This is a genomic window from Actinomadura sp. J1-007 (assembly GCF_009793335.1).
Lineage (GTDB): Bacteria > Actinomycetota > Actinomycetes > Streptosporangiales > Streptosporangiaceae > Spirillospora > Spirillospora yumaensis.
This window is the reverse complement of record NZ_WING01000001.1, coordinates 7,339,521-7,449,829: the sequence shown is the minus strand read 5'-3', so window position 1 is coordinate 7,449,829 and position 110,309 is coordinate 7,339,521. Positions and strand designations below refer to the sequence as shown.

Annotated in this window: 117 protein-coding genes and 3 pseudogenes (2 of these 120 cut by a window edge); 52 read left to right on the top strand and 68 right to left on the bottom strand. The window is 71.7% G+C overall.

Going from position 1 to position 110,309, the window contains the following annotated elements:
- On the top strand, window positions 1-201 hold the end of the coding sequence (locus GEV43_RS33965; RefSeq protein WP_160824168.1) for a VOC family protein. Its footprint begins 240 nt before the window's first position; 201 of the gene's 441 nt are visible here — the last part of the coding sequence; its start codon lies off the left edge, out of view; it ends in the stop codon at window positions 199-201.
- A gap of 67 nt (window positions 202-268) precedes the next feature.
- The gene (locus GEV43_RS33960; protein ID WP_160824167.1) at window positions 269-676 is read left to right on the top strand and encodes a YciI family protein; all 408 of its coding nucleotides are present in this window, start codon (window positions 269-271) and stop codon (window positions 674-676) included.
- A 69-nt stretch (window positions 677-745) separates the two neighbouring features.
- Here the strand turns inward: GEV43_RS33960 and GEV43_RS33955 are convergent, their stop codons facing one another.
- Entirely contained in the window at window positions 746-1,135 is a 390-nt protein-coding gene (locus GEV43_RS33955) for an SgcJ/EcaC family oxidoreductase (RefSeq protein WP_160824166.1), read from the bottom strand.
- 100 nt (window positions 1,136-1,235) lie between these two features.
- Window positions 1,236-1,877, bottom strand: a complete 642-nt coding sequence (locus GEV43_RS33950) for a TetR/AcrR family transcriptional regulator (RefSeq protein ID WP_160824165.1) — start codon at window positions 1,875-1,877, stop codon at window positions 1,236-1,238.
- A gap of 87 nt (window positions 1,878-1,964) precedes the next feature.
- Between GEV43_RS33950 and GEV43_RS33945 the strand changes: the two genes are divergently transcribed.
- A complete protein-coding gene (locus GEV43_RS33945; RefSeq protein ID WP_160824164.1) occupies window positions 1,965-3,488 on the top strand; it encodes a carotenoid oxygenase family protein in 1,524 nt (507 codons plus the stop codon).
- Window positions 3,489-3,533: 45 nt separating this feature from the next.
- Here the strand turns inward: GEV43_RS33945 and GEV43_RS33940 are convergent, their stop codons facing one another.
- From GEV43_RS33940 to GEV43_RS33930, 3 genes are read right to left on the bottom strand one after another with little or no spacing between them, the layout of a single operon-like run.
- Window positions 3,534-4,187, bottom strand: coding sequence for a 3-oxoacid CoA-transferase subunit B (locus GEV43_RS33940; protein WP_160824163.1), 654 nt, complete (start codon window positions 4,185-4,187; stop codon window positions 3,534-3,536).
- Complete coding sequence (locus GEV43_RS33935; RefSeq protein ID WP_160824162.1) at window positions 4,184-4,852, bottom strand: 3-oxoacid CoA-transferase subunit A; 669 nt, start codon at window positions 4,850-4,852, stop codon at window positions 4,184-4,186. Before GEV43_RS33935 ends, GEV43_RS33940 begins: the two co-directional genes overlap by 4 nt.
- Window positions 4,849-6,048: a thiolase family protein gene (locus GEV43_RS33930; RefSeq protein ID WP_160824161.1), complete on the bottom strand. Its 1,200-nt coding sequence runs from the start codon at window positions 6,046-6,048 to the stop codon at window positions 4,849-4,851. The genes GEV43_RS33935 and GEV43_RS33930 overlap by 4 nt, the downstream gene beginning before the upstream one ends.
- Before the next feature lie 83 nt (window positions 6,049-6,131).
- Between GEV43_RS33930 and GEV43_RS33925 the strand changes: the two genes are divergently transcribed.
- Window positions 6,132-7,016 (top strand): LysR family transcriptional regulator, encoded by an 885-nt coding sequence (locus tag GEV43_RS33925; protein WP_160824160.1) that lies wholly within the window; start codon window positions 6,132-6,134, stop codon window positions 7,014-7,016.
- 67 nt (window positions 7,017-7,083) lie between these two features.
- On the opposite strand, the gene GEV43_RS33920 is transcribed toward GEV43_RS33925, so the two are convergent.
- The 9 genes from GEV43_RS33920 to GEV43_RS33885 all read right to left on the bottom strand — a co-directional run bounded on the left by GEV43_RS33920 (window position 7,084) and on the right by GEV43_RS33885 (window position 13,504).
- Window positions 7,084-7,758 carry a response regulator transcription factor gene (locus tag GEV43_RS33920; protein WP_160824159.1) on the bottom strand — a complete coding sequence of 225 codons (675 nt, stop codon included), beginning with the start codon at window positions 7,756-7,758 and terminating at the stop codon, window positions 7,084-7,086.
- On the bottom strand, window positions 7,755-8,876 hold the full coding sequence (locus tag GEV43_RS55395) for a histidine kinase (RefSeq protein WP_160824158.1): 1,122 nt from the start codon (window positions 8,874-8,876) through the stop codon (window positions 7,755-7,757). The genes GEV43_RS33920 and GEV43_RS55395 overlap by 4 nt, the downstream gene beginning before the upstream one ends.
- Window positions 8,873-9,592: an ABC transporter permease gene (locus tag GEV43_RS33910; protein WP_160824157.1), complete on the bottom strand. Its 720-nt coding sequence runs from the start codon at window positions 9,590-9,592 to the stop codon at window positions 8,873-8,875. The genes GEV43_RS55395 and GEV43_RS33910 overlap by 4 nt, the downstream gene beginning before the upstream one ends.
- Window positions 9,589-10,308 (bottom strand): ABC transporter ATP-binding protein, encoded by a 720-nt coding sequence (locus GEV43_RS33905; RefSeq protein ID WP_160824156.1) that lies wholly within the window; start codon window positions 10,306-10,308, stop codon window positions 9,589-9,591. Before GEV43_RS33905 ends, GEV43_RS33910 begins: the two co-directional genes overlap by 4 nt.
- A gap of 92 nt (window positions 10,309-10,400) precedes the next feature.
- On the bottom strand, window positions 10,401-10,901 hold the full coding sequence (locus GEV43_RS33900) for a DUF1772 domain-containing protein (protein WP_160824155.1): 501 nt from the start codon (window positions 10,899-10,901) through the stop codon (window positions 10,401-10,403).
- Window positions 10,898-11,083 carry a hypothetical protein gene (locus tag GEV43_RS55390; protein WP_309239985.1) on the bottom strand — a complete coding sequence of 62 codons (186 nt, stop codon included), beginning with the start codon at window positions 11,081-11,083 and terminating at the stop codon, window positions 10,898-10,900. The genes GEV43_RS33900 and GEV43_RS55390 overlap by 4 nt, the downstream gene beginning before the upstream one ends.
- Entirely contained in the window at window positions 11,056-11,772 is a 717-nt protein-coding gene (locus GEV43_RS33895; protein ID WP_309239984.1) for an NAD(P)H-binding protein, read from the bottom strand. The genes GEV43_RS55390 and GEV43_RS33895 overlap by 28 nt, the downstream gene beginning before the upstream one ends.
- 118 nt (window positions 11,773-11,890) lie before the next feature.
- Complete coding sequence (locus tag GEV43_RS33890; RefSeq protein ID WP_160824154.1) at window positions 11,891-12,718, bottom strand: MOSC domain-containing protein; 828 nt, start codon at window positions 12,716-12,718, stop codon at window positions 11,891-11,893.
- Window positions 12,719-12,895: 177 nt separating this feature from the next.
- Window positions 12,896-13,504, bottom strand: a complete 609-nt coding sequence (locus GEV43_RS33885) for a TetR/AcrR family transcriptional regulator (RefSeq protein ID WP_160824153.1) — start codon at window positions 13,502-13,504, stop codon at window positions 12,896-12,898.
- Here GEV43_RS33885 and GEV43_RS33880 point away from each other — a divergent pair.
- Together GEV43_RS33880 and GEV43_RS56550 are read left to right on the top strand one after the other, a co-directional pair.
- A pseudogene (locus GEV43_RS33880) lies at window positions 13,398-14,318 on the top strand (alpha/beta fold hydrolase); the annotation flags it as partial. The gene GEV43_RS33885 and the pseudogene GEV43_RS33880 overlap by 107 nt on opposite strands.
- Window positions 14,319-14,328: 10 nt before the next feature.
- Complete coding sequence (locus tag GEV43_RS56550) at window positions 14,329-14,835, top strand: nuclear transport factor 2 family protein (protein WP_375539074.1); 507 nt, start codon at window positions 14,329-14,331, stop codon at window positions 14,833-14,835.
- Window positions 14,836-14,850: 15 nt separating this feature from the next.
- Here GEV43_RS56550 and GEV43_RS33875 read toward each other — a convergent pair whose 3' ends face one another.
- Window positions 14,851-18,486: a protein kinase gene (locus GEV43_RS33875; RefSeq protein ID WP_160824151.1), complete on the bottom strand. Its 3,636-nt coding sequence runs from the start codon at window positions 18,484-18,486 to the stop codon at window positions 14,851-14,853.
- A 95-nt stretch (window positions 18,487-18,581) separates the two neighbouring features.
- Window positions 18,582-19,727 carry a CdaR family transcriptional regulator gene (locus tag GEV43_RS33870; RefSeq protein ID WP_160824150.1) on the bottom strand — a complete coding sequence of 382 codons (1,146 nt, stop codon included), beginning with the start codon at window positions 19,725-19,727 and terminating at the stop codon, window positions 18,582-18,584.
- A gap of 118 nt (window positions 19,728-19,845) precedes the next feature.
- Here GEV43_RS33870 and GEV43_RS33865 point away from each other — a divergent pair, with 118 nt between their 5' ends.
- The 5 genes from GEV43_RS33865 (at window position 19,846) to GEV43_RS33850 (ending at window position 23,806) form a co-directional block, all read left to right on the top strand.
- Window positions 19,846-20,697, top strand: a complete 852-nt coding sequence (locus GEV43_RS33865) for an acetylxylan esterase (protein ID WP_160824149.1) — start codon at window positions 19,846-19,848, stop codon at window positions 20,695-20,697.
- 79 nt (window positions 20,698-20,776) lie between these two features.
- Window positions 20,777-21,739 carry a PucR family transcriptional regulator gene (locus GEV43_RS51765; protein ID WP_241683141.1) on the top strand — a complete coding sequence of 321 codons (963 nt, stop codon included), beginning with the start codon at window positions 20,777-20,779 and terminating at the stop codon, window positions 21,737-21,739.
- A complete protein-coding gene (locus GEV43_RS51760; RefSeq protein ID WP_309240065.1) occupies window positions 21,679-22,005 on the top strand; it encodes a helix-turn-helix domain-containing protein in 327 nt (108 codons plus the stop codon). The genes GEV43_RS51765 and GEV43_RS51760 overlap by 61 nt, the downstream gene beginning before the upstream one ends.
- 233 nt (window positions 22,006-22,238) lie before the next feature.
- Complete coding sequence (locus GEV43_RS33855; RefSeq protein WP_206681403.1) at window positions 22,239-23,042, top strand: SAM-dependent methyltransferase; 804 nt, start codon at window positions 22,239-22,241, stop codon at window positions 23,040-23,042.
- Between the two features lie 197 nt (window positions 23,043-23,239).
- A complete protein-coding gene (locus tag GEV43_RS33850) occupies window positions 23,240-23,806 on the top strand; it encodes a dihydrofolate reductase family protein (RefSeq protein WP_160824146.1) in 567 nt (188 codons plus the stop codon).
- Between the two features lie 74 nt (window positions 23,807-23,880).
- On the opposite strand, the gene GEV43_RS33845 is transcribed toward GEV43_RS33850, so the two are convergent.
- A complete protein-coding gene (locus tag GEV43_RS33845; RefSeq protein WP_160824145.1) occupies window positions 23,881-25,062 on the bottom strand; it encodes a trans-acting enoyl reductase family protein in 1,182 nt (393 codons plus the stop codon).
- Between the two features lie 235 nt (window positions 25,063-25,297).
- On the opposite strand from GEV43_RS33845, the gene GEV43_RS33840 reads away from it, so the two are divergent.
- Window positions 25,298-25,963: a TetR/AcrR family transcriptional regulator gene (locus GEV43_RS33840; RefSeq protein ID WP_160824144.1), complete on the top strand. Its 666-nt coding sequence runs from the start codon at window positions 25,298-25,300 to the stop codon at window positions 25,961-25,963.
- A gap of 163 nt (window positions 25,964-26,126) precedes the next feature.
- Here GEV43_RS33840 and GEV43_RS33835 read toward each other — a convergent pair whose 3' ends face one another.
- From GEV43_RS33835 to GEV43_RS33795, 9 genes are all read right to left on the bottom strand, one after another.
- Window positions 26,127-26,753 carry a LysE family translocator gene (locus tag GEV43_RS33835; protein ID WP_160824143.1) on the bottom strand — a complete coding sequence of 209 codons (627 nt, stop codon included), beginning with the start codon at window positions 26,751-26,753 and terminating at the stop codon, window positions 26,127-26,129.
- Window positions 26,754-26,942: 189 nt separating this feature from the next.
- Window positions 26,943-27,371, bottom strand: a complete 429-nt coding sequence (locus tag GEV43_RS33830; RefSeq protein WP_160824142.1) for a DUF4345 family protein — start codon at window positions 27,369-27,371, stop codon at window positions 26,943-26,945.
- 108 nt (window positions 27,372-27,479) lie between these two features.
- Window positions 27,480-29,381 (bottom strand): tetratricopeptide repeat protein, encoded by a 1,902-nt coding sequence (locus GEV43_RS33825; protein ID WP_160824141.1) that lies wholly within the window; start codon window positions 29,379-29,381, stop codon window positions 27,480-27,482.
- Window positions 29,291-29,734 (bottom strand): tetratricopeptide repeat protein, encoded by a 444-nt coding sequence (locus GEV43_RS56545; RefSeq protein WP_375539073.1) that lies wholly within the window; start codon window positions 29,732-29,734, stop codon window positions 29,291-29,293. The genes GEV43_RS33825 and GEV43_RS56545 overlap by 91 nt, the downstream gene beginning before the upstream one ends.
- Window positions 29,735-29,915: 181 nt before the next feature.
- Window positions 29,916-30,284: an FG-GAP repeat protein gene (locus GEV43_RS33815; protein ID WP_160824945.1), complete on the bottom strand. Its 369-nt coding sequence runs from the start codon at window positions 30,282-30,284 to the stop codon at window positions 29,916-29,918.
- Window positions 30,200-30,748 (bottom strand): FG-GAP repeat protein, encoded by a 549-nt coding sequence (locus tag GEV43_RS56540; protein ID WP_375539072.1) that lies wholly within the window; start codon window positions 30,746-30,748, stop codon window positions 30,200-30,202. Before GEV43_RS56540 ends, GEV43_RS33815 begins: the two co-directional genes overlap by 85 nt.
- The gene (locus tag GEV43_RS33805; protein WP_160824138.1) at window positions 30,661-31,317 is read right to left on the bottom strand and encodes a VCBS repeat-containing protein; all 657 of its coding nucleotides are present in this window, start codon (window positions 31,315-31,317) and stop codon (window positions 30,661-30,663) included. Before GEV43_RS33805 ends, GEV43_RS56540 begins: the two co-directional genes overlap by 88 nt.
- A gap of 201 nt (window positions 31,318-31,518) precedes the next feature.
- Window positions 31,519-32,709: a serine/threonine-protein kinase gene (locus GEV43_RS33800; RefSeq protein ID WP_309239983.1), complete on the bottom strand. Its 1,191-nt coding sequence runs from the start codon at window positions 32,707-32,709 to the stop codon at window positions 31,519-31,521.
- 384 nt (window positions 32,710-33,093) lie between these two features.
- Complete coding sequence (locus tag GEV43_RS33795) at window positions 33,094-34,056, bottom strand: phosphotransferase family protein (protein WP_160824137.1); 963 nt, start codon at window positions 34,054-34,056, stop codon at window positions 33,094-33,096.
- Between the two features lie 143 nt (window positions 34,057-34,199).
- Here GEV43_RS33795 and GEV43_RS33790 point away from each other — a divergent pair, with 143 nt between their 5' ends.
- From GEV43_RS33790 to GEV43_RS33780, 3 genes are all read left to right on the top strand, one after another.
- A complete protein-coding gene (locus GEV43_RS33790) occupies window positions 34,200-34,424 on the top strand; it encodes a hypothetical protein (RefSeq protein WP_160824136.1) in 225 nt (74 codons plus the stop codon).
- 176 nt (window positions 34,425-34,600) lie between these two features.
- Entirely contained in the window at window positions 34,601-34,879 is a 279-nt protein-coding gene (locus GEV43_RS33785) for a hypothetical protein (protein WP_160824135.1), read from the top strand.
- 88 nt (window positions 34,880-34,967) lie between these two features.
- Window positions 34,968-35,207 (top strand): hypothetical protein, encoded by a 240-nt coding sequence (locus tag GEV43_RS33780; protein WP_160824134.1) that lies wholly within the window; start codon window positions 34,968-34,970, stop codon window positions 35,205-35,207.
- Between the two features lie 340 nt (window positions 35,208-35,547).
- Here the strand turns inward: GEV43_RS33780 and GEV43_RS48500 are convergent, their stop codons facing one another.
- The gene (locus GEV43_RS48500; protein WP_206681402.1) at window positions 35,548-37,473 is read right to left on the bottom strand and encodes a serine/threonine-protein kinase; all 1,926 of its coding nucleotides are present in this window, start codon (window positions 37,471-37,473) and stop codon (window positions 35,548-35,550) included.
- 125 nt (window positions 37,474-37,598) lie between these two features.
- Complete coding sequence (locus tag GEV43_RS54210) at window positions 37,599-38,171, bottom strand: QsdR family transcriptional regulator (RefSeq protein WP_206681401.1); 573 nt, start codon at window positions 38,169-38,171, stop codon at window positions 37,599-37,601.
- Between the two features lie 75 nt (window positions 38,172-38,246).
- Here GEV43_RS54210 and GEV43_RS33765 point away from each other — a divergent pair, with 75 nt between their 5' ends.
- Window positions 38,247-39,005, top strand: a complete 759-nt coding sequence (locus tag GEV43_RS33765; protein WP_160824133.1) for an alpha/beta fold hydrolase — start codon at window positions 38,247-38,249, stop codon at window positions 39,003-39,005.
- A gap of 33 nt (window positions 39,006-39,038) precedes the next feature.
- Here the strand turns inward: GEV43_RS33765 and GEV43_RS33760 are convergent, their stop codons facing one another.
- The gene (locus GEV43_RS33760) at window positions 39,039-40,043 is read right to left on the bottom strand and encodes a CdaR family transcriptional regulator (protein ID WP_241683139.1); all 1,005 of its coding nucleotides are present in this window, start codon (window positions 40,041-40,043) and stop codon (window positions 39,039-39,041) included.
- A gap of 96 nt (window positions 40,044-40,139) precedes the next feature.
- Here GEV43_RS33760 and GEV43_RS33755 point away from each other — a divergent pair, with 96 nt between their 5' ends.
- The 4 genes from GEV43_RS33755 to GEV43_RS33740 all read left to right on the top strand — a co-directional run bounded on the left by GEV43_RS33755 (window position 40,140) and on the right by GEV43_RS33740 (window position 43,872).
- Window positions 40,140-41,033 carry an alpha/beta hydrolase gene (locus tag GEV43_RS33755; RefSeq protein ID WP_160824132.1) on the top strand — a complete coding sequence of 298 codons (894 nt, stop codon included), beginning with the start codon at window positions 40,140-40,142 and terminating at the stop codon, window positions 41,031-41,033.
- 357 nt (window positions 41,034-41,390) lie between these two features.
- Window positions 41,391-41,729, top strand: coding sequence for a hypothetical protein (locus GEV43_RS33750; protein ID WP_160824131.1), 339 nt, complete (start codon window positions 41,391-41,393; stop codon window positions 41,727-41,729).
- A 184-nt stretch (window positions 41,730-41,913) separates the two neighbouring features.
- Window positions 41,914-42,957, top strand: coding sequence for a hypothetical protein (locus GEV43_RS33745; protein WP_160824130.1), 1,044 nt, complete (start codon window positions 41,914-41,916; stop codon window positions 42,955-42,957).
- A gap of 72 nt (window positions 42,958-43,029) precedes the next feature.
- The gene (locus tag GEV43_RS33740; protein WP_309239982.1) at window positions 43,030-43,872 is read left to right on the top strand and encodes an endonuclease/exonuclease/phosphatase family protein; all 843 of its coding nucleotides are present in this window, start codon (window positions 43,030-43,032) and stop codon (window positions 43,870-43,872) included.
- Between the two features lie 63 nt (window positions 43,873-43,935).
- Here the strand turns inward: GEV43_RS33740 and GEV43_RS33735 are convergent, their stop codons facing one another.
- Window positions 43,936-44,265: a helix-turn-helix transcriptional regulator gene (locus tag GEV43_RS33735; protein WP_160824128.1), complete on the bottom strand. Its 330-nt coding sequence runs from the start codon at window positions 44,263-44,265 to the stop codon at window positions 43,936-43,938.
- A gap of 137 nt (window positions 44,266-44,402) precedes the next feature.
- On the opposite strand from GEV43_RS33735, the gene GEV43_RS33730 reads away from it, so the two are divergent.
- The gene (locus GEV43_RS33730; RefSeq protein WP_160824127.1) at window positions 44,403-45,860 is read left to right on the top strand and encodes an MFS transporter; all 1,458 of its coding nucleotides are present in this window, start codon (window positions 44,403-44,405) and stop codon (window positions 45,858-45,860) included.
- 51 nt (window positions 45,861-45,911) lie between these two features.
- Here the strand turns inward: GEV43_RS33730 and GEV43_RS33725 are convergent, their stop codons facing one another.
- From GEV43_RS33725 to GEV43_RS33710, 4 genes are all read right to left on the bottom strand, one after another.
- Window positions 45,912-46,805 carry an NmrA family NAD(P)-binding protein gene (locus GEV43_RS33725; protein WP_160824126.1) on the bottom strand — a complete coding sequence of 298 codons (894 nt, stop codon included), beginning with the start codon at window positions 46,803-46,805 and terminating at the stop codon, window positions 45,912-45,914.
- A gap of 49 nt (window positions 46,806-46,854) precedes the next feature.
- On the bottom strand, window positions 46,855-47,835 hold the full coding sequence (locus GEV43_RS33720) for a zinc-binding dehydrogenase (RefSeq protein WP_160824125.1): 981 nt from the start codon (window positions 47,833-47,835) through the stop codon (window positions 46,855-46,857).
- A gap of 186 nt (window positions 47,836-48,021) precedes the next feature.
- Window positions 48,022-48,501: a MarR family winged helix-turn-helix transcriptional regulator gene (locus GEV43_RS33715; protein WP_160824124.1), complete on the bottom strand. Its 480-nt coding sequence runs from the start codon at window positions 48,499-48,501 to the stop codon at window positions 48,022-48,024.
- Between the two features lie 133 nt (window positions 48,502-48,634).
- Window positions 48,635-49,261 (bottom strand): FMN-dependent NADH-azoreductase, encoded by a 627-nt coding sequence (locus tag GEV43_RS33710; RefSeq protein ID WP_160824123.1) that lies wholly within the window; start codon window positions 49,259-49,261, stop codon window positions 48,635-48,637.
- Between the two features lie 201 nt (window positions 49,262-49,462).
- Between GEV43_RS33710 and GEV43_RS33705 the strand changes: the two genes are divergently transcribed.
- The gene (locus GEV43_RS33705) at window positions 49,463-49,819 is read left to right on the top strand and encodes a nuclear transport factor 2 family protein (RefSeq protein ID WP_160824122.1); all 357 of its coding nucleotides are present in this window, start codon (window positions 49,463-49,465) and stop codon (window positions 49,817-49,819) included.
- A gap of 73 nt (window positions 49,820-49,892) precedes the next feature.
- Here the strand turns inward: GEV43_RS33705 and GEV43_RS33700 are convergent, their stop codons facing one another.
- Genes GEV43_RS33700 through GEV43_RS55385 form a run of 3 tightly spaced genes read right to left on the bottom strand, consistent with a single transcriptional unit; the run spans window position 49,893 to window position 51,699 of the window.
- Entirely contained in the window at window positions 49,893-50,555 is a 663-nt protein-coding gene (locus GEV43_RS33700; RefSeq protein ID WP_160824121.1) for a response regulator transcription factor, read from the bottom strand.
- On the bottom strand, window positions 50,543-50,992 hold the full coding sequence (locus tag GEV43_RS51750) for a sensor histidine kinase (protein ID WP_241683138.1): 450 nt from the start codon (window positions 50,990-50,992) through the stop codon (window positions 50,543-50,545). Before GEV43_RS51750 ends, GEV43_RS33700 begins: the two co-directional genes overlap by 13 nt.
- Window positions 50,989-51,699 (bottom strand): histidine kinase, encoded by a 711-nt coding sequence (locus tag GEV43_RS55385; RefSeq protein WP_309239981.1) that lies wholly within the window; start codon window positions 51,697-51,699, stop codon window positions 50,989-50,991. The genes GEV43_RS51750 and GEV43_RS55385 overlap by 4 nt, the downstream gene beginning before the upstream one ends.
- Window positions 51,700-51,851: 152 nt before the next feature.
- Here GEV43_RS55385 and GEV43_RS33690 point away from each other — a divergent pair, with 152 nt between their 5' ends.
- Window positions 51,852-53,018 (top strand): alpha/beta hydrolase, encoded by a 1,167-nt coding sequence (locus GEV43_RS33690; protein ID WP_160824120.1) that lies wholly within the window; start codon window positions 51,852-51,854, stop codon window positions 53,016-53,018.
- A 125-nt stretch (window positions 53,019-53,143) separates the two neighbouring features.
- Here GEV43_RS33690 and GEV43_RS33685 read toward each other — a convergent pair whose 3' ends face one another.
- The 3 genes and pseudogenes from GEV43_RS33685 to GEV43_RS54205 all read right to left on the bottom strand — a co-directional run bounded on the left by GEV43_RS33685 (window position 53,144) and on the right by GEV43_RS54205 (window position 56,219).
- The gene (locus tag GEV43_RS33685; protein WP_206681400.1) at window positions 53,144-54,130 is read right to left on the bottom strand and encodes a trypsin-like serine protease; all 987 of its coding nucleotides are present in this window, start codon (window positions 54,128-54,130) and stop codon (window positions 53,144-53,146) included.
- A 41-nt stretch (window positions 54,131-54,171) separates the two neighbouring features.
- Window positions 54,172-54,648 (bottom strand): annotated as a pseudogene (locus tag GEV43_RS53390) (trypsin-like serine protease); the annotation flags it as partial.
- Window positions 54,645-56,219, bottom strand: a complete 1,575-nt coding sequence (locus GEV43_RS54205; protein WP_160824119.1) for a S8 family peptidase — start codon at window positions 56,217-56,219, stop codon at window positions 54,645-54,647. The pseudogene GEV43_RS53390 and the gene GEV43_RS54205, both read right to left, overlap by 4 nt.
- A 329-nt stretch (window positions 56,220-56,548) precedes the next feature.
- Between GEV43_RS54205 and GEV43_RS54200 the strand changes: the two genes are divergently transcribed.
- From GEV43_RS54200 to GEV43_RS33660, 4 genes are all read left to right on the top strand, one after another.
- Window positions 56,549-59,452: an AAA family ATPase gene (locus tag GEV43_RS54200; protein ID WP_160824118.1), complete on the top strand. Its 2,904-nt coding sequence runs from the start codon at window positions 56,549-56,551 to the stop codon at window positions 59,450-59,452.
- 179 nt (window positions 59,453-59,631) lie between these two features.
- A complete protein-coding gene (locus GEV43_RS33670) occupies window positions 59,632-60,168 on the top strand; it encodes a dihydrofolate reductase family protein (protein WP_241683137.1) in 537 nt (178 codons plus the stop codon).
- A 42-nt stretch (window positions 60,169-60,210) separates the two neighbouring features.
- On the top strand, window positions 60,211-60,540 hold the full coding sequence (locus GEV43_RS33665) for a YciI family protein (protein WP_160824117.1): 330 nt from the start codon (window positions 60,211-60,213) through the stop codon (window positions 60,538-60,540).
- Between the two features lie 2 nt (window positions 60,541-60,542).
- The gene (locus GEV43_RS33660) at window positions 60,543-61,775 is read left to right on the top strand and encodes an RNA polymerase sigma factor (protein ID WP_160824942.1); all 1,233 of its coding nucleotides are present in this window, start codon (window positions 60,543-60,545) and stop codon (window positions 61,773-61,775) included.
- Between the two features lie 236 nt (window positions 61,776-62,011).
- Here the strand turns inward: GEV43_RS33660 and GEV43_RS51715 are convergent, their stop codons facing one another.
- Window positions 62,012-62,173 carry a hypothetical protein gene (locus GEV43_RS51715; RefSeq protein ID WP_241683136.1) on the bottom strand — a complete coding sequence of 54 codons (162 nt, stop codon included), beginning with the start codon at window positions 62,171-62,173 and terminating at the stop codon, window positions 62,012-62,014.
- Between the two features lie 74 nt (window positions 62,174-62,247).
- Complete coding sequence (locus tag GEV43_RS33655; protein ID WP_241683135.1) at window positions 62,248-62,898, bottom strand: polysaccharide deacetylase family protein; 651 nt, start codon at window positions 62,896-62,898, stop codon at window positions 62,248-62,250.
- A gap of 67 nt (window positions 62,899-62,965) precedes the next feature.
- Between GEV43_RS33655 and GEV43_RS33650 the strand changes: the two genes are divergently transcribed.
- From GEV43_RS33650 to GEV43_RS33635, 4 genes are all read left to right on the top strand, one after another.
- Window positions 62,966-63,331 (top strand): MerR family transcriptional regulator, encoded by a 366-nt coding sequence (locus tag GEV43_RS33650; RefSeq protein WP_160824116.1) that lies wholly within the window; start codon window positions 62,966-62,968, stop codon window positions 63,329-63,331.
- A 733-nt stretch (window positions 63,332-64,064) separates the two neighbouring features.
- Window positions 64,065-65,441 (top strand): MFS transporter, encoded by a 1,377-nt coding sequence (locus tag GEV43_RS33645; RefSeq protein ID WP_206681399.1) that lies wholly within the window; start codon window positions 64,065-64,067, stop codon window positions 65,439-65,441.
- 579 nt (window positions 65,442-66,020) lie between these two features.
- On the top strand, window positions 66,021-67,379 hold the full coding sequence (gene pafA / locus GEV43_RS33640; RefSeq protein ID WP_160824114.1) for a Pup--protein ligase: 1,359 nt from the start codon (window positions 66,021-66,023) through the stop codon (window positions 67,377-67,379).
- Window positions 67,380-67,738: 359 nt separating this feature from the next.
- The gene (locus GEV43_RS33635) at window positions 67,739-68,077 is read left to right on the top strand and encodes an alpha/beta hydrolase (protein ID WP_160824113.1); all 339 of its coding nucleotides are present in this window, start codon (window positions 67,739-67,741) and stop codon (window positions 68,075-68,077) included.
- Window positions 68,078-68,202: 125 nt separating this feature from the next.
- On the opposite strand, the gene GEV43_RS33630 is transcribed toward GEV43_RS33635, so the two are convergent.
- Together GEV43_RS33630 and GEV43_RS33625 are read right to left on the bottom strand one after the other, a co-directional pair.
- On the bottom strand, window positions 68,203-69,486 hold the full coding sequence (locus GEV43_RS33630; RefSeq protein ID WP_160824112.1) for an ArsB/NhaD family transporter: 1,284 nt from the start codon (window positions 69,484-69,486) through the stop codon (window positions 68,203-68,205).
- A 47-nt stretch (window positions 69,487-69,533) separates the two neighbouring features.
- A complete protein-coding gene (locus tag GEV43_RS33625; protein ID WP_160824111.1) occupies window positions 69,534-70,787 on the bottom strand; it encodes a sodium:proton antiporter in 1,254 nt (417 codons plus the stop codon).
- A 185-nt stretch (window positions 70,788-70,972) separates the two neighbouring features.
- Here GEV43_RS33625 and GEV43_RS54195 point away from each other — a divergent pair, with 185 nt between their 5' ends.
- Entirely contained in the window at window positions 70,973-71,434 is a 462-nt protein-coding gene (locus GEV43_RS54195; protein ID WP_160824110.1) for a CBS domain-containing protein, read from the top strand.
- Window positions 71,435-71,777: 343 nt separating this feature from the next.
- Here GEV43_RS54195 and GEV43_RS33615 read toward each other — a convergent pair whose 3' ends face one another.
- Window positions 71,778-72,398, bottom strand: coding sequence for a hypothetical protein (locus tag GEV43_RS33615; protein ID WP_160824109.1), 621 nt, complete (start codon window positions 72,396-72,398; stop codon window positions 71,778-71,780).
- A 371-nt stretch (window positions 72,399-72,769) separates the two neighbouring features.
- Between GEV43_RS33615 and GEV43_RS33610 the strand changes: the two genes are divergently transcribed.
- The gene (locus tag GEV43_RS33610) at window positions 72,770-72,991 is read left to right on the top strand and encodes a hypothetical protein (protein ID WP_160824108.1); all 222 of its coding nucleotides are present in this window, start codon (window positions 72,770-72,772) and stop codon (window positions 72,989-72,991) included.
- A gap of 127 nt (window positions 72,992-73,118) precedes the next feature.
- Here GEV43_RS33610 and GEV43_RS33605 read toward each other — a convergent pair whose 3' ends face one another.
- Complete coding sequence (locus GEV43_RS33605; protein WP_160824107.1) at window positions 73,119-73,685, bottom strand: pentapeptide repeat-containing protein; 567 nt, start codon at window positions 73,683-73,685, stop codon at window positions 73,119-73,121.
- A gap of 706 nt (window positions 73,686-74,391) precedes the next feature.
- Between GEV43_RS33605 and GEV43_RS33600 the strand changes: the two genes are divergently transcribed.
- From GEV43_RS33600 to GEV43_RS33575, 6 genes are all read left to right on the top strand, one after another.
- Complete coding sequence (locus GEV43_RS33600; RefSeq protein WP_160824106.1) at window positions 74,392-74,985, top strand: TetR/AcrR family transcriptional regulator; 594 nt, start codon at window positions 74,392-74,394, stop codon at window positions 74,983-74,985.
- A 70-nt stretch (window positions 74,986-75,055) separates the two neighbouring features.
- Window positions 75,056-76,447 carry an MFS transporter gene (locus tag GEV43_RS33595; protein ID WP_175250184.1) on the top strand — a complete coding sequence of 464 codons (1,392 nt, stop codon included), beginning with the start codon at window positions 75,056-75,058 and terminating at the stop codon, window positions 76,445-76,447.
- A complete protein-coding gene (locus GEV43_RS33590; protein WP_160824105.1) occupies window positions 76,444-77,205 on the top strand; it encodes an SDR family NAD(P)-dependent oxidoreductase in 762 nt (253 codons plus the stop codon). The genes GEV43_RS33595 and GEV43_RS33590 overlap by 4 nt, the downstream gene beginning before the upstream one ends.
- A gap of 241 nt (window positions 77,206-77,446) precedes the next feature.
- Window positions 77,447-77,788 (top strand): helix-turn-helix transcriptional regulator, encoded by a 342-nt coding sequence (locus GEV43_RS33585; protein WP_160824104.1) that lies wholly within the window; start codon window positions 77,447-77,449, stop codon window positions 77,786-77,788.
- A gap of 3 nt (window positions 77,789-77,791) precedes the next feature.
- Entirely contained in the window at window positions 77,792-78,298 is a 507-nt protein-coding gene (locus tag GEV43_RS33580; RefSeq protein ID WP_160824103.1) for an SRPBCC family protein, read from the top strand.
- A complete protein-coding gene (locus GEV43_RS33575; RefSeq protein WP_160824102.1) occupies window positions 78,298-78,918 on the top strand; it encodes a dihydrofolate reductase family protein in 621 nt (206 codons plus the stop codon). Before GEV43_RS33580 ends, GEV43_RS33575 begins: the two co-directional genes overlap by 1 nt.
- Before the next feature lie 268 nt (window positions 78,919-79,186).
- Here GEV43_RS33575 and GEV43_RS33570 read toward each other — a convergent pair whose 3' ends face one another.
- Both GEV43_RS33570 and GEV43_RS33565 read right to left on the bottom strand, forming a co-directional pair.
- Complete coding sequence (locus GEV43_RS33570; protein WP_160824101.1) at window positions 79,187-79,465, bottom strand: QsdR family transcriptional regulator; 279 nt, start codon at window positions 79,463-79,465, stop codon at window positions 79,187-79,189.
- Window positions 79,390-79,776: a TetR/AcrR family transcriptional regulator gene (locus GEV43_RS33565; protein ID WP_160824100.1), complete on the bottom strand. Its 387-nt coding sequence runs from the start codon at window positions 79,774-79,776 to the stop codon at window positions 79,390-79,392. Before GEV43_RS33565 ends, GEV43_RS33570 begins: the two co-directional genes overlap by 76 nt.
- A gap of 136 nt (window positions 79,777-79,912) precedes the next feature.
- Between GEV43_RS33565 and GEV43_RS33560 the strand changes: the two genes are divergently transcribed.
- Window positions 79,913-81,574, top strand: a complete 1,662-nt coding sequence (locus GEV43_RS33560; RefSeq protein ID WP_160824099.1) for an NAD(P)/FAD-dependent oxidoreductase — start codon at window positions 79,913-79,915, stop codon at window positions 81,572-81,574.
- Window positions 81,558-82,430, top strand: a complete 873-nt coding sequence (locus GEV43_RS33555) for a metal-dependent hydrolase (protein ID WP_160824098.1) — start codon at window positions 81,558-81,560, stop codon at window positions 82,428-82,430. The genes GEV43_RS33560 and GEV43_RS33555 overlap by 17 nt, the downstream gene beginning before the upstream one ends.
- Window positions 82,431-82,525: 95 nt before the next feature.
- Here the strand turns inward: GEV43_RS33555 and GEV43_RS33550 are convergent, their stop codons facing one another.
- Complete coding sequence (locus GEV43_RS33550) at window positions 82,526-83,071, bottom strand: MarR family winged helix-turn-helix transcriptional regulator (protein ID WP_206681398.1); 546 nt, start codon at window positions 83,069-83,071, stop codon at window positions 82,526-82,528.
- 64 nt (window positions 83,072-83,135) lie between these two features.
- Between GEV43_RS33550 and GEV43_RS33545 the strand changes: the two genes are divergently transcribed.
- Both GEV43_RS33545 and GEV43_RS33540 read left to right on the top strand, forming a co-directional pair.
- The gene (locus GEV43_RS33545; protein WP_160824097.1) at window positions 83,136-84,167 is read left to right on the top strand and encodes an esterase family protein; all 1,032 of its coding nucleotides are present in this window, start codon (window positions 83,136-83,138) and stop codon (window positions 84,165-84,167) included.
- 481 nt (window positions 84,168-84,648) lie between these two features.
- Window positions 84,649-85,197 carry an AAA family ATPase gene (locus GEV43_RS33540; protein WP_160824096.1) on the top strand — a complete coding sequence of 183 codons (549 nt, stop codon included), beginning with the start codon at window positions 84,649-84,651 and terminating at the stop codon, window positions 85,195-85,197.
- A 222-nt stretch (window positions 85,198-85,419) separates the two neighbouring features.
- On the opposite strand, the gene GEV43_RS33535 is transcribed toward GEV43_RS33540, so the two are convergent.
- The 3 genes from GEV43_RS33535 to GEV43_RS33525 form a co-directional block, all read right to left on the bottom strand.
- Window positions 85,420-86,274, bottom strand: coding sequence for a hypothetical protein (locus GEV43_RS33535; RefSeq protein ID WP_160824095.1), 855 nt, complete (start codon window positions 86,272-86,274; stop codon window positions 85,420-85,422).
- Window positions 86,271-86,600 carry a PadR family transcriptional regulator gene (locus GEV43_RS33530; RefSeq protein WP_160824094.1) on the bottom strand — a complete coding sequence of 110 codons (330 nt, stop codon included), beginning with the start codon at window positions 86,598-86,600 and terminating at the stop codon, window positions 86,271-86,273. Before GEV43_RS33530 ends, GEV43_RS33535 begins: the two co-directional genes overlap by 4 nt.
- A gap of 370 nt (window positions 86,601-86,970) precedes the next feature.
- Window positions 86,971-87,444, bottom strand: coding sequence for a hypothetical protein (locus GEV43_RS33525; RefSeq protein ID WP_160824093.1), 474 nt, complete (start codon window positions 87,442-87,444; stop codon window positions 86,971-86,973).
- Window positions 87,445-88,171: 727 nt separating this feature from the next.
- Here GEV43_RS33525 and GEV43_RS33520 point away from each other — a divergent pair.
- Complete coding sequence (locus tag GEV43_RS33520) at window positions 88,172-88,516, top strand: YrdB family protein (RefSeq protein WP_241683134.1); 345 nt, start codon at window positions 88,172-88,174, stop codon at window positions 88,514-88,516.
- Window positions 88,517-88,673: 157 nt separating this feature from the next.
- On the opposite strand, the gene GEV43_RS33515 is transcribed toward GEV43_RS33520, so the two are convergent.
- A complete protein-coding gene (locus GEV43_RS33515) occupies window positions 88,674-89,045 on the bottom strand; it encodes a nuclear transport factor 2 family protein (protein WP_160824091.1) in 372 nt (123 codons plus the stop codon).
- Between the two features lie 116 nt (window positions 89,046-89,161).
- Complete coding sequence (locus tag GEV43_RS54190) at window positions 89,162-89,806, bottom strand: TetR/AcrR family transcriptional regulator (RefSeq protein WP_309239980.1); 645 nt, start codon at window positions 89,804-89,806, stop codon at window positions 89,162-89,164.
- Between the two features lie 310 nt (window positions 89,807-90,116).
- On the opposite strand from GEV43_RS54190, the gene GEV43_RS33505 reads away from it, so the two are divergent.
- Window positions 90,117-91,415, top strand: coding sequence for a YncE family protein (locus GEV43_RS33505; RefSeq protein ID WP_160824089.1), 1,299 nt, complete (start codon window positions 90,117-90,119; stop codon window positions 91,413-91,415).
- Between the two features lie 157 nt (window positions 91,416-91,572).
- On the opposite strand, the gene GEV43_RS33500 is transcribed toward GEV43_RS33505, so the two are convergent.
- The 6 genes and pseudogenes from GEV43_RS33500 to GEV43_RS33475 form a co-directional block, all read right to left on the bottom strand.
- On the bottom strand, window positions 91,573-91,731 hold the full coding sequence (locus GEV43_RS33500) for a TetR/AcrR family transcriptional regulator C-terminal domain-containing protein (protein WP_160824088.1): 159 nt from the start codon (window positions 91,729-91,731) through the stop codon (window positions 91,573-91,575).
- Window positions 91,713-92,048, bottom strand: a complete 336-nt coding sequence (locus GEV43_RS33495; RefSeq protein ID WP_160824087.1) for a hypothetical protein — start codon at window positions 92,046-92,048, stop codon at window positions 91,713-91,715. The genes GEV43_RS33500 and GEV43_RS33495 overlap by 19 nt, the downstream gene beginning before the upstream one ends.
- Window positions 92,049-92,081: 33 nt before the next feature.
- Complete coding sequence (locus GEV43_RS33490; protein ID WP_160824086.1) at window positions 92,082-93,125, bottom strand: PQQ-binding-like beta-propeller repeat protein; 1,044 nt, start codon at window positions 93,123-93,125, stop codon at window positions 92,082-92,084.
- A 352-nt stretch (window positions 93,126-93,477) separates the two neighbouring features.
- Window positions 93,478-94,113 (bottom strand): annotated as a pseudogene (locus tag GEV43_RS33485) (serine/threonine-protein kinase); the annotation flags it as partial.
- A 74-nt stretch (window positions 94,114-94,187) separates the two neighbouring features.
- Window positions 94,188-96,341: a PQQ-binding-like beta-propeller repeat protein gene (locus tag GEV43_RS33480; protein ID WP_309239979.1), complete on the bottom strand. Its 2,154-nt coding sequence runs from the start codon at window positions 96,339-96,341 to the stop codon at window positions 94,188-94,190.
- 274 nt (window positions 96,342-96,615) lie between these two features.
- Window positions 96,616-97,605, bottom strand: coding sequence for an AraC family transcriptional regulator (locus tag GEV43_RS33475; protein WP_309239978.1), 990 nt, complete (start codon window positions 97,603-97,605; stop codon window positions 96,616-96,618).
- 80 nt (window positions 97,606-97,685) lie between these two features.
- On the opposite strand from GEV43_RS33475, the gene GEV43_RS33470 reads away from it, so the two are divergent.
- Window positions 97,686-98,738 carry a trans-acting enoyl reductase family protein gene (locus GEV43_RS33470; RefSeq protein ID WP_160824084.1) on the top strand — a complete coding sequence of 351 codons (1,053 nt, stop codon included), beginning with the start codon at window positions 97,686-97,688 and terminating at the stop codon, window positions 98,736-98,738.
- A 249-nt stretch (window positions 98,739-98,987) separates the two neighbouring features.
- On the opposite strand, the gene GEV43_RS33465 is transcribed toward GEV43_RS33470, so the two are convergent.
- Complete coding sequence (locus tag GEV43_RS33465; RefSeq protein ID WP_241683133.1) at window positions 98,988-99,701, bottom strand: DMT family transporter; 714 nt, start codon at window positions 99,699-99,701, stop codon at window positions 98,988-98,990.
- Between the two features lie 225 nt (window positions 99,702-99,926).
- Window positions 99,927-100,694 (bottom strand): iron-containing redox enzyme family protein, encoded by a 768-nt coding sequence (locus GEV43_RS33460; protein WP_160824082.1) that lies wholly within the window; start codon window positions 100,692-100,694, stop codon window positions 99,927-99,929.
- 859 nt (window positions 100,695-101,553) lie between these two features.
- Here GEV43_RS33460 and GEV43_RS33455 point away from each other — a divergent pair.
- On the top strand, window positions 101,554-102,024 hold the full coding sequence (locus GEV43_RS33455) for a hypothetical protein (protein WP_160824081.1): 471 nt from the start codon (window positions 101,554-101,556) through the stop codon (window positions 102,022-102,024).
- A 221-nt stretch (window positions 102,025-102,245) separates the two neighbouring features.
- Window positions 102,246-102,959, top strand: coding sequence for an SMI1/KNR4 family protein (locus GEV43_RS33450; RefSeq protein ID WP_160824080.1), 714 nt, complete (start codon window positions 102,246-102,248; stop codon window positions 102,957-102,959).
- A gap of 166 nt (window positions 102,960-103,125) precedes the next feature.
- Here GEV43_RS33450 and GEV43_RS33445 read toward each other — a convergent pair whose 3' ends face one another.
- On the bottom strand, window positions 103,126-103,581 hold the full coding sequence (locus GEV43_RS33445) for a nuclear transport factor 2 family protein (protein WP_241683132.1): 456 nt from the start codon (window positions 103,579-103,581) through the stop codon (window positions 103,126-103,128).
- 1,038 nt (window positions 103,582-104,619) lie between these two features.
- On the opposite strand from GEV43_RS33445, the gene GEV43_RS33435 reads away from it, so the two are divergent.
- The 3 genes from GEV43_RS33435 to GEV43_RS33425 all read left to right on the top strand — a co-directional run bounded on the left by GEV43_RS33435 (window position 104,620) and on the right by GEV43_RS33425 (window position 106,666).
- Window positions 104,620-105,225 (top strand): DUF6221 family protein, encoded by a 606-nt coding sequence (locus GEV43_RS33435; RefSeq protein ID WP_160824079.1) that lies wholly within the window; start codon window positions 104,620-104,622, stop codon window positions 105,223-105,225.
- A gap of 187 nt (window positions 105,226-105,412) precedes the next feature.
- Window positions 105,413-105,958 (top strand): STAS domain-containing protein, encoded by a 546-nt coding sequence (locus GEV43_RS56535; RefSeq protein WP_375539071.1) that lies wholly within the window; start codon window positions 105,413-105,415, stop codon window positions 105,956-105,958.
- Between the two features lie 96 nt (window positions 105,959-106,054).
- Window positions 106,055-106,666 carry an HD family hydrolase gene (locus GEV43_RS33425; RefSeq protein WP_160824077.1) on the top strand — a complete coding sequence of 204 codons (612 nt, stop codon included), beginning with the start codon at window positions 106,055-106,057 and terminating at the stop codon, window positions 106,664-106,666.
- A 287-nt stretch (window positions 106,667-106,953) separates the two neighbouring features.
- On the opposite strand, the gene GEV43_RS33420 is transcribed toward GEV43_RS33425, so the two are convergent.
- From GEV43_RS33420 to GEV43_RS33400, 5 genes are all read right to left on the bottom strand, one after another.
- Complete coding sequence (locus tag GEV43_RS33420) at window positions 106,954-107,292, bottom strand: DUF6092 family protein (protein WP_160824076.1); 339 nt, start codon at window positions 107,290-107,292, stop codon at window positions 106,954-106,956.
- The gene (locus tag GEV43_RS33415; RefSeq protein ID WP_160824075.1) at window positions 107,276-107,872 is read right to left on the bottom strand and encodes a nitroreductase family protein; all 597 of its coding nucleotides are present in this window, start codon (window positions 107,870-107,872) and stop codon (window positions 107,276-107,278) included. Before GEV43_RS33415 ends, GEV43_RS33420 begins: the two co-directional genes overlap by 17 nt.
- 103 nt (window positions 107,873-107,975) lie before the next feature.
- Complete coding sequence (locus GEV43_RS33410) at window positions 107,976-108,494, bottom strand: cytochrome P450 (protein ID WP_160824074.1); 519 nt, start codon at window positions 108,492-108,494, stop codon at window positions 107,976-107,978.
- Window positions 108,479-109,183, bottom strand: coding sequence for a hypothetical protein (locus GEV43_RS33405; RefSeq protein ID WP_160824073.1), 705 nt, complete (start codon window positions 109,181-109,183; stop codon window positions 108,479-108,481). The genes GEV43_RS33410 and GEV43_RS33405 overlap by 16 nt, the downstream gene beginning before the upstream one ends.
- Window positions 109,170-109,913 carry a tRNA-dependent cyclodipeptide synthase gene (locus GEV43_RS33400; protein WP_160824072.1) on the bottom strand — a complete coding sequence of 248 codons (744 nt, stop codon included), beginning with the start codon at window positions 109,911-109,913 and terminating at the stop codon, window positions 109,170-109,172. Before GEV43_RS33400 ends, GEV43_RS33405 begins: the two co-directional genes overlap by 14 nt.
- 264 nt (window positions 109,914-110,177) lie before the next feature.
- Here GEV43_RS33400 and GEV43_RS33395 point away from each other — a divergent pair, with 264 nt between their 5' ends.
- Window positions 110,178-110,309: the 5' end (the start) of a PadR family transcriptional regulator gene (locus GEV43_RS33395; RefSeq protein WP_160824071.1), read on the top strand. The gene runs 222 nt beyond the window's last position; 132 of the gene's 354 nt are visible here — the first part of the coding sequence; its start codon is at window positions 110,178-110,180; the stop codon falls past the right edge of the window.

Sequence of the window (110,309 nt, the reverse complement as noted above, 5' to 3'; positions counted from 1 at the left end):
CCGGAGAACGCCCCGTCGAACACGCTGGGCATTCGCCGCATCATGTTCGCGGTCGACGACATCGACACCGTCGTCACGCGCCTGCTCGCCAAAGGCGCCGAACTCGTCGGCGAGGTGGTGCGGTACGGGGACAGCTACCGGCTCTGCTACATGCGCGGCCCCGAGGGCATCACCATCGCGCTGGCCGAGAAACTCGACTGACGGCCGCCCCTGTGCACGGCTCCGTCCGAACACCGCGACGGGGCCGTGCACCGTCAAGGAGGGCATCATGGCCAGATATCTGCTGCTGGAGCATTTCCGAGGCGCTCCGGCGTCGGTGAACGACGCGCCGATGGAGCAGTGGACGCCGGAGGAGATCTCGGCCCACATCCAGTACATGCGGGACTTCGCCGCCCGGCTGGCGCGCACCGGCGAGCTGATCGACCACCAGGCGCTCTTGCCCGAGGGAACGTTCGTCCGCTCCGACGGCGAGGGCCGCCCACCGGTCACCGACGGCCCGTTCGCCGAGACCAAGGACCTGATCGCCGGCTGGATGGTGATCGACGTCGAAAGCTACGAACGAGCGGTCGAGCTGGCCGCGGAACTGTCCGCAGCGCCGGGCGCGAACGGCGAACCGACCCACAAGTGGCTAGAGGTCCGCCCCTTTCTGTCCCCCTTCCCCACCATCACCGAGTAACGGAATACGGACAAGAACACCCTGGTCGAAGACCGTCTGAGCGGTGCGCTGCGAGAAAGGTTCGTGTGGTCAGGCTTTGCCGTTTGCGTAGCCTTCGTAGTTCTGCTGGATGGTGTTCTGGAAGGCGATGATCTGTTCAGCGTCGAGGACCAGGGTTTGGGTGCTGTGGATGTCTCCGGCGAGTGGGCCGTTGGGGACGTGCAGGAGCGACGTGTTGTGCATGATCATCATGTCGCCGATGGTGCGGGAGCCCGTGTGGCGGAACGTGATGCTGCTGCCCTGGTAGATGGTGTCGAGGACGTGCTGGGCGGACGCTTCGATCTCTTCTCGGCCGTGGTGGTGGCGCCCTAGGGCGTCCACGAAATCGGCGTCCTCGGCGAAATTGGCCGCCCATGCTTGGCCGTCGCCGGCGTTCCACGCGTTCTCCAGGCGGCGGTTGAGAGCTTTTTCGATGGGCACGTGGGATTCCTTTCAGATCAACTACATGTCGTAGTACTACACGTGGTAGTACCCGAGCGTCAAGGAGGTTCCGAGAACGGGCGTGCTCGTCGGTGGTCGGCTATTGCGGGGAGGTGGGGACGCCCATCCAGCCCTCGGGGAGGCCCACTCCGCCGTTCCAGGCGAGGTCGGTGAGGTAGCCGACGAGTTTGGGGCGGGGCATGGCCATGTCCGTTCGCAGCCACCATTCGATCGCCGCGATCGCCGAGCCCATCATCGCCCGCGCGCCGGGGGCGGCCAGCTCGACGTCGGTTCCCCTCGCGCGCAACGCCGGTTCCAGCATCGCCTCGATGGCCCCGGCGAGCAGGTCGAACAGGCCGGGTCCGCCTTCGTCCGGGAGGCGGATCAGCGCCCAGTAGAGCCGCGGGCCGTCCTGCACCCAGGCGAACAGGGCGTTGAGGATCTCCTGGAACTGGGCGCGCGGCTCGCCCGCGGCCGAGGCGCGGCCGAACATGTCGGCCAGCAGGAGCCCGGCGTGACGTTCGGCCAGCGCGGCGAGCACCGCCGTCCGGTTGGGGAACGCCGCGTAGACGGCCGAGCGCGCGTACCCCGCCTCGCGGGCGATGTCGGCCATCGAGGCGCCCGGCCCCTTCGCGCGGATCGCCCGTTCGGCCGCGTCGAGCAGCTCCTCCCGCCGCCGCCGCGCGTCGACGCCCGGCCCGGGCGGCCGGCCGCGTCCGCGCGGCCGTTCTGCTTCTCGCACCCGCCAATGCTAGTGACGGACCCTCGTCCGGCCCCGCGGCCCGGCCGGGGTTGACACGCCCGCATCAAAAGTTCAGCCTGTCTTTTTATGGACACCGTCGCGCACCGCACCGGGCCCGCCGCCGGCCGCCTCTGGGACCCGGTCCCCGGCGAGTTCGACATCCCCCTCACCGAGATCACCGGGACGCTGCCCGCCGGGCTGACGGGCACCCTCTACCGCAACGGCGCGGGCCGGTGGAACGTCGGCTCGACCGTCCTGGACTGCCTGTTCGACACCGACGGCATGGTCAGCGCGTTCGTCCTGGACGGCAGGGGCGTGCGGTTCCGCAACCGGTTCGTCCGGACGAGGCAGTACGTGCGGGGCGAGCGGGCGGGCCGGATGACGACGCGCGGCATCGGCCGCCAGCGCCCCGGCGGTGTCGCGGGCAACGCGCTGCGGGGGCCGGCCAACACCGCCAACACCAACGTGCTCGTCCACAACGACCGGCTGCTGGCCCTGTGGGAGGCGGGCCGACCCCACGAGCTGGACATCGACACCCTCGAAACCCTCGGAACGACCGATCTCGGCGGCGCGCTCAAAGGAGTGCTGGGCGCGTACTCGGCGCACTACTGCCACGACCCGGCGACCGGCTCGGTGGTCAACTTCGGGTTCGACCCGTACCTGCCCCGGCTCGACCTCCGCCGCTTCCGCGACGCGTCCGGCGGTCGCGAACGCCTGAGGCTGCTCCGCGAGCTGCTCGGCGAGGCCCGGCCGCGCCTGCGGCTGCGGCTGTACGAGACCGACCGTTCCGGTGTCACGCGGTACCTGCGCTCGGCGCCGCTGCCCGCGATGTGCTTCGTCCACGACATGGCGCTGACGCCGACCCACGCGATCTTCGCGGCGACGCCGTGGCGCATCGACCCGCTGCCCATCCTCGCGGGCACGTCCTCGATGCTCGACGCCCTGCACTTCGCGCCCGGCGTCCCGGCGTACTTCCTGCTCGTCCCGCGCGCCGGCGGGCCGGTCCGGATGGTCGAGACCGACCCGTTCTTCGTGATCCACTTCGTCAACGCCTACGAGGACCGCGGCGACGTCGTGATCGACCTCGTCCGGTACGGGCCCGAGGACTTCCCGGCGGCCAAGGCGTTCTTCGCCGACGTCCGGTCCGCCCCGGCGACCACCGGCGTGCTGACCCGCTACCGCGTCCGCCCCACTGGCGGCATCTCGGCCGAACCGCTCAGCGACGCCGGATGCGAAGGCCCGCAGTTCGACCAGCGCAGGGCGACGCGCAGGCACGACGTGTCGTACGCCATCGCGCGCACGGACCCGGCGGGCGCGGCCCTCGGCCCCGGGTTCGGGATCGCGCGCTTCGACCACCGCAACGACACGACCAGCACGTTCATCACCGCCGACGACGGGCTGATCGAGCCCGTGTTCGTCCCGCGCTCGCCCGGCGCCGCCGAGGACGACGGCTGGATCCTCACCGTCGGCTACCACGCGCCCCGGCAGCGGAGCCGCCTCATGATCTTCGACGCGGCGCACCTCCCGGACGGGCCCGTCGCCGAGGCGTGGCTCCCGTTCCACCTCCCGGTCAGCTTCCACGGCGCCTTCACCCCCCGCATCGCCACCTGACAGCGGCGAGGCGGGCCCGGCGAGGCTCTCCGGTGTACGGCGGTGTCAGGGCAGGAGGGGGACGTCGAGTCGGGTCGCGAGGTCTTCGGGGGTGGTGCCGAAGGTCTCGCGGACCCGGACGCCTTCGGGGGCGATGTCGAAGACGGCGAGGTCGGTGTAGACGGTGTCGACGCAGTTCCGCCCGGTCAGGGGGTAGGTGCAGTCGGGCACCAGCTTCGGGGCGCCGGTCTTGGTGAACAGCGTCATCATGACGAAGACCTGCTTCGCGCCGATCGCCAGGTCCATCGCGCCGCCGACCGCCGGGATCGCGTCGGGTTCGCCGGTGTGCCAGTTGGCGAGGTCGCCCGCCGCGGAGACCTGGAAGGCCCCGAGGACGCAGACGTCCAGGTGGCCGCCGCGCATCATGGCGAACGAGTCGGCGTGGTGGAAGTAGGCCGCCCCCGGCGGTTCGGTGACGGGGATCTTGCCGGCGTTGATGAGGTCGGGGTCGATCTCCGCGCCCTGGGCGGCCGGGCCCATGTGCAGCATGCCGTTCTCGGTGTGCAGGACGACGCCCGAGTCGGCCGGCAGGTGGTCCGCGACGAGGGTCGGCCGGCCGATGCCGAGGTTGACGAACGCCCCGCGCGGGATGTCGCGGGCCACGTAGGCGGCGATCTCGTGCTTGCCGAGCGGCCGTTCGGCGGTGGGGACTCGGGTCATGCGGCTGCCTCCTGCACCACGCGGTCGACATAGATGCTCGGCGTCACCACGGTCTCGGGATCGATCGCGCCGGTGTCGACGATCTCGCGGACCTGCGCGATCACGGTCGTCGCGGCGGTGGCCATGACCGGTCCGAAGTTGCGGGCGGTCTTGCGGTAGACCAGGTTGCCCATGCGGTCGGCCCGGTGCGCGCCGACCAGCGCGACATCGCCCTTGATCGGGTACTCCAGCACGTGCGTGCGGCCGTCGATGACGCGGGTCTCCTTGCCCTCGGCCAGCAGGGTCCCGGCTCCGGTGGGGCAGAAGAAGGCCCCGATGCCCGCCCCGGCCGCCCGCATCCGCTCGGCGAGGTTGCCCTGCGGTACGACCTCCAGCTCGATCTCGCCGGCGCGGTACAGCGCGTCGAAGACATGGGAGTCGGCCTGCCGGGGGAAGGAGCAGACGACCTTGCGGACCCGGCGCTTCGCCAGCAGCGCGGCGAGGCCCGTGTCGCCGTTGCCGGCGTTGTTGGACACGACGGTCAGGTCCCTCGCGCCCTGGCGGACGAGCGCGTCGATCAGCCCGACGGGCATGCCGGCCATCCCGAAGCCGCTGACCAGGACCGTGGAGCCGTCCTCGATCCCGGCGACCGCCTCGTCGGCGTCGGCGCACACCCGCGCGGTCATCGGCCCGCCTCCGCGACGTTCTCCAGGACCACGGCGAGCGCCTGGCCGACTCCGATGCAGATCGCGGCGACGCCCCACCGCTCGCCGGACTCCTTCAGCCGGTGCGCCAGCGTGCCGAGGAGCCTGCCGCCGGACGCGCCCAGCGGGTGGCCGAGCGCGATGGCGCCGCCCTTGGCGTTGACCGTCTCCGGGTCGATCCCCCAGGCGTCCACACAGGCCAGCGCCTGCACGGCGAACGCCTCGTTGAGCTCGACCGCGGACACGTCGGACCAGGTGATGCCCGCTCTCTTCAGGGCCCGGTTCGCCGCCTCCACGGGTGCGAAGCCGAACATCTGCGGGTCCAGCGCGTACCTCCCGCGTCCCGCGATACGGGCCAGCGGGTCCACGCCGATGCGCTCCGCGGCGGCGCGCGAGCCGAGGAGCACGGCGGAGGCGCCGTCGCTCAGCGGGGAGGCGTTGCCCGCCGTGATCGCGCCATCGGGCCGGAAGGACGGCTTGAGCGCGGCGAGGGCGTCGATGGTGGAACCGGGCCTGACGCCCTCGTCACGGGCGAGCGCGCCCTTGCCGCCGGTGACCGGAACGACCAGGCCGTCGTAGAAGCCGGCGGTCCAGGCGGCGTCGGCGAGGAGGTGGGAGCGGAGGGCGAACGCGTCCTGGCGTTCCCGGGAGATGGAGAACCGCTCGGCGATCTGCTCGTTGGCCTCTCCCAGGGAGACCGTCCACTCCTTCGGCATCCGCTCGTTGACCAGCCGCCATCCGAGCGTGGTCGAGACCGCGGCCGTGTCACCGGCGGGATAGGCCCGTTCCGGCTTGGGCAGGACCCACGGCGCCCGGGACATCGACTCGACGCCGCCGGTCAGCACGATGTCCACGTCGCCGGCCTCGATGGCCTGCGAGCCGATGATCGCCGCGTCCAGGGACGACCCGCACAGCCGGTTGACGGTCGTCGCGGGGACACTGGTGGGCAGCCCCGCCAGGAGGACGGCCATCCGGCCGACGTTGCGGTTGTCCTCGCCCGCGCCGTTGGCGTTCCCCCACACGACATCGCCGATCTCGCCCGGATCGAGCGCCGGCGTCCTCGCCAGGACCCCGTTCACCGCGAGCGCCGCGAGGTCGTCCGGCCGCACTCCGGCGAGGGCCCCGGAGAACCGCCCGAACGGCGTCCGCGCCGCCGCGTACACGTAACCGTCGGTCATGCGCCCACGGTAGGCGGGGCCGATCCATCAAGTCCAAGACCTTATCGTTCACCATTGATAAGGGCGGCTTATAAAGTGTGGTCATGGAACTCCGCCAGGTCCGCTACTTCCTCGCGCTCGCGGAAGAGTGCCATTTCGGACGCGCGGCGGCCCGCCTGCACGTCGCCCAGCCCGCGCTGTCCCAGCAGATCAGGCACCTGGAGCGCGAGCTCGGCACCGCCCTGTTCCACCGGTCCACCCGGCACGTCGAGCTCACCGAGGCCGGACGGCACCTGACCGGGTACGCCCGCACGCTGGTCACCGAGGCCGAACGCGCGCGCGTCCACATGGCGGAGCTCGCCGCCGGACGCGCGGGCCGCGTCGCCGTCGGCTTCATCGGCACCGCCACCTACGACGTGCTGCCCCGCGTCGCGCGCACCGTACGGGCCGAACTGCCCCGGATCACGCTGGAACTGCGCGGCGAGCTGCTGACCCCGCAGCTCGTCGACGGCCTGCTCACCGGCGCCTACGACCTCGCGGTGCTCCGTCCGGGCGCCGCCGCCGAGGGGCTGAGCGTCACACCGCTGCGCAGCGAGCCCCTCGTGGCCGTGCTGCCGTCCCACCACCCGCTGGCCGGCCGGAACGAGATCCCTTTGGACTCGCTGGCGGGCGAACCGTTCGTCATCCACCCCTCGCAGACCCGGTCCACCATGTACGACCACGTCCTGTCGGCCTGCGCCCGAGCCGGCTTCCAGCCGCCGTCGCTGGTCGAGGTCGGCGAGACCGCCACCCTCGCCGTCCTCGTGGCCGCCGGGCACGGCGTGGCGCTCGTCCCGCGCTCGGTGCAGAGCCTGCGCCTCGACGGCGTGACGTACGTACCGCTCACCGAGAACGAGCCCGTCGACCTCGTCCTGTGCCGACGCGAGGATCGGGATTCACCGGCCTTGCTCCAAGTCGCCGCGGTCATCGAACGCTGCGCCCACGCCTGAGCCGCCGGCGACGTTCACACGCAGTCGGCGCGGGGGCAAGCCATGGGCGACGACATGCGGTCCGGGGTCAAGGGGCGTCGGGGGGACGGCCCGGGACGACGATGCCGTGCTCGTAGGCCAGGACGACGGCCTGGACGCGGTCGCGAAGGTGAAGCTTGGCGAACACGCTGCCGACGTGGCTCTTGACGGTGGCCTCGGTGACGACGAGCCGCGCCGCGATCTCCTGGTTGGACAGGCCCTGGGCCACGAGCAGGAGCATCTCGCGCTCGCGCGGGGTCAGCGCGGTCAGCAGGTCCGCCGCCGGGCGGACGGGGTCGGTGCGGGCGGCGTAGTCCTCGATCAGGCGGCGGGTGATCGACGGGGACAGCAGCGCCTCACCCTGGTGGACGACGTGGATCGCCTCGATGAGCCGTTCGCGGGGCGCGTCCTTCAGCAGGAACCCCGACGCCCCCGCGCGCAGCGCGCCGAACACGTACTCGTCGAGATCGTAGGTGGTGAGGATCAGCACGCGGGGCGGACGGTCCGTACGGGTGAGGCGGGCGGTGGCCTCGACGCCGTCCATCCGCGGCATCCGGACGTCCATCAGGACGACGTCGGGCCGCAGCTCCGCCGCCCGGTCGAGGGCCTCGCGGCCGTCCGCGGCCTCCCCGACGACCTCCAGGTCGGCCCGGGTCTGGAGGAACAGCCGGAACCCGATCCGGATCAGCTCCTGGTCGTCGACGATCAGGACCCGGACCGTCACGCCCGCTCCCCGATCGGCAGCCGTGCCGCGACCCGGAACCCGCCGCCGGGCGCCCGGCCCGCCTCCAGCTCGCCGCCGAGCAGCGCGACCCGCTCCCGCATCCCCACCAGGCCGTGCCCGCCGGGGCCCGGCCCGCCGGGTCCCGTGCCGTCGTCGTGCACCCGCACCTCCAGTTCCGTCCCGCCGTAGTGCAGCCGTACCGCGACCCGCGTCGCCCCGGCGTGTTTCAGCGCGTTGGTCAGCGCCTCCTCGACGATCCGGTAGGCGGACAGCTCCACCCCGCCCGGCAGGTCCAGCGGCTCCCCGGCGATCTCCAGCCGGACCGGCAGCCCCGCCGAACGGTACCCGGCGACCAGGTCGTCCAGGTCCGCCAGCGACGGCTGCGGTCGCGTCTCCGCCGGGTGCCGCTCGCGCAGCAGGACGAGGATCCGGCGCAGCTCGGCCAGGCTCTGCTCGGCGCTGGTCTCGACCTGCTCCAGCGTCCGCGCGGCCACCCGCGGCTCGGTCTCCAGGACGTCGCGGGCGCCGCGGACGCCGATCAGCATCACCGTCACCGAGTGGGCGACGATGTCGTGCAGCTCGCGGGCGATCGCGCCGCGTTCACGCTGCGCCGCGATCAGGTCGAGCTGCTCGCGTTCGTGTTCGAGGGTGGCGGCCCGTTCCTCCACCGCCCGGACGTAGCGGCGGCGCGTCTGCATGTAGGCGCCCAGCGTCCACGCCCCGATCGACACCGGCGGGCTGCACACGGCGTCGGCTTGCAGGAGGACGGCCACCGGCGCCAGCACCGCGAGCGAGACGCGCCGGTCGCGCGTCTCGGCGAGCGACCACAGCGCGACGACGGCCGGCGCGCCTCCGGGCGAGTACCCGGCCGCGGTCACCGCGGCGGCCGCCGCGACCGTCGCCGCGGTCACCGCCACCCCGAACCGGCGGCGGGCCAGGAGCACCGCACCGGTGAGGACGGTCGCCGCGATCGGCAGGGGCGCGGGCCGGGTGCCGTCGTTGAACAGCAGCCCCACCTCCACGAAGGTCGCCGCCGCGGCGAGCACGATGTCGAACAGCACCGGGCGGTGCGCGGCCCGCAGGCCCCGCACCGCCCTGATCGTCTCCGCGACGTTCACGCCAGGTCACGCCGTCGTTCGCACCCGACCGCGACCAGCACCACCAGCACCGTCCAGGCCGCGAACACCGCGCCGGCCTGCGCGACCGTGAGGGTCGTGTTGTGGGTCCCGCCCGTCATGACGCCGACCGCGCCGAACGGCGAGAGGTTCGCCTCCCGCTCCCACGCGCCGCTCACCAGGGGCTGGACCACCAGGGCCAGGGTCATCAGGACCACCGCGCCGACGACCGGGCTTCGGATCAGCGCGCCGAGCGCCGCGCCCAGCACCGTCGCCAGCACCAGCGCCGAGACGTTGGCCGCCGCGACCTCGGCCACCTGGCCGGACGTCAGGTCCGGGCCGGGCTGGTCGGCCAGCAGCGGCAGCGCCACACCGACCGCCACCGCGTTGATCAGCAGCGCCAGCCCGAGACCGGTCAGCGCGTACGCCGCGATCCGCACCGCCAGGACGGTTCCGCGGCCGCGCCGGGCCACCAGCGCCGTCGGCGCGGCGGTCCGGTGCCGGTACTCGCCCGCCGCGCCGACCAGTCCCCACAGCAGCAACAGGACGGGGAACCCGGCCAGCGCCTCCTTCTTCTCCGGCACCTCGTCGATCGTTCCCGACGCCACGGCGACGATCACCGCGTTCAGGACGGCGAAGGCCGTCCCCCCGGCCGCGAACCCCCACACGGCGCGGGTCGTCACCGACTTGAGCAGCTCCCCGCGAAGCAGGCCGATCATCGTTCCAACCCTCCGGTGAGCTCCAGGAACACGTCCTCCAGCGACTCCACCTCGCTGATCGGTCCCTCGTGCACCAGCCTGCCACGGTCGATGACGACCACGTCGTCAACGGTCCGCGCGGCCTCCGCGAGCAGGTGGCTGGACAGCAGCACCGTGCCGCCCTTCGCGGCCCGCTCGCGCAGCATCGTCCGGAGCCAGCGGATGCCCTGCGGGTCCAGCCCGTTGGCCGGCTCGTCCAGCACCAGGACCTCCGGGTCGCCCAGCAGCGCGGCGGCGAGCCCGAGCCGCTGCCGCATCCCCAGCGAGAACGCGCCGACCCGGCGGCCCGCCGCGCCCGCCAGCTCGGCGGCCTCCAGGACCTCCTCGACGCGGCGGCGCGGCAGCCCCGCCGACAGCGCCAGCGCCCGCAGGTGGGCGCGGGCCGACCGGGCGGGGTGCGCGCCGCACGGCTCGATGTGGACGCCGACCCTGCGCGCGTCCGGCGCCACCGACGCCGCCGGCGCCCCCAGCACCGACACCGCGCCCGCCGACGGCCGCGCCAGTCCGACGACCGCCTTCAGGGCGGTGGTCTTGCCCGCGCCGTTCGGGCCGAAGAAGCCCGTCACCGCGCCCGGCCTGACCGTGAACGTCAGATCGTCCACCACCGTGCGGCGGCCGTACCGTTTCGTCAGCCCCTCGACCCTGATGGCCGGGGCGCCCTCGGTCTGTGTTGTCATGGCGCCCAGCTTCGGCCGCCCGCGTCTCCCGGTCATCCGACCACGGTCGAAACCCGTTCTCCGACCACGGCATGACTCTCGCCGGGCCGCCGTCAGGAGTCCTTGGCCCACCGGTAGGTGGCGTAGGACATCAGCAGGAGGCTGACGAACGAGAACAGGCCGCGGACGTGATTCCAGGCCGTCCACTTGCCTGTGTAGTCGGACCAGGTCTTGGCGGCGTCGTGCAGACCGCTGAGCTTCACCGCGTCCAGGTCGTTGTTCATCGGGACGTTCACCGCGACCGTGGGCAGGAACGCGCCGACGACGTAGACGGCGGCGGCGGCGAAGAACAGCCAGGCGGCGCCGTGCTGCCCGGAGGTCCACAGCAGGACGCCGACGAGGGCGGCGAACACCGGGGCGAGCATGAACGCGCCCAGGAACGCGGGGTTCTGGATCTTCTGGTTGATGGTCTGCATCGACTCGATCGCGGTGGTGGCCTTGGCGGCGTTGAGGCCGGGCATCACCGCGACGGAGAAGGCGAAGAAGGTGCCGGCGATGCCGGCGGTCATCACCAGCGACACCGCCGCGCAGATCGTGGTCAGGGTGGTCTTCATCGGGCGGCTTCCTCTTCGTGGGTGTTCCAGACGCCGGTGGCGGCGGTGCGGTGGGCGTAGTCGGCGAAGTCGCGGGCCGGGCGGCCGAGCGCGCGCTGGACGCCGTCGGCGACGGCGCTGTTGCGGCCGTCCAGCACGGTGGTGAACAGGTAGGTCAGCATCTCGGCGACCTCGGCCGGCACCCCTCGTCCTGGAGGGCCGCACTGTAGTCGGCGGGCGGCACCTGGAGGTAGCCGACCGGGCGTCCGGTCGCGGCGGCGATCTGGCCGACGGCCTGCGCGAACGTCAGCGCGCGGGGCCCGGTCAGCTCGTACGCCCGGCCCTGATGGCGGTCGGGGCGGGTGAGGGCGGCGACCGCGACGTCGGCGATGTCGTCGGCGTCCACGAACGGCTCGGGCACGTCCCCGGCGGGCAGCACGACCCGGCCGCCGCGGACCGGGTCCAGCAGGTAGTCCTCGCTGAAGTTCTGCGCGAACCAGCTCGCCCGCACGATCGTCCAGCCCAGGCCGGAGTCGCGGACGAGCCGTTCGCACTGCTCGGCCTCGGGCTCGCCCCGTCCCGACAGCAGCACCACGTGCCGGACGCCCGCCTCGCGCATCGCCGCGGTGAACGCGCCGATCGCCTCGGGCGCCCCGGGCGCGGCCAGGTCCGGGGAGTACGCCAGGTAGACCGCCGCCGCCCCGGCGAGCGCGGGCGCCCAGGTGCCCGGGTCGGTCCAGTCGAAGGGCTGGTCGCTGGAGCGCGACGCCCGCCGCACCGGCGCGTCCAGCTCCTCCAGCCGGGCGGCCACGCGGCGGCCGGTCTTGCCCGTCGCCCCGAGCACCAGGGTGAGGCCGGGGTTCGCGGCAGTGGTGTTCCGGTTCGTTGTCATGTACTTCAGTCAATCGGCGGAAGGCTTCAGCGAACATGGTTGAGACTCTGGACCGCATACGCCAGCGTCCACGGGTCCGCGCCGCACGTCCGCGCGGGCGGGGCGTCGCGGTGCGCGTTCACAGGAGTCGGAACGGGTCTCCGGCGTTCACCCGGCCCGGCGTCACGACCTGCGCGTAGACGCCTGCGCACGGGCGCGGGCCCATGCCGGGCACCGGCTCGACGAGGTTGAGCCGAGCGGGGATCCGCAGCGCGCCGGTGTCGCGGGGCAGCGTGCCGTGTTCCAGCGTCGGCACCGAGCAGCGCGGCGTCGGCGCCATGACGCGCAGTACGGCCTCGCCGACCCGCAAGTCGCGACCGACCCAGTCGTTCTCCCCGAAGCCCGCGCCGTCGCCGGTGTCGAGGACGATGTTGGGCCGGTACCGCGCGGCCTCCATGACGCCGCGTTCCCCCGCTTCGGCGATCGCGGCCAACGTCGCCGTTCCGACCAGGTGGACGGGCGCGAAGTCGACGAACGTGCCGGGCGGCGAGCCCTGCCCGAGGACGACCTCCTCGTCCTCCACCTCGGCGGTGATCCCCGCCGCGAGGACCTGGTCGGGGACGGCGCGCGCCAGCGTGGCGCCTTCAGGGCGGGTGTCGGTGAGCGTGACCCGGCGTCCGAGCGCCTCGGACAGCTCCGCGTCGGCGCGGGCGTCGCCGCTGCGCACCGTACGGCCGTCCGGCAGGACGATCCGTACCCCGTCGCCGTCGGCCACCGCCGACATCGTCAGCAGGTCGCGCCAGAGCCGGGGGCTCTTGGCGCTGGCGACCCGCCCGGTCTCGGCGTCGAGGAGCGCCCAGCCGCGGTCACCGGCGAGGCCCGTCGCGGCCACCTCCACCGAGGGCAGCTCCTCGCCCAGCATCGACTTGACCGGGTAGCGCCGCAGCGCCACGGCCGTTCCCGCCATGTCCCTCTCACTTCCTCTTCTCGTCGTCGGCTCCCGGTCGCGTCCCGCCCGCAGGCCGTCGCCCCGGCCCGGGACTTGCCGTGATCTTTGCAAATGGGCACCGTCACCGCGACCGAAGCGGCGGCCGGGCCCGCCCCTGGCGGATGCGCCGGCCAGGACGGCTTAGTTGCTGAAGCCTCAAGGGGCGGGCGGCTCTCGCCGCAGGCCGGCCAGGATGGCGTGCAGTGCTTCGGCGGCGGCGCGGCGCGCTCCGGCCGGATCGGGGTCGGCGCCGGCGGTCATGGCCGCTTCGCAGAGGGCGCTGAAGAGCAGGCGTGTCAGCATCGGGCCGGGCGGCGCCGACAGCTCCCCCGCCGTGGCCAGGTCGTCCAGGAGCGCCTGCAACGCGGGCAGTCCTAGCTGCTCGTCCAGTTCGCGGCAGCGCTCGGCGCCCAGCGCCGCGGGGGCCTGCTGGAGCAGTGAACGGTGCGCGGCGTCGGCGACCGCTCCCTCAAGGTAGGCGTCCAGCGCGGCGGTCAGCCGCGGCCAGGGCCGCCGATGGCGCGTCGCCGCGGCGGCGACGTTCTCCACCAACTGCTCCTGGCGGTCGCGGAACACGGCCTCGAACAGGTGGGCCTTGTCGGTGAAGTGGTAGTAGACCGTCCCCTTGCCGACGCGGGCCGCCTGGGCGACGTCGTCGATGGTGGTCGCGGCGAACCCCTGCTCGGCGAAGAGGCCCGCGGCCGCGTCGAGCACCGCGCCCCTGGTGAGTTCCCTGTACTCGGCCCTGCGGCCCTTGACGGTCATGCCGACCAGGATACAGTCTTCGACTATGAGTCAGTTTTCGACTGTTGGTCAGAACGTGCTGGAGACGTCGCGCGGTCAGGTCCGCTACCGGACGGACGGCGAGGGCCCCGGACCCGCCGTGCTGTTCCTCCAGGGCTTCCTCGCCGGACCGGACGTCTGGTCGCCCGTGGTCGCCGGACTCGCCGAACGGCACCGGTGCGTCACGGTCGACTGGCCGTTCGGAGCGCACGGCCGCCCGATGCGGGCGGACGCCGACCTCTCCCCGCCCGGCGTGGCCGAACTGGTCGTCGAGGTCCTGGACCGGCTGGGCGAGTCCAGCGCCGTCCTCGTCGGCAACGACAGCGGCGGGGTCATCGCGCAGCTCGTCACGGCCGCGCATCCCGAACGGGTCGCCGCGCTGGCGCTGGTGGCCTGCGACGCCTTCGAGGTCTTCCCGCCCGGCGCCTTCCGGCCGCTGTTCCGCCTGGCCGCCGTCCCCGGGGCGGTGCGCGCGATGGCCGCCGCGATGAACGTTCCGGCCATCGCCCGGTCGCGGCTGGGGTTCGGGGCCGTCATGGAGCGCCGTCCCGGCTCGGTGCGGCACTGGGCCGCTCCGCTCGCCGCCGACCCGGGCGTCCGCCGCGACATCGCCAAGCTCATGACCGGGGCGTCCAGCGCCCAGACCCTCGCCGCCGCCCGCACGTTCGGCGGGTACGACCGGCCGGTCCTGGTCGTCTGGGCCGACCGCGACCGCCTCTTCCCCATGGCGCTCGGCCGGCGGCTGGCCGGCGCGTTCCCCCGCGGACGGCTTGAGGTGGTCAGGGATTCGGGGACGTTCGTGCCGCATGACCAGCCCGAACGGCTCACCGAACTGCTCGCGGGTTCCTGGACGGAGAGGACGTCCGATGACTCCCGACGAGTTTCCCGCCGCGTTCGCCGCAGGCTGGGCACTGCCCAAACCCAACGCGTTCCTCGACCACTTCCGCCCGCTCATCGCCCCGGACGCGACGTTCACGCAGCCCATGTTCCCCACCGCCCACGGCGTGACGGCCATCGAGGACATGTTCCGGCGCTTGTTCGTCCTGTTCCCCGACATGGCGCTCACGGTCGTCCGCACAGCCGTCGAAGGCGACACCGTCTACATCGAGTCAGCCTGCACCGCGAGCCTCGGCCGCGGGCCCGTCGAGTTCAGCGTCTGCGACCGGTTCACCGTCGTCGGCGGCGTGATCCGGACGCGTCGTTCGTTCTCTGACCCGCTTCCCGTGCTGCTCTCCGGGGTGCGCCGCCCTTCCGCCTGGCCGAGGCTTCTCCGCAGTCGCCTTCCGGTGAGAGCCCGCACCGCGTCTGTGTAGGGACCGACAGGTCGCTTACGTTCGTGAGGTTTCTTGGGGGAAGTCGTACTCCCAGTCCAGTTCCCAGACGCGGGTGACGCCGGATTGGTCGAATGTGGTGACGATGTGGCCGTTGGCGCTGATTTCGAGGTTCACGACGGTGTCGTCATGGCCGTCCAGGACACGCAGGCAGCCGCCGCCGTGGAGGTCCCACACCTGGACCCGGCCGTCCCAGTCGCCGGTGGCCGCGAACCGGCCGTCCGCGCTGAGCGCGGGCGCGCTCGGGCCCGCGTAAGCGCCGACGTGGTGGCCCTGCCCGGTGTGCAGGTCCCAGACCAGCATCGTCTTGCGCTCCCCCGTCTCGTCCTTGCCCGTCGAGACGATCGTCCGGCCGTCCGCGGAGAGGGCGATGCCCGTACCCGGCCAGGCGGGCGTGGTGTGGGGGCGGCGGTGGCCGGTCGGGACGTCCCATACCTGGACGCCGTCCGGGTGCTGTGACAACAGCACCTCACCGGTACGGCTCAGGGCGAGCGAGCTGTGGCCGCCGCCTTGCGGCAGCTCGCGCAGGCAATTCCCGGTGCGCAGGTCCCAGATCCGCGCGCCCTCCTCGTCGAATCCTGGGGACGAGACGGCGTAGCGGCCGTCTGCGTCCATCAGCAGCGTGGCGGCGGCGGTGGTGTGGCCGGTGAGCCAGCGTTGGCATTCGCCGGATTCCAGGTCCCAGACGCGGAGGGTGGCGTCGTCTCCGGCGGACAGACCGACACGGCCGTCCACGCTGACCGCCACCTCGTTCACCCAGCCGCTGTGGCCGCGCAGTACGTGCCGGCAGTGCCCTGACTCCGCCTCCCAGACCCGGACGGTGCCGTCCTCCCCGGCCGATACGGCGATCCGGCCGTCGCCGCTGACGGCGAGGGACGGGACCCGTCCGGAATGCCCCTCCAGGCTGCGGTGCCGTCCTCCGGCGCGCAGGTCCCATGCCCTGACCGTGCCGCGCTCGTTGCTGACCAACGCCAGCGAGCCGTCGAGGCTCATCGTCGTTCCGCAGACCATGGAGCGGAACTGGCCCACGGTGGGCAGGACGTCTCGCGGCCACGCGTCGGTCAGCGTGCCGCGTCGTCCGGCTCGTGCGAGGTCCTGCCAGCGGTCGAGCAGCGCGAGATGCCGCCGGTAGCCGGGCACGGCCCGTGCCCGGCGGATCTCATCGGCCGCGCGCTGGAACCGGCCGTCCGCCATGAACGCGCTGGTGCGGTCGAGGGCGCGGTTGATCTCCTCGTTGCCGCGGAGCCGGTCCGTGGCCGCACGCGGGAGCACGTAACTCCACACGGCGGCCGGGCCCTCGCGCGGCACCTCCCGCAGTGTGACGGTGCCGGAATCGTCGCCCACGAGCGCGACCCGGCCGTCAGCGCTCAAGGCGACCGTGAGTTCTCCCCAGTCCGGTCCCGGCCGCGCCATCGGCCACGTGTGCAGGCACCGTCCCGTGGTCAGCTCCCAGCACTGGACGCCGGTCTCCCTGGTGGACAGCGCAACGCGGCCGTCGCCGCTCACGGCGAAACTCCAGCCCCTCCCTCCGGGGCGGTCGACGGCGCAGCGTTCCCGACCCGTCTCCACGTCCCAGACCCGGACGCGGGCCTCCGCGTAGCGGCCCTCCTGCGCGACGACCGTTCGACCGTCGGCGCTGAGCCACGCCATCACGCATCCGGTGCCGAAGTTGCGCAGCAGGCGACCGGTGCGGGTGTCCCACACCTGAACGACGCCAGAGTCACCCCACATCCACGGGCCGCTGTGCACTTTGCCGAGCCCGAGCGCGATGCGGCCATCAGCGCTGAGGCCGACCGAGCGGAAGTACCCCTCGCCGCCAGGGCCCTCCTTGAGAACGTTCAGGCGGCGGCCGGTCGCGGTGTCCCAGGTCCGAACGGCCCCGTCATCGTGCAGGGACAGGGCGAGGCGGCCGTCGGCGCTCATGGCGACCAGGCCGTTCGGGTTGATGGGCCGGTCGGCGCGCTGAACGGGAGGGCTCTGCCCGCCTTCGGCCCGGTCGGTGAGGACGCGGTCGAGGCGGCCGGTGGTGAGGTCCCAGATCCGCGCGGGACCGCCCTCCTCGGCGGAGACCGCGCGGGCGCCGTTCGCGTCGAGCGCCAGGTCCACGCCGCCGTACGTCTCGCCGGACGCGTCGTCCGCCGTGCTGATCGCCCGCACGGGGCGGCGGTCGATCAGGTCCCATACGCGGATCGTTCCTGCTCCGGCGGAGAGCCCGGTCCTGCCGTCCTGGCTGATGGCCACGGCGGACACCGGATCGAGGCGATCGGCCAGGACCACCGGGGGCTCGGGCCTGGGCATGCGATCGGCCAGGGCGAGGGCGGCGGTGAGCTCGCGGGCACCGCCGGGCGCGTGCGCGGCTGCGGCCCGCAAGGCGCTCCGCGCGGCCTGCGCGTCGCCGCGTTCCATATGCGCTAGGCCCAGCAGGTATCCGCACCTCCAGTCGTCGGAACGGGCGGCGCGGACCGCCTCCAGGTCGGCGAGGAACTGCGCGTCGGTCACGCGTCCGGCCCGCCACTGGTGAAGGCCGCGGTTGTACGCCACGTGCGGATTGCGCGGGTCGATCTGGGCGGCCCGCCGCCACAGCGCCTCGGCCTGCTCGCTCTTCCCCAGGTCCAGCAGCGACAGGGCCTGGTTGGACAGCTCGTCCGCGAGCCGTACGGCCATCCGGGGCTCGGGTCTCGGATAGGGCTCGCCGAGGGCCTCGGCATAGATCCCGGCGAGTTCCGCGGCCACTTCGTCCAGGTCCTTCGGGCGCTGTTCCGGCTCCCGGGCGAGGCACCGTCGGAGCAACGCCACCAGCCCCTGCGGCATGGCAGGGAGCCCCGCGGCGTCGCCCCGGGCGTTCGCCCCGTTCCTGACGAACTCGGCGAACACCTCGGCCCCTGCCTGCCCGGACCGGCACGGCGGACGCCCCACGAACATCGCCAGGACGGTCAGCGCCCACGACCACGTGTCGGTCGCCCGCCCCATCCGCTCCCGAGGCCGGCCGCCGCCCCGCCTCCACGCGGCGGCCCGCGCCTGCTCGGGCGAGCAGTAGGCCGGCGTCATCCCCGCGTACCCGGCCGGCACGCTCGTGCCCGGCGGTACGAGCCCGACCTCCCCGGCCACGGCGCGCGCCCCCGCCAGCCCGAAGTCCGTCAGCTTCGCCGTGCCGTCCCGGGTGAGCAGCACGTTCGCCGGCTTCACGTCCTGGTGGACCAGGCCGTGCCGGTGCGCGTGCCGGATGCCCCACGCGGTCTGCACGGCCACATCCAGAACGCGTCCGAGCACCGCCCGAGGCCCGCCGGTGTAGAGGCCGCCGGAGCGTACGGCGTCGGCCAGGCTCCCGCCGTCCAGCCATTCCGCGAACACCCTGGGCAGGCCGTCCAGCCTGCGGACGTACACGCAGTTCACCGTGTGCGGATGCTCGCGGAGGCCGACCCAGGTCGCCGCCTCGGTCTCGAAGTCGTCCAGTCCGCGCCGGGTGGCCACCAGTTCCAGCCGGGGCGCCTTGACCGCCAGCTCCACGTCCCACCCGCGGTGCCGCACACGGTAGACCAGCCCCATCCCACCCGTACGGATCACATCGCGGACCTCGTAGAGGTCCAGGACGACGTCACCGGAACGCCACTCGCGGGGCGTGTCAGTCTCCACTCGTCCACTTCCCCATCCGACGTCCGCCACCGGCGGCAGACCCCACATTCTGCCCAGCCGAGTGGGCACGGGCCAGGGCGAGCGAGCGTCCGCGCCTAGAGCAGGGCGCGGGCGGTGACGGCGGCGTCGAGGAGCCGTACGCCGCGCGGGTCGGCCAGGTCCAGGCCGGTGATCTTCGTGATCCTGCCGAGCCGGTAGTCGAGGGTGTTGCGGTGGATGCGCAGCTCGGTCGAGGTGCGGCTGCGGTTGTGCCCGTGCCGGACGAAGCAGCGGGCCGTCTCCAGCAGGACGGGGTTCCCGGCGAGGGGCTCCAGCTTGGCGGCGAGCCGCGTCAGCGCCCGCCCCGGCCGGGTGAGCTGGTATTCGAGCAGGACGTCGTCGAGCCGGTAGAGGCCGGGCGGCAGGTCCAGGCGGTGGACGAGGGCGGCGACCTCCTCGGCCTCGCCGAGCGCGTCGGGCACGGCGTCCAGGGCGCCCGCCGCGGCGACGGCGGCGGTGGCCGGGCGGGCGGTCGCCTCGCCGATCCGGGCGAGCAGCGCGGGCAGCTGCGCGGACGCGTCCGGCGTCAGGGGCAGCAGCACCGTGCCGCCGTCGGTGGTGAGCGCGGTCAGCACGTCGGCCTGCTGGTGGGCGTCCAGCGCGGACTGGACGCGGCGGATCGTCCGGCGGGGCTCGGACTCGCCGGGCGCCAGCCGCAGCAGCACGACGAGGTAGCCGGGCGCGAGCGTCACGCCCGACTGCTCGGCCAGCTCGGCGGCGGGCTCCCCGGACAGCAGCGCGGAGACCAGGTCGCGGCGCAGGTCGCGGCGCTGGCCTTCGATCTGCTGCTGCTCGTGGAGGTGGGCGAGCGCGACCGCGGGCAGGACGCTCGCCAGGTAGCGCAGGGTGTGGGCGGCGTACCGGCGCGTCTCGCGGGCGTCGGACCCGTCGCAGAGCAGCTCGAACTCGGTCACCGACGCGACCAGGTACGCGGCGATGGCCGCGTCCAGCGGCAGCCCGTCGGCCGCGCGCCGCGCCGACCAGTCGATGATCTCGGTCAGCTCGACGGCGTTGGGGACGCGCTCCTCCCGGAGGGTGCCGGCGATCAGCCGGGTGGTCGCGGTGAACGCGCTGTGCACCTCGCCGTCGAGCAGCTCGCGGGGCAGCGCCCGGTAGAACGGGATCTCGGCGGCGCAGCGGTCCACGGCCGCGCGGGTGATCTCGGGCAGCCGCGCCAGCATGCGGTCCTCGGTTCGGGACATTGCCCAATTCTTCCACGCGAAGATTGCCCCTGATGCGCACAGACAAGCGTCTTGGAAAGTGGCAACTTGTGCATTCGCCACTCCCGGACCCATCGGCCCTCTCCCCCGAGGAACCGCCATGCGCCGCATCCCCCGTGTCCCCCTGCTCGCCGCCGCACTGGCCGGCGCGCTGCTCGCCGCGCCGCCCGCCCACGCCGCGGCCACCGCCGAACGGGCGCCCGTGACCGCGCCGTCCCCCGCCCAGTGGGAGCGGCCCGGCCCCCACCAGGTGGCGGTGAAGAAGGAAGCGGCGACGACGTTCTACTACCCGAGCGACATCGCGGCGGGCGCCGCCCCGTACCCGGTGATCGTCTGGGGGAACGGCACGTTCGCCACCCCGCCCGTCTACGACGGCCTGCTGCGGCACTGGGCGAGCCACGGGTTCATCGTGGCCGCCGCCAACACCGCGTTCGCCAACTCCGGGACGCAGATGCGCGCGGGCATCGACCGGCTCACCGCCCTGAACGGCACGGCGGGCAGCCCGTTCCGCGGCAGGGTCGACCTGGCCCACGTCGGCGCGACCGGCCACTCGCAGGGCGGCGCGGGCGCGATCAACGCGTCCGCCGACAAGCGCGTGACCACGACCGTCCCGATCCAGCCCGGTCCGCTGGCCACCGCGTCCGCCCTCCACGGTCCCGCCCTCTACCTGGCCGGGCAGAACGACAACGTCGTCCGTCCCGCCTGGGTCCATAACTTCTACGCCGCCACCACGCAGGTTCCCGCGTTCTACGCCGAACTCGCCGGGGCCACGCACTTCACCACCGTTGGCGACGGCGGCGGGTTCCGCGGCATCACCACCGCCTGGTTCCGCTACCACCTCGCGGGCGACCAGACGGCCCGGCCGGTGTTCTACGGCCCCGACTGCGGCATCTGCTCCGGCTCCACCTGGCTCAAGGTCGAACGCAACGCCAGAGTCGAGCAAGCCTCCTAGGTCCGCGTCCGGTCGGACGACACCCGCGCCGCGGGCGTCGAGCACCCCTCGCGAGCGACCTCTGGGAGAAGGAGACCGCATGTCGCCTTCCGTCCGGCCTCCCGCACTCGCCGCGTCCCTCTTCCCGGCCTCCGGCACGGACGCCGGAGGCCGGGACAGGCTGATCAGCGCGCTGCGCGAACGCGTCCCGGACGCGGCCCGCGACGCCGTCCGGCAGATCGAACGGGACCTGCCCGTGTACGTGCGCGCCCACGACGCCCGATGCGCCCGTACGCTCGCCTTCTCCATCGAGTGGGCCATCGGCCATTTCGTGGACCTGCTCGGCGACCCGGACCTGCCGTCCGCGGCCGTCACCGAGCACTTCCGCCGAATCGGCGCCGCCGAAGCCCGCCGGGGCCGCAGCCTGGAACCGCTCCAGGCCGCGTTCCGGATCGGCGCGGGCGTCGCGATCCGGCGGCTGACCGAGGGGGCGGAACTGCTGGACGCCCCCGTCACCTCGGCGACCGTCGTACGCATGACGCAAGCGATGCTCGGCTACCTCGACCAGCTCGCCTCCGCCGCCGCCGAAGGCCACGCCGGCGACGGCGCCCGGCAGGCCGGACGGCTCCAGGCCCGGCGGCGCGCACTGCTGGACAAGCTGATCGAACCCGACCCCGAACTCGCGCACATCCGGCTCCTCGCCGCCGAGTGCGACTGGCCGGTCCCCCGGACGGCGGCGGCGGTCGCCCTGTCGGGGCAGCCCGGCGAACGCGCGCCGCGTCCCGCCTTGCCGCCGGACGCCCTCGTCGGCCTCCACCGCAACGAACCGTGCCTCATCGTCCCCGACCCGGACGGCCCGGGACGCCGCCGCGCCCTGGACACCGCACTGGCGGGCCGGACCGCGGCGATCGGCCCGACCATGCCGGTGACCCGCTGCGCCCTGTCGCTGCGCCTCGCCCACGACGCTCTGGCGCTCGTCCGCGAAGGCGTCATCTCGGCGCCATCGCCCGTCACGGCCGCAGACCACATCCCGGCCACCCTGATCGGCCAGTCCCCGACCTGACCGCCCTCCTGGTCGACCGCAAACTCCGGCCGCTCCTGCGCTCCCCCCGCGTCCACGCCCGCGACAAACTGGCCGAGACGTTCCTGACCTGCATCGAGAACAACTTCAACGCCACCGAGGTCGCCGCCCGCATGCAGGTGCACGCCCAGACCGTCCGCTACCGCCTCCGCCAACTCGAAGCCCTGTTCGGCCAAGACCTGCACGACCCCGCCCAACGCCTCGAATTCCACCTGGCCCTGCGCGCCTGGATCGGCCCCCGCCACTGACACCCCCGGGGACTGAATCCGTTGTGAAGGTTCATCGTGTCGTTCCGGCCGCGCTCGTGGCCGTGCCTGCGACCGGAATTCTCACCTCGTCCGCGGACGCCTCGCGAAGATGGAAGGGGACGAATCGGCCGACGTCGGCCATCGGGCGCCGTTCGACACGCGGAAGGCGGCAGTGCGGACAGGATGGAAAACGGAAGATCTCCAGCCACGATCCTGCGATGGAGCGGTGCCAGATGGCCGACAGCGATGAGCCGGTGCAGATCGACACGGCGGTTTCGCATCCCGCCCGGATCTGGAACTACTGGCTCGGCGGCAAGGACAACTACCCGGTCGACCGGGAGATCGGCGACGCGACCCTCCGGGTCTATCCGGAGATCGCCGACCTCGCCCGCCACCAGCGGGCGTTCCTGGGCCGCGCCGTCCGGTACATGGCGAACGAGGCCGGAATCCGGCAGTTCCTCGACATCGGCACCGGCCTGCCCACGGTCGACAACACGCACGAGGTCGCGCAGCGGGCCGCCCCCGAGGCGAAGGTCGTGTACGTCGACAACGACCCGCTCGTCCTCGCGCACGCCCGCGCCCTGCTCACCAGCAGCCCGGAGGGGGCCACCACCTACCTCGACGCCGACGTGCGCGACCCCGGCCGGATCCTGCGCGAGGCCGCCCGCACGCTCGACTTCTCCCGTCCCGTCGGGATCACGATGCTCGGCATCATGATCTTCATCGGGGACGACGACGAGGCCCGCGCCATCGTGCGCGAGCTCGTCGACGCGATCCCGTCCGGCAGCCACCTGGCGATGACGCACACCACCAACGCCGTCCACGGGGAACGGACCGACGAGGCGATCCGCGTCTGGAACGAGAACGGATCGGTCCCGATGGTCGTCCGCAGCCCCGAGCAGATCGCGGCTTTCTTCGACGGCCTGGAACTCGTCGAACCCGGCCTGGGCCCCCTGTCCCGATGGCGGCCGGAAACGAACCCGTTCGGCGACGCGCCCGAAGTGGACGAGTTCTGCGCGGTCGCCCGCAAACCCTGAACCGCTCGGTCCTCACCGTCCATGGAGGCGCGTGGGCCTCTGAAGCAGCACCACCGTGCGCCGCGCCCACGGCGGCGGCACGACCGTTGGTGTGTTCTGGAACACATGCCGCGGAGGGTGTCGAGAACGCGGTGCCGGCTCCGTCCCCGGGGCACGAGCGGCCACGAACCGGCCGCGTGAAGAAGGAGAACGGCGCCATGCGCAAGCTCAGGGTCCAGCAGTGGGTCACCGTCGACAACTTCGCCGCCGAGGAGGACGGCGGGCTCGGCTTCGTGTCAGGGGAGCCCTTCTCCGACACCACCGAAAAAGCCTTCGAGGAAAGCCTGATGGGACTCATCGACTCGGTCGACACGATGATTCTCGGCGCGAACACCTACGCCCAGACCAAGGACTACTGGCCGTACGCCGAGGAACAGGGCGAGTACGGCGAGAAGCTCAACAACCTCACCAAGTTCGTCGCCTCGTCGAAGCTGGACGACGCCCCCTGGGGCGGCTTTCCCGCCGCCACCGTGACGCGCGACCCGGTCGCCACCATCCGGGAGCTCAAGGGGCAGAGCGGCAAGGACATCTGGCTGTGGGGAAGCTTGGAACTCATGCACTCCCTGATGGACGCCGGCCTCGTCGACGAGGTCCGGATGCTGGTCTGCCCGGAGACACGCGGGAAGGGAAGGCGCGTCTTCGAGGACCGGCAGAATCTGAAGCTGGTCGAGGCCACCCGGTTCGAGAACGGCATAGCACTTCTGTGCTACGAGATCGAGAAATAAGCACGCGCCCCGGGAGTTGCCGGTACAACTCCCGGAGCCAGAGAGGCGGCCGTGGGCGGCGCTTGCGGAGGCCGTTACAGCCGTTCCTCGGACAGCACTCGGAAGGTGATGCCGGCCCGGTCGAGCCGTTCGATCAGGGCGTCGCCCATGGCGGTGGCCGTCGTGACCTGGCCGGCGGACGCGGGCAGATCGTCGAACGCCAGGCACAGCGCCGACTCGGCCAGCATCTTGGCCGTCTCGCCGTAGCCCGGGTCGCCGCCGCTGACCTCGGTGACGACGCGCCTGCCGCCGCCCTCGCCGGCGAACTTCACGCTGAACCAGTGCCCGGCGCGCTGCTCGGCCGACGGGCCGTCGCCCGGGGCGCGCAACCGCAGCAGCAGCGAGCGGGTCGGCGGAAGCTGCGCGAGCGCCACGGCCGCCCCGGCGCCCGCCGCCAGGCCCACGGCGACCGGAAGGCGCTTGACGGCGACATAGTGCCCGTACGAGAAGTCGGGGCCGTAGCGCTCGTTCGCGGCGGCCGAACGCGTCACGATCTGCGCGTCGATCGACGGGAACGGCAGCGTCCAGCGGGCGCGCGTCCGCGGGACGGGCCGGCGGGACACCCGGATCGTCCGGCCCCGCGGAACGGGGCTCTCCACGCGCCGCCGCTCGCGCTCGGCGTTGATCATGCCGCGCACGTCGGAGAAGATGCCGATCGCCGAGTGCAGCGTGCCGCCGGAGATGGTCGCGTTCGCCCGCACGAAGCCCTCGACGTGCAGCGGAACGCCCTCGGGCAGGTGCTTGACGGTGAAGTAGGCGCCGAGGTCGTGCGGGATCGAGTCGAAGCCCGCCGCGTGCACGATCCGGGCGCCGCTGCGTACCGCCTCGGCGTGGTGCTCGACGTACATCCGGTCGATGAACGTGGGCTCGCCGGTCAGGTCGAGGTAGTCGGTGCCGGACTCGGCGCACGCGGCCACCAGCGGCTCGCCGTACCGCACGTACGGGCCGACGGTGGTGATGACGACCCGGGTGGAACGCGCGACCTCCTTGATCGAGGCCACGTCGCCCGTGTCGGCGTGCAGCAGCGGCAGTTCCGCGCAGGCCGGATCGATCGCCGCGAGCCGGTCGCGCACCGCCCTCAGCTTGGCCTCGTTGCGGCCCGCCAGTGCCCAGCGCGTCGTGGCCGGGGCGTGCTCGGCCAGGTATTCGGCGGTCAGAGCGCCGGTGAAGCCGGTGGCTCCGAACAGGACGATGTCGTACTCGCGCTCAATGGCCATTGCTCACTCGCCCTCAACTCGCCGTTCTCAGAATCGGATTCTTCGCATCCGCCCGCCGCGGCCACACGACGTCCGCGAGCCGTCGGCGGGTACGCCAGGCCGTCGGAGCCACGGAAGCGGCCGGAACGTGGCGGGTGCCACGCATTGCCTTTCCCGGCCTGGTACACGACCGTACCGCCGGATGGTACGCCGATGTACCGTTCAACTCAAGAGGCATCACGAAAGGCGGGATACCATGACGGCTGTGCGGCGGCAGCTTGATCAGAGAACCCTGACCACCATCCCCGGCGACGGTCACCGCGACCGGCTCCTGGACGGTCTCGCCGCCTCCATCGCCGAACGCGGCTACTCCGCCAGCACGGTCGCCGACATCGTCCGCCACGCCCGCACCTCGCGGCGCACCTTCTACGAGCACTTCGCGGGCAAGGACGAGTGCCTCATCGCGCTGCTGACCGCCGTCAACACCATGCTCGTCGAACGGATCTCCGCCTCCATCGACCGGACCGCGCCGTGGCGCGACCAGATCCGCCGCGGCGTGGAGACCTGGATCGCCTGCGCCGAGGCCGACCCCGCCGTCATGGTCTGCGCGATCCGGGACCTGCCCTCGCTCAACGGCGACGTGGCCCGCCGCCTGCACCGCCAGGGCATGGAGGCGTTCGTCGCCACGATCCAGACCGCGTGCGACACCGACGAATGGCGCGCCGCGGGCGCCGGGCGGGTGTCCCGGGAAACGGTGCTGATCCTGGTCGGCGGCCTCTACGAACTGGCCGCCACCACCGTCGAGGACGGCCGAAGGCTCAGCGAGATCACCGAGACGGCCGTCCAATCGTCGATCGCCCTCCTCGCCCCCGCGAGCCCGTCCTTCGATAGCAGGCCCCGCGACGGGCGGGGAGCCGGTTGACGGACCTGGCCGACACCGAGCCTCGCGTCGTTTGGGCCTTGTCCCGGGGCCGGCATGTCGTTCTGCCCGCCGGGTTCTTTCAATGGCCGTCATATGCGCTGATCGCGTGCGGATGGATTTTGGCCACCAGCGTCATCACGGGGGTCAGCCGGAACGTGAGCCGTCAGTGAGTGCGACCGGCCAATGCCAGGCGCGCGCCGAAGCCGATGAGGACCGTGCCCGCGATCGCGTCCGTGGCGCGGCGGACCCGTGGACGGTCGAACAGTGCGCGAGCGCCGTCGATCATCACGCTGTACAGGGCGAGCCAGGCGAACGTCAGCAGGGAGAACAGCAGGCCCAGAGCGACCATGGTCGCGACCTCGCCGCCAGGTGCGAACTGGGGCAGAAGGCTCATGAAGAAGGCGGCCATCTTGGGATTGGCGAGGTCGTTGATGAGGCCCTGCCGCAGTGACCTCGTCCGTGACGGCCCGAGCTCGGGATGCTGGACGTCGCCCGGTTGGCGGCCGCGCCAGGCCGCGCGCAGCGACTGCGCACCCAGGTAGGCCAGGTAGGCGGCGCCCGCCAGCTTCATCGCCACGAACACCGGCTCGGACGCGTGCACGAGCCCGGCGACGCCGAAGCCGGCGGCGACCGTCCAGACCGCCTGGCCGATCGCCACGCCTGCCGCCGTCCAGACACCGCCCCGGCGTCCGCCGGACAAGGCGTTCCGGACGGTCAGCGCGGTGTCGGGGCCCGGAGTGCAGATGACGACGACCGACAGGCCCGTGAAGGCCGCCAACTGACCCCACATGCCCACCCACGCTACGGCATGCCCCAACCTCGCGGCGGGGCGTGATCGCCTTCGCCGCTCACTGGGCGGCGTCAGCGGCCTCGGGCCCCGGGCGGCCTCCCAAGAAGGTCGCGGTCGATTACGAATATCCCAGCGGCCAGGGCCCGATGAAGGCGCGTTCTGGAAACAACACGGTCTTCAGGGCCGGCTTCAACGGGCCATTAGCAGGGCGGCCGCGAGCGCCAACTCGACAAGGAGGTAGAACACGGTCGGATAGAACCGCGACGGACGGTCGATGCACATGGAGATGACCCGGCCGGCGCCCATTCCCGCGAGGGCCAGCGCCACCGCCGCCACCACACCGTCGCGCAGGCCCCCGGTGTCGGCGGCGGCCACGATGAGCGCCAGCGCCATCGCCAGGCCGAACCCTCCGTAGACCGCACGAACCTCGTTCCGTCCGTCCGCCGAGGTCACCTCAGTGCCGAACGGGGCCAGCAGCGACGCAGGCGCGAGCAGCCCGTAAAGCCCATCAAGGCGAACAGGACGCCGACCGTCCCGATGACCACCTGTTCCACGAAACCTCCCACGTGCCGCGGTGACGAGCGAGGAAGAAAGGGCTTTCCCTCGCCTGTCCGACACCAGCGTCCCGAGGCAATGGCGACAGGTCGATTACCCGAGAGGTAATCGGAACAGTTCTTCTCCGGTCCCCGGTAGCAAGCGGTGAGCACCGCCGTTGTATCGCGGTGCTCACTGCTTGCTCTGCACGCGATCGCGTGCCTTCGCGGCGGTGGCGTTGTCCGGCGCGGTCCGCACCGCCTGTTCGAGGCTGGCCAACGCCTCTGGCAGGCGGTCCAGTTTCTCCAGCGTGACGCCCCGGTTGAACCAGGCCCAGCCGTCGTCCGGGGCGAGTTCCGCCATCCGGTCGTAGCAGGCCAGCGCCTCCTCGTACCGGCCGAGGCGCTCCATGGTGACTCCCCGGTCGCACCAGACGTCGGCTTCGCGGGGTGCGAGGTCCGTCGCGCGGGCGAAGCCGTCCAGCGCTTCCTCGAACCGGCCCAACTCGCGGAGCACCGCACCGCGCCGGTGCCAGGAGACGCCGTTGTCCGGCTCGTTCCGCAGAACGCGGTCGTAGCAAGCGAGCGCCTCATCGAACCGGCGCAGTTTCTCCAGCGTGATACCCCGGTTGTTCAGGACCACGGGATCGTCCGGCGCGATCTCCGCGGCACGGTCAGCGCAGATGATCGCCTCATCGGCGCGGCCCGTCACACACAGGAGATTGGCCTTCTCGATCCACCCCTGGCTGTAGCGCGGTGAAACGGCGAGCAGCCGTTCGACGATGCCCAAAGCCTCATCTTGTCTGCCCAGCTTCCGCAGCGTCACGGCCCAGAAATAAAGCACTTCCTCGTCGTTCGGGGCAATGGCGGCGGCCCGCTCGCAGGCGACCAGTCCGTCCTTGTAGCGTCTCAACCGCAGGAGGGCCGAAGCGCGGCCGCGCCAACCGTATGCCTCGTCCGGAGCGAGTTCGACCGCTCGGTCGTAGCAGGCCAATGCCTCCGAGGATCTGGAGAGTTTCTCCAGCGCAGCTCCCTTGCATACCCACGCGCTGTATTCGTCCGGGTTCAACTCGATCGCTTTGTCCTGGGCAACGACGGCGTCGTCGTACTGGCCGAGGTCGACGTGGGCCAGGCCCTTGACCTGCCACAGGTGCCCGCGCATTACCCGTTCGCCATCGCCGACGGTCCGCAATCCCTCCTCGGCGGTCGCCAGCGCTTGGCGGTGCAGGCCCAAGTGGCGCTGGCCGATGGCCCGCTCACACAGCATCGCGGCGCTGGGCGGGACGGCGGCAGGACCGGCGGACGCCGGGAAGACCTCTTCCAGTTCCGCGCGCACATCCGCGAATGTGGCCGGGCGGTCTTCGCGCCGTGGCGCGGTGCAGTCCCCGATGATTCGTGCGAGCCGCGCCTCCCGCTTGCGCCACCACCGTTGCCGTCGAGGCGCATGGCCGGCGGCGAGCAGCTCCCCGGTGAGCATCTGGTGCAGCATCACACCGAAGGCGTAAATGTCGGTGCGGGTGTCCAACCGCTGCCCGGGACGGAACTGCTCGGGCGCCATGTACGCAGGCGTCCCGATCACGGTGGTGACGAAGGCCGCCGCGCCCGCGGGCACGCCGGTATGGGCCGCGTCGGCCGGCCGGTCGAAGGCGCGGGCGAGCCCGAAGTCGGTGACCTTGAGCGTTCCGTCGGACGTGAGCAGGCAGTTCGCCGGCTTGACATCACGGTGAACGAGGCCGAGCTGTCGGGACGCGTGCCCCATTCCATCGCAGAACTGGATGCCGAGCCGGACCGCGCGCTCGGCTTTCAGCGGCCCGGCGGCCAGCAACGCGCTGAGGTCACCGCCGTCGACGTACTCCATTTCCAAACACGGGAACCCCTCGATGAGGTCCACCGAAGTGGCCGTCACAACGTTGCGGTGCGGTTGAAGACTGATCCAGGTCGCCGCTTCCCGCTCGAACCGCCGCCGGTCGTCATCGCTCCACAGATAACTGGCATTGAACGTCTTCAGTGCCAGCCGCGTCCCCGAGTCTCCGAGATTCCGCACAATGTAGACCACCCCGAACCCACCGACGCGAATGTCCACCACCTCGAACACACGCTGCCGCTGGCTGTGCAACCGCTGCCCGACGCGGAAATTGCGGCGCTCGACCGGTGGGGGCGGGAGCTCCCCAGCGCGGCCCTGGCTCTCACGGCCGCGGCGCCGTCCGGGCTGACCGCGATCGCCCGGGTGAACGCCTGCCGGGCGGCTTCGATCAGACCGGCCCTACGCAGGCTCGTCGCGAGTTCGAGATGCGCCGCCGCATCCGCCGGCCGCAGGATCGCCGCAGCCCGAAACGCTGCGACCGCCTCGTCCAGCCGCCCCTCGGCCAAGGCACGACGGCCATTCGCGAAACACTCGCGGTAACTGATGTCCACGCTGTTCCCTCTACCGCTCGGCCCCCGCCCCATTCACCTTCCAACACCTCGCGCCTCGTCAGCGACCGTTCCCCTCCACCCGTTCGAGCCGAACCTTAGCCGGACACGCCGGGACCGGTCCCGAGGACGCGTACGGCCAAGCCACCATGAGCACCAAGAAGTCCCGCAACGACGCACGGCCCCGATCAGCCCAAGCAAAGTGATCTTGGTTCGGTCATTTCAGGTCGGCCCTTCTGAGGGCGGTGGCGCCTTTGACGGTGACCCCGGAGTCGCTGCCGGGAAGGATGAAGACACGGTCCTGGGCGGGAACCTTCTCCTGCGTGGCCCCGACGATGAGATCGGCTTTCTGATCGCCGTTCAGGTCGGTGAGGAGCACGCGGTCACCGAAGTTCCGCAGGTCGTTTCCGGGGGCGGCGGGCAGGCCGGGTGTCGTCCTGTCGAAACGGCGGGCTCTGGCGGGGACGGGACCGTTCTCGCCGCCGGGCAGGACCGCGACCGTCATGTTCCAGCCGCCGACCGCCAGGTCCGCGTTGCCGTCTCCGTCGGTGTCGCCGGCCGCCAGCGCCCGGACCTCGCCCCGCATCGGAAGCCTGATCCGGTTTCCGGGCGCGAGGCCCTCCGTTGTGCCGGGGAAGGTGACGAGCGTGCCGTCGGGGCCCCGACGATCACGTCGGCCCTGCCGTCTCCGTTGACGTCACCGGCCAGCGGGTCCGACCCGTCGGAGAACTGGTCGTCGCCGAAACCGACCGCGTTCCCGCTCAGCCCCTTGGCGGTGCCCAGGCGCAGTTCGGCGTTCCAGAAACTCTCTCCCTCCTCACCGTCCGCGGCCGGGGTCTCGACCACCAGCACCAGGTCCGAACGGTGGTCGCCGTTGACGTCGGCCACGACCGGGTCCCGGGCCCACGCGTGGGCGGCCGGGCCCACGGAGCGTCGGCGGACCCTGTCCCCGGTACGGCCGGTCACGGGGATCTTGGCGGCCTTGACGGGCTTGGTGGTGATGTCGCGGAAGACCCAGCTCGTTCCCTCGCCGGTGACGACGAGATCCATGCCCCGGCCCCGTCGAAGTCACCGGCCGCCATGCTGTCCACGGAGTCGCCCACGGGGCTCTTGAGCACCACCGACCGGCCGGTGAGCCCGGTGGCGGAGCCGTAGAAGATCACGATCGGGACGGAGCGGGCCGGCTCGCGCAAAGTGACCGTATCGACCGCCAGGTCGGCGTAACCGTCGCGGTCGAAATCGGCGGTGGCGACCGTCCATCCGACCTGCGCGTCGCCGGGAACGCCGGGGACGGACGGGCCGATGCTCTGGTGACGGCCGGAGGTCGGCCCCTCGGGGCTGCCGTAGACGACCGTGAGCAGGCCGGGACCCTGGCCTGGATTCACGAACGGGTCGATGAGGTCGCGATAGCCGTCGCCGTTGAAGTCGGCGCGCTTGGCGGGCTTGGTGAAGGTGACGGGCCGGGCGGGCGTGACGGGCCGGAGGGAACCGGCGGCGCTGGGCGTAGAGGTGACGGACGCGGCTTTCGGCGTCCCGTCGTCATCGAGCGCGCCCGCGCCCGCGGCGCCGAGGCCGACGGTGACCACGGCACCGATCGCGATCAGCGAACGTCTCTTCAAAGCGGCTCCTGACAACGACGCCGAGCGGTACGCCCTTCTTGATCGAGATGCGCCAAGATCTCACGATCGCCGCAACCTGTCAGCCCACCCCGCAAACCCGCGTTCCCCGGCCACCCCAGCCAGGGCCCGCCCCCGTTCCCCTGTCGTGCATCCAGCGATCCTCCGCGGCACGGGCGTTCACACCGCTGGAGCCGGCGGCGGTCAGTCGTGGGACATGGTGGGCGGTGCCGGCGAGCTCGGGAACAAGAACCCGAAGTGGCGGCCGCTGAGGGTCTCCCCGTCAGCGGCCTGGAGGAGCGTCTGGATCTCGTCCGGAGTCTCTCCCAGCAGGACCATCAGGTCGACGATGAGGTCCCGAGGCCAGGCCGAGGTCCGGGTCTGGGCTCGGATCCATTGGGGGTCCGCGGACTTCAGCCCTCCCACGGCGAACATGATCACGTCGTCGTCGAACATCCACGGCTCGTTCTCGTAGCTGATCTTTCCGCGTAGGTAGTCGAGCACGACCTTGCGCTTGCCCCGAACGCGTGGGTCGTCGGCGACCAGGCCCAGGTCGCTGACGGCCAGTCCCTGGCCTGGCGTGCCCAGCGGGACCGCAGGGGCGGCCAGCCGAGTGAGCATGGCCTCCAGGGACGGCCGCGCGGCGGGGTCCTTGGCGAGGCAGACGGCGATCAAGTCCTGGAGATCGGACGGCAGATGCCGGAGCGCGACGAGATCGGGCTCCTCATGGACGATCCGGTAGAGGACGGCCTCAGGACGCCCGGCGCCGAAGGGGCCGGCTCCAGCAGCCGCAAAGGCAAGAAGGGCACCGAGGCCGAACACGTCGCTGGCCCTGCCGATATCCCGGCCGCGCACCTGCTCGGGAGACATGAACCCCGGGGTCCCGACCACGACGGTGCTGGTGGAGGCGTCCAGGGCCCGGGCGATGCCGAAGTCGATGAGGCGGGGACCGTCCTCGGCGAGGATCACGTTGCCGGGTTTGAGGTCACGGTGAACCAGACCGCCCCGATGAATCGCCGCCACCCCTTCGACCAGACCGGCGCCCAGGACCCGCAGCCCGCTTTCGTGGAGCGGGCCATGCCCGTCGATCGCTTCGGCCAACGACGGCCCCTTGATGTAGGCGGTCGCCATCCACGGCGGGTTCGCATCGGGGTCGGCGTCGATCACCTCGGCGGTGTAGAAGCCGTTCACCTTGCGGGCCGCGCGGACCTCCTGCGCGAAGCGGCGCCGGAACTCGGGCTCCCGGGCCAGGTCCGACCGGATCATCTTGACCGCGACCGGACGGCCGCCCGGGGAGCGCCCCAGGAACACCTGCCCCATCCCGCCACTCCCCAAGCGGGCCTCCAATTGATACCGCCCCGCGCTACGCGGGTCGTCATCGGTCAACGCTTCCACTCAACCTCCCGCGACCCGTTCGCCGATCCCATTGGGTCCGTGCGGCCCAGTTTGCTCGGCCAGAGTCTCGTGCACGACCCGCATTCGCGGCGGCCCGGAATCGCGGCGCGCTCGTCATCATCGACCACGGGACGTCGCCCACCGCCCTCGCCGCTTCGACGCGCGGACTCCAGGCCGTCCTTGTGGCTTCGCGAACATCGTTGAGGACGATCAGCCCCTTCCAGGAGGTTGCGGCGAGCCGGTCGCCCTCCTGAACGGTCAGCATGTCGCGGCCGCGAATGCGTTCACGCAGAAGAGGAACACTATCGAAAAGCGGCGGAAAGATGAATGGCGGAATGGGCGGTGAACGATGAGGTCGGGAGCCGCGCTCCGGACCGCCTTGGCTCAGCCCAGCGCGTCCATCAGGGCGGTGACATAGGCATCCAGCCGTTCCTCTACGGCGCGTGTCGTCAGTTCCGTTCTCCCTGCCGCTCGCCATGGCCGCGCCACCTGCCGCACTTCTTCCGAGGACGCCAGCGCGTCCCGCACCTGCCAGTACAGCCGCTCGCTCGCGGTCGCGGCCAGCACCCCGCCGGCCTCCTCGTACGCCTCAGTGAACCGCAGTCCCCACCCCGGGCCGTGCAGCAGCGCGAGGTTGGTGGAGCAGTGCGCCACATCGAGATCCGCCGGGCCCCAAGAGGTCGCCGCCCAGTCGACGATGCCGGTGATCCGCGCATCTGCCGACCTTGCGGGCGGCACGTCGAACAGCACGTTGCCGGGTTGGAAATCCCGGTGCAGGAATCGCCCCTCATAGGACGGCGCGGACCTGCGGATCACATCGATCGCCGCAGCCCATGTCACCGCGTCGGCGCCTTTCGGAGTGACGACGGTGTCGGCGGTCGTCAACGCCACATACTCTCGGGGCCGTTCGGCGGGCCGCAACGCATGGATCGCCGCGAGTTGGCGGGCCAGCAGAGGAACGCGCGCCTCCAATCCCTCATCATCGAGGACCGGACGGCCCGTCAGATGTGTCATCAGGAGCGATGGGTATTCGCAATGCGCGGCGGTCGGATCGACCGCGACCAGTCCGGGAGCCGGCACGCCGGTCCCCGTGAGGAGGGCCAGGGCGCCGGCCTCCCGGTTCAGCCAGTCCTCGGCGTTCTCGGTATAGAACGGATCGACAAAACTCCGCAGCACCAGGTCACGAGTGCTTCCATCCTGGGTGCCTATGGTCAGCCTCCGCATTTCAGCGGTGATGCCGCCGTGCAGCGCCTCGGTCTTGAGAACCCGTTCGCCGTCCTCCAGATACCGGCTCACCCAAGCCAGCGTCAACGGGCGGACAGCCGCCGCCTCCTCGTAATCGGTCACCGTGCGACCTCATCATCCAGACGACGGCACACGCGAGAGATTTTCGGAGGCGTTGGCCGTGCCGTCCGTCCTGCCGGCTTCCACTCGTTCCATCGAGAACAGCCCACCCTCACAACGCCCGCCCGCAAATCAGCGCGCATATCGTGGGAAATTGGTCCACCGTCAACGGCTTCACCCGCCCGGAGTTGAACGTGGTCGGAATCCGCAGTGCCCGCCACCGCGACGCCCTGGCCGTACTCTCCCTGCTCAGGGGCGGGCGGATCAGCTCCCGGATCACCGCCCGCTTCCCCCTGGCCGACACCCGCAAGGCCAACGAGTTAATGCAGACCAGCCAGGACCTGGTGGGACGCGTCGTCCTCAAACCCTGAACCCGGTGCCTCCCCGACGGCCGTCCCCGGCCCGGGGCCGAGGTTTGCCGTTTCGTTAGCGGTCCCCGCTGCGGTGCCGGGTACGAGCCCACCTCGGAGTACTACTGTGCGTTGTCGAACGAGCACGCACCGTGACAGTGCCTGTGTGAGAGACAACCGAAAGGGAAGCTTCGAGCATGTCCAACCCCCTGTCCCGGGCCGCCGTCGCGGCCGGGACCACCGTACTGATCACCGGGCTGGTCACCGCGCTGGGCACCGGCACGGGCCACGCCGACGACCCCAACGCCGACATCAAGAACACCCCCGACTGCGCCCCCACCGTGCTGCTGTCCCCGGGCGCGCACGTCGAACCCACCCACTGCTCGGGCCTGACCATCGTCGGCCAGAACGCGGACAAGAACGACACCGACAAGACCTCCACCCTCAGCGGCCTGCTCGGCCTGATCAACCAATGACCCGCCCGCCCGAGGCCACCGGCCGCCGCCGTGCGACCCGTCTCCTCGGCGTCCAGTCCCGTACGTCCACGACCAGGGAGCAGAACTCGTGACCGGCACCAAGCGACTCACCCGCACCACGATCCTTACGGCGGCCGCGCTCACCACCGCCGCCGCCCTCACCGCGTCCGTGACCGCGCTGCACCATGCCAACGCTCAGCGCGACACCTCGCACCACCTCGCCCAAGGGTTGGACCTTTCCAGCCTCCCCGTCGTCGGCAACCTCCTCGGTGGAGGGGGCCGCGCCGTCGGAGAGGTCGCGGACGCGGTGGAGGACGAGACCACCTGAGCCACTGAACGAGGGCCGTCCGCGTCAATGAGGGCAGCACGCCGCGCCTTCACCGGCTCGCAGCACGGGACCACGGGGAGCGATCCCCCGTGGTCCCGTACGCATTTGCAAGGGACAAGAACACGCCGCGCCGCCGCACGTGTGGGCTTGCACGGTGAATTCGGCCTTGCAGCACCAGCCTGGCGGCGAGCAGGACGGGCGTGGCGGCGCTGGACGCCCGCTGCTCGCCGACCCGCCGCACCGGCACCGGGTCCTCCCCCGTGACTCCGGCCTCGCGGGCCACGCTGATCAGATCGGCGTCCACCCCTGCGAGCCACTCGGCCAGATGAACGGCCCAGCGTTAACGGGGCCAGCGCCTCGTCCGCGTTCGACGCCTCGCCCCCGCTGCGGTGGCGGCGGCAGGTGGGACACGATAGTGACGGCCAGGCGCGCCGGCGGCGCCACCGTCGGGCGGCATCCGGGGCGGCTGGGGGTATCGGTCAGGAGCGTTGGAGGTTGGCGCCCAGGCCGGTTTCGACGTCCTGCCACTGGAGTTCCACGCCGCTCGGGTGAGTAGCTGCTCTCTGCCGAGCACGCAGTCGGGTGACCGGGTGAGCAGCCGGACCGGGACGAGCTGGATCTGCTCTTCGGCGGAGATCAGCATGGCCGTCTCCTTGCAGGTCAGACTGCCGGCGGTGGTGGTGATCTGGATGCTCTCCGTCCCGACGGCGCCGCCGCTGATGTCGAACTGCCTGCGCATCCCCTCGGAGGCGGCGGCGGTGTACCCGCCGTCCGTTCCGGCCCAGCGCCCGCGCAGCCCCTCCGGCACCGCGTCATGCTTGGCGCGCTGGAGAGTGCCCGTCACGCCCTGCGAACTCCAGCGGACGTCGGCCCCGCTCTGGGTCGCCGACTGGCTGGACGGGACCGGGCACTGGCCGGGCGGGATGCTGCGGGTGGGGCGGGGACGGAAGGTCAGCGAGGGCGCGCGCGATGTCATCTTGGCGGCGTACTCGCATATCGCGCCTTTGCCGACCATGCGGATCTTGGCGACGTCCGCGCCGAGCCTGCCCTGTACGAGGGTGACGCGGTGGTGCCACCAGGTGGAGTCCTTGGCCTTGGCCGACCCGTCCCACGTACCGACCATGCCCGCGGGCACATCGCCCCGGACGGGCCCGCCCTTGGCGCCGCCCGAACCGTTGGCGCTCGTGTCGCCGTCCAGGAGGGCGACGACCAGGCCGGCCGTGACGGTGGCGACGGCCGCGGCGGCGCCCGTCGCCACCAGGAGTCCGCGACGCCGCGCGGGCGATCGCGTGGTGCCGCCCGATGGTGCGGTCGCCTCCGGCGGCGGGGACGGCGGAGCCGAGTGCGGCGCGGTCGGAGCCGTCTCGGGGACGGGTGGGACGTCGGTGGTCTCCAGGTCGAGCAGTTCGGCGGCGTGGCGGCCCAGTTCGGCGATGACGTCGGCGGGCAGCCAGCGGGCGGGCGTCGGCGGCAACGACCGAAGGATCTCGGTCGGCGTCGGACGCTCCTCCGGTGCCTTGGCCAGGCAGGACTCCGCGAGAGCGCGTACCGGCCCGGAGAGGCCCTCCAGGTCCGGTGGCTCCTGGAGGACGCGGAACAGCAGGGCGTGCAGCCCGTTCGCTCCCGTGCCGAACGGGCGGCGGCCGGTCCCCGCGTAGGCGAGCACCGCGCCGAGGCTGAACACGTCGCAGGCCGCGGTGACCTCGCCGCCGCTGATCTGCTCGGGCGCCATGAAGGGAGGCGAGCCGATCAGGGCGCCCGTCCTGGTGGCGACGCTCGCGTCCACCGCGCGCACGATTCCGAAGTCGATCACCCTCGGCCCGTCGATCGTCACCAGCACGTTGGACGGCTTGAGGTCGCGGTGGACCAGGTCGCAGGCGTGGACGGCCTGGAGCGCGCGGGCGAGCCCGGCCGCCAGCGCCAGGACGGACTCCTCGGGCAGCGGGCCGTGCCGTTCCACGATGCCGGTGAGCGTGGGGCCCGGGACGTAGCCGGTGGCGACCCAGGGGGCGGCCGACTCGGTGTCGGCGTCCAGCACGGGCGCGGTCCACTCGCCGCCGACGCGGCGCGCGGCCTCCACCTCGCGGCGGAACCTCCGGAGGAAGACCGGGTCGCCGGCGAGCTCGGCGTGCACCAGTTTGACGGCGACGATCCGGCCGCCGCGGGATCGTCCCAGGTAGACGCGGCCCATACCGCCGGACCCGAGCCGCCCGAGCAGGCGGTAGCCGCCGACCTCCCTCGGATCACCGGGGCTCAGAGTGTCCACGCTCTCCCTCTCCAAAGATCAAACGCAGCATAAGGACACACCACGCCGGCCGCCACACGACCGCCGAACCGCCGCGCGCGGGCGGACGTACGCTCCGCGTCGGCGGCCAGCCCTGACCTGGGTCGTCAGGTGAGCAGCGCCCTGACGGCGTGGCCGATCTTCGCGGGGTCGGGGGCGCCACCGGTGATCATGTCGATGTAGGTGAACGACTCGCCGATGCGCACGACGACGTAGGCCAGGTCGGACAGGTCCAGAGGGGCGGGCGGGACGACGCGTTCCTCGTGCAGCGTCCGCTCGACGAAGCCGATGATGTTGCGTTGCAGGTCGCTGCGGTTGGTGGTGAGGACGCGCAGGGCGATGTCGCCCTCGCGCCTGAGGAAGACGTGCATGAAGGGGGCCGCCAGGACGGTCCGGGTGAACTCCTCCATGGTGGCGGCCACGGCGTCGGCGCCGGTGCCGGCGGCTCGGGCGCGGGCCTCGCGCAGGGCCGGCTCCGCGAGCGACCAGTTGATCTCGCCGATGAGGCGGTCCCGGCTGCCGACCCAGCGGTTGAGCGTGACGCGCGAGACCCCGAGTTCGGCGGCGAGGGCGTTCATCTCGATCCGCCGCCCGGCGAGGAAGCACCGGCGGGCGAGGCGGACCGCGGCCCGGCGGTCCGGCCGGCCGGTCTCCGGCGGTTCGCGGGGAGGTGCGGCCACGGGTCTTCCTCTCGCCCACTCGTGATGTTACGTTTCCCGGAATGTAACATCCGAACGTCGTGCCGGGAGGCGCCGATGCCCCGTACCAGCTCGGGAATGTTCTACCGCGAACTCGGCCGGGGCGACCGGACCCTGGTCATGCTCCCCGGCTTCGGCTGCTCCACCGGCACGATGACCGGCCTGGCCGAACGGCTTCCCCGGTTCCGCGTCCTGATCTTCGACCTGCCCGGCCACTCCGAGTCGAGGGGCGTGCCCGCGAACGGCCGCATCCCCTCGCTGGCCGCCACCGTCCACGACGCGATCGCCGAGGTCGTGGACGGCCGGTATGACCTGCTGGGCGTCTCCCTCGGCGGCGCCGTCGCGCTGCGGATCGCCCTGGACCACCCTGACCGGGTTCGCGCGCTGGTCGGCGTCACTCCGTGGAACGCCGCGGGAACCGTACCGGGCGACGCGGTCATCGCGGGATTCGCCGCCTCGTACGGCGAGGCCGACCTGCTGCGCCAGGGGGTGGCGGCCATCTCGATCGACCCCGCCCGTACGGCATCGCTCGCGGACGACATGCTCGCTGTCAGCCGGGAGATGTGGCAGGGGTGGCTCACCGAAGGGGTGTTCACCAGCCAGGCCGACGAACTGCCCGGCCTGCGCGTCCCCACCTGCTCCCTCATCGGCGGCAAGGACGTCGTCGTGGACCAGGCCAAGCAGCTCGACGACATCCGCCGCGTCCCCTCCGGCCGCGCCGTCGTTCTCAGCGATCACGGCCACCTCGGCGTGCTGGAGGCCCCCGGCGACTTCGCCCGCGAGACCGCGGCGTTCCTGGGCACCGTCGAGCTCTGACGCGCGCTCAGCCGTCCAGGAGCCGCCATGCGGTCAAGGCGAGCCGGGCCCGGGCCAGCCCTTCGGGGCGGTGAGGTCGATGCCGAGCACCTTGGCGATCTGTTCGAGACGGCGGGAGACGCTGCTGTGGTGCAGGTGGAGGAGGTCGGCGGCGCCGCGCAGGGAACCGGTGGCGCAGTAGGCGTCCAGGGTGTCCAGGTCCTCGGAGCCGGCCATGCGGGCGATCGCGGCCACGTCGGCGTTGCCGCGTACGGCGTCGGGAGGGATCTCGGCCAGCAGCGCCAGCGCGCCCAGGTCGTCGTGGTGGACGACCGGGCGGCGCGGCGTGGTGAAGCGCAGGGCGGTACGGGCCTGCCGCCAGGACCGGTCGGGGCTCGGGGCCGCGCCGACGCCGGCGCGGACGCCCGGCGGGAACCGGTCGGGGGCGACGGCGCCGGCCAGGATCACCCCGACGTCGGCGAGCGACGCCGCCTTCACCGGGCGGGCCGGGCAGATCAGCGCGCCGATCCGGTCGAGCGGCAGCGAGGAGCGCACGGCGACGACGCGTACGGGCAGGTCGGCGGCGAACCCCAGCAGCCGCAGCGCCCGGGCGCGCGCCGCCTCGTCGCCGTCGGCGCTGACGGCCAGCTCCACCAGGGCGGGATCGGCCATGGTGGTACGGGCCGGACCGTACCGTTCGACGACCCCGGCGGCGGCGATGGCGAGCCGTTCCAGCAGCGCCGCGTCGAGCGGGCCGGACGGGCCGTCGCGTTCCAGCCACACCACGCCGATCTCCTCCTCGTCGAGGGTGATCGGCGACGTCCCGGACGCGGGCGCGGGCGGGCCGGACGCCTCCCGGCCGTCGGGCGCCATGCGGATCTCCCGCCCGGTGCCGTGCAGCCGGATCCCGGCCACGCACTCGGCCAGGCCCGCCGAGGCCCGCGCGAGCGCCGGCAGGTCCACCCGCCGGCGCATCAGCGTGTCGTAGAACAGCACGACGCGGATCACGCCGTCGACGTGCGGGTCCAGCCCCGACAGCCGTTCGGCCAAAGCCTCCATGGCGCCACAATAAGCGCCGTTCGGTGCGCGACCGACGCCGAACACCCGACAGATGGCGGATGATCCAAGACGGGGGTAACCGCAATGGTTAACGGCATGGATCCCGAACTGGAAGCGTTCATCCCGCTACTGCCCGACCTCGACATGACCGACCCGGCCGCCACCCGCGCCAAGCTCGTCGCGAGCGCCGGTCCGCGACCGGCGCCCGACACGACGGGACTGGAGATCGATGACCGCACCGTACCCGCCGCCCCGGACGTGCCGGTGCGGATCTACCGGCCGGGCCGGGCGCAGGGCGCCGTGGTCTGGCTGCACGGCGGGGGCGGCGTCTTCGGCGACCTGGACAGCGAGCACTCGCAGGCCGTCCGGATGGCCAGCGGCTCCGGGGCGGTGGTGATCTCGGTCGGCTACCGGCTGGCCCCGGAGCACCCGTTCCCGGCCGCCCACCACGACGCCTACGCCGTCCTGCTCTGGGCGGCCGAGCACGCGGCCGAACTGGGCGTCGACCCGGAACGGATCGCGGTCGGCGGCCACAGCATGGGCGCGGGCCTGGCGACCGGGGCGGCACTGCGGGCGCGCGACGAGCAGGGCCCGTCGATCTGCTTCCAACTCCTCAACCAGCCGATGCTCGACGACCGGCAGGAGACCTGGTCGCAGCGCACCTTCACCGACGCGCCCTGGATGACCCGCGACAGGCTCGCCGCCGCCTGGCGACACTACCTGGGCTCCCAGACCGCCACCCCCTACGCCGCACCGGCGCGCGCCGCCGACCTGTCCGGCCTGCCCCCGGCCCACATCGCCACCGCCGAGTTCGACCCGCTGCGCGACGAGGCCATCGAGTACGCCCAGCGGCTCCTGCGCTCGGGCGTACCGGTCGAGCTGCACCAGTGGCCCGGCACGTTCCACGGCTCCCAAGCCCTACCCGCCGAAATATCACAACGCCAGTTCACCGAACTAGCCACCACCCTCCACCGAGCCCTCTCCAACTAAGCCCCCGTCCGCCACGTAGCGCCCGCGTCCCTGGACCGTAGGGCCCGACCGCACGACTACAGCGTTCCTGGGCAGGCCCGGCGACATCCCTGGCGCCGTCCAGGTACCGCCACATGGCCAACGAGAAGGTCCGGCTCTCAACTCGCGGCGCAGCGCGTCCGGGGTCCGTCCGTACGGTGAGCCCGGCGTCACCGTACGGACGGGCCGGCGGCTCCGCGGCCAAGGCGCCGACCTCACAGCCCGACTCGAAGCGGCGCGCGGGAAACTCCGAAAGCTTCGCGTCTCGCGCGGCTTCTCAGGCCAGACGACCGGGCTCTGCTGAACGACCTCCAGACCTGCGTACGGCATCATGAGCGAGTGACGTCGTGGTTTCGCAGCTACTGGGGCGAAGAGGACATCTGGTTCTACTGCGAAGTGGACGACGAGGGGTGGGTCGCCCGTCAGATCGAGCTGCAAGGGCCGCACCGGCACCCCATCGCCGCGGCCTCCTCGGCGGAGTGGGAAGCCGCCTTCCAAGCCGGAAGCTCCGGCCGATACGAAGCCGCCTACGGGTTCACAGCCGAGAGGCCCGTCACCGAATGGGAAGGCCACGACCCCCAGCCCCTGACGCGCGCCGAGTTCCAAGCCGTCTGGGCTGAGGCCCGCCGGGCCCTCACGGCCGGGCACAGCGGAACGCCATCCAGCACCACGCCCTGACCGCCGCCCCTCACAACCGAGCAGCACGCCATGTCCGACGCGTGCTCGGCCGTACGGTGCGTTTCGCTGGTCAGGGGGGTCGGAAAGTGGTTGGGGGCGGCGTTGCGTCAGCAGTTCTTACGAGCTCGGAACGTAACGATCATGGACCTGTCCGGGCCGCGCGACGGTCGTTAGCTTCGGCTCCATGATCCAGATTTCGCGCCGCGGTCACCGCGCCGGCCTGGCGGCCGCAGCCGTCGCGCTGAGCCTGCCCGCCACGCTGGCCGCAGCCCTGCCCGCCAGCGCCGCCGACGGCACCCCCGCCGTGGTGTCCACCAGCGTCTCGCCCGCAACCATCACCGCCGGTGACCAGGCGATCCAGACCGTGCGGCTGTCGGCGCCCGCGCCCGAGGGCGGCCTCGGGGTCGAGGTCCTCGTCGTCGGCCGTTCCGACCGCGCCTACGCCTACTCCACCGACACCTACGTCCGGGTGCCCGCCGGGCAGACCAGCGTCAGCTTCCCGATCCGGCTGGACGCCTACCCGTCGAAGACCGTCGTCCCGCTGGTGGCCGGACGCGACGGTTCCGAGGCCACCACCGATGTCACGGTCACCCCGCCCGACTGGCGCGAGCAGACCGTCGAGCGGATCGACCTGGAGGTCCCCGGCGACTCCAACGCCGTGATCGCCGGCACCAAGGCCACCGGCACCGTGCAGCTGAAGGCCCCGGCCAAGCCCGGCGGCACGTCGGTGGACCTGCGGGCGGAGCACATCTCGGGCCTGCCCACCAGCCCCGAACCCAAGATGCCGCCCTACGCGGTCGTGCCCGCGGGCAGTACCCGCGGCACGTTCACCCTGGAGCACCCCGGCGTCCCGGTGCAGGGGATCGGCATCACCGACATCGCCGCCGACCTCGGGCACACCCCGATGCGCGCCACCGCGCTGCTGGCCCCCAAGGACTACACCCTCGGCGTGGTGCGCACACTGCGCCGCGGGCCGTACGCCCGGAACCTGGGCGCCGTCGGGCTCGGCAACCGCTGGCACCCGTTCGGCGCGGTCATCGAGCTCACCAGTCAGACACCCGGCGTGACCGTTCCGAAGAAGCTGGAGATCCCCGCCGACCAGGCCGGTACCAGTTTCCCCATCACCGTGGACGCGACGGTCCCGGTCGGCACCGAGGTCAAGATCTCGGCCAAGTGGGTGCTGTCCACCGCCGGAACGGTCACCACCACCGCCCGCGTCGACGAGTAACCTGCCCCCGTCCCGCCCGCCGCCTCGCGCGAGGCGGCGGGCGCTTCCAAGGACGGCGCGCGTCGTGGGTGGGTGCGCTTTGTGGTCGGCCTGCGCGAGGACCTACATTTGGTGCACGTGCGGATCATCTCCCTCAACGCCTGGGGCGGGGCGATGTTCGACGAACTCGCCCCCTGGCTCGACACGTGCGGCGTCGACGTCCTGTGTTTGCAAGAAGTCACCCATACCCCGGGCCTCGGCGGCTGGACGCGGTTCGATGACGCCGACCGCTCGCTGCCCCAGCGAGCGAACCTCCTGGCCGATGTCCGCTCCCGCCTCCCGCACCACCACGGCATCTTCACCGTGAGCGACACCGGGCCGGTCCAGGACGGCCGGCAGCGCCGCCACCCGCAGGACTTCGGCGTGGCGACCTTCGTCGCCGAGTCGCTTCCCGTGGTCGCCATGCGTTCGGCGTTCGTGCACGGCGCCTACACCGAGCACCGGGACCGCTGGCCGAACGACGGCCGGCCCCGCGCCGCACTGGGCGTGCGGGTGCGCGACCGCCGGGCGCGGCGGTTCGTCACCGTCGTCAACCTTCACGGCCTGCGCGACCCGCGCGGCAAGGCCGACACCCCCGCCCGCCACGCGCAGGCCGAACGGCTCGCGGCCCTCGTCGAGGAGGCCCGCGAGGACGGCGACATGACCGTGGTGTGCGGCGACCTCAACCTGCTCCCGGACAGCAAGACCTTCCAGGTCCTCGCCGACCTCGGGCTGACCGACCTGGTCGGCGGGGCCGACACCAGGACCTCCCGGTACCCCAAGCCGCTCCGGCACGCCGGCTACCTGCTGGTGTCGGACCCCGCCGCGGTGGAACGGTTCGAGATCGCGGCCTCCCCCGAAGTTTCCGACCACCGCGCTCTGGTGCTCGACCTCTAGGGCCTTCCTTCGGGCGCCGGGCCCGTCACCGGGCGGCCGCGCTCCGGACCATCAGCGTTTCTCTCACCGGGAGTCCGCTTCGTCGGTACGGGCGCCGGCGAGGACGGCGTCCAGGAGGCCCGGGTAGCGGGCGTCCAGGTCGTCCCGGCGCAGGGTCAGCAGGTTCTCCCGGCCGGACGGCTCCTGGAGGATGACGCCGCTCTCGCGGAGCACGCGCCAGTGGTGGGTCATCGTCGACTTGGCCGTGATCCCCAGTTCGACCAGCACGCTGGTGCAGTTGTGCTCCCCGCCGCCGTCCAGGACGCGGACGGCGGCCAGCCGCACCGGGTGGCCCAGCGCCGACAGCACGCCGTCGACACGGATCTGGTCGCGGTCGGGGTGACGGTACCTCATGGTCGCACTGTAGCGCGATAGTCGAACAATCGTCCGGAGCCCCTTGCCGAACGGCTCGATCGTACGTAAATATTCGTACAGTCGTATTCCCGGGCGGCCGCGCCGACCCGGGTCCCACTGAAAGGGTGTCCTCTGGCATGTCCGCTCTCGCAAGGCAGCCCGCCGGACGGCGGCTGGGCTGGACCCTGGCCCTGCTGGCGCTCGCGCAACTGATCTACGCGCTGGACCTGAACATCGTGTTCGTCGCGCTCCCCGAGATCGGCGCGGAACTGGGCTTCCCCGGCCAGACCCAGCAGCTCGTGGTGAGCGCCTACGTCGTGTTCGCCGGCGGGTTCCTGCTGTTCGGCGGGCGCGCCGCCGACCTGCTGGGCCGCCGCCGCGTCTTCGTGCTCGCCCTGGTCCTCTACGCCGTCTCCTCGCTGGCCGGCGGCCTCGCGCCGTCGCCCGCCACGATCGTCGTGGCGCGGGCGGTGCAGGGGATCGGCGGCGCGCTGCTGCTGCCCTCGACCCTGTCGCTGATCAACACGCTGTTCGCCGAGGGGCCGCAGCGCAACCGGGCCCTGGCGGTCTGGGGCGGCGCGGGCGCCAGCGGCCTGACCATCGGCGCGCTGCTCGGCGGCGTGCTCACCGAGAACTTCGGCTGGCCCGCCGTCTTCTACGTCAACGTCCCGCTGGCCGCCCTCGTGGCCCTGGCCGCGCTCGCGGTGATCCCGCGCGACCCGGCCCGCGGGCAGCGGCGGCGCTTCGACCTGCCCGGCTCGCTGACCGTCACCGGCGGCGCGACGCTGCTGGTGTTCGCCCTGGTGGAGGGGCCGGAGGAGGGCTGGGGCAGCCCGCTGGTGATCGGCGCGCTGCTGCTGGCCGCGGTGCTGCTGGCGGCGTTCGCGGCCATCGAACGGCGCAGCGCCGACCCGCTCATGCCGTTCCGGCTGTTCCGCAACCGCAGCCTGACCATCGGCATGAGCGTCACGTTCATCTACATGGCGACCTACGGCGTGCTGCCCTACTTCCTGACCGTGCTCATGCAGAGCGTGCACGGCTACAGCGCGTTGCAGACCGGAATGGCGTTCCTGGTCCCCTCGGTGGCGATCGCCACCGGCACGCAGCTCGGCGAACGGCTGACCACCCGCATCGGCCTGCGCACGACCCTGCTGATCGGTTTCGCGATCGGCGCCGTCGGCACGGCGGTCCTGGCGATCGGCTTCGACGCGGACGCCGGCTACGGCCTGCTGGTGCCCGGACTGGTCGTCTCCGGCGTCGGCCAGGGCATCGTCTGGACGGCGATGTGGATCGCCGCCGCCACCGGCACCGCCGCCCACGAGCAGGGCGTCGCCAACGGCATCGCCTCCACCGCCCTCAACATCGGCAACGCGATCGGCCTGGCGGTGTTCACCGCCCTCGCCGACATCGGCACGGAGGGCAAGTCCGGCGAGTCCCTGCGTTCGGCGACCGCCCACGGCGAGCTCGTCGTGGTGCTGCTGACCGCGGCCGGAATGGTGGCCGGACTGCTGGTCAGCCTCGTCCTGCCCCGCCTCGCCCCACCGCCCGCGACGGCCGCCGAGACGCCGGACCCCGCGCACGTCACCACAGGCTGACCGCTCCCCCGCTCCCGTCCGAGCACCGGACGGGAGCGGGGTTTCACGTGCTCAGGCGGAGGCCCGCACGAAGTCGGCCACCGACACGGGCGTGACCTGCGGGTACCTGGCGTTGTCCAGGGTGGCGAACTTGCCCTTCCCGCTCACCATGCACCACTGGTACTGGAGCGCGACGTAGTCGAACGGGTTCTCGGTGAGCCGGGCCCGGCGTTCGATCTCGGCGCGCAGCTCGTCGGCGGTGCCGAGGTTGCGCAGCTCCAGCCGCCGGCCGGAACCGCGCTCGACCGCCTCGTGGAACCCGCGGAACGAGACGACCTCACCGGCAAACCGGAGCGTGCCGGCCGCGCCGGGGTCGAGCGCCGCGGCGGCGGTGTAGGCGGCCGTGTCCGCCACCGAGGTCAGGTCGAGCGGCTGGTCGGGGTCGCCCCAGTGCGACAGCGTGCCCCGCTCCCAGTCCACGATCCCCATGAAACCGAGCATGACCTCGTAGAACGCGCCGTTGAGCACCGAGACCACGTTGAGGTCGGCCTCGCGGTACGCGGCGGCGGCCCGGCGCCGCCAGTCGATCATGAAGTTGTCGCCGTCCTCCAGCCTGGTCACATCGACGGCGAAGTCGGACGGGATGAAGCGTCCGGCGCCGGCCTTCTCGGCGGCGCGCACGAGGTTGACCTGCCCGTCCACGATCACGTCGGGGCCGCCCTGGACGGCCGAGACCACCGTCGCGGCGTCGCCGATCGCGTCGGCCAGCCGTGCCGCCGGGTCGGTGATGTCGCCCTCGACCACCTCCAGGCCGCGGGCCTGGAGCGCATTGATCGCCGCCTTCTTCTCCGCGTCCACGCCCGGCCGCACCAGGGCCCGGACGGAGGCGCCCTGGTCGAGGAGGGCGCTGACGATCCGTCCGCCGAGCAGTCCGGTCGCTCCGGCGACGAAGATCTTCGATGACATGCCGTTCTCTCCTACATATATGCGGTGATGGGAACCTGTTTCCAGGCGTTCAAGGGATGAGCAGGGTCTTGCCGACGGTGCCGCGCGCCTCGACGGCGGCATGCGCGTCGGCCGCCCGCTCCAGCGGGAACCGCTGGCCGACCACCGGCCTGAGGGAGCCCGCTGCGGCCAGGCCGAGGACCTCGTCCACCAGGTCGCGGGCGTGGGCGGGCCTGCTCCAGATGAGTCCCGCGCTGAAGCCGGTGAGGGTCAGGCCCCGGCCGAGCAGCTCCATGGGCTTGACGTCCAGCGGCGTACCGCCGGAGAACCCGAACACGATCTGCCGTCCGGAGCCCGGGGTGAGCAGCTCGAACGACGCGCGGCCCGGTTCGCCGCCGACATGGTCGAAGACGACCTCGACGGAACCGCCGACGGCGTCGCGGACCCGGTCGGTCCAGCCGGGCAGCGAGTAGTCGACCGCGTGGTCGGCTCCGAGGCTCCGGACCAGCGCCAGCTTGTGCTCCCCGCGCGCGGCCCCGACGACCGTGGCGCCGGCGCGTTTCAGCAACTGCACCAGGACGGTGCCGACGGCGCCCGCGGCGGCCTGCACCAGCACGCGATCCCCGGCGGCGACGCGGGCCGCCCGGACCAGGCCCTGGGCGGTGGCCCCGTTCCGGTGGATCGCGACCGCCTCATGCAGGTCGAGGCCGTCCGGCACCGGGACGAGCGAGTCGGCGGGCACGGCGGCGACCTCGGCGTAGCCGCCGGTGCCCGCGGTGGCGGCCAGGACCCGCGCGCCGACGAGGTCCGCGTCGCCGTCCGGGCCGACCGCGGTCACCTGGCCCGCGACCTCCTTGCCGAGGACCACCGGGAGCGGCGCGCCGCCGAGCGCTCCGCGCATCGTCCCCGAGCGGATCTGGGTCTCCAGGAACTGGACGCCGGCGGCGGCCACGCGCACCGTGACCTGGCCGGCGCCCGGCCGGGGCTCGGGCGTCTCGGCGACGCGCAGCCGGTCCGGCGGACCGAATTCGGGCAGCACAACAGAACGCATGTGATCTCTCACTCCGTGGATGGGCAGAACGCCGACGAAAGCCGGCGCGCGGCCGAAAGGGAATGGGCAGGAGAACCCGCAATGACCGGGACGGGACACGGGTCATCGGAGGCGTATAGAACGCGGCGCGAAAGGCGCAGGAAGTCAGAGCGCGGTGACGACGGTCAGCGCGCGTTCAAAGAACTGCTAGGAGCTTTTCTTGATGGCTTCGGCGAAAGCGCCGAGCCCTTCGGCCAGGTGCTCGATGTCGGACGGCTCCCAGTCGGACATGAGCGAGGCAACGGCTTCCGCGCGTGCTTTCCAGAGTTCGCGGATGGCGAGCCTGCCCTCCCGCGTGACGCTCACGAGCTGCGCCCTGGCGTCCGCCGGGTCGGGCCGCCGCTCGATGAGCCGGCGCGCCTCCAGGCGTTTGGCGGGCGGCGAGAGCGTGGACTTGTCCACCTCCATCTGCCCGGCCAGCACCGACAGCCGCACCGGCCCGTGCAGCGAGACCTGGGCGAGCAGCGTGTAGTCCCCCAGCGACATCTCCAGCCCCGAGGCGGCCATGATCCGCCGCCGCGTGGCCGGGGCGAACATCCAGTTGCCGACCGTGGCCAGCGCCGCCGCCACGCGGTCGGCGGCCTCCCGCTGCTCCGACCGGCCTTCCCGGTCCGCGGCGTCCCCCATCGTCCGCCACTCCCCCCGCAATTGGTTGGTTTGACTCAACCAACCATAAACGCTCTTTTCGTCCCCCGCAAGTGAGCCGGCCCCCATGCCCGGCCGGGCATGGGGGCCGGGCATGGGGGCCGCGACCTCCCTGTCAGAAGCGCTTGCCCTCCTCGCGGGCCCGGGCGTGGGCTTCGCGGCGTCCCGTCTCGGCGTCGGCGGTGGCGAGGTTGGGACGGAACTCCACGGTGGTGATGTCCGCGATCCCGGCCCAGCGCAGCCAGTCGTCGAAGAACGTGCTCTGGAAGTCGGCGCCGAAGGCCGGTCCGCGGCCGTCGCCATAGACGGCGCCCGTGTAGACGACGGCCGCCTTCTTGTCTTTCAGGAGACCGGTGTAGCCCTGCTCGGGATCGAAGCCGAACACCCAGCCCGGCTGGGAGATGACGTCGATGAACTGCTTGAGGATGTACGGCACGCCCGCGTTCCACATGGGGACGCTGAACAGGTAGCGGTCGTAGGAGTCGAAATGCTCGAAGACGGCGCGGGCGGCCGTCCAGGCGCGTTCCTCGGCGCCGGACGGGTCGGCGCCTCCGAAGACCGCCATCTTGGCTCCGGTTCCGGCGGGGCCGAACTCCGGGAGCGTGCCGTCCCAGAGGTCGTGGTGCTCGACGGTGTCGCCGGGGTGGGTCTCCCGGTAGGCGTCGAGGAACGTGGCGGCGAGCGCCAGCGACTCGGAGGACGCTCCGCGCGGCGAGGCGGAGACGTGCAGCAAACGGCTCATGGTCTGACCCTTCAAGTAAGCGGACCGTGGTCCGAATCTCTTCCCGGAACACTAACGGACCATGGTCCGCTTAGCAAGGCGCGCGGCTGGGGGCACGGCGGCCCGCCTTCCGAGCGCTGTGCGGCACCGGCACCGCGCACCGCGCACCGCGTCGGGCTGGCCCGGCGCGGTGCCGCCCGGGCGGGATGGGATAGTGCTGGCATGGATCTTCGAGCCCATGCCGACGCCTGGCTCGCGGCGTGGAAGGCACGCGATCTCGACGCGATCATGGCTTGCTATGCCGACGACGTTGACTTCGCCGCCTCGACGGTGGTGCGCCGCTGGGGCCGCCCCGACGGCCGGCTCCGCGGCAAGGAGGAACTGCGCAGGCATTTCGAGCTCGGGCTGGAACTGGCTCCCGACCTGTCCTTCACCGAGGAGGCGCTGCTGTCCGGCCCCAATGGCTATGCGTTGCTCTACCGGCGGGAGAACGGCAACAGCGTGCTCGACGTCGTCGAGCTTGACGAACACGGTCTGGCCGCACGCGTCCGCGCCTTCTACGGCCACCAGCAGATGTAGCGCCTGAACGGCCTTCGGCGCGTCGGCCGCGGATTCGGCCGGCCCGCCGAGGGCGGCGAGGGCCCTCGGGGTGTCAGGCCAGGCCCGCGTCGTGGCCCAGCAGCGCGATCTGGGTGCGGTTGTCCAGGTCGAGCTTGGTCAGGATGTGCGACACGTGCGCCTTGACGGTCGCGACCGTCATGAACAGCTCCTCGGCGATCTCGGCGTTGCTGCGCCCGCGCGCGATCCCCAGCGCCACCTCGTTCTCGCGGGGGCTGAGCGTGGCCAGCGCGGCGCGGGCCTTCTTGTACGCCCCGGCCTGCACGGCCGTCCGGTCCATCAGCCGCCGGGTGATCTGCGGTGACAGGATCGGGTCCCCCGCGGCGACCGTCCTGACCGCCTCGACGATCTTGGCGGGCCGGGTGTCCTTGAGCAGGAAGCCGCTCGCTCCGGCGCGCAGCGCGTGCAGGATGTTCTCGTCGGTGTCGAACGTCGTCAGCACGATCACCTCGGGTGGACGCGAACGGGCCCGCAGCCGTCCGGTGGCGGTGATGCCGTCCACCCGCGGCATCCGCAGGTCCATCAGCACCACGTCCGGCGCGTGCGCGTCGGCCGCGGCGGTCACCTCGTCGCCGTCGGACGCCTCGCCGACCACCTCGATGCCGCCCGCGCCGTCGATCATCATCGACAGGCCCGCGCGGACCAGGGGGTCGTCGTCCACGATCAGGACGCGCAGGGGGCGGTTCACGCCGGCCATGGTAGCCAGGCGCGCAGCCGGAACTCCCCGCCGGCGGCCTGGTGGTCCAAGGTCCCGCCCACCAGCCGCACCCGCTCGGTCAGGCCCACCAGCCCGGTGCCGCTGCCCGGGATCGCCGGCGCGGCGTCCGGGCCGGCCGGGAGCCGGTTGCGGATCTCGATGGCCAGCCGGTCCCCGGGACGCCCCTCCAACGCCACGCGGACCCGCGTGCCCGCGGCGTGCTTGCGGGCGTTGGTCAGCCCCTCCTGCACCACGCGGTAGGCCGTACGGGCGGTGGCGGCGGGCAGCGCGTCCGGGTCGGCCACCGCGTCGGTCAGCTCCACCTCGGCGCCCGCGTCGCGCGACTCCTGCACCAGGCGCGGCAGGTCGGCCAGCACCGGCTGCGGCCGGGACCCGTCCTCGCCGTCCTCCTCGTCCTCGCGCAGGACGAGGATCACCTGGCGGAGCTCGTCGAGGGCCAGGTGCGCCCCGTCGCGGACGACGCCCGCGGCCTTGGCCAGCCGTTCGGGGCGAGGTCGGGGCGGTACTCCAGAGCGCCCGCGTAGGTGGCCAGCAGCGACAGCCGGTGCGCCAGAACGTCGTGCATCTCGCGGGCGATCCGGGTCCGTTCCATCATCCGCGCCTCGGCCACCCGGCGGCCCTGCTCGGCCTCGGCGCGGAGGGCGCGTTCACGCAGCGACTCCAGCAGCGCCCGGCGCGCCTGGGCGAACGTCCCCCAGCCGACCATCGCCCCGTAGCTGACCACGATCAGCGCCGCCCACCAGCCGAACGAGATCCCGCCGCTAGGCCGCCACAGCCCCTGCACCAGGTGCGCTCCGACACCGGCCACCGCCACCGCCACGGCCACGGGGAACGGGCGGCGCTGAGCGACCAGCAGGGCCGCCGTGGTGGCCGGAGCGGTCGCCCCGGGCGACAGCGCCGCCAGCGCGGTCAGCGCCAGGGCTCCCGGGACCGGCCGCCGCAACAGGACCGGCACCAGTGCCAAGGCGACCGCGCCCACGGTGACGTCCAGCCACGGCAGAGCCGGCCCTTGCCGGGCGACGAGCTGGCCCCAGACCGTCACGGCGATCAGGGCGCCCATCGCGATGGCCACGGACGCCTCCGCGGCGAGCGGGATCGGCCGGCGGTTGACCTCGGTGTTCACCGGCTCAGGCTAGCTTCGCGCCGTCCCGCGCCGACACCGACCAAAGTCGGTGGCCGGCTCCACCGCGGTCGAAGCGACCGCCGTCGCGCGGCCGATTCCGAACCCTCCGCCGCGGGCCACGCTGGGAGCTCCCCTGAGCAAGGAGGCGTTCAGTGCCCTACGGCTATCTCTTCGGTACGGGACTCGTCGCGTGCGTGACCATGATGGCGCTGCGTCCACCGCGCAGGCCGAACCTGCTGGCCAACCTCGGCTTCCGGCTGGGCATGGTGCCGAACGAGGTGCCGTTCGTGGCGATCTTCCTGCTGCTGGTCTCGACCGCGATCGCGGCCGCGCAACGGGATCTGGGGTCGCTCGGCGCCCGGCTCGTGGTCGTGCTCGCGGTCGCGACCTGCGCGGGCCTGGCGGTCGTCGCCCGGCGGCAGTCGATGGCCGGTCCCGCGCTGGACGACGCTCTGCGCGACGGCCTCGGCTCCGGGTGGCGGGACGCCCTGGCCCCCGAACTGGCCGCCGGGCTGCGCCGCCGCCTCCCGTACGGCCGCGTGCTGCTCGGCATGTACGTGCGGCGCCGGGACGTCCAGCGGATCGCCAACCTCCGCTACGGCGACGCGGGCAGGCGCAACCGCCTGGACGTCTACCGCCACCGCTCGGCTCCCCAGGGCGGCCCGGTCCTGGTCTACTTCCACGGCGGCGGCTACTCCGGCGGCCGCAAGAACCGCGAGGCCAGGCCGCTCCTCTACCGGCTGGCCGGCCAGGGCTGGGTGTGCGTCAGCGCCGACTACCGTCTCAGGCCGGAGGCCGGCTTCCTCGACCACCTCGCCGACGCCAAGAAGGTCATCGCCTGGACGCGCGAGCACGGCCACGAGTACGGCGCCGGCGCCGGCGCGCCGTTCGTGGCCGGCAGCTCCGCCGGCGCGCACCTGACGTCGCTGTGCGCGCTGACCCAGAACGACCCCGCGTACCAGCCGGGCTTCGAGACCGCCGACACCTCCGTCACCGCGGCGATCTGCCTGTACGGCTACTACGGCGATTACTACGGGTACCCCGAAGGGTCCGGCACCTCGCCCATGGCGCACGTCCGCGCCGACGCGCCGCCGTTCCTGATCGTCCATGGCGACGCCGACACGCTCGTTCCCGTGCGGACGGCACGCCGCTTCGCCGAAGAGCTGCGCGGCATCTCCGATTCCCCGGTCGTCTACGCCGAACTGCCCGGCGCCCAGCACGCCTTCGACCTGTTCCACTCGCTGCGCTTCGACCGGGTCGTCGACGCCGCCGAGGCGTTCGCCGCCTGGGTCAGGTCCCGGCCGCGCGTTGAAGCCTGACCAGCGGTACGAGCATGGCGGCGCTCCCGGGCGTTGGGCCTGGACGGCCGGCGTGCGGGAAATGGGTCCGCGCCCCTGCCGGACGCAGCGGTCACCCGGCAGGGGCGCGGAAGCGGGGATGGTGGTCAGCGGACGGTGAGGGTGTAGTCGGTCGTGCCGGACTTGCCGGCCGTGTCGGTGGCGGTGATGGTGACCTTGTAGGTGCCCGGCTGGAAGGGGGCGAAGGCCGTCATCGTCGAGGTGCCGCCGGGTTCGACGGTCTGCGGGAAGAACATCGGGGCGGAGAACAGGCCCGGGGCGGACGCGGTGAGCCTGCTGGCGCCCGTCCCGCCGGTCACGGTGACCGTCGGCTGGGCGAGACCGCCGCGGGAGACGCTGCCCGAGGAGGGCGAGACCGAGGGACGGGGCCCGTCGGAAGGCGAGTCGCCGCCGACGGTGAGGGTGTAGGTGGCGGTCTTCTTCCCGGACGGCCCCGAGGCGGTGACCGTGGCCTTGTAGGTGCCCTTGGGCGTGCCCGCCGTCGTCTGGAACGTCAGCTTGGCGTTGTCGCCCGAGGTGATCGAGGTGGGCTGGAACGTGGCGGTCGCGCCGTCCGGCAGGCCCGAGGCGGACAGGTCGAGCTTCTCCGGGCCCTGGTCGCCGGCCTTGCTCGTCACGGTGGTCGACAGGGTCCTGCCCGCGTCGACGGAGCCGGAGGACGGGCTGAGCCCCACGGTGAACTTCCCGTCGCCGGGCGGGTCCTGGCCGCCGATCTCGTTCTTGGCCCAGTCGCCCATCTCGTTGGTCAGCCGCGACATGATGCTGTAGCGGTCGCAGTTGCCCGCGCCCCAGGAGACGACGCCGACGACGATGCCGTCCACGGTGTACGGTCCGCCGCTGTCGCCGGAGCAGATCCCGATGTGGCCGTCGTCGTAGCCGGTGCAGACCATCAGGTCCGGATTGACCCTGACGTCGAACACCTGGCAGTCGCCCGCGTCGTTGACCGGCAGCGCGGCCTTGTCGAGCCGCCCGGAGAGGCCGCCGCTCGCCGCGGTCTTGCCGTAGCCGAGGACGAAGCCGTTCTTGCCTGGCCGGGTGAGCGCGGCGTCCCCGAGCCCGCGACCTTGGCCCATTGGGCCTGCGGGACGGGGATGTCGTCCTCGGTGGTGACCACGGCGACGTCGTAACCGGTCTTCCAGCCTCCCGCCCCGGTGTACTTGGGGTGCGCCTTGAACGAGGCCACCTTGGTGCGGAACGTCTCGTCGCCGGCGGTGTTCAGGTCGTCGTCGCCGTAGAGGTAGCTCTTGGCTCCGCCCACGTCGATCATGCAGTGCGCGGCGGTGAGGATCGTTCGCCTGCCGACGACCGAGGCGGTGCAGGACTGCCCCTGGGCGTTGCCGCCGCCGACGCGCAGCCCGGCGATGACGGAGGGGTGCTCCTTGACCGTCGTGGGCTGCCCGTTGACGACGCCCGGCGACGGGCGCAGGTCCGGGACGAGCTGGTCGGTGGGCGTGGCGGCGATGCTGACCGGCGGGCGCGGCGCCGCCTGCGCCACGTGTGCGGCCGGTGCCGACTGCGCCGCGGCGGCGGACGCCGGGACGAGGGCCGTGACGGCGGCGCAGGCCAGGACGAGGAGCCGGGTGGGTCTCATGGACGGTCCTTCAGGGTGGGGGGAGAGAAGGTGAGCGACCAGCCGGTCAGGGTGCCGGCGTCGAACTTGTAGACGTCCCTGATCCGGAGCTTCCAGGCGCCGTCGGCGTTCTCGCGGGAGGCGTCGGCGGTGTAGGTCGTGTGCACGCCGGCGGCCTCGCCGACGTCCCCCGACTTCTTCAGGCCGTACACGGTCCCGCTCGGGCCGATCAGATCGATCGCGAGGTCGCCGGTGTACGGGTGGTCGATGTCGACCTTGACCGGCAGGGTGGACGGCGCCTTGCCTTCGCAGCCCTCGACGGTGATCGTGCTGGTGACGGCCGCGCCGGCGTCCGGTACGGCCACCCGCTCGCTGCTGGTCGTGCCGTCGCAGCCGCCGGGGCCGGGGCCGTCGCCGTCGATGAACCCGGTGTAGAGCAGCTTGTTCGGCGAGCCCGAGCCGGGGTTGGTGACCAGTCCCGGGGTGGCGTGCTCCACCAGCGCGTCCCGTACCTGCTGGGGCGTGGCGCCGGGGTTCGCCTGGAGGTACATGGCCGCCGCGCCCGTGACGTGCGGCGTGGCCATCGAGGTGCCGCTGCCGTTGCGGTACGAGCCGGTGTGGTCGGCGGAGTAGATGTTGCCGCCCGGCGCGAACAGGTCGAGGCAGGTGCCGTAGTTGCCGCTGCGGCCTCCGCCCTGGTTCATCCAGCCGACCGTGATCGCCTCGGGCACCCGCGCCGGGCTGACGCCGCAGGAGTCCTCGCCGTTGTTGCCGCCCGCCACCGCGACGACGAAGCCCTTGGCGACCAGCGCCTTGACCTGCTCGTCGCCGACGCCGGGGGTGTCCGTCGTCAGGCTCATGTTGACCACGCCGGGCTTCTTGCCGTTGGCGGCGACCCATTCCATGGCGCTGATGGTCGCCGAGTCCGGCGCCGTACCGGCGCAGCCGAGCGCCCGGACCGCGACGACCTCGGCCTTCTTCGCGACGCCGACGGTCTTGCCCGCGATCGTCCCGGCGACGTGCGTGCCGTGCCAGAAGCAGTCACTGGCGTCGGTGTCGTCGTCGACGAAGTCGTAGCCGAACGAGGCCCGCCCTTCGAACTCCGTGTGGTCCTTCCTGACCCCGGAGTCGATGACGTAGGCGGTGACCCCGTCGGCCTCGTTGGCGTAGGCGTACTTCCTGTCCAGGGCGGTGGTCTTCTGGTCGATCTGGTCCAGGCCCCAGGACGGCGGGTTCGGCTGCTCGCCCGCCGCCCGCGCGGTGCCGTCCTCGTACACCGCCTTGACCGACGGGTCGGCGGCCAGCCTGCGCGCCTGCGCGCCGGTCATGCGGCGGGCGGAGTACCCGTTGAACGTGGCGGAGTAGGTGCGCGCCACCTCACCGCCGTACCGGTCCGCCAACGCGGACGCCTGGCCGCGGGCGGCACGCGGCGCACCGTCCTTCAGCACCACGATGTACTGGCCGGGCACATGCTGCCGGGCCTGCCGCACGGTGCCTTCGGGGCCTGCGGCCATGGCGGGGACGGCGGCCCCGGCCAGCACGACCGCCGACGCGGCGCCGACCGCGAACGCCGCGAACCTCGTCCTACGCATGGCACGCCTCCAGCACCGGCTCGGGCCGGGACGGCCGAATGGCGCCGGCGGTCGGGAACGGCTCGGTTCGTCGCATGAGCGCTCCGCCTTTCTCCCTTGCACCGGACGCCGCGAGGCGGTCCGGAGGAACGGCCGGGGCGGGGGTGTCGGAGTGGGGGTCGGCCGCTCAGCGTTTACCGTCCACGGCCGCGGAGCGTGGAACAACCGTGGCAACACCCCGTAGGGATACGGGTTTCTCGAATGCGCGACGGAACTGTTTCGCTGCTGCCCGTATGCGCTTATCCTCTGGGTCGGCCGAAGCTGCCAGGGGTGCTCCGAAAGGAGTTGGGATGACCCACGCGACACGGCTCGAAGCGTCCAGCGCCATCGTCCGGACCAGCTCGCCGGTCCTGATCGGGCGCGGCCGGGAGTTGGAGGCGCTGACCGCGGCGACCGCGGCCGCCCCGTCGGTGGTGTTCGTGGAGGGCGAGGCGGGCGTCGGCAAGACCCGGCTGGTCACCGAGCTGGTGACCGCGCTGCGCGGGGGCCCGGCGTGGCCGGCGGTGCGGCACTGCCAGCCGCTGCGCGACCCGTTCCCCTACGGCGTGATCTTCGAGTGCCTGCGCTCGTGCGGCGCCCGGCTCGGCGAGCCGAGCGCGGTGACCGGGGCGCTGCGGCCCTACCTGCCCGAGCTCGCCGACCGGCTGCCGCCGCCGCCGGAGCCGCTCGGCGACCCGGCCGCCGAACGCCACCGGCTGTTCCGCGCCGTCCGCGACCTGCTGGCCGCGCTGGGCCGCACGGTGCTGGTCATCGAGGACCTGCACTGGGCCGACGAGGGCACCCGGCAGATGCTGCGGTTCGTGATGAGCGACCCGCCGCCGGGCCTGTCGCTGGTGGCGACGTTCCGCCGCGAGGACCTGCCCGCCGACGCTCCGCTCGGTGGAGCGTTCCGCCCGCCGCCGGGCACCACGAGCGCCCACCTGGTGCTCGGCCCGCTCGACGCCGCGGGCGTGCGCGGGATGGTGGAGGCGATCCTCGGCGACCGCGCGGTGTCGCCCGGGTTCGCCGAGGTGATGCGGCAGCGCACCGCGGGCATCCCGTTCGTGGTGGAGGAGATGATCTACGCGCTGCGCGACCACGGCGGCGCGCTGCGCACCGACGGGGCCTGCGCGCGCCGGCTGCTGGACGACCTGGAGGTCCCGGCGCTGCTGCGCGAGGCCATGCTGGAACGCCTGCACACGCTGCCCCCCGGCGCCCGCGCGGTCGCGGAGGCCGCCGCCGTCCTCGGCGCCCCCGCCACCGCCGAGATGCTGGCCGCCGTGGCGGGGGTCGGCGGCCGGGGCCGGATCACCCGGCTGCTGGACGCCGCGGTGCTGGTGGAGACGGCCGAGAACCAGTACGGCTTCCGGCACGTGCTGGCCCAGCGCGCCGTCCACGACGCCCTGCCCGGTCCGCGCCGCCAGGCGCTGCGCCGCCGCGCCGTGCGGATGCTCTCCAAGCTCGACCCGCCCCCGCTCGTCCGGCTCGCCGCCCACGCCCGGCACGCCGGGCTGCCCGGCGACTGGCTGCGCTACAGCGAGGAGGCCGCCGACGCGGCGATGGACGCCGGCGACGCCGACACCGGGATCGAGCTGCTGCGCGCCGTCGTCGCCGACCCGGCCGTCCCGTCCGCCGACGTCGACCGGCTCGTCATGAAGCTGTGCCGGTACGCGCTGACGGGGCTGCACCACGACGGGGTGACCGCGCAGATCGAGGGGCTGCTGTCGGATCCGCGGCTGTCGGTCGAGGTCCGGGGCGTGGTGCGGCTGTGGCTCGGCCTGCTGCTGATCCGCGAGGCCGGCGAGATGGACCGGGGCCGCGCGCAGATCGAGGTGGCCGTCGAGGCGCTGCGCGAACACCCCGAGCACAGGCTCCGGGGCATGGCGGTGCTCGCGCTGCCCTACCTCGGCAGCACGCCGAGCGCCACGAACCGCCTGTGGCTGGACCAGCTCGACGACAGCGTCGCCGGCATGCCGCCGGGCGTGCTGCGGACGTCCCTGCTCGCCTACACGCTCGGCGCCGGGCTCATCTCCGGCGACCCGCACGCGTGGGACCGGCTGGAGCTGCTGCCCGAGCCGGCGCGGGTCACCGACTCCGCGCAGCTCCGCGAGCTGGCGCGGGCGCACTGCAACGTGGCCGACGCGTGCTCGTGGACCGGCCACTACGGCCGGGCGCGCGAGTTCCTGCGCACCGGCCTGGACCTCGCCGCGCGGGCCGGCGCCCCGTACGTGGTCGGCACCGCCGAGGCCACCCGGCTCCGGCTGGACTGGTACCGCGGCGACTGGGCCGACCTCCCGGAACGGGCCCGCGGGCTCGCCGAGACCTACGCCCACCTGCTCCCGGTCACCAGCGAGATCCAGCTCGTCGCGGGCTGGCTCGCCACCGCCCGCAGCGAATGGACCGAGGCCGAGCACAGCTTCCAGGCCACCCGCATGGCCCAGGCCGACTCCGCCATCATCCCGGTCGCGCTCGCCGCGACCGGCGGCATGATCACCATGCTGCTGAACCGCGGCGACACCGACGCGGCCTGCGCCCACGCCGACAAGGGCGCCGCGCTGCTGCGCCGCAAGGGCCTGTGGGCGTGGGCGGGCGACCTCGCCCCCCAGGCGGTCCAGGCGTACCTGGCGGCCGGACGCTCCGCGGACGCGCGCGTCCTGACCGCCGAGCTCGACACCGGGCTGAACGGCCTGGACGCACCCCTGGCTCACGCGGCGCTCCCCGCCTGCCGCGCCCACCTCGCGCGCGCCGACGGCGCACCGTCCACCGCCGCCCGGCACTTCGAGACCGCGATCCGCCGCGCCCGCCGCCTCGGCCTGCCGTACCGTACGGCCCAGCTCACCGAGCAGTCGGCCGAGGACCGTCCCGGCGCCGTGGGCGTCCTCACCGCGACCGCCGACTCCTACGAGACGCTCGGCGCGAGCATGGACGCCGCCCGCTGCCGCAAGCTCATCCGCGGCGCCGGCGCGGCCACCCCGTCCCACCGCGGCTCGCGCGGCTACGGCAACCAGCTGTCCCCCCGCGAACGCGACGTCGCCCGGCTGCTGGCCGGCGGCCGCACCAACCGCGAGATCGCCCAGGCCCTCTTCGTCTCCCGCCGCACCGTCGAGGACCACGTCGCCAAGGTGTTCCGCAAGCTGAACATCCACTCCCGCGACGAGGTGGCCCGGGCCCTCCCCGCCCCCGACCGGAACGGGACCGACCGCCCGGACCGGTGATCCGCCCGCCGATCTCCTTGGAAAGTTTTCGGAAGCCGGTGTCGGATCGGGGCGGTCGCGTTCGTGGAAGTAGTGAAGCCGCCCGGCGGGGGCGGCGCAGGACAAGGGAGCAGCACCATGAGCGCCACCTTCACCGTCGACTTCTTCTGTAGCCTCGACGGCTACGGCATGGCCCGGGGTTGGCCCGGCTACTGGGGAAGGAGGGCCCCGAGGTCCGCGAGGACCGGGTGCGCACCTTCGCGCAGGACCAGGTGCTCGTCTTCGGCGCGACGACGTTCCGCCTGTTCCGGAAGTTCGTGGACGAGTACGACGAGCCCTACTACGACAGCCTGAACGAACTGCCGAAGATCGTGTTCTCCAGCAGGCTCGAAGACCCGCTCGGGTGGCGGAACTCGACGGTCATCGACGAGGACGCGGTGACGGCGATCGAGCGCCTGAAGCGTACGACGGACGTCCCGATGCGTTCGCACGGCAGCATCTCGCTGAACCGCGCCCTGCTCGCCGCCGGCCTCGTCGACCGGCTCGAAGTCATCATGTTCCCCGCCATCTCGGGTCGCGCCGGGGAAGCGGCGCTCTTCCACGGCGGACCGGAGTTCGACCTGGAGCTCATCGAGTCGACCGTGCTCGACGGCCGTACGCAGAAGCTCGTCTACGCCCCGCGCCTCCACGGGGAGATCCCCGAGGGCGCCGGGCCGCGGCTCCGGAACGCGGACTAGGCGCCGCGGCACCGTCCCGACACCACAGGAGATCATCCTCAGATGCGTTACCTGCTTTCCGTGATCCACGACCAGGCCGGCCTCGCCACACCGGACGAGCACGCAGCTATCGACGCGTTCAACGAACGGCTCCAGGCCGAGGGCAACTGGGTCTTCGCCGGCGGCCTCGCCGCGCCCGGCACGGCCACCGTCGTCGACAACCGGGGCGGGGAGGCGATGGTCACCGACGGGCCGTTCCTGGAGTCGAAGGAGTATCTCGCCGGCTTCTGGGTCATCGAGGCGCCCGACCTGGACGCGGCGCTCAAGCTCGCCGCCGAGGGATCGAGGGCCTGCAACCGCAAGGTCGAGGTACGGCCGTTCCTGGACGCGTGAGCATGGCCGACGTGCGCGCGGCGCTCACCCGGGCCCACCACGAGGAGTGGGCCCGGGTGGTCGCCGCCCTGACCAGGCGCTTCGGCGACCTCGACATCGCCGAGGAGGCCGCCGCCGAGGCGTTCGCGACCGCCGTGCGGCGGTGGCCGGCCGACGGCGTGCCGCCCAACCCCGGCGCGTGGCTGACCACCACCGCCAACCGCAAGGCCATCGACCGGATCCGGCGCGAGAGCAAACGCGGCGACAAGCACCAGGAGGCTCAGATGGCGTACGGCCACGAGCCCGAGCCGCTCGGCGCCATCGACGACGACCGGCTCCGGCTGATCTTCACCTGCTGCCACCCCGCGCTGGCCGTGCAGACCCGCGTCGCGCTGACGCTGCGCATGGTCGCCGGTCTGACCGTGCCCGAGATCGCCCGCGCCTTCCTGGTGCGCGAGACCGCGATGGAGCAGCGGATCACCCGCGCGAAGGCCAAGATCAGCGCGGCGCGCGTCCCCTACCGTGTGCCGTCCGCGGAGGATCTCCCGGAACGCGTGTCCGGCGTGCTCGCCGTCCTGTTCCTGGTGTTCAACGAGGGGTATCTGGCGAGCGGCCCCGGCACCGATCCCCTCCGCCCCGGCCTGACCGCCGAGGCGATCCGGCTCACCCGCCTGGTCCGCGCCCTCCTGCCCGACGACGGAGAGGCGGCCGGGCTGCTGGCGCTGATGCTGCTCACCGAGGCCCGCCGCCCCGCCCGCGTCTCGTCCGGCGGAGAACTGGTCCCCCTGGCCGAACAGGACCGCGCCGCCTGGGACGCGGCCCTGATCGCCGAGGGCCACCGGCTCGTCCGCGAACGCCTCGCCGCTGCCGCCGCCGGTGCCGTTCCGGGCCGCTACCAGATCCTCGCCGCGATCAACGCCGTGCACACCTCCGCCCGCGACATGCGCGACACCGACTGGTCACAGATCCTCGCCCTCTACGACCGGCTCGCCCGCCTCGACCCCTCGCCGATCATCGCCCTCAACCGCGCCGTCGCGGTCGCCGAACTCGACGGGCCGGACGTGGCGCTGGCAGCCGTCGACCGGCTTGAGGGCGAACTCGCCGGCTACCACCCGTACCACGCCACCCGCGCCGACCTCCTGCGCCGGCTGGGCCGAAGCGAGCAGTCACGCGCGGCCTACGACAAGGCCATCGAACTAGCAGGCAACACCGCCGAGACCGCCTACCTGACCCGCCGCCGCGACCAACTGGCATGAACAGGCTCCCGACCCGCGCGCGAAGCGGCCGGCCCGCTGCCGTACAGGGTGTAGGTGAGTTTCTTGACCGACCACCCCGAGAGAGGTTCCTAGCGCTGTCCGGCGTGCAGGCGGCTCAGGCGACGAGGCGGCGCCCGGTCGCCCATCTGGTCGCGGACACGTTCGGGATGGCGGCGGGCTGGGCTACGCAGGCGGGCCCGCGCAGGCGCGTGCGCCGGCCCGTCGCCTCGGGGGTCTCAAGCCGACTCGTTCAACGTGCTCCGGTAGTGTTCGGCGATCTCGTCGCTGGTGGTCAGCCAGATGTCGGGCTGCGCCGTGAGGTACTCCAGGACCTGGTCGAAGTACTTGGCCCGGAACGCCTGGCCGGTCACGAACGGGTGCAGCGCCAGCGCCAGCACCCGCCCGCCGTGCTCGGAGTCGGCGCGGAGCTGCTCGTACTGGTCCTTGACGACCTGGACGAACTCCGGCCCGGTCAGGCCCTTGGCCCGAACAGCATGTTGTCGTTGATCTCCGCCGAGTACGGGACGCTGATGACGCCGGGCACGTTCAGCGGGTAGGGCTGGTCGTCGTTCGTCCAGTCCAGCACGTAGCTCAGCCCGAGCTCGGCGAGCAACCGCGGGGTGTTGAACGTCTCGGTCATCGCGGGCCCCATCCAGCCTCTCGGCCGCCGTCCGGTGGCGTCGGCGATGGTGTCGACGATCTCGGTGAGGACGCGGCGCTCCTCGTCCGGTTCCATGCCGGTGTGCAGGATCGAGTTGGTCCGGCCGTGCGCGAGCCACGCCCAGTCCCGTTCCCGGCCCGCCTTGATGATCTGCGGGTAGTGCTCGGCCGCGGCGGAGTTGAGCAGCACGCTGGCCCGGACGCTGTGCCGGTCCATGCTCTGGATCATGCGCCAGATCCCGACCCGGGGCCCGTAGTCGCGCCAGCCGTGGTTGAGCGGGTCGGGGACCAGGTCCGCCGTCCCGGGCCAGATGCTCGTGGACGGGCGATCGATCAGGTAGTGCTCGACGTTGAGCCCGATGTAGGCGGCGACCCGGGCGCCGCCCGGCCAGACGATCGGGGGGCGTTCGGTGATCGGGCTGTAGTCGAAGATCTCGTCGCGAGATGCCGGTGCGTTCGTCATGCCGGTACGGTAAGACCTGACATCAGTGTCAAGTTCAACCGCCGGACCGGCTTCGGGAGGCAGCGACATGCGGATCGGCGAACTCGCGCGGCGCACCGGAGTGAGCCAGCGCTCGCTTCGCTACTACGAGCAGCAGGGCCTGCTCGCGTCCGACCGCACCCCCGGCGGCCAGCGCGACTATCCCGAACGGGCCGTCGACCGGGTCATCCGCATCCAGGAGCTGTTCGCCGCCGGCCTGCACAGCAAGAAGATCGCGCAGCTCCTGCCGTGCATGCGCGACGCGGACGGCGCCCCCTCCGAGATCGCCACGCCCCGGCTCGTCGGCGAACTCACCGCCGAACGGGACCGGATCGACCGCATGATGACCGAGCTGGCCAACTCCCGCGCCGTCCTGGACGAGATCATCGACACGGCCTCGCGCCCCGTTCACTGAACCCGCCAGCGCTGCGGGCCAGCCCCCGTCAACGCGGCAGTCGAGCAGTACGAGGCGCTCGCCGAGCACGGCGGTGCCGACCAAGCCCAGCTCCAGAACGGGCATCCCGGCGAAGACCGCCCCGTCCCCCCGCACGCCGTGGATCATCGGGAAGCCCATCACCCGGCCCCGGCCGACCAGACCGAACTGGAAGAGGCCGCGCACCACGGCCGGGCCGCCAATGGTCCGCATCGGCGGCCCATCCGCCCTGGCCTTCCCCGGCGCACCGCACTCCCAGCAGGGCGCCGCTCGCGGCCCCGGACCGCCGAACCCGTCAACGATGCTGAACATGCCGACCCTCAGCTCACGCGTGAACTCCTCCTGACCATCCGTTCGCGACACGAACCGGAGCCGTCGACGCCCCGGGCACCACGCTGTGCCCTCCGCCCCGCCGCGAAGAACTCATCGACGTTCACCCGTTCCCGTCCCGGAACGCCTGCCGCGGGGCGGTACGGGCGGGGGCGCGCCCACTACGGCAGGCGTGCCAGGCCAAGCTCCCTTTCACCGTCCACGCGCACGACCACTCCTCGGCAAGCGCCCCAAGCAGCGGGGCGGGCGGATGTGTCCGTGGCCACTCGGTGGCGCGAGGGCCTTGTTCTCAAGTCGGCTTGAGCTTCTACGGTCGGCTCGTCGTGACAGCGAGCCGATCGAAGGGAGCACGGTGGAGAAGAGGAGTGGGGGGCCTGGAGGTGTGTTGCTGCTGGTCTCGGCTTTCTCCGGGACGTTCATGGCGCTGCTGGACCTGACGATCGTCAACGTGGCGGCCCCGAGCGTTCAGGCCGACCTGAACACCGATCTGGCCGGGTTGCAGTGGATGGTGGACGGTTTCGCGCTGGCGCTCGGGGCGTTGATGCTGTCCGGCGGATCACTCGGCGACCGGTACGGGCGCAAGCGCGCCTTCCTCGGCGGGCTCGGGTTGTTCGTCGCGGCCTCGGTGCTGTGCGCGGCGGCGCCGTCGCTGGCGGTTCTGGTCATCGGCAGGTTCATGCAGGGCGCCGCGGCGGCCGTGATCGTTCCCGGTGCCCTGTCGTTGATCGGGCAGGCGGTGCCCGATCCCCGCGCCCGCGCCCGGGTCATGGGCTACTGGGGCATGGCCGGGGCGCTGGCCGTCATCGCCGGGCCGCTGCTGGGCGGGCTGCTGGTGGACACCCTCGGCTGGCGGAGCGTCTTCCTGGTCAACGTGCCGGTGGGGCTGGCCGCCATCGCGATCGGCGTGCGCGCGATTCCCGAGAGCGCCGACCCCGAGCACGCGGCGCTGGACCCCGCCGGGCAACTCCTGGTGATCGGCGCGCTGGGCGCGTTGTCGTACGGGGTGATCGAGGCCAGGACGCATGGCTGGGGATCACCGGTCACGATCGGTGCGCTGGCCGCGGCCGCGCTGGCGGCCGTGCTGCTGCTGGCGGTCGAGCGCCGGGCCGTCCGGCCGCTGCTGCCGGTGGGCCTGTTCCGCGACGCCCGGTTCGCGGTCACCAACCTGGCCTCGGTCGCGCTGGGGTTCGCCGCCAACGGCTCGCTCTTCCTGCTGTCGGCGTTGTTCATGCAGCAGTTGCGCGGATACTCGGCGATGGAGACCGGGTTGATGCTGCTGCCGATGACACTCGCCGTTCTGCCGGCCTCACTGGTCGCCGGACGTCTGAACGCCGCGTACGGGCCACGGCGTCCGATGCTCGCCGGCTACGTGCTGACGGGCGCGTCGCTGGCCGCGATGGCCGTCTTCGATACCGGAACCGCCTACCCGGTCATCGCCGCGCTGTTCGTGGTCGCGGGAATCGGGCAAGGGCTGGCCATCACTCCGGCGGCGGCCGCGGTGCTGGAGATCGTGCCGCGGGAACGGTCGGGCGTCGCCGCCGCCACCGTGAACACCGCCCGCCAGGTGGGCACGGCACTGGGCGTAGCCGTTCTCGGTTCGATCGTCGCCGAGAACGGCGACCCGGTGCGCGGGATGCGGCTCAGCCTGCTGGTGGCCGGGACGGTGACGCTAGCCGCCGCCGCACTACTGGCCGTCCAGCGCCGGACCCGCGAACGGCCCCCCACCCAACGGCTAACGGCCTCAGAACCAGCAGCCGACTGACCCAAACTCCCCCACGGCCGCGCCGCTGCGGTGCTCGGTTGTATGGCCACCGCCCACGCTGCCACCAGCACGACCAGGGACACAGCGGTCACCGCCCACAACGCACGGATGGCGTGGCTCCCTGGGAGGAATCCCGGCCCCAATCGCGGCGACCCGAAAGATATGGCCGTGACCGAAATGCACTTCAGTCCCACCAGCCGACGTTCCCGAACCTTGGACGCGCGAGGAGCCGAACAAGCACTCCCCCCTGACACCACGCGAGCACCCGCTCCCCGACGCGCGCCGGTCGCACCGGGCCACGACGCCGACGCGCACTCCGGGCTCGGAGACTCTCACTGAGGGTGGCCGTTGGTGTGCCGGAGAAGCCCTTGGAGGCTCGCGGGTGGCGGGGACACCGGTTGAGGAGTTCGGCCAGGAAGTCGAGTGTCACCTGGCGGCGACGGAGGCCGCCGGGAACCCCGTCGTGATCGGCCAGGTTACGGAGCGCTGTCGGACGGATCCTTACCGCCTGTGCGCGGCGGATGAAATCAGGGGCTTCAGCGACTGCCAACCGGGCTCCGGGCAGCATACGCTCGCGGTGTGGACAGGCGCATTTTCGGGCTTGAGAACGAGTACGGGGTCACGTGCACCTTCCGTGGGCAGCGGCGGTTGTCGCCTGATGAGGTGGCGCGGTATCTGTTCCGGCGGGTGGTGTCGTGGGGTCGTAGCAGCAATGTGTTCCTGCGCAACGGTGCGCGGCTCTACCTCGATGTGGGTAGCCACCCCGAGTACGCCACGCCGGAGTGCGACAGCGTCGTCGACCTGGTGACGCATGACAAGGCGGGCGAGCGGATCCTGGAGGGGCTGCTGGTCGACGCCGAGCGGCGGCTCCGCGAGGAGGGCATCGCCGGTGATATCTACCTGTTCAAGAACAACACCGACTCGGCCGGCAACTCCTACGGCTGCCACGAAAACTACTGCGTCGGCCGCCAAGGCGAGTTCGGCCGCCTCGCTGATGCTCTCATCCCGTACCTGGTGACGCGGCAGATCATCTGTGGGGCAGGCAAGGTACTGCAAACCCCACGTGGGGCGGTGTACTGCGTGTCACAGCGCGCCGAGCACATTTGGGAAGGCGTGTCGTCGGCGACCACCCGGTCTCGGCCGATCATCAACACCCGCGATGAGCCGCACGGTGATGCCGAGCGGTTTCGGCGGCTGCATGTGATCGTGGGTGACTCGAATATGAGTGAGACCACGATGTTGTTGAAGGTGGGGGCGACGGATCTGGTGTTGCGGATGATCGAGGCCGGGGTGGTGATGCGTGATCTGACGTTGGAGAATCCGATCCGGGCGATCCGTGAGGTCAGTCATGACATGACCGGGCGGCGCAAGGTGCGGTTGGCCAACGGGCGTGAGGCGTCGTCGTTGGAGATCCAGAAGGAGTACTTCGGCAAGGCCAAGGATTTCGTGGACGCGCGGGGTGGTGATGCGACGTCCAAGCGGGTGCTGGATCTGTGGGAGCGGACGTTGCGGGCGGTGGAGACCGGTGATCTGGACATGGTGTCGCGGGAGATCGACTGGGTGACCAAGTACAAGTTGATCGAGCGGTACCGCCGCAAGTACGACCTGCCGCTGTCCTCGCCGCGGGTGGCGCAGCTGGATCTGGCCTATCACGATGTGCACCGTGATCGCGGGTTGTACTACCTGCTGGAGAAGCGGGGGTCGGTGGAGCGGGTCACCCGTGATCTGGCGATCTTCGAGGCCAAGTCGGTGCCGCCGCAGACCACGCGGGCGCGGCTGCGCGGGGAGTTCATCCGCAAGGCCCAGGAGAAGCGCCGCGACTTCACCGTCGACTGGGTCCACCTCAAGCTCAACGACCAGGCCCAGCGCACCGTGCTGTGCAAAGACCCGTTCCGCTCCGTCGACGAACGCGTCGACAAGCTCATCGCCAGCATGTGACACCCGCAGCACGGATGTCAGAGCCGCCCACACGACGACCGGACCACGACAATCTCAAGGCGGCCGATCGCCGTCCGGGACAGCCGCAGGCAGATCAGGCTCGCCGGTACGAATGGACCTTGAACGGCGACACAAAGGCAGTCACCCGTAGCCGAGTCGCGCCACACCATGAAGCTGCCGCACTCGGACGGCGGCAATTGCCCGGCTTCAAGGCGTTCCGCCTGGCCGGTGGGGTGGCCTTCCCCCCGGGCTCGTTCAGGCCGCGACCTGGGCGCTGATTCGCACCCTGGCTCGCCGCGCTCCCGACGCGGCATTGCGGGCTGCTGCTGCCCGATCTGACCTCACGTCCCGTCGGCGAATTGCTGGCCGGCCTTCCCAACGCCGACCGTGCGGCGCTGCTGGGGTTGTTCGGCCGGATGCGCTCGGGCGCCGGTTTCAGCAACGACATGCGTGTCATGGCCGCACCCGAAACCGCAGCCCATGTGACCCGGGCGGCGGAACGGCTGCCGCAGCCGGCCCTGGTGATCGCGTCCCGCGACGACGGGTCGGTCTCGTACGCCCACGCCCGTTCCCTGGCGGGTGCCATCCCGCGCCCCCGCCTCCTCACCAGCACCGCCCCCAGCCACATGGTCTGGCTCGGTGACGACTACCCGGCCATCAGCGCCGCCATCGCCGGCTTCCTCACTCAGCCCGTTTGAACGTCCACGACCGCAGGGACGCAACCAGCGCAAGTGTCCGGGCGTTCATCCGCACCAACAGCCGACGCCTGCGAGCACGCGGCCGGTTGCTAGTCCAGGTTGGCTGGGCCGTGTGCTGGGGGTGGTTATAGGTAGCGAAGCCAGAGGTAGGGGGTGGCGATCGCGACGGTCGTGATCGTGACGACGATGCCGTACTTGGTGAAGTGCCAGAAGCTGATGGGGTGGCCGTTGCGGGCGGCGATGCCCAGGACGACGACGTTGGCGCTGGCGCCGATGGCGGTGGCGTTGCCGCCCAGGTCGGCGCCGAGGGCCAGCGCCCACCACAGCACGTGGCCGCCGTCGCCGCCGCCCTGCTGGTGGACGAGGTCGGCGACGATGGGGCTCATCGTGGCCACGTAGGGGATGTTGTCCACGATCGCCGATAGTGCGGCTGAGGCCCATAGCAGCAGCATGGTGGCCAGGCCCAGGCGGCCGTCGGTGACGTCGGTGGCGGCGTGGGAGATCTTGCCGATGACGCCGGTGTCCACGAGGGAGCCGACCATGACGAACAGGCCGGCGAAGAACACCAGGGTGGGCCATTCGACCTCGCTGAGGGCGTCCTGGGTGGTGACCTTGGTCGCGGCGACCAGCAGGCCCGCGCCCAGCAGCGCCACCACCGAGGGCTGGTAGTGCAGGACGGGATGCAGCACGAACGCCGCGACCACCAAGATCAGGACGGCCAGTCCCTGGGCCAGCAGCCGGGGGTCGGTGATCGCCTCGCGTTCGCGCAGGGCCATCACCGCGGCGATCCGTTCGGGGTCGGAGGTGAACGCCGAGCGGAACAGGATGCGGCACAGTCCGCAGAACACGGCCAGCAGAAGTACCACCAGCGGCGCCAGGTGCACCAGGAAGTCGTTGAACGTCAGGTCGCCCTTGCTGGCGATGATGATGTTGGGCGGGTCGCCGACCAGGGTGGCGGTGCCGCCGATGTTGGAGGCCATCACCTCGGCCATCAGGAACGGCACGACCTTGAGTGCGAGTCGTTCGCATACCAGGAAAGTGACGGGGGCGATCAGCAGGACGGTGGTGACGTTGTCCAGCAGCGCCGAGGCGACGGCGGTGATGAGCACGAGCATCACCATCAGCCGGTACGGCCGGCCGCGGGCGCGTTTGGCCGCCCAGATCGCCACGTATTCGAAGATCCCGGTGCGGCGCAGCACCGAGACGATCACCATCATGCCCAGCAGCAGGAAGATGACGTTCCAGTCGATCCCGCTCCGCTCGGAGAAGAACGCCTTTTCGGCGTCGGTGACGTGCAGCAGCAGCATCAGCGCGGCCCCGCCCAACGCGACCGCCGTCCGGTGGACCTTCTCCGACGCGATCAGCACATAGGCGGCGACGAAGACGACGATCGCGGCTACGGCGGCCAAGAACCCTCCCAGGTGTCATGCGAAAGAACGGACGGACATACCGATCATTACAGAGAGTGATCATCGTCCGCGGAGGCGGCGGGGCGGCGGCGCAGGGAACGGGCCCGGTCCAGCATCGGATCGAACCAGGCGGGGACCTCGTGCTCCTCGTCGAAACCGCGGGCCACGACGATGTCGGTGGAGGAGTGCGCCAGGATCGACAGCACGATCGTGGCCGCGACCAGATGGAAGATCTGGTCGGCCGCGCCGATGCCCGACTCCAGCACCAGCAGCCCGTACACCACCGACGCGAACCCCTTGGGCCCGAACCACATCACCGCGCCCTGCTCGCGCACGCTCAGCCCCGACCGCCAGAACGACACCCAGATCGCCACCGGCCGCGCGACCACCAGCGCCAGCACCGCGAACACCCAGCCGCGCCAGCCGACATCGCCCAGGAACGCCGGGGTCAGCAGCGCCCCGAACACCAGCAGCGCCGCCAGTTTCAGCAGTTCGGCGACCAGCTCGCCGAACTCGGTGAACGCCTCCCGATGCCGGTCCCCGATCGTCGCGACCGTGATCCCGGCGGCGAACGCGGCCAAGAACAGGTTGCCGTGCGTGGCCTTGCCCAGCGCCAGCACCAGCAGGCCGATCGCCACCGCGTTCAACGGCTCGTACTTGGCCGAGATCGCGAACAGCCGGGTCCGCTCCAGCATGATCGCCGTCCACGGCACCGCGACCCCGATCGCCAGACCGACCGCCAGCTCCGAGCCCAGCTCGCCCAGACGCAGGTCGCCCGACCCCTGCGCGACCGCCAGGAACAGCACCACGAACGGCAGGATCAGCCCGTCGTTGACGCCCGACTCCACGTTCAGCAGATGCCGCAGCCGCGGCGGCACCCGGTCGTTGCCGACCAGCGCGGCCGCGAAGACCGGATCGGTCGGCGTCAGGACCGCCGCGATCAGCAGCGACTCGGTCCAGCCGAGCCCGACCACGTACCGCGCCAGCACCGCCGTCACCACCAGCGTCAGCGGCAGGCCCCAGCCCAGCGCCCGGCCCGGCAGCCGCCACGCGCTGCGCAGGTCCTTCCAGCCCGCGTGCATCCCGTCGGTGAACAGCACCGCGAACAGCGCCAGTTCCGCCAGCCCGGACACGATGCCCTCGCCCGGTTCGACCGCCACCACCCCGGTGACGCCGTCGCCCAGCACGAACCCGCCGACCAGGAACAGCGCGGCGGTGGACAGCACGGTCCGGTGGGCGAGGCTGGACAGCAGGACCGCGAGCAGCAGCAGGGCCGCGAACGCGGTGAGCAGAGCGGTCATCGGTGGGCCGGCCCCTTCCCGGGGTTCGGTCGCGCAGGACGTGAAAACGACACTGCCGACCAGACTTCCCGGCGCACCAGAGACCGACCTTAACGGGATTCTGACGCGTTCTCCACGCGACGCCCCGTCCCGCCGCTCCGATGAGCCCCCGAGAACAACGTTCCGACCTGGTATAACGTCGAAACGTGCGCGCCCGTGAACTCGCCGTCCGGTACCCCACCGTGACCCCGGCCACCGGAGTCCTGGAGGCTGCCCGCCTGCTGGCCGAGCACGACCTGCCCGGCCTGATCGTCGTCGACGGCGAGGAACGGCCCAAGGCGGTCCTGCCCGGAGCGCAGCTCCTCGGGTACGTCATCCCGCGCTACGTCCAAGACGACCCCGCGCTCGCGCGCGTCTACGACGAGATCCACGACGACGAACTCTGCGACCAGCTCGCCGGCAGGACCGTCGCCGACCTGCTCGCCGAGCACCGGACGCCGCTGCCCGCCGTCGACGCCGAGGCCACCGCCATCGAGATCGCCAGCGTGATGGCCCGCACCGGCAGCCCCATCGCCGCCGTCTCCGGCGATCCGCGCCGGACCGACGCCCCCGTGATCGGCGTGGTCACCGTCGCGCACCTGCTCACGCGCCTGCTCCCCTCCGCCTGAGCCTCCGCCTTCGCCCGGACGTCCGTCGCAGCGTGGCCCCCGCCCCTGGCCGCTCCGAACCCCCATTCGTCGAACGGCCCGCGTCGGCGCCGACAGCGCGTTCACCTGCGGCGACAGTGCCCGCACCATTCTCCGTACTCCACTCGGGGCGGCTCTCTGCACGCCGCCCACGGAAGGAGAACCCTTTACCCAGCATAAAGAACGCGCTAATGTATCCCCCGGTGTGCCGGGAAGACTGGTCGGCGATTCAGATGCGCTATACGAGCGCGTCCCCGACCGGGAGAAGCCGATGAGCCCTACCAGGACCACCGTTCCCGCTGCTGAGCCGCAGCGTGTGGCCCCCTCAACGCGACGCCGCTTCCGCAGCCCGTTGCCACATCCTTGCCTGTCCGAGGCGTTCCCGTTCCCGGATAGCCGCTGACCGTTCCCGGTCACTCGCGCCTCGTCTGAGCCGTCCGCTCATTCCTTTCTTCTGACCTCGCCCTCCCCCGCGCGAGGCCCCATCGCCCATGCGATCAACGCAGAAAAGCGCGCACCCATGGGCCAATTCATTAATGCCGTCTTGAGTTTTCCAGTGGCGTTGTTCAGCTTCACGCCGCTGGTGGTCGCCGGGTCCTGGACCGTGGTCCTGCTCGGTGGCCTGGGAGTCGACGCCCTCGACGCCGATGCCGACACAGGGGCCGGTGTCGACGGCGAGGGCGCCGACGACCTGCTGGACGGCGCGGGGCTCGGCGGCGCCCCGGCGACGATGGCGCTGTCGCTGCTCATCATGCTCGGCTGGTTCGCGAGCTTGGTGGGTTCCGTGCTGGTCCACAGCATCGGCGGCGCGGTGCACGCGATGCTCGCGGTCATGGTGCTGCTCGCATCCCCGACGGTCGCCGCGCGCGCTGGTACTGCCGTTGCGCCAGGTCTTCCAGTCCGCCGCCGGGCCGTCCCGCCGCGACTTCGCGGGCGTGGTGTGCATCGTCCGCACCGGGCACGTCGGGCCGGACTTCGACCAGGCCGAGGCCAACGCGGCCGACGGCTCGTCGGCGATCGTCCAGGCCCGGCCCGGCGGCCGGACGGAACGTCCCGGTCGCGGGAGACGCGGCCGGCACCGGCCTCACGGCGGCCAGCACCGCCCCGATCGTCGACTACGACACGACCCGCGAGTGCTTCCTGATCATGCCGTACGACACACCGCCGCACGACGCCCCGCCGCACGGCCCGTTCCGGCTAGAGCTGGCCCCCGTTCGGCTAGAGCTGGCCCCCCGTCCGGCTGACGGTCCGTTCGGCTAGCGCCGGTCCGCCGCCCCGCGTCCCCCCTTGCCCAGCCCCCACAGACAGGGATCTTCGATGGATGCCATCACCATAGGAGCAGGCGCGCTCATCGCCGTGCTGCTGTTCGCCGCGCTCGGCGTGGTCTTCGTGCTGACCCGCCTGTTCCGCAAGGTCGAGCAGAAGGGCCAAGGGAGGTGTCACCCTGAACGCCTGCCCGACAGAAACCAGCCACAACGCTCGGACGCCAGTACGGGTCGTCCTCACAAACAGCCAGCCGCTGCTGCGTACTGCCCTTGACGCGCTCGACGCCGACCCGTCCGGGCTGAAGCCCGTAGGCGAGGCCAGCACCGCCGCCCAGTCCGTGTAGCTGGGCGAACGCTGTTGCGCCATGTGCTGGGAGGCCCCGGGAGCCGCCTAGCCGACCTCATGCTCGCGCGACGGCGGTGATCTTTGGGGCGCCCCTGGCTTGGAGCCATGCTTGCAGTTCGGTCCCGTCGATCAGCTGCGGTGCCTTCTCACCGACATCGACTGGGCCGGTGATGAACCCGGTCGCGTCGTCGAGTGCGCAGTTGGCGATGCGTGCTCCTGCCAGCGCCGTCGCGTTTTGATCACGGCGGCCGAAGCGACAGAAGCGCAAGGAGGCGCTGCGAAGGTCGGCGCCGTCGAGTCGCGTCCAGCCCAGTGAGGCCGAGTTCATGATCGCGGAACGCAGATCCGCGGACCGCAGGTCCGCACCTACGAAGTTGACCGCGAAGAGAGTCGCCGCGGCAAAAGTGGCGTGCCGGGCATCGCATTCGACGGCTTCGGCCTTGGTCAGATTCGCGCCGGTCAGATCAGCCCCATGCAGAATGGCGCCGCTGAGGTTCGCGCGGTCCAGTGACGCGCCGACCAGCCGCACTCCCGATAGGTCTGTGTTGAACAGAAACGCACCATCGAGCATGGGCTGACTGAGGTCCGCTCCACGAAAATCCATCAGCTCGCCCGACAGCACCTCACCTGACTCCCCGGACGGGGCGGCGCATAGACCGTCAAGGTAGCTCGACAGCGCCTCCGCGGCCTCCGGATCGGTAGGCCAAGCGCGTACGTCCTGGCGGGAGATGCCGTAGCCGCTCATGGGTAGCCGACCCGGCCGAACCGGACCCCGTCGCCGCGCACCTCTATGACTCCCTTACCGGCCGACCGCCGGTCCCCGAGCACCTGGCCGCCGTGGACCGGCGTACCGACAAGTATTCCCGACAGGACCGGCGCGCGTCGCCGACTCCGTGGCCGGGGTGGCGTTCACGTCGGGAGGAGACGCGCCGGGAACAGCGGGTCGGGCGGAGAGCCGGCGCAGGCCGCGGGTGTACTGTGCGGCCGCTCGCCACGTCCGCCGTCCTGCTCGGGCGTACGGTTGACCTCGCCGGTCGCCGCGGACAGCAGCACGTTCGCCTGTCAGCCCGTGGTCGGCCGCCGAGACCGCCTGCTGGACGTGGCCAGAGGCGGGGCCGGTCCGGTCTGCCCGCGATGCGGCCCCACGGCGGCTGGTCGCCACGGGACGCCACGCTTTGCGCGGGCGTTCGGCTGCCCCCGCTGTGATGGGGAGGCTGGGCGGCGGCCATGGGACGCGGGGCGCGGTCAATCGCTCACGTGCCGTGGCTGGGGGCTCGTGCTCGGTGTTTATTTTGACTGTGTAGTCCGGAAAGTGTTTGGGTGGGGGCATGGCACGGACGAAGGGCTTCGATCCGGACGCGGTCCTCGATCTCGCGGTCGAGGTGTTCCGGGAGCGGGGCTACGCCGCCACCTCGGTGGACGACCTGCTGGCGCGCTTGAAGATCAAGCGGCAGAGCCTGTACGACACCTTCGGGGACAAGCACGCGCTGTTCCTGGCCGCGCTGGAACGGTACGACCGGCGGCTGGGCGAGGAAGTGATCGCGGTCCTGGAAGGGGACGAGCCGGGGCTCCGGGCCATCGAGCGGGTCTTCGGCTCGGTGATCGGCGCTCGGGCGGGCGGGGGGTCGGACGCCTGGCGGCCCGGCTGCCTCATGGTCAACACCGCGGTCGAGCTGGCCGGGCGGGACGCCCGGGCGGCCGACCGGGTGGCGCGGAGCGCCGAGCGCACCGAGCAGGCGTTCCTCGCCGCACTGGAACGGAGCCGGGCGCGCGGTGAGCTGTCCGCGCGGCACCGGGACCTTCGCCCGCTGGCCCGGTACCTCGCCAACTCCCTGCGCGGTTTGCAGGTGACCGCGCGCATGGGAGCGGACGCCGAGGAACTGCGCGACGTGATCGGCGTGACGCTGGCCGCGCTGCGCTGACCCCTCCCGCCGTCCCGCCGCCCTTCCGCCTGCCCTGATTTCGGACTGTCTAGTCAAGAATGGTGGCCGCATGCGCCCCTCCCCCCTGCTCCTGCCGGTGATCCTGGCCGCGACCTTCATGGAACTGCTGGACGTGACGATCGTGCACGTCGCCGTGCCGTCGATGCGGCGGGACCTGGACGCCGGGCCGGGAACCGTCGAGCTGGTCGTCGCCGGCTACGTGCTCGCCTACGCGTGCACGCTGATCTGCGCGGCGCGGCTCGGCGACCGCTTCGGCTACCGCCGCCTGTTCGTGGCCGGGATGGCCGTGTTCACCGCCGCGTCCGCCGTGTGCGCGCTGGCCCCGGACGTCCAGGTCCTGATCGCGGCCCGCGTCGTCCAGGGCATCGGCGGGGCGCTGATGAACCCGCAGGTCCTGTCGGTCGTCCAGACCTCGTACGCCGGCGCGGCCCGGGACCGGGTCTTCGGGCTGTACGGCGCGACGATGGGGATCGCCTCCATCGCGGGGCCGGTCCTGGGCGGCCTGCTGGTGACCGCCGACCTCGGCGGGCTCGGGTGGCGGCTGATCTTCCTGGTCAACGTGCCCGTCGGCGTCGCCGTCCTGGCGGCGGCGGGGATCCTGCCCGCCGCGCGCGGCGAGGCCGGCCGGATCGACCGGACGGGCGCGGCGCTGGTCACGGTCGGGCTGGGCCTGCTGGTGCTGCCGCTGGCGCTGGGGCAGCAGCGGGGATGGCCCGCCTGGACGTGGCTCAGCCTGGGCGGCTCCGCCGTCGTTCTGGCCGCCTTCGCCGTGGTGCAGGCCCGCCGCGGCCGAACGGGGCGCGAGACGCTCCTGCACCCCAGCCTGCTGCGCGATCGCAGCGCGACCAGCGGCCTGGCGGTCGTCCTGCTGTTCTACGTGGGGATCTCCTCGTTCTCCTACTTCTTCTCCGTCCACCTCCAGGACAACGGCCGCAGCGCGCTCGCGGCCGGGCTGACGTTCGCGCCCTTCGCGGTGGCCGCCATCGCGGGTTCGCGGGCATCGGCCCGGCTGGCCGAACGCTACGGGCACCGGCTGCTCATCGCCTCGGGAGCCGCGCTGGCCACCGTGATGGCGGCGCTCGCCGTCGCCGTCGCCGCGGGCGTCGGGGAGCGTCCGTGGCTGCTCGCCGGTCCGCTGCTGGCCGGCGGCTCCGCGTTCGGGCTGTTCACGGCCGCCGGGTTCTCGATCGTCCTGGCGAACGTCACGCCCGAGGCGATCGGCTCCGCGTCGGGCCTGCTGCCCACCGTCCTCAACATCGGCGGCGCCCTGGGCATCGCGGTCGCGGGCACGCTGTTCGCCGGCGCCGACGGCTTCGCCAAGGCCCTCGTGCTCGACGCCGCCGCGTTCGCCCTCGCCGCGCTCGCCGCCGGGAGACTGCCCCGCCGGGTCTCCGGCCGCGCCCCCGACCTCGTGATCACCAACTCGGAAGGACAGTCATGACCGCACGTTTCCCAGGCAGGACCGCTCTGGTCACCGGCGGCGGTTCCGGCATCGGCCAGGACGTCGCCCGCGCCTTCGCCCGCGAGGGTGCGAGGGTCGTCGTCGCCGGCCGCAGCCCGCGATCGCTGGAACGGACCGTCGCGCGCATCGAGGCCGAGGGCGGGCACGCCACCGCGATCCCGACCGACGTCACCGACTCCGCCCAGGTCGCCCGGCTCGTGGCCGCGACCGTCCGGCACCACGGAGGACTCGACATCGCCGTGAACGCCGCCGGCCTGCTCACCGCCGCGGGCCCCGTGGGCGACATCGACGAGGACGAGTGGGCGACCCTGATCGCGGTCAACCTCACCGGCACCATGGTCTCGATGAAGCACCAGATCGCGTCCATGCGGCGCAACGGCGGAGGCGCCATCGTCAACCTCTCCTCGACGCTCGGCGCCCACGTCCGGGTCCCCGGAACCGGGGCCTACGGAGCGACGAAGGCCGCGGTCAGCGCCCTGACCCGCAACGCCGCACTCGACCACGTCCACGAGGGCATCCGCGTCAACGCCGTCAGCCCCGGCCCCATCGACACCGCGATGTCGTACAACCCGGGCGAGACCCGCGCCGACCGCGACGAACGCTACGCCCGCCAGCTCCCGGCCGGACGCGTGGGCGCCCTGGAAGAGGTCACCGCGGCCGTGCTGTACCTGGCCTCGCCCCAAGCGGCCTTCCTCGTCGGCGCCGACCTCGTCATCGACGGCGGCGCCGCCGCCTGAACGAAGCCGCACGGGCCGGGACGCGCCGACGACCCACCACAGCCGTCGGCGCGATCCCGCCCCGCGGCGCCGGCACTCCGGCTCCGAACGAGGCCCGGCCGTTCTTCGTCGCCGCCGCCATGCCCTCGCGGGTCGAAGTGGATGCGATCTTCGGCTGCGGCGAGCGCGAGCAGTTGCCCGGTCTGGACGACGGCGCGCCTCTCCGTTTGACGCATACCGATATGGGAATATGATTGCGGCCATGGCCCGAGCAGCGACGACGTCGGATGTCTTCAACGCGATCGCCGAGCCGCAGCGCCGGGAGATCCTGGCGCTGCTGCGGGCGGGCGAGCGGCCGGTGACCGAGTTGGCGCGGGAGCTGGGGATGACCCAGCCCGGGGCGTCCAAACACCTGCGGGTGCTCCGGGAGGTCGGGTTGGTGCGGGACCGCAAGGTGGGAAAGCAGCGGCTGTACGGCCTTGACGCCCGCGGGCTGCGGCCCGTCCACGAGTGGACCGGCGGGTTCGAGCGGTTCTGGAACGAGAGCTTCGACCGGCTGGAGGAGTACGTGCGGGACCTGAAGCAGGAAAGGCGGGAGGAATAGCCGATGAGCGATACCGGAAGAGGAGAGCGGGCGCGGTCCGCGGTGGCCGACCGGGAGGTCGTCATCTCCCGCGTCATCGACGCCTCGCGGGAGCTGGTGTTCGAGGCGTTCACCGAGGTACGGCACCTGTCGCGGTGGTGGGGGCCGGAGGGGTTCAGCACCACCACCCGGGCGTTCGAGTTCCGCGCCGGCGGGGTGTGGGACTTCGTGATGCACGGACCGGACGGGACCGACTACCCCGAGTGGATCACCTGGACCGAGATCGCCCCGCCGGAGCGGATCGCGCTGCTGCACGGCGAGTCCGCCGGCGACCCGAACGCCTTCGAGACGGTCCTGACGTTCGCGCTCGACGGTGCGGCGACCCGGATCGAGATGCGCACGCTGTTCCCCACCAAGGAGCTGCGCGACGAGGCGATCGAGAAGTACCACGCGATCGAGGCCGGCCGGCAGACCCTGGGCAACCTGGCCGCCTACGTCACCGAGAACGTTCGCAAGGGAGTTGAGGACTGATGGCTGGAAAAGTGTTCTTCAGCGTGTCGATGTCGCTGGACGGGTTCATCGCGCCCGAGTCCAGCGAGGAGCTGATGGGGCGGCAGTGGATGGAGCTCCAGCAGTGGGTCTTCCCGCAGCGGTTCTTCCGGGAGAACCTCAAGCTCGGCGGAGGCGGCGAGGAGGGGCGCGACAACGACATCGTGCGGGAGACGTTCGAACGCACCGGCGCGAGCGTGATGGGCAAGCGCATGTTCGACGCCGGTGAGCGGATGTGGCCGGAGGAGGCGCCGTTCCACACGCCGGTGTTCGTCGTGACGCACGAGAAGCGCGACCCCTGGGAACGGCCGGGCGGGACCACCTTCCACTTCGTCAACGACGGCATCGAGACGGCGCTCGACCAGGCCCGCGAGGCCGCCGGCGACCGGGACGTCCGCATCTCGGGCGGCGGCGCGACGATCCTGGAGTACGTGAACGCCGGACTGATCGACGAGTTCTCGATCGCGCTGTCGCCCGTGCTGTTCGGCTCCGGAGTCCGCCTGTTCGAGGGCGTGGACGCGAGCCGCGTGGCCCTGGAACAGGTCCGCGCCGAGCCCTCCCCCAGGACGACGCACCTGACCTACGCCGTCCGGAAGCGATAGGCATCCGTCGCCTGCCGCTGCACCCCGCCATGCGGGCATGCCCGGCCAGAACGGCGCCGCAGGTGCACTCCGATCCTCCCAACGCACGATTCGCCTGGTCTACCTGACCCGCGTGACCCGTTTGGTGCGCTCCACCGGTGGCGCGGGAAGGACGGCGTCTACAGCGAGTCGGCGGGCTGCGCGGCGGCGGGCTGCGCGGCGGTCGTGGCGGCTCGTTCCGCGGCGGCCGTCTCGAAGCGGCGCGTGAGCGGGATGAAGTAGAGCTCGATCACCCGCCGCCGCTCCGCCTCGTCGTCGATCGGCAGGACGGTCTCGGGGTGAGGACGAGCGACAGCACCATCCGGACCAGCAGCTCGGCGAAGCTGTCGACGTCGGGGGCGGGGATGGTGATGCGTCCGGCGTCGATCTCGGCGCGGACCAGGCCGGCGATCCACTCGCGGGCCTCGGCGACGGTCTCGGCGGCCTGGGTGGTCAGGTACGGCAGGATGATCTCGGGCTCGGTACGCAGCAGCCGGTTGAGCAGGCGGTGCTCGCGCAGGTAGACCACGCAGAACACCAGGCCCTCGGTGAGCTTGGCCACGGGGTGGGCTGGGCCTCGACGACCGTTTCGGCCTTGCTGAGGAACCGGTGCAGCTCCCGGGTGAGCAGCGCGTTGATCAGCAGATCCTTCTTGGGGAAATGCCGGTAGATCGTCACCCGGGACAGCCCGACCCGGCGGGCCAGGTCGTCGATGGTGAAGCGGCGCATGCCGAAGTCCTCGGCCTGCCGCAAGGCCATGTCCAGCACGCGTTCGGCGGTGCGGTCGTCCACCGGGTCGCCGGTCTCGGCCCGTTGCCGCAGGCGGTTGAACCAACCCATGGCCTCACCCTAGCAATCTGAACGCACTTTACATCTTGACGGAAGTTGTTACATGCGTTTGAGTATCGCGTGATCGCGCTCTGAACGCCACCGGGTCGCGAGGGACGTCGCGCGACCCGACAGCCGGGAGGCCGGTATGACCCGACCGCGACAGGCAGGCACCGACGAGACGGGCACCGGCGCCCGTGCCCGGCCGCCCAGCCCTGGCGATCCCCCGCCGGACACCCACATCGCGATCATCGGCGCGGGCCTGAGCGGCCTCGGGATGGGCATCGCGCTGCGGCGCGCGGGGCTGGAGGACTTCCTCATCCTGGAGCGCGCCGGCGACATCGGCGGCACCTGGCGCGACAACACCTATCCGGGAGTGGGGGTGGACGTCCCGGCGCAGGCGTACCAGTTCAGTTTCGAGCTCAACCCCCGGTGGAGCCGGGTGTTCGCGCCGGGCTCGGAGGTCATGGCCTATCTGGACCGCCTCGCCGACCGGTACCGGCTGCGCCCGCACGTGCGGCTGCACTCCGAGGTCGTCGAACGGGTGTGGGACCAGCAGGCGCAGGTCTGGCGGCTGAAGGTCAGGCGGCCCGGCTCTCCGGACGCCCAGGAAGTGGTCGCGCGGTTCGTGGTCAGCGCCATCGGACCGTTCGTGGACCCGAAACCGGTCAACGTGGCGGGCGCCGCACGGTTCGCGGGGACGCTGCTGCACTCCTCGCGCTGGGACGACTCCTGCGACCTGGCCGGCAAGCGGGTCGCGGTGATCGGGACGGGCGCCAGCGCGGTCCAGCTCGTTCCCGAGATCGCGGCCGAGGCGGCCCGGCTGGACGTCTACCAGCGCACGCCCATCTGGGTGGCACCGAAACCCGACGTGGCGATCCCCGAGGCGCTGATGCGGGTGTTCCAGCGGGTTCCGCGGCTGCAAGGCGCGGTCCGGCGGGCGGCCGCGCGGGGCGTGGAGCTGCTGCTGATCGACGTGGTCGTCCACCATCAGCGGGCGCCGTACCTGGCGCGGGCGGGCGCGTGGCTGCTGCGGTCGCTGTGGTACCGGTCGCAGGTCCGCGACCCGCGGACCCGCCGCGCACTCGTCCCCCGCTACGGGCTCGGATGCAAGCGCCCGTCGGTCTCCAACACGTACCTGCGCTCGTTCAACCGGCCCAACGTGTCACTGATCACCGACCCCATCGCCCGCGTCACCGAAGCCGGGGTCGAGACCGTCCAGGGCCGCGAGCGGCGGGTGGACGTGATCGTCCTGGCGACCGGGTTCCGGCTGGCCAGCGACCCGGAGAACTTCCGCCGCACCCCGGTGCGAGGCCGGGACGGGTTCGATCTGGCCACGGCCTACACCGAGCACCGGCTGGCGTCCTACGAGGGCATCAGCATCCCCGGCCTGCCCAACCACTTCATGATGTTCGGCCCGTACGGCTGGGTCGGCGGCACCTGGCACGAGCTGGTGGAGACCAGCGCGGCGCACATCGTGCGCGTCATCACCGAGGCCCGCCGGCGCGGGGCCGCCGAGGTGGAGGTCCGCGCCGAACCGACCGCGCGGTGGACGGAGCGGATGCGCTCGCGCCTGGCCCGTTCGCTGTGGGCCACCAACGGCTGCGCCACCGCCAACAGCTACTACTTCGACCACCACGGCGACACCCCGTACCTGCGGCCGACCAGTTCGGCCCAGGCCCGCAAGGCCAGCCGCTCCTTCCCGCTGGACCACTACCGCTACCTGCCCCAGCGCCCCCGGCCGCCCGTCCGGCCGCGGGCCGCGCCGCGAGCGAGACAGCCGAGAGGACACCATGACCGCCGCAGGTGAACACCCTCCCCAGCCGGTGCCGCAGCGGGACGTCCGCGTCCGCCGGGTCCGCTTCGCCCACCCCGACGGCGCTCTGCGCCACCACTACGTGGACGGCGACCTGGTCACGAGCCACGCGATCGCGGTGCTGTCGGCGACCTTCCCGCCCGGCGAGGACTTCTTCGTCCGGGCGGTGGGCCGCTACCGGGACCAGATCACCGATCCCGAACTCGCGGCCCAGGTCCGCGGCTTCATCGGCCAAGAGGTCGTGCACGGCCGCGAGCACGACCACCTCAACCGGGTCCTCCAGCGGATGGGCTACCCGACCGCCCTGACCCACCGGTTCATCGAACGTGTCCTCGCCCTGTTCGACCGCCGTCTGCCGCCGCGCGTGCTCCTCGGCTTCACCGCGGGCCTGGAGCACTACACGGCCACCATCGCCGAACGGCTGCTCACCAGTCCCGAGGCCCAAGCCCTGCTCGGCGACACCCAGGTCCGCGAGATCCTGCTGTGGCACGCCCTGGAGGAGTCCGAGCACAAGGCGGTCGCCTTCGACGTCTACCGGACGGTCGGCGGCAGCGAACACATGCGGATCTGGACCATGCGGGTGATCAGCACCCTGCTGATCCTGCACGTCATCACGGGGACGGCCCTTTCGATGCTCACCGACCGCGCCGCCTACAACCCCGTCCGCCTGGCCCGCAGCCTGGCCCGCCTGCGGCGGTCCCCCTTCCTGGCCCGCGAGGTCGTCCACCATCTGCGCGCCTACAACAGACGGGGCTTCCACCCCGACGACTTCGACAGCGCCGAACTGCTGGCGCGCTGGCAAGCTGAACTCTTCGGCCCCCAAGGCACCCTCACCGGCTACCTGAAGTAAAGCCACCCGGCCCCGCCGCGTCCCGTCCCCGACCGTCCCCGACCGGGCAATGCGGCGTCCCGCTCTGGACGCCCACGTGATCCAGCGGACGGGTCTTAGGGTCGTTCGACCGGGGGCATGAGGGGCTCGACCGGGGGCATGAGGGGCGGTCCGTCCGCCTCGTAGGCCGTGACGACCTTGCGGAGCAGGCCCGCGAGTTGCTCGCGCTCGTCGCCGGTCAGCGGCGCGAGCAGCGCGTGCTCGGCGGCGGCCTGGTCGCCGATGGCGCCCTCCCATGCGGCGTGGCCCTCGGCGGTGAGCGCGACCAGGAGGCGCCGCCGGTCGGACGGGTCGTGCACGCGGGCCAGGTGCCCCGACTCCTCCAGCCGGTCGAGCCTGCTGGTGAGGGTGGCGGGGTGGGTATTCAGCGCCCGCGCGAGCCAGGTGGGCGTGGCGCGGTAGGGCGGCCCGGTGGAGCGGAGCCGCCACAGGATGTCGTACTCCCAGCCCTTGAGGCAACGTGCGCTGAGCGCGGTCTCACGGCGGCGACGCAGCAGTGCCACCAGGGCCTGCATCCGGGTTATCGCGCCCTCGACGTCGGGGTCGAGGTCCGCCAGTTCCCGGGACCAGTGGGCGATGTGCCGGTCGATCGAGTCCTTCACCACGCGAAATATACTATTCTTCCCGATATTATCTTTTCGTACTAACTGAGGGTGAGAAGCGCTCATGCCCCTGTGGCCCCCCGGATTCGCCGGACGGATCGACGAACGCACCATCGACAGCCGGCTGCTGCGCGGCAACCCGCTGGGAGACCCGCACCGCAGGCCGCTGTGGGTGTACACGCCCCCCGGCTACGACGACGAGCCCGAGCGCCGCTACCCCGCCGTCTACATGCTGCTCGGGTTCACCGGCACGCTCCCGGCCTGGAGCAACTCGCCCGGCGCCTTCCGGACGTCGGTGCCGGTCGCCACCGACGCGCTGTTCGCCCGCGGCGAGGCGCCGCCGATGATCCTGGTGTTCGTGGACGCCTGGACGACCTACGGCGGCAGCCAGTACGTCGACTCCCCCGGAACGGGCCGCTACCACTCGTACCTGTGCGAGGAGGTCGTCCCGTGGGTCGACGCCCGCTACCGGACGCTCCCCGACCGCGACCACCGGGCGATCGCCGGCAAGTCCAGCGGAGGGCTCGGCGCCATGGTCACCTCGATGCTGCGCCCTGACCTGTTCGGCGCGTTCGCCACGCACTCGGGGGACGCCCTGTCCGAGGCCCAGTACATCCCCCACTTCCTGCGGGCCGCACGCGACCTGCGCGCCTACGACGGCGACGTCTTCTCCTGGTGGCGGGACTTCCGTTCCCGCGTCGCCTTCACCAAGGAGGAGGATCTGCGGCTGCTGGAGATCTTGGCGGTGTCGGCGTGCTTCTCGCCCGGCAGCGACGGCACGCCGCTGCTGCCGTTCGACCCCGTCACCGGGGCGCTGCGGCCCGAGGTCTGGGAGCGCTGGCTGCGCTGGGATCCCGTCCGGATGGCGCCCGCGCACGCCGACGCGCTCCGATCCATGCGCGCGATCTGGATCGACGCGGGAACCCGCGACGAATGGTTCCTCGACCTCGGCGCGCTGGCCTTCCGCGAAGCGGTCGAACGGGCGGGCGTGCCCGAGGAGACCGTCCGGTTCGAGCTGTTCGAGGCGGGCCACATCGCCATCGAGTACCGCCACCCCCAAGCCCTCGCCTGGCTCGCCCACCGCCTCACGCCCTGACAACGCCACCAGAGCCAGTTCGCCGGTCCTCTCACCGTCCGTCTCGATGGCCGTCGTGTTCCGCGTTCCGTGTTCCGCGTCGGGGCCGGAACAAGCGGGCGCTCGGGGCGAGTAAGGTAGGCCCTCTCGTCACCGAGGCGCGCGCACGGACCGTACAGGCCGGGATCTGGCCCACCTCGCCGGGCTCACTCGCCTGACTCGCGCAGGTCAGCCGCCCCGTAGCCCCCGCGCCTCGCCGGTTGTCCGGTGAGGTGCCCCGGGCCCGTGGCCTGACCCGTCCCCTAGCAGCGGCGGCTGTCGAACGGCCGACAATCCCGCATCCGGGACCGGTGCCCGGACGAGGCTGGTCGGTAAGCGGACGACGCGAGAGACCAGCCAGGTGACGACGGCGAACGGAACACCAGCCCCATGTCAGCCCGGCCTCCGGGGCATCTGAGCGGCCGAGCGGCGGTCGGCTCATGGCGTTGAAGGGAACCTGATCATGCGGAGATTCATTCTCACCGGCACGCCCGGAGCGGGAAAGACGTCGATCCTGATGGGCCTCGAACGGCTGGGGCATCAGGTCGTCCGCGAGGCGGCGACGGATGTCGTGGCACGGCGGCAGGCGCGCGGAGAGGACGAGCCGTGGACCCGGGCGTCGTTCATCGACGACATCGTCGCCGAGCAGGTCCAGCGGCAGGCCGCGGCCGGTACGCCGACCGCGCGTGTCCAGGTCTTCGACCGGTCACCGGTGTGCACGCACGCCCTGGCCAGACACTTGGGCCTGCCCGTCCCGCCGGCCCTGTCGGCGGAGCTCGAACGGATCACAGCCGAGAACGTGTACGACCGGCGTGTCTTCTTCATCCGGAACCTCGGCTTCTGTGAACCCACCGCGGCCCGCCGTATCAGCTTCCAGGACGCCCTGGAGTTCGAGAAGGTCCACGAGCGCAGCTACCACGAGCTCGGCTACGAGCTCATCGACGTCCCCGCCGACCATGTGGACCGCCGCATCGCGACCGTCCACCAGACGATCTCCCGGCTCACGGCCTAACTCCGCCAGCCCGCCCCATCGCCGTCCGCCTCGCCAAGTCGTACCTGGACGAGCAGCCAATGCCCGCGAGCGCGAGCAGGGTTCGTGCTGCCGTACCTCCTTCACCTGCGGAGTTCCATCAGGTTCGGGGAGCGGTCGAGCACGGCGGCGTGCGCAAAGTGGAACGTCGTGCAACCGGGAACGAACCGAGCGGGCACGCCACCGCGACGAGGCTGTCGGTGTTCAGCCGACGCGGACGGGACGCCGGGCCAGAACGGCGGTGGCGAACGTCAGTCCCAGGAGCAGTCCCCAGTAAGAGGCCGACCGCCAGGAGAGAATGATCGGGTACTGCACGAGCGGGGCCATCGCGCACAGCAGGTAGGCCGAGGCCGCCACCGCCCAGCGCGCGTCGCGCGTCCGCAGCGTCGCGGCGACGCCGACGCCCAGCAGGGCGATCTCCACCCCGGCGCGCGTCAGCGTCCACCATGGCCCGGTCGTGGCGACGAGCACGCCGTAGGCGACGACCGCGAGGACGCCGGCCAGCCAGAGCGGGCTGCGACGCCGGAGCCTGTCGCCGCGTACCGCCAGAACGGCCAGGAGCCCGACCGCGGCCCACAGCAGAAGCAGGTTGGACCAGGCGCGGCCACCGAATCCGTACGCGAGCGGTTGCAGCCAGCCCCAGGTCGGATCGCCCAGGGCGGGGTACGGGGTGGAGGCGAGCAGTGCGGGCACCAGAGCGAACGGCAGAGCCACCCGCACCCAGCCGAGCACCACCGCCAGCATCGACAGGACGAACAGGGCGCCCGACCATGGGTGGTTGAAGATGGACCAGTAGGAGGAGACCGCGCCGGCCAGGATCAACGGCGGCAGGGCCAGGTGGAGGCCGTCCACCCACCAGGGGCGTGGACCGGCGACGGCGGCGTGGGCGCGTTCGCCCAGCCCGCCGCTGACCAGCGCGACAGCCTCGCGGGCCCGCGGGACCCGGCGGTCGGGGCCGGTCTCCAGCAGTGTGGCCACCAACTGCTCGCCGTTCGCACGCCGGTAGTCGCGGGGGTAGGCGAGCAGCAGTCGCCGGTAGCGGCGTTCGAGTGCGTTCATGCCTGTGCCGTCCTCGGAAGGGTTCTACGGGTCACGACCTGCGCGGCCTGCCGCATCCGCTCGGCCTCCACCGCCACGCTCTCGCGACCGGCTTCGGTGATGCGGTAGTAGCGGCGCGGCCTGCCCTGGACGCTCTCCTCACGGTCGAGCTCGACCAGCCCCGACTCGCTGAGCCGCTCCAGCGCGCCGTACAGCGTGCCGACCGCGAGCCGCACCCGCCCGCCGGACTCCCGTTCGGCGAGCTTGATGATCCCGTAGCCGTGCAGGGGACCGTCCAGAAGGGCGGCGAGGATGAAGTAGACGGGTTCGCTCATCGTCCTGGCCATGATCAGGACCATACATCGGGGCACGATATATCCGCAAGCGAAGTATGAGCGGCCGCACCTTGCCGGACGAGGAACGGCCCGCGGCTCAACGTCCGCGATCACCTCGACACAGGGAATGCCGGGCGCCGTGAGGCCAACGCAGCCAGCCATCCGTCCCCCGGCCCGTCCGGACACCCCCGAGCACCCGAGACGGACACCGAAAACCGTCAAAGGCCCTGGAGCTTGAAGCCCCAGGGCCCGTTCCGTCACTGCGAGGGCACGACTTTCGCCGGTACGCGCACCGCCAACCGCGGCTTCCCAGGGACTCGTCTCGCGCGCGTGCATTTCGTCGGGCGCGCCGGCTAACGGCCGCGTTGGTGCGCGGTGCCGTCTAGCCGGCCAGGGACAGGTCCTTGGAATCCGCTTGCTGGAGGGTGAAGGTGCCGTTGGCCATCTTGATGAGCTGGGCGCCGACGGTGGCGATGGTCCCGGTCTTCCACGTTCCGGTGAAGGTCGATGTCGGGGTGGCGGTGAGGGTGACGACATGGGATTGGCCGTCGCAGGTGGGTGTGGTCGTGGCGGCACCGATGCGTTCGTAGTCGGTTCCGCTGCCGCGCGGGGGCTGGCCTGCCACCACGGCCAGGTGGGTGGAGTCCGAGCAGGTGTAGGTGACCTTGACCACCAGGTCCTTGCCCTCGTTCGAGATCGTGGCCTCGCCGAGGCTGACGGCATCGGCCGCCACCCGGGTCGGCGCGAGCGGCGGGGCGGCGGCCAGCGCGGGAGCGGCGGCCGTGGCGGCCACGCACACGCCGGTGGTCACAGCGAGCGCGGCCGTCCGGAAGACGGTACGGGGGGTGAGACGCATGATGTCTCGTCCTTTCCAGTGGTTGCGGTGATCTCAGGTCCGCCGCTCCGCCAGGGAAGCGGACGGCGAACGCGAAGCGGCCCTGGCCAATGCGGTGTCCGGCGCGGCGCGACAAGCGCGGGGGCCGGGCAGGATGAACGCGCCCTGGATGATGAGCATGAAACGTTCGAGACCGGGGGCCAGGACTTGACGGTACGGACACGCAAAGTAACTATCCATGTCCGGTGAACGACTACCGCCGGACGGCGGCAGGTCTCCCTTCCGTCCGCGTCGATTACGGTGCCGCCACCACACCCTGCCGTCCCGGTTCGCCCGCCCTCCGGGATTCGACGGGCGGCCGGACACGCCGAGGCGGGCGTACTAGGACGAGGCTCTGTGCACCGCGACGAGCGACGTCGGCCGCCGGCACTCCGGCAGCCGTTCCGATGTGGAGCCGTTCTGGTCGGCGGGGAGCGGCGCTTAATTCACCAGGTCTACGAATTCGCCCCTGACCGGCGAGAATGCCCCGCGGTGCACGTGAATCCCGATGCCGTCCACTGCCGGATCGGGACGCCTTTCCCGCACCATTCGTGGGCGCCTACCTCTACGCGTCCGGCGCTCGACGGAACGGAACGGTGGGGCTTGGGGGCGCCGCTCTCCGACCGCCAGGGGCCCCGCGGCCCTCCCGTCAGGAGGTCTCCTCCGCACCAAGTAAGGTGTCGGCGTGCGTCTACCTGGGCCATTGCACTTGGCGAACGAGGGCCTCGCCTTCCTGCTGGAGGTCGCGGCGATCGTCGCGCTCGCCTGGTGGGGTTTCACGACCGGCGGGAACGTGCTGGTCAATATCCTCCTCGGAATCGGGACGCCGATCGCCGCGATGCTCCTGTGGGGCCTTCTCGCCGCGCCGAAGGCACGGTTCAAGGTCGCGTTGCCGTTCGTGCTGCTGGTGAAGGCCGCGGTTTTCGGGGCCGGAGCGTTGGCGCTCTACGGCCTCGACCGTCCGGCGCCGGCGCTTGCCTTCGCCGTGATCGCGCTGCTCAACACCGCTCTGGCGACGGTCGACCGTGAGGCTCATTTCCACGCCGCCCGCTAGCTCCGGCGCTGGATAGACGGGCGATTCTCTCCGCCGGCCTTCGCAGCGCCTTCTCCACCCACACGTTCCCCCGGCAGGGAGGGAACGGTCCGCCCCATTCCAGACCTCGATGTCCCTGTGGATCAGATCGTTCACTTGGCGGTCTCTTCGAGGATTGTCAGGGCTTGATGGCCGTGCCTTGGGCCGAGAGCAGGCGCCACCCGCCGGAGGCGTCGGCGGCGAAGACGTGGGTGTAGCGGCTGCCCGCGCTGAACGTCGTGCCATCCGGGTTGTCGAAGGTCATGCTCGTTCGGCCGACGACCACACCGACGTCACCGACCCGGCGGACGATGGCCTCGTCGGGGAAGGAGCCGATCGCCGGGAAGCGCAGGGCGCCGTCGGCGATCAGGGTGAGCAGGGCGGCCTTGTCGGCGACCGAGCCGTCCTCGACGCCCACCAGGAGGAAGTCCTCGGCGAGCAGCTCCTCCAGCCGGGCGGTGTCGGCGTCCATCAAAGCCTGGAAGAAGGACTGGTCGTGTCGCAGCAGCACGTCGTGTTCCATAGGCGGCACAGCGTAAAGCCTGCCGTCGACGTCAAGGTCAAGCCCGGCGACCGCTCCCGGTCGGCTGTCTCAGGCGGCCGGGACGAGACCGAGGCGGCTCGCGCTCAGGTGGTGATCTTGTATCTGCCAAGGATGATCTGTAGGAGTTCGTCGGTGATCTCCTCCAGGGAGGCGTCGACCCATCCGACGACCCAGTCGTGCATCAGGCCGTTCACGGCGCCGATGAGGCCCGCGGCGGCGATGCGGTAGTCGCCCGGGGGCGCTTCTCCGCGTTCGACGGCCTCGTCCGCCATCTGGCTCACCAGCTCGATCCAGGCGGCGCGGCGTTCGAGGCGCTGGCGGTCCATGCGGGGGCTGACACCGACGACCTCGACGTAGGCGATGCGGGCGTGGCGCATGTCGCCGGTGGCGCCCCTGACGTAGGCGTGCACGTACGCGGTGATCCGCTCGGGCGCGGGAAGGTGCCGAACGTCGGGCAGCACGTCGAGGACGGCTCTCTCGGCGACCGCGTTGACGTAGAGGTGGAGGTCGGCCAGGAGGTCTTCCAGCGTGCGATACTCCTCGTAGAACTGGCGGGTCGACAGTCCGGCCGCCCTGCACAGGTCTCCGAGCCTGGTCGCCCGGTATCCCGGGCCGGCGCCGAACAGCTCCAGGCCCGCTTCACGGAACCGGCCGCGCCGCTCGGCCCGCCGCTCGGCCGCGTCCCTGCCCCCGTACCGGCCCCGCGCCGGGGTGATCCTGCCCGCCACTGCGCCCCCTGCCTCGTGGTGCGCACAATCCTCCCGCACGGGTCTTGCACCGTCCGCCCACGCCTGCATACTATCCAGTAACCCAACTCTGAATACGGTGATATTCAGAGTTGGAGGGTTGCGCGGAAGGCCCACGAAGCCGGCGCACCCCAGGCCGGCCCGCCCGACACCGCCATCCACCGGCAACCGAACCGCCGACTCCGCGGCCCCGCTGAACGCATCCCCGCCCAACGCCGCGCGCCGGTCCCGAACGCAGAGCAGCTTCACGTTTCCCGCCCGTTCCGGGCACCCCACCCCCTGGAGAAGCGACATGCATGCTGCACCCACCCCTGCCCAGGCCCGCCCCGCCGGCACCGGCCCCGCCCGCGGGCTCCGGCGGCTGCGGACCATCGCCGCGGCGGCCGTCCTGGCCGCCGGCGCCGCCGTGCCCGCCGTCGTCTCCGCGGGGGCCGCGCACGCGGCGCCCGCGCTCCAGGAGGTGATGTTCGTCGGCAACAACTGGGACGGCACCGCCGACGTCATCAGGTCCAGCGGCGACTTCCGCAAGATCGGCCGGATCAACGTCATCCCCGACAAGGACCAGCGGCTGGCGGCGATCTACACCAACCCGCTCAACCTCGCGGTCTTCCTCGGCATCCGCCTGACCGCGGGCGAGGGCCACGACCAGTTCGTGGACGACATGTACTCCACCCCCGACGGCACGGCGATGGTCGCCTCCCGGCCCAGCTTCGGCGACGTCGTCTCCATCGACCTGGCCACCGGCAAGGTCAAGTGGCGGTTCCCGGTCTCCGGCTACCGCTCGGACCACATGGCCCTGTCCCCCGACGGAACCAGGGTCGCGGTCTCCTCGTCGCTGTCCAACAACGTCTACGTGCTCGACATCAGCACCGGCAGGCAGCTCGGCTCGTTCGCCACCGGCGCCAAACCGCACGAGAACGTCTTCACCCCCGACGGGAAGATCTGGAACATGTCGATCGGCGAGGTCAACAACGACCTCGACGCGCCCTGGCAGGACTTCCTCAAGGGCGACCGGCACATCACCATCGCCGACGCCTCCACCTACAAGGTCGTCAGGACCATCGACATGCGCTCGCGGCTGGACGCCTTCGGCCGCAAGGACCTGTCCAACGCCGTCCGGCCCGCGGTGTTCAGCCCGGACTTCTCCAAGCTGTACTTCCAGGTCTCCTACTTCAACGGCCTGGTGGAGTACGACGTCGCCACCGACAAGATCACCCGGGTCAAGACGCTGCCGAAGAACCCCGCCACCAGCGACGACCGCACCACCTTCGTCAACGACTCCCGCCACCACGGCCTGTCCATGGGCCCCGGCGGCGGCAAGTTGTGCGTCGCCGGGACGATGGACGACTACGCCACCGTCGTCGACCGCGCCACCCTCCAGCAGGGACCGCTCGTCAACGCCTCCAAGCCGTACTGGGCGACCGTGAGCGGCGACGGCAAGTCCTGCGTCATCTCCGAGAGCGGCGCCGACCAGGTGACCGCGATCAGCTTCGCCACCGGCCAGAAGACCGTGTCGGTGCCCGTCGGCGACCACCCCCAGCGCGTCCGCGTCGCCCGCATCCCCGCCGACTGGACCGGCCCCACCGACTGACCACCGTCCGAACACCTCGGCGCGGGGCCCGACCTTCAGCCGACCACTGACACCGGCTGCTTCCTGGGCCGCCCTGCCTTCACCCGCGCCGGCTCAGGGGCCGGGCCGCGCGCCTTTCACGCCCCGGGCGCGCAGAGAACCCGACCTGCCGTGCCGTTCAGCGGTGATGGGCCCGCATGACCAGGTCGGTGGTCTGGTGGACGATCCGTTGGATCTCCTCGTCGTCGAGGGGTTGGACGCCGCGCAGCGAACGTACCTGCCCCTCGGCGCCGAGCAGCATGACGAACTGGTGCGCGCTCAGCGCCGGGTCGGGCACGCGAAGGTCCCCGCGGCGACACCGGCGACCCGCGCGCCGGCATGAGCCTGGTCGCCCTCGGCACGATCCCGTTCGCCGCGGCCGGGCCGCACACCAGCCAGCCGCTCCTGGCGGCGGCGCTGTTCGTCAGCGGTGCGGGCATCGGAGCCGTGCTGCTGACCGCGATGACCGCCACCTACCGGCAGTTGTCCGCCGAGCAGGTGGCCGCCGCGACCAGCGCCAGCCGGATCATCCAGCGGGTGGACGGATCGTTCGGCACCGTGGTGATCGCGATCATCCTGCAACACCGGATCGGCGCGGCGCACGGGCTCCCACATGGTGGCGTGGATGCGCGGTCGGGATGTCGCGGGTCAGGGGAGGCGGAAGGCGGCGAGGGTTTCGTTCCGGAGTGCCACGAGGGTGGAGGCGGCGCTGGTCAGCAGCCACTGGTCGGTGCCGCTCGACGATGCCAGGGGGTGCCTCCACATCAGCGTGCCGGTGGCCTCGTCCCAGCCGTACAGGCCCGAGCCCGTGACGCCCGCGGCGCCGGTGCAGACCAGGCCGCCGGCGGCGATCAGCGGGGCGGTGTCGTCGCCGGGGGTGTCGGCCGACCAGAGGCGGCGGCCGGTGCGGGCGTCGAGCGCGATCAGCTTGTGGTCGTCGAGGATGTAGGCGCGCCGTCCGTTCACCAGGAACGTCCGGTCCCCGCCTCCAGGCAGGGACGGCTCGTACGCCCATCTCAGCCGCCCGGTGGCCGACTCCAGCGCGTAGAGGGACGCGGCGCCCACGTAGGTCGTCCCGTTCGTCGCGGTGACCGTGGGCGTGTCGCGGCGGAGGTCGCCCGCACCGGCCGGGAGCCGGGCGGTCCAGACCGTCCGGCCGGTGGAGGACGACACCGCGTCGAGGGAGTGCCGGGCCGAGCCGATGAAGAGCAGGTCTCCGCTTCCTGGGACGATCACGCCCGATGCGGAGAGCGGGCGTTCCCAGCGGGCCGCACCGGTCCTCGCGTCGAGCGCGGAAACGGCGGTGGAGGAAGCGGCGATGAGACCGCCGTTCAGGAACCCGCGGAGTTCGGCCGTCGCGGGCGCGCGGTGCTTCCACAGCAGCCGTCCCGTCCGGACGTCGACGCCGATGACCGTTCCTTCGCCGTCGCTCAGGCCGAGCAGCCCGCCGGCCGGGCCGTACAGTTCCCGGACGTTGTAGCCGGACGGCAGCGCGGCGCTCCAGCGGTGCGCCCGCGAGGCGGGGTCCATGGCGACGAGCGCGGCGCCCCGGCCGAGTTGCGTGTAGATGAGGGTCTCGTCGGCGGTGGCGTGGTTCGTCTTGTCCGACCACAGCCGCCGTCCGGTTGCCGTGTCGTAGGCGACGGCCTTCTTCGAGAACGCCCCGAAGACCGCGACAGTGTGCGCGAACACCCGGGCAGCGTGATGTCGCCGCGGATCGGCAGCGTGGTCCGCCACAGGAACCGGGGCGGTGGAACGGTTCCGCCCGGATCGCCGGCCGCCAGCGCCGCAGCGGTTCCGCCCCGACGACCGCGAGGCCGGCCACGGCCGCGCCGCCTCGCAGGAGCCTGCGCCGTGCCGCCGCACGGGAGACGGCCCTCAGGTCCATGACGAGGGTGCGCTCGTGCTCCTGGAGTTGGCGGTCCATGCCGTCGGGCAGCCAGCCCTGCGCGAACGGCGGCGCGGCCAGCAGCCGGGGCAGCAGCGTCGCGGGCGGACGGCGGGCGGGGTCGCCGCTCAGGCAGGCGGCGACCAGCGCCACCAGGGACGGCGGCACGCCCTCCAGGTCGGGCGGCTGGTGGAGCGTCCGGTGGAGCCGTGCCTGCACGGGGCCGGTCCCGAACGGCGGACGTCCGGTGGCGGCGAAGGCCAGCACCGCGCCGAACGCGAACACGTCGTCGGACGGCCCCAGGTCCTCCCCGCGGATCTGCGCGGGCGACATGTAGCCGGGCGAGCCGACGAACCGGCCCGCGGCCGTGAGCCTGGTCCCGTCGGCGGCCCGGCTGATGCCGAAGTCGATGATCTTCGGGCCGTCCCGGGCGAGCAGGATGTTGCCCGGCTTGAGGTCGCGGTGCACCAGCCCGGCCGCGTGGACGGCGACCAGCGCCTCGCCGAGTCCCGCGCCGAGGCTCCGCAGCGGCGGCTCGGGCAGGGGGCCGTACCGGTCGATCGTGTCCTTCAGGCTGAGCCCGTTCACGTACGCGGTCGCCAGCCACGGCACCGTCCCGTCGGGGTCCGCGTCGACCACCGGGCTGGTGAAGGCGCCCGAGACCTTCCGGGCGGCCTCCGCCTCGGCGCGGAACCGGGCGCGGAAGGCCGGGTCGTCCGCCAGTTCCGGCCGCACCACCTTGATGGCGACGGCGCGTCCGGCCGGCGACGCGCCGAGGTAGACGCGGCCCATGCCGCCCTCGCCCAGCCGGCCCAGCAGCCGGTACCGTCCGATCCGGCGCGGGTCGCCGGGCTCCAGCGCGGCCATCAGGCGGAAGGCCGGAAGCAGCGGAGGCGCCGGTTGTCGGTCGCGTAGACGGCGCGGCCGGCCACGGCCAGGCCCCAGCCGCCGTTGTTGTAGGCCGGCCCGCGATGCGCCCAGACCGGTCCGCCGCCGGTGCCCGCGACGAAGAAGCCGCTGTCCCCGCTCGTGCCGGACGAGTCCGCGTGGCCGGTGAACGACGCGGCGACCAGCTCGGCGGAGCCGGCGGCGGACGCGGAGCCGCCGATCCAGTCGAGGCCGGCGGGACTGGAGGTCTGCCGGCGGCGGAGGGCTCCGGTGGCCTGGTCGTAGGCGTAGAAGCCCTTCTCCCCGGCGGCGATCACGTCGGGCCCCACCGGCAGGACGGGACGCTGCATGTCGTCGGCGCGCTTCGTCCAGACGATCGTCCCGTCCCGGGTGCCGACGGCGTAGAAGGTGGAGGCGCCGGTCGCGGTGAAGAACAGGTACCCGTCGCCCAGCGTCGCCGGATAGGCCGTGGAGCGGTCGGCCCTGCCCGTGAACCAGGTCCGTTCCCACCGCCGCGCCCCGGTCCCGGCGTCGATGCCGAGGACCTTCGCGGGAGTGACGACGTACAGCGCGCCGCCGTCGGCCGCGCCGTAGATCTTGCGGGCTCCGCTCGGGCGGCGCCACAGGACCCGTCCGCTCGCCACGTCCACGGCGAGCACGACGGTCTGGTCGCCGGTGCCGCGCGTGGCCGCGCCCACGAACACGGTGCCGCCGACCCGCCCGTACACCTCGGCGAGCCTGGTGACGTCGCCGGGCAGTTCGATCGTCGAGGACGCGCCCGTCACCGGGTCGATGACGTAGAGGGAGTTCGGCCGCGGGGACGAACGGTGCGCGAGGCCGAAGACCCGGTCTCCGAAGACGCCGTACCCGCGCGTGGTCGTGCTCCCGACGGGACGGTCGAACATCCAGAGCCAGCGGCCCGAGGCGGCGTCGATCCCGCAGATGCCTTTCAGCCCGCGCCACACGATCGTGCCGCCGGCCGGCGAGACGTCCAGCGGCAGGCCGTCCTCGAACTTCCCGGGCCACGACAGCGTCCAGGCGGCGTCCGGAGCCGCGACGAGGCGGGCCGGGCGCGGCACCGGCTTCGCCGGCTTCCCGCCGCCGCGGGTCAGTGCCCAGGCCGTGGCGCCGCCCCCGGCGCCCAGCGCCCCGACGGCCGCGGCGGCCGCCAGGCCGAGGACGCGCCGGCGGCCCGGCCCGCGCGCGTCCTCCCCGTCGATCCGCGGCGGCGGAGGCGGCGGCGTGACCGCTCCCCCGGCGAGCGCGGCGGCCTCCGCCTCCCGCGCCGCCACCTCCCGGCGAAGGGCGGGAGACAGCAGCGCCGCCGGATCGGCGGGGAGGAACGCCTCCAGCAGCGCCGGCAGCACGGGACGCCTGTCCGGCTCCTTGGCGAGGCAGGCCGACAGCACCCCGCGCAGCGGGCCGGGCACCCCGTCGAGCCGCGGCTCCTCGTACATCACCCGGTAGATCAGCGAGGCCGGGTCTCCGGCGCTGAACGGCCCGGCTCCGGTGGCCGCGTACACGAGCGCGCCCGCCAGCGAGAACACGTCGGACGCGGGGCCCGCGTCCCGGCTCTCGGCGATCTGCTCGGGCGACATGAACGCCGGCGTCCCGACCATGGCGCCGGTCGCGGTGAGCTGGGAGGCGTCGACGGCCTTGGTGACGCCGAAGTCGATGATCTTCGGGCCGTCCTCGGCGAGCAGGATGTTCCCGGGCTTCAGATCCCGATGGACCAGACCCGCCGCGTGGACGTCCAGCAGGGCCTCGGCCAGCCCTGCGCCGAGCGCGCGCAGCGCCCCCTCCGGGAACGGGCCGACGGCGCCGACGGCCTCGGCGAGCGTGGGACCCGGCACATAGGCGGCGGCGAACCAGGGCCGCGGCGCGTCGGCGTCGCCGTCCAGCACCGGCGCGGTACCGGCGCCGCCGACCCGGCGCGCGGCGGCGATCTCCCGCCGGAACCGTTCACGGAAGCCCTCGTCGGCGGCGAAGTCCGACCGGACGACCTTGAGCGCCACGAGCCGTCCGCCGGGCGACACGGCGAGGAAGACCGTCCCCATGCCGCCGGCCCCCAGACGTCCGAGCAACCGGTACCGACCGACCCACGCCGGGTCACCAGCTAGAAACGGCCGCACTCACGTCCCTCACCGAAGCCACCACAACCGGACACGCAGCGTATCAAATAGATACGCTTGTCTATAGGAGATCACCGGCCCGGGAGCGTGCTCAAGCCCGGCCCCGACTGACTCGCCATCACGACCTGCCGCGCCATCGAGATGTGGGCCAGCGAACCGGAGGCCCGCGATCGCGGGACGGTTCGAGCCGTCCTGTCCGGCCAGCACCTTCGCCACCTTCTCGACGCCCGCCCCGGGTGGTATCGGGACGGCTGCCGTGCACGGGTGCCGCGTTTCAGCCGGTGTGGGACCGGTACGTGCCGGGCGGTGACCCGTACTGGCGTTTGAAGGCGTGGGTGAAGGTGTACTGCGAGCTGTAGCCGACCCGTTGGGCGATCGTGTTGACGGGGGCGTCGCAGGTGCGCAGGAGCCGAGCGGCGGTGGTCATCCGCCACCATGTCAGGTAGCTGAGCGGCGGCTGGCCGACCAGATGGGTGAACCGCCGGGCGAACGCGGCGCGGGACAGGCGTGCCTGCGCGCCCAACTCCTCGACGGTCCATGACCGGCCGGGGTCTTCGTGGATGGCGCGCAGGGCGGCGGCGACGGCGGGGTCGTGCAGGGCCGCGGCCCAGCCGGTGGCGGAGTGGCCGAGGACGCGCTGTTCTTCGAACCACGCGCGCAGGATGTAGAGCAGGAGAAGATCCAGCAGAGTGAGCACGATGGTGTCGGAACCCGGGCGGGCGTCACCGTCGAGTTCCGCGCCGAGGAGTTCGACCGCTGCGCGCAGTTCCCCGTGCCGCCCCACCCGCGTCGGTAGATGGATGACCTCGGGCAGATCGTTCAGAAGCGGATGCGGTCCGGACCCGTCCAGGAGGTAGGCGCCGCAGAGCATGACCACCGTGGGCGGCCGGTCGGCTGACGCTTCGGCGGCGCGGTCAACATGGACTCCGGTGGGCATTGGGGACGGCTCGTTCACCGGGGTGAACGGGTCGTCGGCCAGACCGTGCGCGGATCCGCGCGGCAGGAACGCCACGTCGCCCGGCCCGAGCGCGACCGGCTCTCCCTGCGACGGGAGAAGCCAGCACGTTCCCTGGAGAACGATGTGGAACCCGGCGGAGGGCACCGCCGGAAACCGCTGGGCGAAGGGAGCGGACCTGGTCACCCGGCCCGAATGGGGCCGACCGGTACGCGCCGCACTCACCACATCAGACAGAACATCCACGCAGCCAATGTAACCAACAACGGTCTCGGCGAAGACGATGCCGCAAACAGCCGAGCGAATCACGCATTCAATCGTCTCGTTCCCGCGCCTTACTGTGCTCGTGGGCCAAGCAGTCACGCAGGCCACCATCATGAGGAGACGACATGAAGATCGCCGTTTATGGCGCGAACGGATACCAGGGAAAGCTCGTGCTCACCGAACTGGCACGACGCGGCATCGAGACCGTCCTGGCCGGACGCGATATCGCGCGCCTGGAGAAAGCCGCCTCGGCGGTCGGCCTCCCCGGCACGGAACGGCGCGTGGCCGACACCAGCGACCATGAGGCGCTGGTGAACGCGTTCCGCGGCTGCGACGGCGTCATCAACTGCGCCGGACCGTTCACCTCATCGGGCGAGGCCGTGGTCCGCGCCGCGATCGCCACCGGCTGCCACTATGTCGACACCTCGGGCGAGCAGCTCTACGTCAAGAAGGTCTTCGACACCTTCGCCTCGGAGGCGCGGAACGCCGGGGTCACCGTCGTACCCGCCGCCAACGACGGCTGCGTCCCGGTAGACCTCATGGCCCACCTCCTGGCCGACCGCCTTGAACCGGTCGAAGAGATCATTTCCACCCACGTGGTCGTCGGAGGAGGCGGCATGTCGCGCGGCTCGCTGCGTTCGGTGGTCGAGACGATCGACGCCATCAAGGCGGGCGGACTGACCTACGACGACGGCGGCTGGCGCTCCGGCACGCCCGCCCGCCACGCCGCGATCACGCTGCCCGGACGGTCGGAGGCGACCCCGGTGATGGCCTTCCCCGTGTCGGAAGTGGTGACCATCCCCCGCCACATCCGCGTCCGGCATGTCCAGGGCCTGACCGAGGCGGCGCTGGCCGACCGGCTGAACACCCCGCTCACACCAGAGATCATCGAAAGCCTGCCCGAAGGGCCCGACGAGGACAGCCGCCGCACCCAGCGCTTCACCTACGTGCTCGACGCCACCGGTACCGACGGCCGCCGCGCCCGCGGCATCGTCCAGGGCCCCGACACCTACGGAACGACCGCGGTGATCGCCGTCGAAAGCGCCCGCCGTCTCATCGCCGACCCGGCCGACCCGGGAGTCCTCGCACCCGCCCAGGCCTACGACCCGACCGCCTTCCTCGACTTCCTCATTCCGCATGGCATCCAGTGGACGATCGAGGACGCCCCGGCAACCTGACGCCCAGCGCACCAACCCACCGTCGAGATCGGCGACGGGTCTTGCTGGGGCGCGGTTGAGAACAGCCGACGGCTCTGAGGCTCACCCCTCGAACGCGCCGTTCGCCTGGATCAGGGGAGGTCCGGGTCCGGTGCGGTGGGCGCCTCCCGGGTTCGTTGGGCCATGAGCACGGTGGCCGCGACGGCGAAGCCGGTCGTCACCGTCCAGCCGTCCAGGCGCTCCCCAGCAGCAGGGCGGCGAACAGCATCGTCAGGAGCGGCTGGAGCAGGGGATCTGCCCGACCTTGGCGATCCCGCCGATCGCCAGCGCCCGGTACCAGCAGAAGAACGCGATCAGTGAACTCCCCAACCCCAGGTAGATGATGGCCAGCACGCCCACGGGGGTGACATCCGCCGGCATCCCGCGGCCGGAGACGAGCACGAGCGTCAGGACCAGCGGGGAGGCCACGATGACCGACCAGCACGTGGTCTGCCATGCCGGTGTCCGCCGTGACAGCACGCCGCCCGCGACGTACCCGAGGGCGCACAGCAGCACGGCACCACAGAGTTGCAGGTCGCCGATCCCCGGACCGCCGCCGGTGTCCAGTGCCAGGTAACCCGCGCTCAGCAGCGTCCCAGCCGCGCACCACAGCCAGAACCTGCGGGCCAGCCGCTCTCGCGCGTGCAGCACGGCCATGACCGCCGTCGCCGCCGGAAGGAACGCGATCGCCACGGCGGCGTGACCGGCCGGCACGCTGCGCAGTGCCAGCGCGGTCAGCAAGGGGAACCCCACCACCGAGCCCAACGCCACCACGGCGACGGCGGCCAGGCAGTCCCTCGGGGGCAGCAGCGGACGCCGCAGCACGATGAGGAGGACCGCGGCCGGCAACACCGCGACCAGCGACCGGCCGGGACCCGCGATCTCCGCACCGAACGCCGGCACCGCGAAGCGGGTCACCGGAAGCGTGAGACTGAACCCGACCAAGGCGACCAGCCCAGGAACGAAAGGACGCCACCAGGCGGGACCGCCCTCCTGCTCCTGCCCGGCCAGGAGCGGCCCCCCATGCGCAGCCTCCGACTCGATCAGTCACCTCACCTGCCGCCACCGAATGAACAACCGCACCTCAGCCTGAGCGCTTTATGCAGGGGCCGAATTACCTACCGGACGCCGCTCGCACCCAAGACCACGTGCCCTACAGGCTCGCCTTCGTCAACCGAAGGAGCCGTTCAAGATGAGCGATGTGCATTCGTCATAGAACCCCGCGAGGTCACTTTCGTGGTCCCGGGCGCCCTGCACCACCAGCGGATCGTCGACCGAGGAGAACGCGATCACCGCCCCGATCGCGCAGCCCGCATGCTCTTCTTCGACCTCGCAGTGCGCATTCATGTAAGGTGCGTCGAACCCCAGAGACCTCCAGGCAGCGGTCAGATGGTCGAATTCCCCCACCGAAAGCGCTTCGACTGCCCAGTGGTAGCCCAGATTGTACTTGGCCCGGTCGTTGGGGTCGGGCCAAGCCTGCTGTAGGCGATCGATCATGGCCTGCGTCCAGCGGCGACCACACGCGAGCCACTTGCTCTCGGTTTTCTCAGGGTACTGAGAAGGCCACGGCTTGCCCGTAGCGGACGTGTAGAAGTCTGCGTAGAGTTCGCGATGCGTACTCTGCAAGGGGCGCCCCGGCTCAATGCCGTACTCCGAGGCGAACGGCTGCAACACGTTCTGCATCGTGACGTAACGGGCCTCGTACGGCGAGACATCATGAGTGGCCTGGACGCTTACCGCGATGACCGCGAACATGAGGTCAAAGGCTTCATAGAGGTGCCCCATGCCCAGCAGGACCTCGGGATACGCCGAACGCGGAACTCTGGGGAGCTCGCCACAGAAGCGCGCAATCGATTGATCCGAACGTCCGGACAGCTGAGCAAAGAGGCGCTCCTGCTGGAAGTTGAGCTCCTCAACCGTCGCAGTCTCAGTGTTCATAGACGTCGCCGCCATCCAACAAGCATTTCCCTTGACAGACCCTAGTCAGAGGCATCGTCACACGCGTAACCATCTATGTCAAGAGGCCCGAACGTACTGCACCTTCCCCCAAGGGAGATGCCTGAGTTTCGATCGAGGCTAATATGCCAGATGTGCTCGGACGGACCGCAGGTGACCACTGAGCGACACTGGAGCGAGCGAGGAACCGACCAACCCTGAGGCCCCTCCACTCGGACCCGTACGAGCACCCGCAAAGCGAATCCATAAACCATCCCAAAGACACCGCACAGCGGCCCCAGCTCACCGGTCCCTGCCAGTAGCGCCACAGTCACAGATCATGTTCCTTCTGATCTTTGACGTGATCGATAAAAATTCAGCGATGCGAAAGGAGCGGAACCAGAAAGACCTAATCGAGCACTGCCCCCTGAACGAGGGCCTATTCGCCCTGCCGGCGAACGAGACGGGGACGGCGCGGCCGGGACGAGGCCGGCGCCGGGAGGGGCCACCAAGCCCACAGAGTTTCCGTCCTGGAGTTCAGGTGCTTTCAATGAAGTTCTTAGTCGATGATGTCCCGTTCCAGCAGAGTGACGCCGACGGCGACACCACGAAACGGGATGCCAGGGCGGGCGCGCGGGCAACCTGCGCTTCGCGGCCAGGCAAAGGGCCAGCAGCCGGATCGCGGTGACCCTGCGGGGCCGACTGGCCGCTTTGCCGAAGCCGAGTCCGTCATCGAACTGGCCAAACGCCGCCTTTAGCGAGCGCGTCCTGCCGGCCAGGCTCGACTGACCTCGTAGCGCCCGACTCTCCACCGTGATACTTCAGGTACATAACGCCGGAGACCTCTGAGCACAAGGAACGTATGAAGCACGTCGACCTCAACGCCACCATCAACGGGCTGACCGGGATCACCGATCCGACGCCTTATCTCGATCTGCTGCCCGATCTGGCAATCGCGCTACCTGTCGGCGCGCGCGCCTTCGCCACCAACGTCGACCACTACGACTTCGTCGGCAAGCGCTGCGTCAAGGATCTGCAACTCACCCGGATCGACGGACCCGCCGAGGGCGAGCTCACGCTTTTCTTCCGGCACAACTGCTGGAAGCATGAGGAAGACCTCCTCATCCGCTACGAAGGCATCACGAACTTCGCCGTCGAAGAACTCGCAGACGACGAGACGCTGCCGGGGCCGGTCATCCTCGACGAGATCCTTCCGCATCCCAACGGATGCACCCACGAGTTCGCCTTCAGACCGGGCACCCTGAACATCACGTGCCGGGACCTCCATGCCTCCTGGCTCGAAACCGACTGCCCCGACAAGCCCACAGGTTGAACGACAACCCAGGCTTTCCAAATGGCAACGAGGGCGCCTGCGAGCGCATAGCCGTTCGCCCGCACGAGCTCCATCCCTAACCGGGACATGCAGGACCGCGAAAAGGCCCACCGCGACGACACCTTCCGCAACGTGCTGCACGATCTCAAGGCCGCGCCGGATCCACGCGGGGGCTGGAGTGACAGCCTCGCCTGTCCGGGGCGTCCAGTACGGTCACCGCCATGAGCGACGGATTCGACATCAAGCGAGAGCTTGCGGCCGGGCTGAGCGGGCGTGTGGGGGCCTGGCGGTTCATTCGGGGCTTCGTCAGCACGTGGCATGAGCCGCTGAGCGCCGCGGACGGCTGGTCGTCGGCCGAGTTGGACGCGGCCGGGGAAAGGCTCGGCGTTCCGCTGCCCACCGCGCTGCGCGAGGCGTACCAGTTGTTCGGGCGGCGAGACGATCTGACGAGCAATCACGATTCGTTGCTCAACCCAGACGAGCTCTACCTGAACGATGGCGCCCTGGTGTTTCGGGAAGAGAATCAGGCGTGCGCGTTCTGGGGAATCCTCAGCGCCGACCTGGAACGGCCCGACCCGGCGGTGTACGTCCGGGCGGACTTGGCCGACGAGAGCGCCGAGAACTGGGAGGGCTGGCTGGACACCTTCTCCACGTCCTGCCTGGAGATCGTCCTTGCTGAGTCGATGCACGCCCCCGAGGAGCTCTGCGACTTCATGGACGGTTCGGACGAACCGCTGAGCCCTGTGCTCGAAGAACACTTCACCCTGCTGCCGTTCCCCGCCTACCCGACCAGCCAGCCGGACTCCACCACCCGCTGGTTCGCAAGCCCCGAGGCGATCCTGCGCCAGGACGGCGACTGCCTCCACGTCCGCGCCCGTACCGAAGACGCTCTCGAAGAGCTCCGCGAACTGATCGACGGCGACTGGCTCGGGTGAACAGCGGCGGCGCAGCGCTTCGGTGGCCCGACAAAGTCTCCGGTCCCCAGTGATTCGGGCACGGCGCAGCCGCTCACCAACCGCCGCCGCAGGTAAATTCTTACACTCGCCTTGGTGACGGATGAGGCATGAGACGGCGCGATGGCGTTCTTATGACCGGCGGGAGTTAACGCTGGTCGTCGAGTTCTCTGTTGGTCTGATCGATCCGGCAGATGCGACCGTCAGCCGCCAGACGGCCGAACAGGTAGATCTCCGCAGCAAAGGTCTTGCCCTTGCGCATTTTGGTGCGAAGGGTCCAGCGTGCAGCTATCTGGTCGCCAACGACCAACGCCTGGTGAACCTCCACCCCGGAATAGTCCTCGGCCGCCATGGCCGCCTTGTCGACGTTCTTGCGGACGGGGCGGACGTGGTCGATCATCCGCTGCCGGTCGATCACCAGGCCGTCGTTGCAGTATTCAAAGTCCGGAACGAAATAGTGGTCAAGGATCGCGCCGGGCTCCTCATCCGACAGGGCCATGTCTCGGGTGTAGGCGACAAGGAAGTCGACAAGATCACGCTCGGTTTTAATGCCCACGATGCCCCCTTGCAGGAGTACGTCATACGCTAACATCGCGATCACCATACTACACCCCCGTAGGGTTTAGGCGATTCCTCCCGTAGGGTGACAGCGAGTTGATCAGGCCGTGCTCCCGTCCTCTACTTGGTCCTCGGTGTGCGAGCGTGGCCGCCGCGCTCGCCGCTGTCGCCGACGTACTCTAAGCTCAGAAGACCGTCGAGCCGCCGAACGATTCGTTGGAGGCGATCGCGACGCCGGCCTTCTCCTCGCGTACGGTCAGGGTCTGGAACAGCAACTCGGTGCCGTGGCGATCCAGTTCCATATAGCCGTTCCTCAGTACGCCAGGCCGAACGACTCAAGGCCGCCGCGCCTGCGCCGCCACCGGCACCGCGCTCGCCGTCCGGCTTCTGCTCGTCGCCCACGGGTCCCACCGCCTCGGCGATCCTGACGGCGCCGAACACGCCCAAGCGACGCACCTGCGGGGGCTGGGCCCGCTCGGATGGCTAGATGATGTCCGCGTACGGGCCGATCTTGGCGTACCGGTCGTCGGTCTTGGTTAGGTCGAAGCCCTCTTCCCTAGCGCCCTTGGGGCTCCGCCTACGTCGGATGCTCACCGAGGCCAGAGGCGAGGGAGCCGGACTCGCCGCCGCCGGGGTTCGGCGTCGGCGGGGGCTGACCGAACGCGCTGCGATGATGATCCAGGGCGTGGCGGTGTCCAAGTCGTCGAGGATTCCCAGCACGTCGTGCAGGGGTCAGGTGCGCGCCGGGGTCGACGTCCTGCCCGTCGACCGTCTCGTGGGAGGAGTGCAGAGGTTTGCAAGCCCGATCACTCGCCCCGCTGGCCAGCGTTACGCTCACCTAGCAGGCCGAAAACCAACACCGTTCACAAAGGGTCTGGACAAGCGACGAGCACGCCTTCGCGCACATGAAGTGGTGGGGCATCCTTCGGAACTACCGCCGCAAACGCAAGGCGTCTACCATGCCACTCGCGCCCTCGCTCTCGTGAGCAACTGGCCACGACCGACTGACAGGCCCTTTACAACCCTGCCCCCGCGGCCACCCTCTCATGCAATTCCTGCAAGCCCTGTATAACAGGAGTGCTTATTGGCCCTCATCACGACGTTTCTCGACCGCCAGTTGGCTGCGGACGCTAAATATGGCGGACGGATGGATCTGGACGAGTGTCCTCCGTTGCCTCCGACGCTCGATCGGCATCTGCGTTCCTGCGCCCGGCATTCAGCCGTCTGGCCTCGCGTTAACCAGGAGATCCGGGCCCGCTGCGCCCAACGCCCGGCGCTCCTTCGGCTTCTGGCGTATGCGTACGCCGCGATGCCCGGCTACCGGCCCTCATGGCAGCCGCCCCTCCCCCGCCGCCGCGTCCCCTCTGACCCGGCCACCGACCCCTTGCTGGAGCAGTGGCAGAACGAGGAACACCTGGCCCGCGAGGCTGCCGGCGAAGCCGGCCTGGACTTCGCCTGGCGCGAAGTGGATCGCCAAGATGGCCAGGGCCTGGTCGTCAACGGTGACGGTCATCCTCTCTGGGAGACCGCCGTTTACCCGGAAGACGGCTTCGCAATTGCCCGATACGGGCCCGGCCGCGTTCTCCGCGAACTAGCGGCCCGACGCGAGATGCTGGCAAGCCTCGACCTGTCCGCCAAGGCCGACCAAACCATCCTGCACCTCCTCGCCGAGCCATATGCAGAGCAGTGATCTGGGATGATGGTGCCTCGATTTTCGATGAGGGTGTCAGCAAGGGCTCTTCTCGCAAATTGCCAGGTCGACGCGCAGCCGTTCGAAGGCCGCGGCCTTGCCGACGAGCCCCTTTTGGCCGATGCTCCCGATCAGGTCAGTGCCGCCCACGCGCCTAACTGGTCAATGAGCAGGATGCGGCCCGGCGATGCCCAGCCGCTGGGAAGGGGGAACTGGAGGTGGCCACCGCTCCGGGGTTGATCGACCAGGTCGGCAGGCTGCTGAGGATGATGGGGGGCCGCGGGTCGCGTTGGAGCTGTCCCAGGTGGCCTTCTGTGATTCGTCGGGGCTCAACGCGTTCCTTCGGTTGTGGAAGCGCGCGAAGGTCGTCGGCGGGGAATTGGTGCTGGTGGATCCCGGGCCGCGGTTGGCTGAGTTGCTGATCAGGACCGGGGTGGACGCTCATGTGCGCGTCGTGGACGCCCTCAGTGCTCTGGTCGGCGTTGATCCCCAGGCCGGGCCTGCCGCCCCGAGCCCGAGCCCGCCTGAGACGCATTGCCGAGATTGTCAGGGCGTACTGTTCTCGTGCCGTGCCGTGCCGTGCCGTGCCGTGCCGTGCCGTGCCGTGGCGGGGCTGGGCGGGAGGCTGGTGAGCAGGTTCAGCAGTGCGCTGATGGGGCCGGGCGGTCGCCGAGCGGCTGGGTGGGGTGCAGGCGTAGTTAGTACGGCGGCACGTGCGGGTGCGGGGAGGTAGCCGCCGGGGCCAGGCGGCGGTTGTCGTGTTGGACGGCGGTTGCCGGGTCAGGGAGGCTTGGGGGCGACGGGACGCCGTGCTGGTGGGGAGGCTTGCTTGGATCAGGATTCTGCGATCGTGTCGTTCGCCTACGAGGCCGGTCATCTCAAGCGGGTGCCGCGGGCGGGGTGGCAGTTGGCGGGCGTGAGCTCTCCGGAGTCGGTGGCTGAGCACAGTTTCCGCGTGGGCGTTCTGGCCTATGTGATCGCGGTTCAGGAGGGAGCCAACCCGGACCGCGCCGCGGCGCTGGGGCTGTTCCACGACCTGCCGGAGACCCGGATCGGGGACGTGCCCTCGGTCGGGAAGGAGTACGTGACCACGACCGACGCTGTCGCGGTCGCCGTGGAACAAGTGGCAGGTCTTCCCGACGCGCTCGCCCAGCATGTCGTCGCATTGATCCGCGAGCACGAGTCGGCCAAGACCGACGAGGCGACGTTGGAGGCTCGTTGCAGCCGAGACGCCGACAAGATCGAATGCTTGATGCAGGCGCGGGAGTACGCCGTCGCCGGCAACACGCAGGTCGGCCCGTGGATCGCCTCCATGGTCAACGCGGTCAGGACCGAGACCGGCAAACGCCTGGCCGCCTCCGCGCAGGAGGTGCCGCCCGGCATCTGGTGGGACCGCTTCGCCCGGGATTACGGCTTGCCTGTGGTGAAGCCGGAAGCCTGATCGTTCGGGCGGAGCTCGGGCTCGGGCTCGCCTGGCGGCGTGGCCGTTCACCGCACCGATCGGGAGCGGGGGCAACTCTGCGGGCGCGATGCGGGCGCTCGGCGGTGTGGCAGGCCGGAGCAGGCGCGGGGCTCGTGTTGCCCGGGCGGGTGGTCGCGTCTGGACGGGGACGAACGCGTCGCGGCCGCCCCGCCGGTGCCGCGGCCACCCCGCTAGTGCCGCGGCCACCCCGCCGGTGCCGCGGCCACCCCGGTGGTGCCGTGGTCACCGCGCTGGGGGGACGACGGTCACGCCGGTTCGCTGTGCTCGTCCGTCTGGGGTTGAGCGGTGTGTATGCCTTTCAGGCCGTGGGCCATTTGCAGGCACAGTTCGTCGAGCAGGGTGGGCAGGTCGATCGGTGTTTTGGAGCGGTGGGAGTCCTCGATACGGGTTTTGACGGTGTTGTAGTGCGGGTTGGCGGCGCCGTCGGGTTCGAGCAGGGCCAGGGTGCGGCGCGCCGCGTCGATCAGCCGGATGGGACCGTAGCTTGCGGGTTCGGTCAGCAGGGAGCGGCTGCTGGCCAGCAGGTAGGCGGCGAGTCGTGCGAGTTCGGTGTCGCGGGAGGCGGGGTCAGGCGTAGCTGTCATAGCGGACCACCTCGTCGATGTCGCGGCGTTCGGACGGTTGCGGAGGGTGGGCCGGGTGCCCGGCGGAGACCAGCAGAACGGGTTCGAGGTGGGCGGGCATGTCCAGCAGCAGCCGGATCGGTTCGGGCAGGAAGCTGGAGGCGGGGCAGGCGCCGAGGCCGAGCGCGTGCGCGGCGAGCATGAAGTTCTCCACGGCCATGGCCACGCACAACCGGCCCAGCTCGCGGACGACGCGCGCGTCGTCCTCATCGGTGTACCGGGAGTGATCGTGGCAGGCGACCAGGAGAAGGGGCGGAGTCCCGATCACCCCGGGGGCGAACGCGCGTACCGACAGCAGCCGCTGCGGCTCCCGGATGACGATGAAAGCCCATGCCTGCCGGTTGGATCCGGTCGGAGCGGCCACCATCGCGGTGACCAGGGCATCGACATCGGCGTCGGTGATCGGCTCGCCCGTGAACTCGCGGATGACGCTGCGGGTGCGCAGGACCCGCAGCGCCCCGCCTGGGTCCGGGCTGGATCCGGGCGGTGCGTGTGGGGGTGATCCGGACGGCGGGGTCGCGTTTCTTGCGCGGGCGGTCATGTGTGCTCACCTGACCCATCTGACGAGGGCGTGACGCCCTGGCGAACGGTTTACCGGTAAGGGGAAGGGGCCTTTTTCGTGCTGTGCCGGGCCGGGCCCCGGCTCACCAGGTCACGGGGATGGCCTGGGGTGTACGGAACGCGGCCCCGTTCACCCATCGCAGGTCGTGTGGGGGGACGGCTAGGCGGAGGGCGGGTGAGTGGTCGGCCAGTGCGGTGACCATGGCGTGGATCTGCATTCGGGCCAGGCGGTTGCCGGGGCAGAAGTGGGCGCCGTGGCCGAATCCGAGGTGGCCGGAGGTGTCGCGGCCGGGGTTGAAGGTGTCGGGGTGGGAGAAGGCGGCCGGGTCGTGGTTGGCGGCTTCCAGGGAGACCAGGACGAGTTCGCCGGCTTTGATTTCCAGGCCGTTCAGGTCGGTGTCGGCGGTGGCCAGGCGTTTGGCTCCGCCGGTGGCCATCGGGGTGTAGCGCAGCAGTTCCTCCACGATCGCGGGGATGAGCTCCGGGTCTGCGCGTGCGGCCGACAGGGTGTCGGGATGGCGTAGCAGTGTGACGATCGCGCCGGCCAGGAAGCTGGCCGAGGTCCGATATCCGGCCATGAACATCATCACGGCGAAGACCACCAGGTCGCGCTGGTCGAGGGCGTCCGCGGCAGAGATCTTGGCGAGCAGGTGGTCGCCGGGGCCGGTGGTGAGGTCGGGCAGGCGGCGCAGGAAGAAGCGGTAGATCTTCTCCTGTGCCGTCGACAGGTCCGCCAGCTCGTACCGGCTGAGTCCCGGCCCCACGACAGGGCGGCGTCGGCCCAGGTGTTGAGCCGGGTGAGTTCGTCGGTCTCCAGGTCGCCCAGCAGTGTGCGGCAGGCGACCGCGAACGGCAGCCGCAGCGCCAGCCCGGCGTGCAGGTCGGCGGGCGGGCCGCCGCGGACCAGGGTGCCGAGCAGGAGCCGGGCCTGCTCGGTGGTCCAGTCCTGGTGCCGCCTGACGGTGCGCGGCCCGAGCGCGTCGGCGACGACCTGGTGCAGGCCGGCCTGTTTGAGCTCGGTGACGACGTCGCCGGTGCCCTCGGGTCCCCGCAGCGGCAGCGGTTCCTGCCGCGGCGCGCCGGGCGCGAGGGCCGCGGGCATGCTGAGCCGCGGGTCGGACAGGGCCCGTACGGCCACCTCGTGGCGGGTGACCAGCCAGGCCGGGTCCCCGGTGACGGTGGTCACCCGGCACGCCGGCGCGGGGGCCGCCCGCGCGGCGGTGTGCTGGGGGGTCAGCTCGAATCCCCAGTCGCCGAACGGGTAGGCGGGAACTGGGTCAGTGGTCGTCACCGTGGTCGCTTTCGGTTCGGTCGTTGGGCGGGGTGGTCCGGGGTCGGACGATCGCGTGGCCTTGCCGGGGTGAGACGTCCATGTGCGGGGAGGCGAAGATCGCCTCGATCATGGGCATCGGCTGGTGGTAGACGGCGACCGAGGACGGCACGCCGATGATGGCCGGGGTGTCCAGGCACAGCGGCATCTCGGCGGCGAGGTAGTTGGTGCCCTCCTCGACCTGTTCGCTGGTGGGTTCCGTGCCTTTGAGGTAGGCGGTCAGGACCTGGCGGCTGGCTTGGTGGAACACCTTCCGCAGGGTCGGGTCGGCGTCGATCGCCCGATGGGCGTGGACCCGCAGGCGGGCGTAGTGGGGGTGGTCGGCGAAGTCCGATAGCAGGTGGATGCGCTGCTGGGTGCGGTCGATGCCGATCTCGTCCCACGCGCGGGCGACGCGGCGGCAGGTCTTGCCGGCTTTGTGGCGGGCGTTCTTCCAGGCCAGTGCGGGAGGTTGGCCCAGGGCCTGGTAGGTGTGGGTCAACGACACGTCGGGCACGATCGCGTCCACTCTGGCGAACCTGCTCCCGGCCCAGCGCAGCAACGCCGACAGCCGTGGTTTGTTGAAGTAGCCGTTGCCCGGGCTCACGCCCACCAGTACGTGCTCGGCGCGTTCGTACAGGCCCGCGCAGTTGTCGGTGTAGGGGGTCACCGCGAAGGATGCGGTGGCGGTGTCCGCTGGAGCTTCACACATGATCAAACCTCCACCATCCACAACCACTCTAAGTATTCATATGTATACGGAGAGTAAAAATCTTTGGATGTTGAGAGCTGAACACGACGCCTCCACGCGGAGAAGGCCGCAAAGTGTTCGGCCCTCCCGCGTGCTGTGGCACCGAGCGGTTAGAGGCTCATGGCGGAGCCGCCGTACTGGGAGACCGTGCGGGGAGTGCCGGGCGGGGCCTCGGTAGCGGTGATCGACTTTGGGATAGTCCGGTGAGGTGACTATCGTCAAGGGGTGAACGAACGCTTGATGCAGGAGCCGACCCTGGTGGTGCTCACCGCCCTGGCGGACGTCCCCCGTCACGGGTACGCGATCGCCCAGGAGGTCAAGGCGATGACCGGTGGCCGGGTGACGCTGCGGACCGGC

Excerpts from the sequence above, each read along its gene's own strand:
- GEV43_RS33960 (WP_160824167.1), top strand. The coding sequence starts at position 269 with ATGGCCAGATATCTGCTGCTGGAGCATTTCCGAGGCGCTCCGGCGTCG.
- GEV43_RS33945 (WP_160824164.1), top strand. The coding sequence starts at position 1,965 with ATGGACACCGTCGCGCACCGCACCGGGCCCGCCGCCGGCCGCCTCTGG.
- GEV43_RS33940 (WP_160824163.1), bottom strand. The coding sequence starts at position 4,187 with ATGACCCGAGTCCCCACCGCCGAACGGCCGCTCGGCAAGCACGAGATC.
- GEV43_RS33935 (WP_160824162.1), bottom strand. The coding sequence starts at position 4,852 with ATGACCGCGCGGGTGTGCGCCGACGCCGACGAGGCGGTCGCCGGGATC.
- GEV43_RS33930 (WP_160824161.1), bottom strand. The coding sequence starts at position 6,048 with ATGACCGACGGTTACGTGTACGCGGCGGCGCGGACGCCGTTCGGGCGG.
- GEV43_RS33925 (WP_160824160.1), top strand. The coding sequence starts at position 6,132 with ATGGAACTCCGCCAGGTCCGCTACTTCCTCGCGCTCGCGGAAGAGTGC.
- GEV43_RS33910 (WP_160824157.1), bottom strand. The coding sequence starts at position 9,592 with ATGATCGGCCTGCTTCGCGGGGAGCTGCTCAAGTCGGTGACGACCCGC.
- GEV43_RS33905 (WP_160824156.1), bottom strand. The coding sequence starts at position 10,308 with ATGACAACACAGACCGAGGGCGCCCCGGCCATCAGGGTCGAGGGGCTG.
- GEV43_RS33900 (WP_160824155.1), bottom strand. The coding sequence starts at position 10,901 with ATGAAGACCACCCTGACCACGATCTGCGCGGCGGTGTCGCTGGTGATG.
- GEV43_RS33895 (WP_309239984.1), bottom strand. The coding sequence starts at position 11,772 with ATGACAACGAACCGGAACACCACTGCCGCGAACCCCGGCCTCACCCTG.
- GEV43_RS33890 (WP_160824154.1), bottom strand. The coding sequence starts at position 12,718 with ATGGCGGGAACGGCCGTGGCGCTGCGGCGCTACCCGGTCAAGTCGATG.
- GEV43_RS33885 (WP_160824153.1), bottom strand. The coding sequence starts at position 13,504 with ATGACCGTCAAGGGCCGCAGGGCCGAGTACAGGGAACTCACCAGGGGC.
- GEV43_RS56550 (WP_375539074.1), top strand. The coding sequence starts at position 14,329 with ATGACCAGCCCGAACGGCTCACCGAACTGCTCGCGGGTTCCTGGACGG.
- GEV43_RS33870 (WP_160824150.1), bottom strand. The coding sequence starts at position 19,727 with ATGTCCCGAACCGAGGACCGCATGCTGGCGCGGCTGCCCGAGATCACC.
- GEV43_RS33865 (WP_160824149.1), top strand. The coding sequence starts at position 19,846 with ATGCGCCGCATCCCCCGTGTCCCCCTGCTCGCCGCCGCACTGGCCGGC.
- GEV43_RS51765 (WP_241683141.1), top strand. The coding sequence starts at position 20,777 with ATGTCGCCTTCCGTCCGGCCTCCCGCACTCGCCGCGTCCCTCTTCCCG.
- GEV43_RS33855 (WP_206681403.1), top strand. The coding sequence starts at position 22,239 with ATGGCCGACAGCGATGAGCCGGTGCAGATCGACACGGCGGTTTCGCAT.
- GEV43_RS33850 (WP_160824146.1), top strand. The coding sequence starts at position 23,240 with ATGCGCAAGCTCAGGGTCCAGCAGTGGGTCACCGTCGACAACTTCGCC.
- GEV43_RS33845 (WP_160824145.1), bottom strand. The coding sequence starts at position 25,062 with ATGGCCATTGAGCGCGAGTACGACATCGTCCTGTTCGGAGCCACCGGC.
- GEV43_RS33840 (WP_160824144.1), top strand. The coding sequence starts at position 25,298 with ATGACGGCTGTGCGGCGGCAGCTTGATCAGAGAACCCTGACCACCATC.
- GEV43_RS33835 (WP_160824143.1), bottom strand. The coding sequence starts at position 26,753 with ATGTGGGGTCAGTTGGCGGCCTTCACGGGCCTGTCGGTCGTCGTCATC.
- GEV43_RS56545 (WP_375539073.1), bottom strand. The coding sequence starts at position 29,734 with ATGGGGCGGGGGCCGAGCGGTAGAGGGAACAGCGTGGACATCAGTTAC.
- GEV43_RS33815 (WP_160824945.1), bottom strand. The coding sequence starts at position 30,284 with ATGCGGGGCGAGGTCCGGGCGCTGGCGGCCGGCGACACCGACGGAGAC.
- GEV43_RS56540 (WP_375539072.1), bottom strand. The coding sequence starts at position 30,748 with ATGGATCTCGTCGTCACCGGCGAGGGAACGAGCTGGGTCTTCCGCGAC.
- GEV43_RS33785 (WP_160824135.1), top strand. The coding sequence starts at position 34,601 with ATGTCCAACCCCCTGTCCCGGGCCGCCGTCGCGGCCGGGACCACCGTA.
- GEV43_RS33765 (WP_160824133.1), top strand. The coding sequence starts at position 38,247 with ATGCCCCGTACCAGCTCGGGAATGTTCTACCGCGAACTCGGCCGGGGC.
- GEV43_RS33760 (WP_241683139.1), bottom strand. The coding sequence starts at position 40,043 with ATGGAGGCTTTGGCCGAACGGCTGTCGGGGCTGGACCCGCACGTCGAC.
- GEV43_RS33755 (WP_160824132.1), top strand. The coding sequence starts at position 40,140 with ATGGATCCCGAACTGGAAGCGTTCATCCCGCTACTGCCCGACCTCGAC.
- GEV43_RS33745 (WP_160824130.1), top strand. The coding sequence starts at position 41,914 with ATGATCCAGATTTCGCGCCGCGGTCACCGCGCCGGCCTGGCGGCCGCA.
- GEV43_RS33735 (WP_160824128.1), bottom strand. The coding sequence starts at position 44,265 with ATGAGGTACCGTCACCCCGACCGCGACCAGATCCGTGTCGACGGCGTG.
- GEV43_RS33730 (WP_160824127.1), top strand. The coding sequence starts at position 44,403 with ATGTCCGCTCTCGCAAGGCAGCCCGCCGGACGGCGGCTGGGCTGGACC.
- GEV43_RS33725 (WP_160824126.1), bottom strand. The coding sequence starts at position 46,805 with ATGTCATCGAAGATCTTCGTCGCCGGAGCGACCGGACTGCTCGGCGGA.
- GEV43_RS33720 (WP_160824125.1), bottom strand. The coding sequence starts at position 47,835 with ATGCGTTCTGTTGTGCTGCCCGAATTCGGTCCGCCGGACCGGCTGCGC.
- GEV43_RS33715 (WP_160824124.1), bottom strand. The coding sequence starts at position 48,501 with ATGGGGGACGCCGCGGACCGGGAAGGCCGGTCGGAGCAGCGGGAGGCC.
- GEV43_RS33710 (WP_160824123.1), bottom strand. The coding sequence starts at position 49,261 with ATGAGCCGTTTGCTGCACGTCTCCGCCTCGCCGCGCGGAGCGTCCTCC.
- GEV43_RS33705 (WP_160824122.1), top strand. The coding sequence starts at position 49,463 with ATGGATCTTCGAGCCCATGCCGACGCCTGGCTCGCGGCGTGGAAGGCA.
- GEV43_RS33700 (WP_160824121.1), bottom strand. The coding sequence starts at position 50,555 with ATGGCCGGCGTGAACCGCCCCCTGCGCGTCCTGATCGTGGACGACGAC.
- GEV43_RS33685 (WP_206681400.1), bottom strand. The coding sequence starts at position 54,130 with ATGGGCCAAGGTCGCGGGCTCGGGGACGCCGCGCTCACCCGGCCAGGC.
- GEV43_RS54205 (WP_160824119.1), bottom strand. The coding sequence starts at position 56,219 with ATGCGTAGGACGAGGTTCGCGGCGTTCGCGGTCGGCGCCGCGTCGGCG.
- GEV43_RS54200 (WP_160824118.1), top strand. The coding sequence starts at position 56,549 with ATGACCCACGCGACACGGCTCGAAGCGTCCAGCGCCATCGTCCGGACC.
- GEV43_RS33665 (WP_160824117.1), top strand. The coding sequence starts at position 60,211 with ATGCGTTACCTGCTTTCCGTGATCCACGACCAGGCCGGCCTCGCCACA.
- GEV43_RS33660 (WP_160824942.1), top strand. The coding sequence starts at position 60,543 with ATGGCCGACGTGCGCGCGGCGCTCACCCGGGCCCACCACGAGGAGTGG.
- GEV43_RS33655 (WP_241683135.1), bottom strand. The coding sequence starts at position 62,898 with ATGACGAACGCACCGGCATCTCGCGACGAGATCTTCGACTACAGCCCG.
- GEV43_RS33650 (WP_160824116.1), top strand. The coding sequence starts at position 62,966 with ATGCGGATCGGCGAACTCGCGCGGCGCACCGGAGTGAGCCAGCGCTCG.
- GEV43_RS33625 (WP_160824111.1), bottom strand. The coding sequence starts at position 70,787 with ATGACCGCTCTGCTCACCGCGTTCGCGGCCCTGCTGCTGCTCGCGGTC.
- GEV43_RS33615 (WP_160824109.1), bottom strand. The coding sequence starts at position 72,398 with ATGCACACCACGCCCGCGAAGTCGCGGCGGGACGGCCCGGCGGCGGAC.
- GEV43_RS33610 (WP_160824108.1), top strand. The coding sequence starts at position 72,770 with ATGGATGCCATCACCATAGGAGCAGGCGCGCTCATCGCCGTGCTGCTG.
- GEV43_RS33600 (WP_160824106.1), top strand. The coding sequence starts at position 74,392 with ATGGCACGGACGAAGGGCTTCGATCCGGACGCGGTCCTCGATCTCGCG.
- GEV43_RS33595 (WP_175250184.1), top strand. The coding sequence starts at position 75,056 with ATGCGCCCCTCCCCCCTGCTCCTGCCGGTGATCCTGGCCGCGACCTTC.
- GEV43_RS33590 (WP_160824105.1), top strand. The coding sequence starts at position 76,444 with ATGACCGCACGTTTCCCAGGCAGGACCGCTCTGGTCACCGGCGGCGGT.
- GEV43_RS33585 (WP_160824104.1), top strand. The coding sequence starts at position 77,447 with ATGGCCCGAGCAGCGACGACGTCGGATGTCTTCAACGCGATCGCCGAG.
- GEV43_RS33580 (WP_160824103.1), top strand. The coding sequence starts at position 77,792 with ATGAGCGATACCGGAAGAGGAGAGCGGGCGCGGTCCGCGGTGGCCGAC.
- GEV43_RS33575 (WP_160824102.1), top strand. The coding sequence starts at position 78,298 with ATGGCTGGAAAAGTGTTCTTCAGCGTGTCGATGTCGCTGGACGGGTTC.
- GEV43_RS33565 (WP_160824100.1), bottom strand. The coding sequence starts at position 79,776 with ATGGGTTGGTTCAACCGCCTGCGGCAACGGGCCGAGACCGGCGACCCG.
- GEV43_RS33560 (WP_160824099.1), top strand. The coding sequence starts at position 79,913 with ATGACCCGACCGCGACAGGCAGGCACCGACGAGACGGGCACCGGCGCC.
- GEV43_RS33555 (WP_160824098.1), top strand. The coding sequence starts at position 81,558 with ATGACCGCCGCAGGTGAACACCCTCCCCAGCCGGTGCCGCAGCGGGAC.
- GEV43_RS33545 (WP_160824097.1), top strand. The coding sequence starts at position 83,136 with ATGCCCCTGTGGCCCCCCGGATTCGCCGGACGGATCGACGAACGCACC.
- GEV43_RS33540 (WP_160824096.1), top strand. The coding sequence starts at position 84,649 with ATGCGGAGATTCATTCTCACCGGCACGCCCGGAGCGGGAAAGACGTCG.
- GEV43_RS33535 (WP_160824095.1), bottom strand. The coding sequence starts at position 86,274 with ATGAACGCACTCGAACGCCGCTACCGGCGACTGCTGCTCGCCTACCCC.
- GEV43_RS33530 (WP_160824094.1), bottom strand. The coding sequence starts at position 86,600 with ATGGCCAGGACGATGAGCGAACCCGTCTACTTCATCCTCGCCGCCCTT.
- GEV43_RS33525 (WP_160824093.1), bottom strand. The coding sequence starts at position 87,444 with ATGCGTCTCACCCCCCGTACCGTCTTCCGGACGGCCGCGCTCGCTGTG.
- GEV43_RS33505 (WP_160824089.1), top strand. The coding sequence starts at position 90,117 with ATGCATGCTGCACCCACCCCTGCCCAGGCCCGCCCCGCCGGCACCGGC.
- GEV43_RS33495 (WP_160824087.1), bottom strand. The coding sequence starts at position 92,048 with ATGTGGGAGCCCGTGCGCCGCGCCGATCCGGTGTTGCAGGATGATCGC.
- GEV43_RS33470 (WP_160824084.1), top strand. The coding sequence starts at position 97,686 with ATGAAGATCGCCGTTTATGGCGCGAACGGATACCAGGGAAAGCTCGTG.
- GEV43_RS33460 (WP_160824082.1), bottom strand. The coding sequence starts at position 100,694 with ATGAACACTGAGACTGCGACGGTTGAGGAGCTCAACTTCCAGCAGGAG.
- GEV43_RS33455 (WP_160824081.1), top strand. The coding sequence starts at position 101,554 with ATGAAGCACGTCGACCTCAACGCCACCATCAACGGGCTGACCGGGATC.
- GEV43_RS33450 (WP_160824080.1), top strand. The coding sequence starts at position 102,246 with ATGAGCGACGGATTCGACATCAAGCGAGAGCTTGCGGCCGGGCTGAGC.
- GEV43_RS33445 (WP_241683132.1), bottom strand. The coding sequence starts at position 103,581 with ATGGTGATCGCGATGTTAGCGTATGACGTACTCCTGCAAGGGGGCATC.
- GEV43_RS56535 (WP_375539071.1), top strand. The coding sequence starts at position 105,413 with ATGCCCAGCCGCTGGGAAGGGGGAACTGGAGGTGGCCACCGCTCCGGG.
- GEV43_RS33420 (WP_160824076.1), bottom strand. The coding sequence starts at position 107,292 with ATGACAGCTACGCCTGACCCCGCCTCCCGCGACACCGAACTCGCACGA.
- GEV43_RS33415 (WP_160824075.1), bottom strand. The coding sequence starts at position 107,872 with ATGACCGCCCGCGCAAGAAACGCGACCCCGCCGTCCGGATCACCCCCA.
- GEV43_RS33400 (WP_160824072.1), bottom strand. The coding sequence starts at position 109,913 with ATGTGTGAAGCTCCAGCGGACACCGCCACCGCATCCTTCGCGGTGACC.